Source organism: Streptomyces sp. NPDC030165, assembly GCF_055573595.1.
On sequence record NZ_JBVIBD010000018.1, the window covers coordinates 1 to 113,443 of the forward strand.

General features: G+C 72.5%; 96 protein-coding genes, 2 tRNA genes, 1 pseudogene and 1 riboswitch (1 of these 100 cut by a window edge). Of the genes and pseudogenes, 42 read left to right on the forward strand and 57 right to left on the reverse strand.

The features are described from left to right. Positions 1-300: 300 nt before the first annotated feature. The 6 genes from ACZ4Z1_RS29265 (at position 301) to ACZ4Z1_RS29290 (ending at position 6,216) form a co-directional block, all read left to right on the forward strand. Positions 301-1,059: a GntR family transcriptional regulator gene (locus ACZ4Z1_RS29265; RefSeq protein WP_030587435.1), complete on the forward strand. Its 759-nt coding sequence runs from the start codon at positions 301-303 to the stop codon at positions 1,057-1,059. Positions 1,060-1,207: 148 nt separating this feature from the next. Further along, on the forward strand, positions 1,208-3,364 hold the full coding sequence (locus ACZ4Z1_RS29270; protein ID WP_468489647.1) for a carbon starvation CstA family protein: 2,157 nt from the start codon (positions 1,208-1,210) through the stop codon (positions 3,362-3,364). Further along, positions 3,361-3,558 carry a CstA-like transporter-associated (seleno)protein gene (locus tag ACZ4Z1_RS29275; protein ID WP_468489648.1) on the forward strand — a complete coding sequence of 66 codons (198 nt, stop codon included), beginning with the start codon at positions 3,361-3,363 and terminating at the stop codon, positions 3,556-3,558. The genes ACZ4Z1_RS29270 and ACZ4Z1_RS29275 overlap by 4 nt, the downstream gene beginning before the upstream one ends. 171 nt (positions 3,559-3,729) lie before the next feature. Then, positions 3,730-4,005, forward strand: coding sequence for a DUF3311 domain-containing protein (locus ACZ4Z1_RS29280; RefSeq protein WP_468489649.1), 276 nt, complete (start codon positions 3,730-3,732; stop codon positions 4,003-4,005). Then, positions 4,002-5,636 carry a monocarboxylate uptake permease MctP gene (gene mctP / locus ACZ4Z1_RS29285; protein ID WP_468489650.1) on the forward strand — a complete coding sequence of 545 codons (1,635 nt, stop codon included), beginning with the start codon at positions 4,002-4,004 and terminating at the stop codon, positions 5,634-5,636. Before ACZ4Z1_RS29280 ends, mctP begins: the two co-directional genes overlap by 4 nt. 55 nt (positions 5,637-5,691) lie before the next feature. Then, positions 5,692-6,216, forward strand: coding sequence for a GNAT family N-acetyltransferase (locus ACZ4Z1_RS29290; protein WP_468489651.1), 525 nt, complete (start codon positions 5,692-5,694; stop codon positions 6,214-6,216). Positions 6,217-6,226: 10 nt separating this feature from the next. Here ACZ4Z1_RS29290 and ACZ4Z1_RS29295 read toward each other — a convergent pair whose 3' ends face one another. Further along, complete coding sequence (locus tag ACZ4Z1_RS29295) at positions 6,227-7,585, reverse strand: TolB family protein (RefSeq protein ID WP_468489652.1); 1,359 nt, start codon at positions 7,583-7,585, stop codon at positions 6,227-6,229. Between the two features lie 125 nt (positions 7,586-7,710). Further along, a complete protein-coding gene (locus ACZ4Z1_RS29300) occupies positions 7,711-8,853 on the reverse strand; it encodes a hypothetical protein (RefSeq protein ID WP_468489653.1) in 1,143 nt (380 codons plus the stop codon). A gap of 543 nt (positions 8,854-9,396) precedes the next feature. Continuing rightward, positions 9,397-9,529: riboswitch (cobalamin riboswitch) on the forward strand. A gap of 157 nt (positions 9,530-9,686) precedes the next feature. On the opposite strand from ACZ4Z1_RS29300, the gene ACZ4Z1_RS29305 reads away from it, so the two are divergent. The 3 genes from ACZ4Z1_RS29305 (at position 9,687) to ACZ4Z1_RS29315 (ending at position 15,279) form a co-directional block, all read left to right on the forward strand. After that, on the forward strand, positions 9,687-12,140 hold the full coding sequence (locus tag ACZ4Z1_RS29305) for a ribonucleoside-diphosphate reductase subunit alpha (protein ID WP_468489654.1): 2,454 nt from the start codon (positions 9,687-9,689) through the stop codon (positions 12,138-12,140). Positions 12,141-12,142: 2 nt separating this feature from the next. Then, on the forward strand, positions 12,143-13,216 hold the full coding sequence (locus ACZ4Z1_RS29310) for a ribonucleotide-diphosphate reductase subunit beta (protein ID WP_468489655.1): 1,074 nt from the start codon (positions 12,143-12,145) through the stop codon (positions 13,214-13,216). 155 nt (positions 13,217-13,371) lie between these two features. After that, the gene (locus ACZ4Z1_RS29315; protein ID WP_468489656.1) at positions 13,372-15,279 is read left to right on the forward strand and encodes a transglycosylase domain-containing protein; all 1,908 of its coding nucleotides are present in this window, start codon (positions 13,372-13,374) and stop codon (positions 15,277-15,279) included. Positions 15,280-15,309: 30 nt separating this feature from the next. Here ACZ4Z1_RS29315 and def read toward each other — a convergent pair whose 3' ends face one another. The 4 genes from def to ACZ4Z1_RS29335 form a co-directional block, all read right to left on the reverse strand. After that, the gene (def, locus tag ACZ4Z1_RS29320; protein ID WP_468489657.1) at positions 15,310-15,951 is read right to left on the reverse strand and encodes a peptide deformylase; all 642 of its coding nucleotides are present in this window, start codon (positions 15,949-15,951) and stop codon (positions 15,310-15,312) included. Positions 15,952-16,105: 154 nt separating this feature from the next. Then, positions 16,106-17,092 (reverse strand): tetratricopeptide repeat protein, encoded by a 987-nt coding sequence (locus tag ACZ4Z1_RS29325; protein WP_031001132.1) that lies wholly within the window; start codon positions 17,090-17,092, stop codon positions 16,106-16,108. Positions 17,093-17,893: 801 nt separating this feature from the next. Beyond that, positions 17,894-18,301 carry a mycothiol system anti-sigma-R factor gene (gene rsrA, locus ACZ4Z1_RS29330; RefSeq protein ID WP_468489658.1) on the reverse strand — a complete coding sequence of 136 codons (408 nt, stop codon included), beginning with the start codon at positions 18,299-18,301 and terminating at the stop codon, positions 17,894-17,896. After that, positions 18,298-18,996, reverse strand: coding sequence for a sigma-70 family RNA polymerase sigma factor (locus ACZ4Z1_RS29335; protein WP_468489797.1), 699 nt, complete (start codon positions 18,994-18,996; stop codon positions 18,298-18,300). Before ACZ4Z1_RS29335 ends, rsrA begins: the two co-directional genes overlap by 4 nt. Before the next feature lie 346 nt (positions 18,997-19,342). Here ACZ4Z1_RS29335 and ACZ4Z1_RS29340 point away from each other — a divergent pair, with 346 nt between their 5' ends. Further along, complete coding sequence (locus ACZ4Z1_RS29340; protein ID WP_468489659.1) at positions 19,343-19,936, forward strand: helix-turn-helix domain-containing protein; 594 nt, start codon at positions 19,343-19,345, stop codon at positions 19,934-19,936. Positions 19,937-19,978: 42 nt separating this feature from the next. Here the strand turns inward: ACZ4Z1_RS29340 and ACZ4Z1_RS29345 are convergent, their stop codons facing one another. After that, complete coding sequence (locus tag ACZ4Z1_RS29345) at positions 19,979-20,605, reverse strand: alpha/beta hydrolase family protein (RefSeq protein ID WP_468489660.1); 627 nt, start codon at positions 20,603-20,605, stop codon at positions 19,979-19,981. Positions 20,606-20,696: 91 nt separating this feature from the next. Continuing rightward, positions 20,697-21,515, reverse strand: coding sequence for an SOS response-associated peptidase (locus tag ACZ4Z1_RS29350; protein ID WP_468489661.1), 819 nt, complete (start codon positions 21,513-21,515; stop codon positions 20,697-20,699). A gap of 35 nt (positions 21,516-21,550) precedes the next feature. Here ACZ4Z1_RS29350 and ACZ4Z1_RS29355 point away from each other — a divergent pair, with 35 nt between their 5' ends. The 4 genes from ACZ4Z1_RS29355 to ACZ4Z1_RS29370 all read left to right on the forward strand — a co-directional run bounded on the left by ACZ4Z1_RS29355 (position 21,551) and on the right by ACZ4Z1_RS29370 (position 25,356). Then, positions 21,551-22,264 carry a M50 family metallopeptidase gene (locus ACZ4Z1_RS29355; protein WP_468489662.1) on the forward strand — a complete coding sequence of 238 codons (714 nt, stop codon included), beginning with the start codon at positions 21,551-21,553 and terminating at the stop codon, positions 22,262-22,264. 289 nt (positions 22,265-22,553) lie between these two features. Continuing rightward, on the forward strand, positions 22,554-23,921 hold the full coding sequence (gene aroA, locus ACZ4Z1_RS29360) for a 3-phosphoshikimate 1-carboxyvinyltransferase (protein ID WP_468489663.1): 1,368 nt from the start codon (positions 22,554-22,556) through the stop codon (positions 23,919-23,921). Between the two features lie 13 nt (positions 23,922-23,934). After that, on the forward strand, positions 23,935-24,942 hold the full coding sequence (gene rsgA / locus ACZ4Z1_RS29365) for a ribosome small subunit-dependent GTPase A (protein WP_468489664.1): 1,008 nt from the start codon (positions 23,935-23,937) through the stop codon (positions 24,940-24,942). A 90-nt stretch (positions 24,943-25,032) separates the two neighbouring features. After that, on the forward strand, positions 25,033-25,356 hold the full coding sequence (locus tag ACZ4Z1_RS29370; protein ID WP_468489665.1) for a DMT family transporter: 324 nt from the start codon (positions 25,033-25,035) through the stop codon (positions 25,354-25,356). Between the two features lie 29 nt (positions 25,357-25,385). On the opposite strand, the gene ACZ4Z1_RS29375 is transcribed toward ACZ4Z1_RS29370, so the two are convergent. After that, complete coding sequence (locus tag ACZ4Z1_RS29375; protein ID WP_468489666.1) at positions 25,386-26,036, reverse strand: TetR/AcrR family transcriptional regulator; 651 nt, start codon at positions 26,034-26,036, stop codon at positions 25,386-25,388. A 141-nt stretch (positions 26,037-26,177) separates the two neighbouring features. On the opposite strand from ACZ4Z1_RS29375, the gene hisN reads away from it, so the two are divergent. Both hisN and ACZ4Z1_RS29385 read left to right on the forward strand, forming a co-directional pair. After that, complete coding sequence (gene hisN / locus ACZ4Z1_RS29380; protein ID WP_398349979.1) at positions 26,178-26,981, forward strand: histidinol-phosphatase; 804 nt, start codon at positions 26,178-26,180, stop codon at positions 26,979-26,981. A 189-nt stretch (positions 26,982-27,170) separates the two neighbouring features. Next, positions 27,171-27,584 carry a CBS domain-containing protein gene (locus ACZ4Z1_RS29385; protein ID WP_468489798.1) on the forward strand — a complete coding sequence of 138 codons (414 nt, stop codon included), beginning with the start codon at positions 27,171-27,173 and terminating at the stop codon, positions 27,582-27,584. A gap of 220 nt (positions 27,585-27,804) precedes the next feature. On the opposite strand, the gene ACZ4Z1_RS29390 is transcribed toward ACZ4Z1_RS29385, so the two are convergent. Further along, positions 27,805-29,286, reverse strand: coding sequence for a catalase (locus ACZ4Z1_RS29390; RefSeq protein WP_468489667.1), 1,482 nt, complete (start codon positions 29,284-29,286; stop codon positions 27,805-27,807). A gap of 138 nt (positions 29,287-29,424) precedes the next feature. On the opposite strand from ACZ4Z1_RS29390, the gene ACZ4Z1_RS29395 reads away from it, so the two are divergent. Beyond that, entirely contained in the window at positions 29,425-29,844 is a 420-nt protein-coding gene (locus tag ACZ4Z1_RS29395; RefSeq protein ID WP_468489668.1) for a Fur family transcriptional regulator, read from the forward strand. Positions 29,845-29,987: 143 nt separating this feature from the next. After that, a complete protein-coding gene (locus ACZ4Z1_RS29400; RefSeq protein WP_468489669.1) occupies positions 29,988-30,236 on the forward strand; it encodes a hypothetical protein in 249 nt (82 codons plus the stop codon). A 73-nt stretch (positions 30,237-30,309) separates the two neighbouring features. Here the strand turns inward: ACZ4Z1_RS29400 and ACZ4Z1_RS29405 are convergent. The 4 genes from ACZ4Z1_RS29405 to ACZ4Z1_RS29420 form a co-directional block, all read right to left on the reverse strand. Further along, positions 30,310-30,383, reverse strand: a tRNA-Met gene (locus ACZ4Z1_RS29405). 142 nt (positions 30,384-30,525) lie between these two features. Then, a complete protein-coding gene (locus ACZ4Z1_RS29410; RefSeq protein WP_468489670.1) occupies positions 30,526-32,385 on the reverse strand; it encodes a tetratricopeptide repeat protein in 1,860 nt (619 codons plus the stop codon). Positions 32,386-32,593: 208 nt separating this feature from the next. Further along, positions 32,594-32,667, reverse strand: a tRNA-Met gene (locus ACZ4Z1_RS29415). 78 nt (positions 32,668-32,745) lie between these two features. Then, positions 32,746-35,670: a UPF0182 family membrane protein gene (locus ACZ4Z1_RS29420; protein ID WP_468489799.1), complete on the reverse strand. Its 2,925-nt coding sequence runs from the start codon at positions 35,668-35,670 to the stop codon at positions 32,746-32,748. A 136-nt stretch (positions 35,671-35,806) separates the two neighbouring features. Between ACZ4Z1_RS29420 and ACZ4Z1_RS29425 the strand changes: the two genes are divergently transcribed. After that, the gene (locus tag ACZ4Z1_RS29425) at positions 35,807-36,361 is read left to right on the forward strand and encodes a PPA1309 family protein (protein WP_468489671.1); all 555 of its coding nucleotides are present in this window, start codon (positions 35,807-35,809) and stop codon (positions 36,359-36,361) included. 145 nt (positions 36,362-36,506) lie between these two features. On the opposite strand, the gene ACZ4Z1_RS29430 is transcribed toward ACZ4Z1_RS29425, so the two are convergent. From ACZ4Z1_RS29430 to ACZ4Z1_RS29445, 4 genes are all read right to left on the reverse strand, one after another. After that, positions 36,507-37,598 (reverse strand): YlbL family protein, encoded by a 1,092-nt coding sequence (locus tag ACZ4Z1_RS29430; protein WP_468489672.1) that lies wholly within the window; start codon positions 37,596-37,598, stop codon positions 36,507-36,509. 241 nt (positions 37,599-37,839) lie between these two features. Continuing rightward, a complete protein-coding gene (locus ACZ4Z1_RS29435; RefSeq protein WP_365836013.1) occupies positions 37,840-38,019 on the reverse strand; it encodes a hypothetical protein in 180 nt (59 codons plus the stop codon). Between the two features lie 160 nt (positions 38,020-38,179). Next, the gene (locus tag ACZ4Z1_RS29440) at positions 38,180-38,641 is read right to left on the reverse strand and encodes a molybdenum cofactor biosynthesis protein MoaE (protein WP_468489673.1); all 462 of its coding nucleotides are present in this window, start codon (positions 38,639-38,641) and stop codon (positions 38,180-38,182) included. Between the two features lie 267 nt (positions 38,642-38,908). Next, positions 38,909-40,060 (reverse strand): SDR family oxidoreductase, encoded by a 1,152-nt coding sequence (locus tag ACZ4Z1_RS29445; protein ID WP_468489674.1) that lies wholly within the window; start codon positions 40,058-40,060, stop codon positions 38,909-38,911. 191 nt (positions 40,061-40,251) lie between these two features. Here ACZ4Z1_RS29445 and ACZ4Z1_RS29450 point away from each other — a divergent pair, with 191 nt between their 5' ends. Both ACZ4Z1_RS29450 and ACZ4Z1_RS29455 read left to right on the forward strand, forming a co-directional pair. Further along, positions 40,252-41,724: a zinc-dependent metalloprotease gene (locus tag ACZ4Z1_RS29450; protein WP_468489675.1), complete on the forward strand. Its 1,473-nt coding sequence runs from the start codon at positions 40,252-40,254 to the stop codon at positions 41,722-41,724. After that, a complete protein-coding gene (locus tag ACZ4Z1_RS29455; RefSeq protein ID WP_468489676.1) occupies positions 41,721-42,248 on the forward strand; it encodes an NUDIX hydrolase in 528 nt (175 codons plus the stop codon). Before ACZ4Z1_RS29450 ends, ACZ4Z1_RS29455 begins: the two co-directional genes overlap by 4 nt. Before the next feature lie 106 nt (positions 42,249-42,354). Here the strand turns inward: ACZ4Z1_RS29455 and ACZ4Z1_RS29460 are convergent, their stop codons facing one another. The 4 genes from ACZ4Z1_RS29460 to ACZ4Z1_RS29475 all read right to left on the reverse strand — a co-directional run bounded on the left by ACZ4Z1_RS29460 (position 42,355) and on the right by ACZ4Z1_RS29475 (position 46,277). Further along, positions 42,355-43,113 (reverse strand): AIM24 family protein, encoded by a 759-nt coding sequence (locus ACZ4Z1_RS29460; RefSeq protein ID WP_468489677.1) that lies wholly within the window; start codon positions 43,111-43,113, stop codon positions 42,355-42,357. A gap of 21 nt (positions 43,114-43,134) precedes the next feature. Then, positions 43,135-43,818: an AIM24 family protein gene (locus tag ACZ4Z1_RS29465; protein WP_468489678.1), complete on the reverse strand. Its 684-nt coding sequence runs from the start codon at positions 43,816-43,818 to the stop codon at positions 43,135-43,137. Positions 43,819-43,829: 11 nt separating this feature from the next. Continuing rightward, complete coding sequence (locus ACZ4Z1_RS29470) at positions 43,830-45,563, reverse strand: TerD family protein (RefSeq protein WP_468489679.1); 1,734 nt, start codon at positions 45,561-45,563, stop codon at positions 43,830-43,832. Positions 45,564-45,677: 114 nt separating this feature from the next. Further along, positions 45,678-46,277 carry a M48 metallopeptidase family protein gene (locus ACZ4Z1_RS29475; RefSeq protein ID WP_468489680.1) on the reverse strand — a complete coding sequence of 200 codons (600 nt, stop codon included), beginning with the start codon at positions 46,275-46,277 and terminating at the stop codon, positions 45,678-45,680. A gap of 189 nt (positions 46,278-46,466) precedes the next feature. Between ACZ4Z1_RS29475 and ACZ4Z1_RS29480 the strand changes: the two genes are divergently transcribed. Together ACZ4Z1_RS29480 and ACZ4Z1_RS29485 are read left to right on the forward strand one after the other, a co-directional pair. After that, on the forward strand, positions 46,467-47,612 hold the full coding sequence (locus ACZ4Z1_RS29480) for a TOMM precursor leader peptide-binding protein (protein WP_468489681.1): 1,146 nt from the start codon (positions 46,467-46,469) through the stop codon (positions 47,610-47,612). Positions 47,613-47,646: 34 nt separating this feature from the next. Continuing rightward, positions 47,647-49,047: an ABC1 kinase family protein gene (locus ACZ4Z1_RS29485; protein WP_468489682.1), complete on the forward strand. Its 1,401-nt coding sequence runs from the start codon at positions 47,647-47,649 to the stop codon at positions 49,045-49,047. A gap of 103 nt (positions 49,048-49,150) precedes the next feature. Here the strand turns inward: ACZ4Z1_RS29485 and ACZ4Z1_RS29490 are convergent, their stop codons facing one another. The 5 genes from ACZ4Z1_RS29490 to ACZ4Z1_RS29510 form a co-directional block, all read right to left on the reverse strand. Continuing rightward, positions 49,151-49,351: a hypothetical protein gene (locus ACZ4Z1_RS29490; RefSeq protein WP_468489683.1), complete on the reverse strand. Its 201-nt coding sequence runs from the start codon at positions 49,349-49,351 to the stop codon at positions 49,151-49,153. Between the two features lie 163 nt (positions 49,352-49,514). Then, positions 49,515-49,844 carry a hypothetical protein gene (locus tag ACZ4Z1_RS29495; RefSeq protein WP_468489684.1) on the reverse strand — a complete coding sequence of 110 codons (330 nt, stop codon included), beginning with the start codon at positions 49,842-49,844 and terminating at the stop codon, positions 49,515-49,517. After that, entirely contained in the window at positions 49,841-50,194 is a 354-nt protein-coding gene (locus ACZ4Z1_RS29500; RefSeq protein ID WP_468489685.1) for a WhiB family transcriptional regulator, read from the reverse strand. Before ACZ4Z1_RS29500 ends, ACZ4Z1_RS29495 begins: the two co-directional genes overlap by 4 nt. 120 nt (positions 50,195-50,314) lie before the next feature. Next, positions 50,315-50,647 carry a hypothetical protein gene (locus tag ACZ4Z1_RS29505; RefSeq protein WP_468489686.1) on the reverse strand — a complete coding sequence of 111 codons (333 nt, stop codon included), beginning with the start codon at positions 50,645-50,647 and terminating at the stop codon, positions 50,315-50,317. 142 nt (positions 50,648-50,789) lie between these two features. Continuing rightward, positions 50,790-53,066 (reverse strand): ATP-dependent DNA helicase UvrD2, encoded by a 2,277-nt coding sequence (locus ACZ4Z1_RS29510; RefSeq protein ID WP_468489687.1) that lies wholly within the window; start codon positions 53,064-53,066, stop codon positions 50,790-50,792. 198 nt (positions 53,067-53,264) lie between these two features. Between ACZ4Z1_RS29510 and ACZ4Z1_RS29515 the strand changes: the two genes are divergently transcribed. Beyond that, positions 53,265-53,519, forward strand: coding sequence for a mycoredoxin (locus ACZ4Z1_RS29515; protein ID WP_468489688.1), 255 nt, complete (start codon positions 53,265-53,267; stop codon positions 53,517-53,519). Between the two features lie 130 nt (positions 53,520-53,649). Here ACZ4Z1_RS29515 and ACZ4Z1_RS29520 read toward each other — a convergent pair whose 3' ends face one another. Next, positions 53,650-54,432 (reverse strand): helix-turn-helix domain-containing protein, encoded by a 783-nt coding sequence (locus ACZ4Z1_RS29520; protein ID WP_468489689.1) that lies wholly within the window; start codon positions 54,430-54,432, stop codon positions 53,650-53,652. Between the two features lie 130 nt (positions 54,433-54,562). Between ACZ4Z1_RS29520 and ACZ4Z1_RS29525 the strand changes: the two genes are divergently transcribed. Further along, positions 54,563-54,736 carry a hypothetical protein gene (locus ACZ4Z1_RS29525; protein WP_468489690.1) on the forward strand — a complete coding sequence of 58 codons (174 nt, stop codon included), beginning with the start codon at positions 54,563-54,565 and terminating at the stop codon, positions 54,734-54,736. Positions 54,737-54,862: 126 nt separating this feature from the next. Here the strand turns inward: ACZ4Z1_RS29525 and nudC are convergent, their stop codons facing one another. The 5 genes from nudC to ACZ4Z1_RS29550 all read right to left on the reverse strand — a co-directional run bounded on the left by nudC (position 54,863) and on the right by ACZ4Z1_RS29550 (position 65,949). After that, complete coding sequence (nudC, locus tag ACZ4Z1_RS29530; protein WP_468489691.1) at positions 54,863-55,798, reverse strand: NAD(+) diphosphatase; 936 nt, start codon at positions 55,796-55,798, stop codon at positions 54,863-54,865. Positions 55,799-56,036: 238 nt separating this feature from the next. Beyond that, a complete protein-coding gene (locus tag ACZ4Z1_RS29535) occupies positions 56,037-57,437 on the reverse strand; it encodes a dipeptidase (RefSeq protein WP_468489692.1) in 1,401 nt (466 codons plus the stop codon). 10 nt (positions 57,438-57,447) lie between these two features. Next, positions 57,448-61,356 carry a UvrD-helicase domain-containing protein gene (locus ACZ4Z1_RS29540; protein ID WP_468489693.1) on the reverse strand — a complete coding sequence of 1,303 codons (3,909 nt, stop codon included), beginning with the start codon at positions 61,354-61,356 and terminating at the stop codon, positions 57,448-57,450. 147 nt (positions 61,357-61,503) lie between these two features. Next, entirely contained in the window at positions 61,504-65,031 is a 3,528-nt protein-coding gene (locus tag ACZ4Z1_RS29545; RefSeq protein ID WP_468489800.1) for an ATP-dependent helicase, read from the reverse strand. A 474-nt stretch (positions 65,032-65,505) separates the two neighbouring features. Beyond that, positions 65,506-65,949, reverse strand: coding sequence for an MGMT family protein (locus tag ACZ4Z1_RS29550; RefSeq protein ID WP_468489694.1), 444 nt, complete (start codon positions 65,947-65,949; stop codon positions 65,506-65,508). Positions 65,950-66,656: 707 nt separating this feature from the next. On the opposite strand from ACZ4Z1_RS29550, the gene ACZ4Z1_RS29555 reads away from it, so the two are divergent. The 4 genes from ACZ4Z1_RS29555 (at position 66,657) to ACZ4Z1_RS29570 (ending at position 73,465) form a co-directional block, all read left to right on the forward strand. Beyond that, on the forward strand, positions 66,657-69,188 hold the full coding sequence (locus ACZ4Z1_RS29555; protein ID WP_468489801.1) for a lysylphosphatidylglycerol synthase domain-containing protein: 2,532 nt from the start codon (positions 66,657-66,659) through the stop codon (positions 69,186-69,188). 712 nt (positions 69,189-69,900) lie between these two features. Continuing rightward, positions 69,901-70,278, forward strand: a complete 378-nt coding sequence (locus tag ACZ4Z1_RS29560; protein WP_468489695.1) for a hypothetical protein — start codon at positions 69,901-69,903, stop codon at positions 70,276-70,278. A gap of 95 nt (positions 70,279-70,373) precedes the next feature. Further along, entirely contained in the window at positions 70,374-71,222 is an 849-nt protein-coding gene (locus ACZ4Z1_RS29565) for an ABC transporter ATP-binding protein (protein WP_468489696.1), read from the forward strand. Then, positions 71,219-73,465, forward strand: a complete 2,247-nt coding sequence (locus ACZ4Z1_RS29570) for an ABC transporter permease (protein WP_468489697.1) — start codon at positions 71,219-71,221, stop codon at positions 73,463-73,465. Before ACZ4Z1_RS29565 ends, ACZ4Z1_RS29570 begins: the two co-directional genes overlap by 4 nt. 76 nt (positions 73,466-73,541) lie before the next feature. Here ACZ4Z1_RS29570 and moeZ read toward each other — a convergent pair whose 3' ends face one another. From moeZ to ACZ4Z1_RS29630, 12 genes are all read right to left on the reverse strand, one after another. Continuing rightward, positions 73,542-74,720 carry an adenylyltransferase/sulfurtransferase MoeZ gene (moeZ, locus tag ACZ4Z1_RS29575; protein WP_468489698.1) on the reverse strand — a complete coding sequence of 393 codons (1,179 nt, stop codon included), beginning with the start codon at positions 74,718-74,720 and terminating at the stop codon, positions 73,542-73,544. A gap of 99 nt (positions 74,721-74,819) precedes the next feature. Next, positions 74,820-75,626: a spherulation-specific family 4 protein gene (locus ACZ4Z1_RS29580; RefSeq protein ID WP_468489699.1), complete on the reverse strand. Its 807-nt coding sequence runs from the start codon at positions 75,624-75,626 to the stop codon at positions 74,820-74,822. Continuing rightward, on the reverse strand, positions 75,614-76,588 hold the full coding sequence (locus ACZ4Z1_RS29585; protein WP_468489700.1) for an NAD-dependent epimerase/dehydratase family protein: 975 nt from the start codon (positions 76,586-76,588) through the stop codon (positions 75,614-75,616). The genes ACZ4Z1_RS29580 and ACZ4Z1_RS29585 overlap by 13 nt, the downstream gene beginning before the upstream one ends. Before the next feature lie 321 nt (positions 76,589-76,909). Beyond that, a complete protein-coding gene (locus ACZ4Z1_RS29590; RefSeq protein ID WP_468489701.1) occupies positions 76,910-78,160 on the reverse strand; it encodes a hypothetical protein in 1,251 nt (416 codons plus the stop codon). Then, positions 78,157-80,160, reverse strand: a complete 2,004-nt coding sequence (locus ACZ4Z1_RS29595; protein WP_468489702.1) for a glycosyltransferase — start codon at positions 80,158-80,160, stop codon at positions 78,157-78,159. The genes ACZ4Z1_RS29590 and ACZ4Z1_RS29595 overlap by 4 nt, the downstream gene beginning before the upstream one ends. A 190-nt stretch (positions 80,161-80,350) precedes the next feature. Next, on the reverse strand, positions 80,351-82,138 hold the full coding sequence (locus tag ACZ4Z1_RS29600; RefSeq protein ID WP_468489703.1) for a dipeptide ABC transporter ATP-binding protein: 1,788 nt from the start codon (positions 82,136-82,138) through the stop codon (positions 80,351-80,353). Continuing rightward, positions 82,135-83,124: an ABC transporter permease gene (locus tag ACZ4Z1_RS29605; protein WP_468489704.1), complete on the reverse strand. Its 990-nt coding sequence runs from the start codon at positions 83,122-83,124 to the stop codon at positions 82,135-82,137. The genes ACZ4Z1_RS29600 and ACZ4Z1_RS29605 overlap by 4 nt, the downstream gene beginning before the upstream one ends. After that, a complete protein-coding gene (locus ACZ4Z1_RS29610) occupies positions 83,121-84,116 on the reverse strand; it encodes an ABC transporter permease (protein WP_468489705.1) in 996 nt (331 codons plus the stop codon). Before ACZ4Z1_RS29610 ends, ACZ4Z1_RS29605 begins: the two co-directional genes overlap by 4 nt. Beyond that, positions 84,116-85,855, reverse strand: coding sequence for an ABC transporter substrate-binding protein (locus ACZ4Z1_RS29615; RefSeq protein WP_468489706.1), 1,740 nt, complete (start codon positions 85,853-85,855; stop codon positions 84,116-84,118). Before ACZ4Z1_RS29615 ends, ACZ4Z1_RS29610 begins: the two co-directional genes overlap by 1 nt. Before the next feature lie 207 nt (positions 85,856-86,062). Beyond that, a complete protein-coding gene (locus ACZ4Z1_RS29620; RefSeq protein ID WP_468489707.1) occupies positions 86,063-86,158 on the reverse strand; it encodes an Ms4533A family Cys-rich leader peptide in 96 nt (31 codons plus the stop codon). A 238-nt stretch (positions 86,159-86,396) separates the two neighbouring features. Continuing rightward, complete coding sequence (locus ACZ4Z1_RS29625) at positions 86,397-87,569, reverse strand: DUF3152 domain-containing protein (protein WP_468489708.1); 1,173 nt, start codon at positions 87,567-87,569, stop codon at positions 86,397-86,399. Between the two features lie 577 nt (positions 87,570-88,146). Continuing rightward, positions 88,147-89,187: an alpha/beta fold hydrolase gene (locus ACZ4Z1_RS29630; RefSeq protein ID WP_468489709.1), complete on the reverse strand. Its 1,041-nt coding sequence runs from the start codon at positions 89,185-89,187 to the stop codon at positions 88,147-88,149. Positions 89,188-89,361: 174 nt separating this feature from the next. Between ACZ4Z1_RS29630 and ACZ4Z1_RS29635 the strand changes: the two genes are divergently transcribed. The 4 genes from ACZ4Z1_RS29635 (at position 89,362) to ACZ4Z1_RS29650 (ending at position 91,363) form a co-directional block, all read left to right on the forward strand. Further along, a complete protein-coding gene (locus ACZ4Z1_RS29635; RefSeq protein ID WP_468489710.1) occupies positions 89,362-89,580 on the forward strand; it encodes a hypothetical protein in 219 nt (72 codons plus the stop codon). Positions 89,581-89,728: 148 nt separating this feature from the next. Next, a complete protein-coding gene (locus ACZ4Z1_RS29640; RefSeq protein ID WP_365835949.1) occupies positions 89,729-90,370 on the forward strand; it encodes a TetR/AcrR family transcriptional regulator in 642 nt (213 codons plus the stop codon). A gap of 284 nt (positions 90,371-90,654) precedes the next feature. Next, positions 90,655-90,882 carry a DUF3107 domain-containing protein gene (locus tag ACZ4Z1_RS29645; protein WP_385226481.1) on the forward strand — a complete coding sequence of 76 codons (228 nt, stop codon included), beginning with the start codon at positions 90,655-90,657 and terminating at the stop codon, positions 90,880-90,882. Positions 90,883-91,084: 202 nt separating this feature from the next. After that, positions 91,085-91,363, forward strand: coding sequence for a hypothetical protein (locus ACZ4Z1_RS29650; protein WP_468489711.1), 279 nt, complete (start codon positions 91,085-91,087; stop codon positions 91,361-91,363). Between the two features lie 110 nt (positions 91,364-91,473). Here ACZ4Z1_RS29650 and ACZ4Z1_RS29655 read toward each other — a convergent pair whose 3' ends face one another. Then, positions 91,474-92,229 (reverse strand): ferritin-like fold-containing protein, encoded by a 756-nt coding sequence (locus ACZ4Z1_RS29655; protein ID WP_365835945.1) that lies wholly within the window; start codon positions 92,227-92,229, stop codon positions 91,474-91,476. A 440-nt stretch (positions 92,230-92,669) separates the two neighbouring features. Here ACZ4Z1_RS29655 and ACZ4Z1_RS29660 point away from each other — a divergent pair, with 440 nt between their 5' ends. Beyond that, a complete protein-coding gene (locus ACZ4Z1_RS29660; RefSeq protein ID WP_468489712.1) occupies positions 92,670-95,141 on the forward strand; it encodes a DEAD/DEAH box helicase in 2,472 nt (823 codons plus the stop codon). A 101-nt stretch (positions 95,142-95,242) separates the two neighbouring features. Continuing rightward, the gene (locus ACZ4Z1_RS29665) at positions 95,243-96,100 is read left to right on the forward strand and encodes an alpha/beta fold hydrolase (protein WP_468489713.1); all 858 of its coding nucleotides are present in this window, start codon (positions 95,243-95,245) and stop codon (positions 96,098-96,100) included. A gap of 162 nt (positions 96,101-96,262) precedes the next feature. Here ACZ4Z1_RS29665 and ACZ4Z1_RS29670 read toward each other — a convergent pair whose 3' ends face one another. Continuing rightward, positions 96,263-97,210, reverse strand: a complete 948-nt coding sequence (locus ACZ4Z1_RS29670; RefSeq protein ID WP_468489714.1) for an NYN domain-containing protein — start codon at positions 97,208-97,210, stop codon at positions 96,263-96,265. A gap of 212 nt (positions 97,211-97,422) precedes the next feature. On the opposite strand from ACZ4Z1_RS29670, the gene ACZ4Z1_RS29675 reads away from it, so the two are divergent. After that, the gene (locus tag ACZ4Z1_RS29675) at positions 97,423-97,575 is read left to right on the forward strand and encodes a hypothetical protein (protein ID WP_003985759.1); all 153 of its coding nucleotides are present in this window, start codon (positions 97,423-97,425) and stop codon (positions 97,573-97,575) included. A 172-nt stretch (positions 97,576-97,747) separates the two neighbouring features. On the opposite strand, the gene ACZ4Z1_RS29680 is transcribed toward ACZ4Z1_RS29675, so the two are convergent. The 5 genes and pseudogenes from ACZ4Z1_RS29680 to ACZ4Z1_RS29700 all read right to left on the reverse strand — a co-directional run bounded on the left by ACZ4Z1_RS29680 (position 97,748) and on the right by ACZ4Z1_RS29700 (position 101,055). After that, positions 97,748-98,353 (reverse strand): MarC family protein, encoded by a 606-nt coding sequence (locus tag ACZ4Z1_RS29680; RefSeq protein WP_468489715.1) that lies wholly within the window; start codon positions 98,351-98,353, stop codon positions 97,748-97,750. 233 nt (positions 98,354-98,586) lie between these two features. Further along, the gene (locus ACZ4Z1_RS29685; RefSeq protein ID WP_468489716.1) at positions 98,587-99,441 is read right to left on the reverse strand and encodes a PHP domain-containing protein; all 855 of its coding nucleotides are present in this window, start codon (positions 99,439-99,441) and stop codon (positions 98,587-98,589) included. Between the two features lie 109 nt (positions 99,442-99,550). Beyond that, a pseudogene (locus ACZ4Z1_RS29690) lies at positions 99,551-99,877 on the reverse strand (IS5 family transposase); the annotation flags it as partial. A gap of 189 nt (positions 99,878-100,066) precedes the next feature. After that, positions 100,067-100,357, reverse strand: a complete 291-nt coding sequence (locus ACZ4Z1_RS29695) for a hypothetical protein (protein ID WP_468489717.1) — start codon at positions 100,355-100,357, stop codon at positions 100,067-100,069. A 59-nt stretch (positions 100,358-100,416) separates the two neighbouring features. After that, a complete protein-coding gene (locus tag ACZ4Z1_RS29700) occupies positions 100,417-101,055 on the reverse strand; it encodes a DUF6758 family protein (RefSeq protein ID WP_468489718.1) in 639 nt (212 codons plus the stop codon). Between the two features lie 234 nt (positions 101,056-101,289). On the opposite strand from ACZ4Z1_RS29700, the gene ACZ4Z1_RS29705 reads away from it, so the two are divergent. Further along, on the forward strand, positions 101,290-102,603 hold the full coding sequence (locus ACZ4Z1_RS29705) for an MFS transporter (protein WP_468489719.1): 1,314 nt from the start codon (positions 101,290-101,292) through the stop codon (positions 102,601-102,603). A gap of 58 nt (positions 102,604-102,661) precedes the next feature. Here ACZ4Z1_RS29705 and ACZ4Z1_RS29710 read toward each other — a convergent pair whose 3' ends face one another. Beyond that, a complete protein-coding gene (locus ACZ4Z1_RS29710; RefSeq protein WP_468489720.1) occupies positions 102,662-103,258 on the reverse strand; it encodes a suppressor of fused domain protein in 597 nt (198 codons plus the stop codon). 510 nt (positions 103,259-103,768) lie between these two features. On the opposite strand from ACZ4Z1_RS29710, the gene ACZ4Z1_RS29715 reads away from it, so the two are divergent. Together ACZ4Z1_RS29715 and ACZ4Z1_RS29720 are read left to right on the forward strand one after the other, a co-directional pair. Beyond that, positions 103,769-104,911: a magnesium and cobalt transport protein CorA gene (locus ACZ4Z1_RS29715; protein WP_468489721.1), complete on the forward strand. Its 1,143-nt coding sequence runs from the start codon at positions 103,769-103,771 to the stop codon at positions 104,909-104,911. 428 nt (positions 104,912-105,339) lie between these two features. Next, positions 105,340-105,924, forward strand: a complete 585-nt coding sequence (locus ACZ4Z1_RS29720) for a hypothetical protein (protein ID WP_468489722.1) — start codon at positions 105,340-105,342, stop codon at positions 105,922-105,924. Between the two features lie 90 nt (positions 105,925-106,014). Here the strand turns inward: ACZ4Z1_RS29720 and ACZ4Z1_RS29725 are convergent, their stop codons facing one another. Next, the gene (locus ACZ4Z1_RS29725; RefSeq protein WP_468489802.1) at positions 106,015-106,728 is read right to left on the reverse strand and encodes a hypothetical protein; all 714 of its coding nucleotides are present in this window, start codon (positions 106,726-106,728) and stop codon (positions 106,015-106,017) included. Between the two features lie 361 nt (positions 106,729-107,089). Between ACZ4Z1_RS29725 and ACZ4Z1_RS29730 the strand changes: the two genes are divergently transcribed. From ACZ4Z1_RS29730 to ACZ4Z1_RS29740, 3 genes are all read left to right on the forward strand, one after another. Then, positions 107,090-108,388, forward strand: a complete 1,299-nt coding sequence (locus ACZ4Z1_RS29730; protein WP_468489723.1) for a magnesium transporter MgtE N-terminal domain-containing protein — start codon at positions 107,090-107,092, stop codon at positions 108,386-108,388. Next, complete coding sequence (locus ACZ4Z1_RS29735) at positions 108,378-109,028, forward strand: DUF1003 domain-containing protein (protein ID WP_468489724.1); 651 nt, start codon at positions 108,378-108,380, stop codon at positions 109,026-109,028. Before ACZ4Z1_RS29730 ends, ACZ4Z1_RS29735 begins: the two co-directional genes overlap by 11 nt. Positions 109,029-109,142: 114 nt before the next feature. Further along, positions 109,143-110,303, forward strand: a complete 1,161-nt coding sequence (locus tag ACZ4Z1_RS29740; protein ID WP_468489725.1) for an Mrp/NBP35 family ATP-binding protein — start codon at positions 109,143-109,145, stop codon at positions 110,301-110,303. 133 nt (positions 110,304-110,436) lie between these two features. Here the strand turns inward: ACZ4Z1_RS29740 and ACZ4Z1_RS29745 are convergent, their stop codons facing one another. From ACZ4Z1_RS29745 to ACZ4Z1_RS29755, 3 genes are all read right to left on the reverse strand, one after another. Continuing rightward, positions 110,437-111,147 (reverse strand): hypothetical protein, encoded by a 711-nt coding sequence (locus ACZ4Z1_RS29745; RefSeq protein WP_468489726.1) that lies wholly within the window; start codon positions 111,145-111,147, stop codon positions 110,437-110,439. Between the two features lie 127 nt (positions 111,148-111,274). Continuing rightward, complete coding sequence (locus tag ACZ4Z1_RS29750) at positions 111,275-111,769, reverse strand: sec-independent translocase (protein WP_468489727.1); 495 nt, start codon at positions 111,767-111,769, stop codon at positions 111,275-111,277. A 200-nt stretch (positions 111,770-111,969) separates the two neighbouring features. Continuing rightward, a protein-coding gene (locus tag ACZ4Z1_RS29755; RefSeq protein ID WP_468489728.1) for a S1C family serine protease crosses the window boundary here: on the reverse strand, positions 111,970-113,443 show its 3' portion. The gene runs 758 nt beyond the window's last position; only the last 1,474 of its 2,232 coding nucleotides appear in the window; its start codon lies beyond the right edge, outside the window; the stop codon is at positions 111,970-111,972.

Genomic DNA, 113,443 nt, shown 5'->3' on the forward strand with positions numbered 1-113,443 from the left:
TTTTTGTGTTGTTTGTGGGTGGGGTAGGGGGGGGGTTCGTCTTCTGTTTGCCTCTTTTTTTTTTTTTTTTTTTTTTTTTTTTTTTTCTCTTTCTTCCCCCCCCCCCCCCCCCCCCCCCCCCCCCCCCCCCCCCCACGCCCGCACGGCGTCCGTCCGCAGGGCAGACGCTACGTTGGCGTCAGGCCCCGCGAGCGGGCACGGACCAGCAAGGGAGCATCGGGACCCCACCCGTGCCACGATGAGCCGCTACGTACGGAGGAGCCGGTGACGGCAGCGCGACAGGAGTCGGAGAGGCGGGTCATGGAGACCGACGGGGGCAGTGCGGACAACGGCGGCGGCGCACGCACCGCCCGCGTACCCAAGTACTACCGCCTCAAGCGCCACTTGCTGGAGATCACCGAGACGCTGCCCCCGGGCACGCCGGTCCCGCCGGAGCGCACCCTGGCGGCGGAGTTCGACACATCCCGCACGACGGTACGCCAGGCCCTCCAGGAACTGGTCGTCGAAGGGCGGCTGGAACGCATCCAGGGCAAGGGCACGTTCGTCGCCAAACCCAAGGTCTCCCAGGCCCTGCAACTGACCTCCTACACCGAGGACATGCGGGCCCAGGGCCTGGAGCCGGCCTCGCAGCTGCTGGACATCGGCTACGTCACCGCCGACGACCGGCTCGCCGGACTGCTGGACATAGCGGCCGGCGGGCGAGTGCTGCGCATCGAGCGGCTGCGGCTGGCCAGCGGCGAGCCGATGGCCATCGAGACCACCCACCTGTCGGCGAAGCGCTTCCCCGCGCTGCGTCGCAACCTCGTCAAGTACACCTCGCTGTACACGGCACTGTCCGAGGTCTACGACGTCCGGCCCGCCGAGGCCGAGGAGACCATCGAGACGTCGCTGGCCACACCGCGCGAGGCCGGACTGCTCGGTACGGACGTGGGCCTGCCGATGCTGATGCTCTCCCGGCACTCCCTCGACGCCGAGGGCGCGCCGGTGGAGTGGGTGCGCTCGGTCTACCGGGGCGACCGGTACAAGTTCGTGGCCCGGCTGCGGCGCCCGGCTGACTGACGGGCGGGCCGGGTCCGCGGCCGTACGGTCGAGATCCCGCGGCCGTACGCCCCGGGCCCGGCGCCCGCCGCATCACCGGGGGTATGGCGCGACCCGCCCTCCTGCCTCTACGGTCCTTCCGTCGTCGCGTCGACGGGAGGACGTACAGGTGCGCCCAGCAGGCCGGACCCGAACCGCTGCCAGTCCCCGGAAGATCGCACTGTGGACGGCCGTGGCGCTGGCCGGCGCCGCCGGCTGGACGCTGCTCGCGCTGTCCCGCGGCGAGGAGGTCTCGGCCGCCTGGATGGTGGCCGCCGCCCTCGGCTCGTACGCCATCGGATACCGCTTCTACGCGCGCTTCATCGCGACCCGCGTGCTGCGGTTCGACCGGACGAGGGCGACGCCCGCCGAGCGGCTGAACGACGGTGTGGACTTCCACCCCACCGACCGGCGGGTGCTGCTCGGCCACCACTTCGCGGCCATCGCGGGCGCCGGGCCGCTGGTCGGGCCGGTGCTGGCCGCCCAGATGGGGTACCTGCCCGGCACCATCTGGATCATCGTCGGCGTAGTCTTCGCGGGTGCCGTGCAGGACATGGTGGTGCTGTTCTTCTCCACCCGGCGCGACGGCCGGTCGCTGGGGCAGATGGCGCGCGAGGAGATCGGCGTGGTCGGCGGTGCCGCCGCGCTGCTCGCCGCCTTCGCCATCATGATCATCTTGCTGGGCGTGCTGGCGCTGGTCATCGTCAACGCGCTGGCCCAGTCCCCCTGGGGCACCTTCTCCATCGGCATGACCATCCCGATCGCCCTGCTCATGGGCTTCTACCTGCGGGTACTGCGCCCCGGCCGGGTCACCGAGGTCTCCCTGATCGGCGTCGCGCTGCTGCTGCTCGCGCTGGTCGCGGGCCGCTGGGTCGCCGACTCGTCCTGGGCCGGCATTTTCACGCTGGAGCCGGGGACGCTGGTCGTCTGGCTGGTGGCGTACGGGTTCATCGCCTCCGTCCTGCCGGTGTGGACGCTGCTGGCGCCCCGCGACTACCTCTCCACCTTCATGAAGATCGGCACGATCGGGCTGCTGGCGGTCGGCGTGCTGGTCACGCTGCCCAACCTGAAGATGGACGCGGTCACGGACTTCGCCGGGCGCGGCGACGGCCCGGTCTTCGCCGGTTCGCTCTTCCCGTTCGTCTTCATCACCATCGCCTGCGGCGCGCTCTCCGGCTTCCACGCCCTGATCTCCTCCGGCACCACGCCCAAGATGGTGCAGAAGGAGACCCAGATCCGCATGATCGGTTACGGCTCGATGCTCATGGAGTCGTTCGTCGCGGTGATGGCACTGGTGGCGGCGTCGATCATCGACCCGGGGCTGTACTTCGCGATGAACGCGCCGACCGGCGTCATCGGCGACACCGTCCAGTCGGCCTCCCAGGCCGTCACACACCTCGGATACAGCATCTCCCCCGACCAGTTGGCGGCCGCGGCCAAGGCCGTGGAGGAGCACACGCTGCTGTCCCGTACAGGCGGTGCGCCCACCCTCGCCGTGGGGGCCGCGGACATCTTCTCGCAGGTCTTCGGCGGTGCCGGGATGAAGGCGTTCTGGTACCACTTCGCCATCATGTTCGAGGCGCTGTTCATCCTCACGGCGCTGGACGCGGGCACCCGGGTGGGCCGGTTCATGCTCCAGGACATGCTGGGCAACGTCTACAAGCCGTTCCGCAGGGTGAGTTGGAAGCCGGGGCTGGTGCTGTGCAGTGCGGCCGTGGTGGCGCTGTGGGGCTACTTCCTGTGGGTCGGCGTGCACGAGCCGCTCGGCGGCATCAACCAGCTCTTCCCGGTCTTCGGCATCGCCAACCAGCTCCTGGCGGCGGTCGCGCTGACCGTCTGCACGACCCTGCTGGTCAAGTCCGGCCGCCTGAAGTGGGCCTGGATCACGGGCGTTCCGCTCGCCTGGGACGCCACCGTCACCCTCACCGCGAGCTGGCAGAAGGTCTTCTCCGGGGACCCCAAGGTCGGCTTCTTCACGCAGCGTTCGGCCTACCAGGACGCCATCGACGCCGGGAAGGTGCTGCCGCCCGCCAAGAACATGAGCGACATGCACACGGTTGTCACCAACTCCACGGTGGACGGCGTGCTGTCGGCGGCCCTCGCCCTGCTGATCGTGGTGGTGATCGCGGACGCGGCCCGGGTGTGCGTACGCCACCTGCGCGATCCGGCCGCGTCCCGGCTGAGCGAGGCCCCGTACGTGCAGTCGGCGATCGTCGCGCCCGCCGGGCTGGTGGCCTCCAAGGAGGAGAAGGCGGAGCTGGCGGCGGCGGAGCGGAGCGGGCCGTGAGCGGGGTACGGCGGGCACTGGGCCGGATCCGCTGGTACGTACGGGAATTGACCGGCGAGAGCGCGTACGAGCACTACGTCGCACATGTCCGGAAGCACACGCCCGACGCGCCGGTCCCCAGCCGCCGGGAATTCGAGCGGCGGCGCTCCGAAGCGCGCGAGGGCGACCCCCGCTCCGGCTTCCGCTGCTGCTGACACGGCCCGCTTCCGCGGCGGGGCGGCGGGCACGCCCGTGGCCGAAGCGCTCGGCGTCGTTGCCGTACCGATATGCGGACAGGTAGTGACGCGTGCAACTTCCCTGGCTTAGATTTCCTGCCCATTACGCGCGTGATCACCAAGGGACCGCCAGGGAACGGAGCCACGGCCATGCCAGAGCCGTCCGAATCAGCCGGAACACCAGCGGGCAGAGCCGCCCCGGTCGTCACGCCCACGCGCGTGATCGCCGGGCTGTGCCTGGTCGCGCCCTTCGTGGCGGTGCTGTGGGTGAGCTCGTACGCCAAGGTGGAGCCGACACTCATCGGCATCCCGTTCTTCTACTGGTACCAGATGCTGTGGGTGCTGATCTCGACCGCGCTCACCATGGTCGCCTACAAGCTGGTCCAGCGTGAGCAGCGGCTGCGCAAGGGGGGTGCGTCGCGGTGAAGGACGGCGTGAACGGCGTCGCGCTCGCCGTCTTCATCTTCTTCTTCGTGGCCGTGACGGTCATGGGCTTCCTGGCGGCACGCTGGCGCAAGGCCGCGGAGTCCGACAACCTCGACGAATGGGGCCTGGGCGGGCGCAGCTTCGGCACCTGGGTGACGTGGTTCCTGCTGGGCGGCGACCTGTACACCGCGTACACCTTCGTCGCGGTGCCCGCGGCGATCTACGCGGCGGGCGCGGCCGGGTTCTTCGCGGTGCCGTACACGATCCTCGTCTACCCGCTGATCTTCACCTTCCTGCCCCGCCTGTGGTCGGTCTCGCACAAGCACGGGTACGTCACCACCTCCGACTTCGTACGCGGCCGGTTCGGCTCCAAGGGCCTGTCGCTGGCCGTGGCGCTCACCGGCATCCTCGCCACCATGCCGTACATCGCGCTGCAACTGGTCGGCATCCAGGCCGTGCTGGACGTGATGGGCGTCGGCGGCGGCGAGAACACCCACTGGTTCGTCAAGGACCTGCCGCTGCTGATCGCCTTCGGTGTGCTGGCGGCGTACACGTACTCATCCGGGCTGCGCGCACCGGCCCTGATCGCGTTCGTCAAGGACGGCCTGATCTACCTGGTCATCGCCGTCGCGATCATCTACATCCCGATCAAGCTGGGCGGCTTCGAGCACATCTTCGCGGTGGCCGAGGACGCCTTCGCGCAGAAGAACCCGGCGACCGGCAAACCGCGCGGGGAACTGGCCAGCGGGCCGAACGCGCAGTGGGCGTACGCGACCCTGGCCCTCGGCTCGGCGCTCGCGCTCTTCATGTACCCGCACTCGATCACCGCGACGCTGTCCTCCCGCAGCCGCGACGTCATCCGCCGCAACACCACCATCCTCCCGCTGTACTCCCTGATGCTGGGGCTGCTGGCGCTGCTGGGCTTCATGGCGGTGGCGGCCGGGATCAAGGTGCAGAACGGGCAGCTGGCCATCCCGCAGCTCTTCGAGAACATGTTCCCCGACTGGTTCACGGGCGTGGCGTTCGCCGCGATCGGCATCGGTGCGCTGGTGCCGGCGGCCATCATGTCCATCGCCGCGGCGAACCTGTTCACCCGCAACATCTACAAGGACTTCCTCAGGCCCGGCGCCACGCCCGCACAGGAGCACAAGGTTGCCAAGCTGGTGTCACTGCTGGTCAAGGTCGGTGCGCTGGTCTTCGTCCTGACGATGGACAAGACCGTCGCGATCAACTTCCAGCTGCTGGGCGGCATCTGGATCCTGCAGACGATGCCGGCCCTGGTCGGCGGCCTGTTCACCCGGTGGTTCCACCGGTGGGCGTTGCTGGCCGGCTGGGCGGTCGGCATGGTCTACGGAACGCTCGCGGCGTACGGAGTGGCCAGCCCCACGCAGAAGCACTTCGGCGGCTCCAGCGCGGAGATCCCCGGCATCGGCGAGATCGGCTACATCGGCCTGACCGCGTTCGTCCTGAACGCCCTGCTCACCGTCGTCCTCACGGTGGTCCTGCGCGCCATGAAGGCCCCGGACGGCGTCGACGAGACGTCCCCGGAGGACTACACGGCGGACGCGGGCGACAAGGACGTCCAGGTCGAATTGCCACCGGCCACGGCGGGGGCGCCGGCGGGGCGCTGAGGGGGCGGATGCGGTGCCGGGGGCCGTTGTCGGACCCCCGGTGCACACTTGCCTCATGGACATCACGATCAGGGCCGCGCGGCCGGAGGAGTTCGAAACGATCGGCGAACTCCTCGTGGCGGCCTACACGGCCGACGGGCTGCTGGCGTTCGGGGCCGACGACCCGTACGCACACGAGCTGCGCAAGGTCGCGCGGCGGGCGGAGCACGCCGAGGTGCTGACGGCGGTCGCCACCGACGGCGCGGTGCTGGGGGCGGTGACCTTCGCCGCCCCCGGCAGCCCGTACGCCGAGATAGCCGGTCCCGGCGAGGGCGAGTTCCGGATGCTGGCCGTCGCCCCCGGCGGCCGCGGGCGCGGCATCGGCGAAGCGCTGGTGCGCGCCTGCCTGGACCGCGCCCGCTCCCTCGGCCTGTCCCACATGGTGCTGTCCGCGATGCCGCACATCGAGAAGGCCCACCGCGTGTACGAGCGCATCGGGTTCACGCGCACACCCGAGCGGGACTGGGAGCCGGTACCGGGTATCAGGCTGTGGGCGTTCGCGTGCGAGCTGGACGTGGCGGACCGGCGGCCAGGGGCCTGACACGCCTGTCCTACGGCCGCAGCCTCCGCACGAACACGTCCGACGCCCCGTTCGTGTCCCCCGGGACCAGGTTCGCCGCGTCGGAGTCGAAGGCGAGGGTGCGGCCCAGGGCGTCGGTGGAGACGTTGGAGGACCAGGCCTGGGCCTGGGAGCCGTCGGCGGCGACGCTGACCCGTTCGACGGCGCCGGTCCGCATGTCGCGCACGAAGATGTCCTGCGCGCCGTTGGTGTCGTCGCGCACCAGGTCCGGAACCGTGGACTCGAAGAACAGGCGGCGGTTGTCCGCGGACAGGAAGCCGTTGTTGGAGCGGCCCTCCTGCGGCTGTCTGCCGTCATAGGTGTACGTCATCTGCTCCGTCGTGCCCTTGACGAGGTCGCGTACGAACAGGTCCGCCCTGCCCGTCGGATGGCCGGGCACCACCTCTCCGTACTGGCTGGAGAAGACCGCGTAGCGGCCGTCGGGGCTGAGTGAGGCGTTCCAGGCGCCGACGGTCTCGCCGGTCGAGCTGAGGCTCGCCACGCTCGTGCGGCCGGTGTCCAGGTCGTGCAGGAAGAAGGGGTAGCTGTGCGGTTTGCGCAGGCCGGCCTCGTCGCGGGCGGCCGGGGCCGAAGCCGGGGGCAGATTCCGCGCCTTGGAGGTGAAGCCGACCTTGCGGCCGTCGTAACTGAGCACGGGGTAGGTGGAGGGGCCGGTGGCCTGCTCGCCGGTGACGGAGACGCTCACCCGTGTCACGGTGCCGCTCTTGCGGTCGCGTACGAAGATGTCCTGTGCCTTGTTGGTGTCGCCGGGCACCAGGTCCTCGCGGCTGGAGGCGAACGCCACGTACCGGCCGTTGGCGCTGATCACCGGCATCTGGGAGCCTTGCTTGCCCTGCGGGGGACGCCCGTCGAGGGTCACGCTTTCGGTCCGCCCGGTCCGCCGGTCGTGGACGAAGATGTCGGTGTCGGCGTTGGTGTCGCCCGGCACGAGGTCGGCCGCGTCGGAGGCGAAGGCGACGTAGCGGCCGTCGGCGCTGATGGTGGGCGAGGACGACCAGGAGCCGGCCTGCGTTCCGTCGCTCGCCACGTTGACCCGCTCGACGGCGCCCGTCCGCAGGTCCTTCACGAAGATGTCCGACTGCCCGTTGGTGTCGCCGGGCACGAGGTCGGCCGCGTCGGAGGCGAAGGTGACGTACCGGCCGTCGGCACTGATCGCCGAGGTGGACGAGCCGCCGTTGCCCTGCGTGCCGTCGGCGGCGACGCTGACGCGTTCGGTGCCGTGCGGCGGCGCGGTCCGGGCGGTGGCCGTCGTGGCGGGCAGCAGTGCGGCGAGCGCGCACACGCCGGTCGCGGCGGCGAGTCTTCGTGCGGTGGTGCGGGTGAGCCTCATGGCTGGTTCCCCTCCTGGTCGGTGCGTTGGTGCGTTGGTGCGTTGGTGCGTACGGCGCCCGCGCGCCGATGCCGTGGCGCGCCGGGCGCGTAAGCCGTGCCGGTACCGGGGCCGGCACCGGCACGTCAGTGCCGGAGCCGGCGGACGAAGACGTCGCCCGTCCCGTTCGTGTCCCCGGACACCAGCCCCTCGTCGCGCGAGTCGAAGGCCGCCAGCCGTCCGGAGGCGTCGGGTGCCGCGATGTTCGTCCAGGACGTCGACTGGGCGCCGTCCTCGCCGACGTTGATCCGCTCGACCTGCCCGGTGTGCAGGTCGCGGACGAAGCCGTCCACCTCGCCGTTGGTGTCGCCGGGCACCAGGCCGGTGGCCACGGAGGTGAAGAAGAGCCGCCGGTTGTCCGCGGTGAGCCGCCCGTCGGAGGACCAGCCGTCGGCCTGGGAGCCGTCGTGCGCGCGGGTCAGCAGCCGGGTGGTGCCGCGTTCCAGGTCGCGGGCGAAGAGGTCGTACGTGCCGTTGGTGTCGTCCGGCACCACGTCGTCGGCCACGGCGGAGAAGACCGCGTACCGGCCGTCGGGGCTGAGCCGGGGGAACGGGGACACGCCGACCACGGCACCCGTGGTGCTCAGGCTCGCCGCCCGGGTCCGGCCGGTGGCCAGGTCGTGGACGTACATGGGGTCCTGCGGCGGCGGGCGGCGGAAGCCGGGCCCGGCGGGGACGAGGTTGTCCGCCTTCGAGGTGAACGCGACCCGGCGGCCGTCGGCGCTGATCGACGGGAAGGCGGACGCGCCGTTCGCCTGGGTGCCGTCGCTCGCCACGCTCACCCGCTTCACCGTTCCCGCCTGCACATCGTGGACGAAGATGTCCAGGCGCTCGTTGGTGTCGCCGGGCACCAGGTCCGGGCGGTAGGAGCCGAAGGCGAGGCGGCGTCCGTCACCGCTGAGGGCGAAGTTCTGGACCCCGTACCCGTACGGGGACTTCCCGGCGCCCGCGGTGGGGCTCACCGTGCGCCCGGTGCGGCGGTCGTGGACGAAGACGTCGCCCTCGCCGTTGGTGTCGCCGGGGACCAGGTTCGTCGCACCGGAGTAGAAGGCGACGTACCGGCCGTCGGCGCTGATCTCGGGCGAGCCGGAGAGGCCGTCGCCGAGCGTGCCGACGCTGCCGACGCTGACCAGGTCGACCTTTCCCGTCCGTAAATCCTTGACGTAGACGTCCTGGTGGCCGTTGGTGTCCGTGGGGCCCAGATTGGTGGCTTCCGAGGTGAATGCCACGAACCGCCCGTTCGCGCTGAGCTTCGGATCCCCTGAAAAACCGTTTCCCTGGGTCCCGTCCGCGGCGACGCTGACCCGCTCGGTGGCCGGCGCCGCCCGCCCCGCGGCGGCCGCCGGCGCCCCGGGCAGCGTCCCCGCCACGACACACACTCCCGCCACCAGGCCCACGACTCGCCCGGCGCCACGCGCCGCACCGGTTCTTCGCATGTCCCCCCTCACACATGACCCCCACCCGCCCCGCCGGCCGACGGAGCAGACAAGGAGCCAATACGCTTCAGGAGTCCCGGTCAACGCATCAGGGACATTCCGCGCCACCAATACGCCCCGTGCATCAGCCCCCGTCCAGGCCGCTCCGAACGGCTCGGGAACAGCCCGGAACGGCCTCGGAACACCCCGGGAGCGGCCCCGCGGCGGACTCGTGGCACCCTCTCGGAGGCCCCGCAGAACCCCCGGAACACGCTGCGACAGGGCATCCGAATACCACGGCTCCGGACAACCCCGCGCCAACGCGACACAAGATATGGGGGTGCGTGCACGAGGCAGCACAAGATGTATGCTCGTGCTCGCTGTCGTCGCAGGGGAATCCGGTGCGAATCCGGAACTGTCCCGCAACGGTGTACGAAGTGCGCACACCGCACCCGTGAGTCCGAAGACCTGCCCACAGCACGCCCGCGCCGGCACCGGCGCGGTCGTCGATACGTCCGGGTCTCGCGGGTTGGACCGGTGGACGCTGCGCGGTGTGCCCGCGCACCCCTTGCCTACCGGGGGTGCCGCACGCCCGCACGCGCCGCCGTGCCCTCCCCAGGCCCCCGCCGAGTGAGGGAGAGCAGCACGTGACCATCGCGCCAACGGAGCCCGCAGCAGCCGAGCAGGTCGCGCAGCCCGCGAAGGACACGCAGCCCCAGCAGGGCCCCGGCGGCCAGGCCACGGACGGCCCCGGCGCCGCCCTGCTGCGTACGCTGACCGACCTCACCGCCGACCTGCCCGCCACCGACCCGGGCAAGATCGCCGCCGCCGCGCTGCGCGGTCGCCACCCCGGCTCCGACGAGACAGAGCTGCGCTCGCTGGCCATGGAGGCCGCGGCCGGTCTGATCGGCGACGAGCCGCAGTACTCCAAGCTGGCCGCCCGCCTGCTGACCCGTGCCATCGCGGAGGAGGCGGCCGCGGAGGGGGCGGTCGCCTTCTCCGCCTCCGTCGCCACCGGGCACCGCGAGGGCCTGATCGCCGACGGCACCGCGGAGTTCGTACGCACCCACGCGGCGCGCCTGGACGCGCTGGTGGAAGGCGCCCTGGCGGACGGCGCGGACGACCGCTTCGGCTACTTCGGCCTGCGTACCCTGCACTCCCGCTACCTGCTGCGCCACCCGATCTCCCGCCAGGTGATCGAGACCCCGCAGCACTTCCTGCTGCGGGTGGCCTGCGGCCTGGCCGAGGACCACAGCGAGCGGGCACTGGCCGACGTCGCCGAGCTGTACCGGCTGACCAGCACGCTGTCGTACCTGCCGTCCTCGCCGACGCTGTTCAACTCCGGCACCCGGCACCCGCAGATGTCCTCCTGCTACCTGCTGGACTCCCCGCTGGACGAGCTGGACTCGATCTACGACCGCTACCACCAGGTGGCGCGCCTGTCGAAGCACGCCGGCGGCATCGGCCTGTCGTACTCCCGGGTCCGGGCCCGCGGCTCGCTGATCCGCGGCACCAACGGCCACTCCAACGGCATCGTGCCGTTCCTGCGCACCCTGGACGCCTCGGTCGCGGCGGTGAACCAGGGCGGCCGGCGCAAGGGCGCCGCCTGCGTCTACCTGGAGACCTGGCACGCGGACCTGGAGGAGTTCCTGGAGCTGCGCGACAACACGGGCGAGGAGGCCCGGCGCACCCACAACCTGAACATCGCGCACTGGATCCCCGACGAGTTCATGCGCCGCGTCGAGGCCGACGCCGACTGGTCGCTGTTCTCCCCCAGCGACGCGCCCGAGCTGGTGGACCTGTACGGCGACGCGTTCGACGCCGCGTACCGCAAGGCGGAGGCCGAGGGCCGCGCCGTCAAGCAGGTCCCGGCCCGGGTGCTGTACTCGCGGATGATGCGCACCCTCGCGCAGACCGGCAACGGCTGGATGACCTTCAAGGACGCCGCCAACCGCACCGCCAACCAGACCGCCGAGCCCGGCAAGGTCGTGCACTCCTCGAACCTGTGCACCGAGATCCTGGAGGTCACCGACGACGGCGAGACCGCCGTCTGCAACCTCGGCTCGGTCAACCTCGCCGCCCACCTGCGCAATGAGGCCGACGGCTGGGAGGAAGCGATGGACTGGGAGCGGCTGGACGCCACCGTCCGCACGGCCGTCACCTTCCTCGACCGCGTGGTGGACATCAACTTCTACCCGACCGAGCAGGCCGGGGCCTCCAACTCCCGCTGGCGCCCGGTGGGTCTGGGCCTGATGGGTCTCCAGGACGTCTTCTTCCGGCTGCGGCTGCGCTTCGACTCGCCCGAGGCGCGGGAGCTGTCCACGCGCATCTCCGAGCGGATCATGCTCGCGGCGTACGAGGCGTCCGCCGGCCTCGCCGAGCGGCACGGCCCGCACCCTGCCTGGTCCGCGACCCGTACGGCCCGCGGCGTGCTGCACCCCGACCACTACCCGAACGCCGAGCCGCGCTGGGCGGACCGGTGGGCGGCGCTGCGCGCCCGGATCGCGTCGACCGGTATGCGCAACTCGCTGCTGCTGGCCATCGCGCCGACCGCCACCATCGCCTCCATCGCGGGCGTCTACGAGTGCATCGAGCCGCAGGTCTCCAACCTGTTCAAGCGCGAGACGCTGTCGGGCGAGTTCCTCCAGGTCAACGCGTACCTGATCGAGGAGCTGAAGGCGCTGGGGCTGTGGGACGCCCGCACCCGTGACGCGCTGCGCGAGGCCAACGGCTCGGTGCAGGAGCTGGACTGGATCCCCGCCGAGACCCGCGAGCTGTACCGCACGGCCTGGGAGATCCCGCAGCGCTCGCTGATCGACATGGCGGCGGACCGTACGCCCTACCTCGACCAGAGCCAGTCGCTGAACCTGTTCATGGCGTCCCCGACCATCGGCAAGCTCAGCTCGATGTACGCGTACGCCTGGAAGCGCGGCATCAAGACCACGTACTACCTCCGCTCGCGTCCGGCGACCCGTATCGCCCAGTCCGCGCGCGGCACGGGCGGGGGCGCGCAGACCGCTCCCGTACCCGCTCAGGCGGCCGACCCCGAGGCCGTCGCCTGCTCCCTGGAAAACCCCGAGTCCTGCGAGGCATGCCAGTAATCATGACCACTGCACCCGAGAAGAACGACACCACCGAGACGACCGCGGCCGCCTCGCACACCGCTACCACCGGCGCGAAGAACCTCCTCGACCCGGGCTTCGAACTGACCCTGCGGCCCATGCGCTACCCGGACTTCTACGACCGCTACCGGGACGCGATCAAGAACACCTGGACCGTGGAGGAGGTCGACCTCCACTCCGACGTGGCCGACCTCGCCAAGCTCTCCCCCGGCGAGCAGCACATGATCGGCCGGCTCGTCGCGTTCTTCGCGACCGGCGACTCGATCGTGGCCAACAACCTGGTGCTGACCCTCTACAAGCACATCAACTCCCCCGAGGCGCGGCTCTACCTGAGCCGACAGCTGTTCGAGGAGGCCGTGCACGTCCAGTTCTACCTGACGCTGCTGGACACCTACCTGCCCGACCCGGAGGACCGCGCGGCCGCGTTCGCCGCCGTGGAGAACATCCCGTCCATCCGCGAGAAGGCCGAGTTCTGCTTCAAGTGGATGGACTCGGTCGAGTCCATCGACCGTCTGGAGTCGAAGGCCGACCGCCGCCGCTTCCTGCTGAACCTGATCTGCTTCGCGGCCTGCATCGAGGGCCTGTTCTTCTACGGCGCCTTCGCGTACGTGTACTGGTTCCGCTCGCGCGGCCTGCTGCACGGCTTGGCCACCGGCACCAACTGGGTCTTCCGCGACGAGACCATGCACATGAACTTCGCGTTCTCGGTCGTGGACACGGTGCGCGAGGAGGAGCCGGACCTCTTCGACGACGAGCTGGAGCGCCAGGTCACCGACATGCTCAAGGAGGCCGTCGAGGCCGAGCTGCAGTTCGGCCGTGACCTGTGCGGCGACGGCCTGCCGGGCATGAACACCGAGTCGATGCGCGAGTACCTCCAGTGCGTCGCCGACCAGCGCCTGCAGCGCCTCGGTTTCGCGCCGGTGTACGGCTCGGAGAACCCGTTCTCCTTCATGGAGCTGCAGAACGTCCAGGAGCTGACCAACTTCTTCGAGCGGCGCGCCTCGGCCTATCAGGTCGCCGTCGAGGGGTCGGTCTCCTTCGACGACGAGTTCTGATCGGGATCTGAATCGAGCTGGACGGTGCCGGTCCGTACGTGCGGACCGGCACCGTCCGTTTCTTTATGTCCGACGAATCCGGACCGGATTTGATGAGTCGATGACAACGCGCGGGCGACGGCAACCCCGTCCCGGCCCACCTGCTCTCCCGTTACATGAAGGGCAGCGAGCAACCGAGGAAGAAACGGTTCATCGACTATCCCCGCCGGGGCCGCGGCGGCTGGCGCCGCTGGCTGCCGTCCTGGAGACAGCAGCTCGGCATCGCCGCCGCCGGCGCGGCCGGCACCGCCGGGCTCTTCGTCGCCGTGTACACGCAGGTCGACATCCCGGACGAGAACGCCGCCTCGCGCCAGGAAGCCACCGTCTACTACTGGGCGGACGGCAGCCAGATGGTGAGCGAGGGCGCCGTCAACCGGCAGAACGTCACCCTCGCCCAGGTGCCCGACTCCGTCGAACACGCCGTCATCGCCGCCGAGAACGCGAGTTTCTACTCCGACTCCGGGGTCTCGTTCTCCGGAATCGCCCGGGCCGCGGTGAACATGGCCCAGGGCGCGGATGCCCAGGGCGGTTCCACCATCACCCAGCAGTACGTGAAGAACACGTACCTCTCGCAGGACCAGACCCTCAAGCGCAAGGTGAAGGAATTCTTCATCGCGCTGAAACTGGACAACCGCAAGTCCAAGTCGGAGATCCTGCAGGGCTATCTCAACACCAGCTACTTCGGGCGGAATTCGTTCGGAATCCAGGCCGCCGCGAACGCGTACTACGGCATTCCGGCCAAGAGCCTCGACCCCAGCCAGGGCGCGGCGCTCGCCGCGCTGCTCAAGGGCGCCGAGCAGTACGATCCCGCACTCAGCGACGCCAACCACGAGCGCGCGGTGGAACGTTGGAAGTGGATTCTGGACCGCGAGGTGGAGACCGGACTGATGAGCCGGGAGCAGCGCGCCCGCTACACGACGTTCCCCGAGCCGCGCGCACCGGTCACCCCGACCAGCCAGAAAGGCCAGACCGGCTATCTCGTCGACGTGGCGAAGAAATACCTCCGGAGCCGTACGGATCTGACCGACCGCGATCTGGCCCGCGGCGGCTACCGCATTCACACCACCTTCGAGAAGGACAAGGTGGCGCGGCTGGCGAAAGCGGTGGCGGACGAGCGGCGCCGCGGTATCGACCCGAAGAAGCGCCCCGCCGACGCGTACGTGGAATTCGGCGCCGCGTCCGTGCGGCCCCGCGACGGAGCCGTCATCGCGCTCTACGGCGGCCCGGACGCCACGAAGCACTTCGCGAACAACGCCGACACCGCGGGCGTGCCGGCGGGCTCGGCCTTCAAGCCGTTCGTCCTGGCCGCCGACCTGCGCGAGCAGAGCGGCACGGCCGCGGAGGCCGTCCCCGACGGCACCGCCCGCCCGTCGCCGACCACCGCACCGGGCGCCGCACTGCCGTCCGCCCTGTACGAGGGCCTGATCACCTCCGCCCACCCGCCCTTCGTCAGCGCGGGCAAGCGCCTCGGCCTGGAGAAGATCCGGGACCTGGCCGTCGCGGCGGGCCTGCGCAAGGAGAGCCTGGCCCGCCTGGAGCCCACGTTCCCGCTCGGCACCTCCACGCCCAGCGCGATCCGGCTGGCCGGCGCGTACTCGCTGTTCACCAACGACGGCAGCCGCACCGAGCCGTACTCGGTGACCGAGGTGGTGCACGACGGCAAGCCGCTGCCCGGCCTGGAGCCGCCGGCGCCGCACGGCGTGCTGGCCCCGGAGGCGGCGCGCGGCATCAACGCCGCGCTCCGGGCCTTCGCCTGGAAGTCGCTTCCCCAGGAGACCGTCACCAGGCTGCCGCGCGGCATCGCCGCGGGCGGCACCGGCCCGGACGACCGAATGCGGTCGGCGTGGTTCATCGGCAACGACGGCGCGCCCGGCGGCGGGCTGACCACCGCCGTCACCGTCTTCCGCGCCGAGCCGGGGGCGCCGCGGCTGCTGCCCATGGAGGGCCTGGGCGGCGACGCCCGGTTCGGCAACGGGATACCGCCCCGGATCTGGGGCGCGTACGCCACCGGCACGGGGAAGTGAAGGCGGGCCGGGGCTCGGCCGTCAGGCGGCTCAGTCGTTGGCCACGACGGGGTAGCGCGGCTCGCGCTCGGCCATCTGCTTCAGCGCATCCTTGCGGTCGCGCTTGGAGAGCCGGTCGATGTACAGGTAGCCGTACAGGTGGTCGGTCTCGTGCTGGAGGCAGCGCGCGAAGTAGCCGGTGCCCCGGACCACGATCGGGTTGCCCTCGGCGTCCTGGCCGCGGACGACCGCGTAGTCCGGGCGGGCCAGCTCCGCGTACGCGCCGGGCACCGACAGGCAGCCCTCGTTCGAGTCGTCCAGCACCCGCCGCTCGACCGGCAGGTCGTCCAGGACCGGGTTGCAGACCACGCCGACGTGCCGTACGCCCTCGTCGTCCATGCAGTCGTACACGAAGACCTTCAGGTCCACGCCGATCTGGTTGGCGGCCAGGCCCACGCCCTCGGCCGTGCGCTGGCTGGCGAACATGTCGTCGATGAGCTGGGCGAGCTTGTCGTCGAACTCGGTGACGTCCTTGCACTCCTTGTGCAGCACCGGGTTGCCGACGACGGTGATCGGGCGGGACGTGCCGCGCTCGCGGTGCGCCTCCTCCCGCTCCGCCGCGCCGGTGACGTCGTCGACGAAGCCCTCCGCCGCCCGCTCCTCGTTGTGGTCAAAAACAGGCTGTTGCGCCATGTCCGCCGTACGCCTTCCTGGAAACCCGAAATCTTCGCCCTCCAGCCTACGCGGGGCGTCCTGCGGGCTCTCGGAGACCGCGTCCGGTTTGCCACCGGAGGCCGGGAGCGCGGGGCGCCGTGCGCCGGCGGGGGCGCTGTCCGGGCGCCGGCCGTCAGCAGACCTCTTCGAGGTCCCGCCACTCGCGGGTGTCCGGGCTGTCGGCCACCCAGCCGTCCAGCAGGCCGCGCACCAGCCCGGCGGGGGCCGCGATGCCGCACTCGCGCTCCGGCACCCACAGCGAGCCGGAGCCGGCCGTACGGTGGCCCAGCGGGCCCGGGTGGCCCGGTTCGCTGTGGTCGTGCGGGTCCAGGTGCTCGCCCTCGCCCTCGTCGCTGGGCATCCGGCTCTCCGAGCACGTACGGCACAGCAGGCGGACGGACGACGACCAGTCCTCGGCGGCGAAGCCCGCGTCGGCGGCCAGCCGCTCCAGGGCGTCCCGGTCGGCCTCCGTGGCGGCCTCCAGGAGCACCACCCAGGTCGGCACCGGCGACGGCGCCCACAGCTCGATCTCGTCGAACACCGGGAAGGACGGTCCGGCCGCGGTCGTCCGTTCGCCGTTCGGCACGCCGTCGTGCAGCACCACCTCGCCCCAGCGCCGCCCGGAGGACGGCAGCGGGATGGAGAGCACCTCGATACGGGCCGGGTCCAGCCGGCGGCCCCAGACCACCTCGGCCTCGCCCTCGGGCGAGAGGCGCACGGCGGCGCTGCCCAGTTCCATGCCGACCGGTTCGGCGGACGGCGAACCCTCGCCGGGGACCTTCAGGCCGTACGCCTGCCAGGCCCGCCGGGCCAGCGGCCAGTCCTGCAGGGCGGTGGCCGCGATGCCCACGTTCCACCAGTCGGGCGCCCCGGCCTCGCGGTCCAGCAGGGCGACCGCGCGCAGTCCGGCGGCGCGCGCCTGCTCCCAGTCGTGCCGGAACTTGTGCAGCAGCGCGAGGTTGAACCAGGACTCCGACAGCCACGGCTCCATGTCGGCCGCCCGCGTCAGCAGCGCGCCCGCGTCCTCGTAACGGCCGTCACCGATCAGCGTGAAAGCGCGGTCGGTCGCCTGCCGCCACGAGGCGGAGGGCCGGTGCCGTACCTTGCCGAAGATCTTCACGATTCCCGCCTGCTGGTTGCTTCCTGGATGCCGCCCCGGACGGTGTCCAGGACGGAGGCCGGGGGCCGCATGAGGGCCCACTCGACAACCTGCCACAGATTGCCGCCGGGCTCAGCCCGGTTGCCGCGCCACCCGCGGCCCGCCACCGACCCCCTCACCGGCTCCTTGCCTTTCGCCGACCCCCTGAATCCCCGTTCGTGGGGGTTCCTTCGCATCCAACCATGCCCATCTCCGGGGCCGCTCATTACCCATCGGTTCCATGACCTTGCGCGGGCCTTTGCGTGGATCTGTACGGGGATCCGGGCGGGGCTGCCGGGGCCGGGTGCCCTCCGGCTGGATGGCTCTTCCGGGGGACCGCCGTCCGGTTCTTGTACGGTCCGGTTCTGCTCGGTCCTGGTCTGTACGGCCCGGTTCGCGCCCGTCACGCCGTCCCGGCTTGTCGCAGTGTTCCGGCCCGTATGGGCCCCAGTGCCCACGGCAGGCCTCAGCGCGGCCCCCGACGGGCGTGGCCGGCAGAACGCGCCCGGCGCCGCAACGTGCCGCCGGCGAACGGCGGTTGCCGGCAGGCGACAGCGAATCCGGTGGCCGGGGACGGTGTGCGGACGTGACCGGCGGCGGGCAACGGTACGGCCGCGTACGTCGGATGGGCCCTCAGGGCCGTGTCAGCGGCCCGCGTCCGCCGTGCGGAATCGAACCCTTGCGGGACGGCGAGTCAGTGGATCGGGCGGGACGAACCGTCCCGCCCCTCACCCCTTGGGGTGATACGCCGCGATATGCAGCGATACGCAACGAAACGCAGCGCTATTCGGCCCGCGCGGTCTCACCACGCGCGTCGAGCGTGGTGTCCGAGCCGGGCCCGGACGCCTGCTCGGGGGCCTTGGCGGCCGCGGCCGCACGGGCCTCCGCCTGCTCCTGCTTGGCCTGTTCGAGCACGCTCTGCTCGGGCACCGCCTCGCCCGCGCGGATCAGGTCGATCCGGCCCATCACCTTCGACCGCAGGTCGACCGGGACGTCGTCGTGACCGCAGCAGCGCTTGACGAGCTTCTTGACGGCCTGCTCCAGCCCGTACTTCTCCAGGCAGGGCGAGCATTCGTCGAAGTGCTCCTGGAACTTCTCGCACTCACCGGCCGGCATCTCCCGGTCGAGGTACTCGTACAGGTGGTCGAGGACCTCTGAGCAGTCCTTCTCGTGCGGCTCTCCGCAGCTCATGATCCCGAGCCTTTCCGATCGTGCGGCTGCGACGACTGCGCGGTCGCAGCGCCTGCCCCGGCGGGGACCAGCCCACGCTCACGGGCGTAATCCTCCAGCATGCCGCGCAGTTGGCGCCGGCCGCGGTGCAGCCGGGACATCACCGTGCCGATGGGTGTACCCATGATGTCGGCGATCTCCTTGTACGCAAAGCCCTCGACGTCCGCCAGATAGACGGCGATGCGGAACTCCTCCGGGATGGCCTGAAGGGCCGCCTTCACGTCGGAGTCCGGCAGGTGGTCGAGGGCCTGGGACTCGGCGGAACGCAGGCCGGTCGACATGTGCGACTCGGCGCGTGCCAGCTGCCAGTCCTCGATCTCCTCGGCGGCACTGCGCTGGGGTTCGCGCTGCTTCTTGCGGTAGGAGTTGATGAAGGTGTTGGTGAGGATGCGGTACAGCCACGCCTTGAGGTTCGTTCCCTCACGGAACTGGTGGAAGGACGCATACGCCTTCGCATACGTCTCCTGAACCAGGTCCTCCGCATCGGCCGGGTTGCGCGTCATGCGCAGCGCGGCCGAATACATCTGGTCCAGGAAGGTGAGCGCGTCCCGCTCGAAGCGCGCGTTGCGCTCGGCGACCGTCTCCCGCTTCCCGTTGCCAGCGTGCTCCTCTGCCGTGCCGTCGGTCCCTGCGTCGGTACCGGTGACCGGACCCACCTCCTCCAACACCGTGACGGATCCGGACGCGGACCCGCTCGATTCGGAGAATAGACGACGATCCGGTACCGCCGCCGCTCCAGCCATGGCGGCCTGGGCGCCCCTCAGCTGTGACCACTGCAGGTCAGCGCCCTGCGGGCGGGCTGGGCAAGCGATTCCCATGCGGCGGACTCCACTTCTTCGAAGATTCCTTCAGCGTTCCTACAACCGGCACAACAGCCGCACCCCGCACGTCATTCCCGCGCCGCGTACCCGCCCCGTGAGCATGATCACGCCGGCCCGCGGACCGGGCCGGGACGCCCGGACAGCTCTTGACAAATGCGCTTGCCGGTTCGGCAATGAAGAGATGGACGACAAGACGTACGAACGGGTGCTGACGAACGTGGGACCGCGGCTGCGGCGGCTGCGGCAGGACAGGGGAGTCACGCTCACCGCCCTCTCGGAGACGACGGGCATCTCGGTGAGCACCCTCTCCCGCCTCGAATCGGGCGGCCGCAAGGCCACGCTCGAACTGCTGCTGCCGCTCGCCCAGGCCCACCAGGTGCCGCTGGACGAACTGGTCGGCGCGCCGGAGGTGGGCGATCCGCGGGTGCGCGCGGTGCCGCAGCGCCGGGCGCACATGACGTTCGTGCCGCTGACCCGGCAACCCGGCGGACTCCAGGCGTACAAGATGATCATCGATCCGGTGCCGGGCGAGCCCGACCAGCGGACCCACGAGGGCTACGAGTGGCTGTACGTCCTCTCCGGGCGGCTGCGGCTGCTGCTCGCCGACCGGGACGTGGTACTGCGGTCCGGCGAGGCCGCGGAGTTCGACACCCGGCTGCCGCACTGGTTCGGCCCGGCGGGCGGCGAGCCGGTGGAGCTGCTCAGCCTCTTCGGGCGGCAGGGCGAGCGGATGCACGTACGCGCCCGGCCCCGCGGCAGGGACAAGGAGGACTGAGGAGGACTGAGGAGGGCGTCCGGCCGGCGGGGTTCCGCCGGGTCAGGCGAACAGCTCGTCCAGCCACTGCCCCACGGCGTCCGTGATCACGGCCATCGCCGCCGGCTCGTCGAGGTCCGCCTTCTTCGGTACGGCGAAACCGTGGTCCCCGTACGGCACCTCGGTGATACGGGTGCCCTCCGGGAACTCAGGCGGCCGCCCGAACGGGTCACGGCCGCCCTGCACCACCAGCGTCGGCAGCCCGGCCCCGGTCAGCTCGTCCGCGCGGGACTTCTCCGGCTTGCCCGGCGGGTGCAGCGGAAAGCTCAATGCCAGTACGCCGTGCGCGCCCAGGCCGCGCGCCGTACGGCAGGCCACTCGCGCCCCCGCGCTGCGTCCGCCCGCGACGACCGGCAGGCCGGGCTTCTCCACCGCGGGCCACAGCGCGGTCCAGGCCGTGTCCAGCGTCTTGGGGGCGGGCGCCAGCTTCTTGCCGGCCACCCGCCACGGCTGCTCGACCAGCGCCACGGTGTAGCCGCGCGCGGGCAGCTCCGCCGCCAGCGCGCGCAGATCGCGCGCCTTGATCCCGCCGCCGGCGCCGTGGCTGACGGCGAGGACGGCCCGCGCGTCCTGCGCCAGGTGCCAGGTGATGCGCGCCTCACCCACAGGGGTCTCAACTGTTTCGCTCACGGGATCATCCTGCCGTCCCGCCCGCCCGGAGCGGCGCCGGGGCGCGCGGCGGACCGGGCGGACGCGCGGGAGCGGACGGGCGCCCCGCGCGTCAGAACAGCGTGCCCGCCTCCGGCGCCGCCAGCTCCTTGACCAGCTCGGGACCGTTGTTGCGGACGTTGCTCACCTCGGTCGGCACCGGGTACGCGCGCATCAGCCCGGCGGGCGGCGGCGCGAGCAGCGGCAGCAGGTCGGCCACGTCCGTACGGGCCGGGTCGAGCCAGGCGTCCCACTTGTCGGGTGTCATGACCAGCGGCATCCGGGGGTGGATGTCGGCGAGCGCCTGCGGGCCCTCGCCGCCGTCCGCGTTCGCCAGCGGGGTGGTCTCGGCCTCGGTGGTGACGATCGTGCAGGTCACCCACCAGGCCTGCGGGTGGTCGTCGGGCAGGGTCCGGTCGCGCCAGAACTCGTACAGCCCGGCGAGCGCCATCACCTGGCCGTCCGCCGGCGTGACGAAGTACGGCTGTTTGCGGGGCCGCTTCTTCTTCCCCTGCTCCTCCAGCTGCCGTTCGGCCGCGGCGGTGACCCACTCGTAGTAGCCGTCGCCGGGCAGCAGGCAGCGGCGGGCCGCGAACGGCCGCCGGAACGAGGGCTTCTCGTGCACGGTCTCCGCCCGAGCGTTGATCATCTTCACGCCGACATCGGACGATTTCGCCCAGGACGGGACCAGTCCCCAGGTCAGTCTGCGCAGCTGGCGAACCGGACGACGGTCTTCCGCGTCTTTAAGGGGACGTTCGAGCACGGCGTGGACGTTCTTCGTCGGGGCGATGTTCCAGTCGGGCGCCAGGGTCTCCTCCGGCTCCCACTTCTCGACCTCGAAGAGCCCCGCCAGATCCTCGGGGCTGCGACTCGCTGCATACCGTCCGCACATGTATGCCACAGTGCCACGCCACACCAAGGGGAGAGATGGACACCGGTCATATCACCGACGTATGGGACAGGGTTTTCGGCATCCAGCCCGACCCGCCGCCCTGGCTCGTCATCGTCACCGCGGTGCTCGCCCTCGGCGCCATCGCCCCGTACCGCGCCTGGCGGCTGTCCCGCAACGCCATCACCATCGCCCACGAGGGCGGCCACGGGCTCGTCGCCCTGCTCAGCGGCCGACGGCTGTCCGGCATCCGGCTGCACTCGGACACCTCGGGACTGACGGTCTCGCGCGGCAGGCCGACCGGCCCCGGCATGGTCCTCACCGCGGCCGCCGGATACGTCACGCCGTCCCTGCTGGGCCTCCTGGGCGCCTGGCTGCTGGCCTCCGGGCACATCACGGCGCTGCTGTGGGGCGCCACCGCGCTGCTCGCCGCGATGCTGCTGATGATCCGCAACGCGTACGGCGTGCTGACCGTCGTGCTCTCCGGGGCCGCCTTCTTTCTCGTCTCCTGGCTGACCACCCCCGACGTGCAGGCCGCGTTCGCGTACGCGGTGGTGTGGTTCCTGCTGCTGGGCGGCGTACGGCCGCCCTTCGAACTCCAGGGCAAGCGGCGCCGCGGCCGCGCCGGGGACTCCGACCCCGACCAGCTGGCCCGCCTCACCCGCGCACCGGCGGCCGTCTGGCTGGGGCTCTTCCACCTCGTGACGCTGGGCTCACTGGCGGGCGGCGGGCGCTGGCTGCTGGACCTGTGAGCCGGTACGGGCCGCGCGCCGGAGCCCACGCCGGGCCGCGCGCCTGCCCCCAGCCGGTACGAACCGCGCCCCGGCACCGCTCCCGGCGGTACCTGCCCTGGTCGGACGCCCGCTCCGCCCCGTACCGGCCGTACTCCGGCCCCCCCCCGCGGGACACGCCCCGGAGCACGAGAGCGGGAGCGCGGCGCCGGACAGTGACCCGGCCCGCACTATCAGTGCCGTGTTTCCTGCAGGTTGCGCCACTTTTGATCAAGATCTGCACCCCCGTCCAGCCATTAAAGTGAGGGACATGACCGAGAGCCCCGTGCATCCCGCCCTCTGGCCCGCCCCCGCCGCTGCCGGAGCGGTCGACGCCACCGTCACCGTGCCCGGCTCCAAATCGGTCACCAACCGTGGCCTCGTCCTCGCCGCCCTGTCCTCCGAACCCGGCTGGCTGCGCCGTCCGCTGCGCTCCCGGGACACCCTGCTGATGGCCGAGGCGCTGCGCACGATGGGCGTGGGCATCGAGGAGACCGCCCCCTCCAACGCCGCCTCGACGGCCGGCGCGGACGGCGGCGGCGGCGAGGCGTGGCGGGTGATCCCGGCCGGTCTGCGCGGCCCGGCCACCGTCGACGTCGGCAACGCCGGTACGGTCATGCGCTTCCTGCCCCCGGTCGCGGCCCTCGCCGACGGCGCCATCCGCTTCGACGGCGACCCGCGCTCCTACGAGCGCCCGCTCGACGGCGTGATCAACGCGCTGCGCTCGCTCGGCGCCCGGATCGACGACGACGGCCGCGGCGCGCTGCCCATGACGGTCTTCGGCGGCGGCGCCCTGGAGGGCGGTGCCGTGGAGATCGACGCCTCCTCCTCGTCCCAGTTCGTCAGCGCGCTGCTGCTGTCCGCGCCGCGCTTCAACCAGGGCGTCGAGGTCCGGCACGTCGGCGCGGCGCTGCCCTCGATGCCGCACATCCGGATGACCGTCGACATGCTGCGCAGCGTCGGCGCCCAGGTGGACACCCCCGAGTCCGGCGGCGAGCCGAACGTCTGGCGGGTCACCCCCGGCGCCCTGCTCGGCCGCGACCTGATCGTCGAGCCGGACCTGTCCAACGCCCAGCCGTTCCTGGCGGCGGCGCTGGTCACCGGCGGACGGGTCACCATCCCCGACTGGCCCGAGCGCACCACCCAGCCCGGTGACGCGCTGCGTGAGATCTTCACCGCCATGGGCGGTTCCTGCGAACTGACCGAGCGCGGCCTGACCTTCACCGGCACCGGCCGTATCCACGGCATCGACGTGGACCTGAGCGAGGTCGGCGAGCTGACCCCGGGCATCGCCGCGGTGGCCGCCCTCGCCGACTCCCCCTCCACCCTGCGCGGCGTCGCCCACCTGCGCCTCCACGAGACCGACCGGCTGGCGGCGCTCACCAAGGAGATCAACGAGCTGGGCGGCGACGTCACGGAGACCGAGGACGGCCTGCACATCCGGCCGCGGCCGCTGCACGGCGGCGTCTTCCATACGTACGAGGACCACCGGCTGGCCACCGCCGCCGCGGTCATCGGCCTGGCCGTACCGGGCGTACAGGTCGAGAACGTGGCGACGACCGCCAAGACGCTCCCCGACTTCCCCGCCCTGTGGACCGGGATGCTCGGCGAAGCGGCGGCCCCCGCCGGGAGAGGCTGAGGCTCCTTCGACCATGCGCCGCTACGGCAAGAACCCCGACGAGGACGACATCCGCGTCCGCCCCAACCGCAAGGGCAACCGCCCCCGCACGAACATCCGGCCCAAACACGAGGACGCCAGCGAGGGCCTGGTCCTGACCGTCGACCGGGGCCGGACCACCTGCCTCATCGAGGACCGCACGGTCATCGCGATGAAGGCCCGCGAACTGGGCCGCAAGTCCGTCGTCGTCGGCGACCGGGTCGCGGTCGTCGGCGATCTGTCCGGCGCCAAGGACACCCTCGCGCGGATCGTCCGGGTCGAACCGCGCAGCTCGACCCTGCGGCGTACGGCGGACGACGACGACCCGTTCGAGCGGGTGGTCGTCGCCAACGCCGACCAGCTCGCGATCGTCACCGCGCTCGCCGACCCGGAGCCGCGGCCGCGGCTGATCGACCGCTGTCTGGTCGCCGCGTACGACGCGGGCCTGGACCCGCTGCTGGTCCTGACCAAGTCCGACCTCGCCTCCGCCGACAAGCTCCTGGAGTCCTACGGCGCGCTCGGCGTCCCGTACCTCGTCACCAACCGCGACGAACTCACCGACGGCACCGCCGCCGACCGGGTCCGGGAGCGGCTGCGCGGCCACATGACCGCCTTCGTCGGGCACTCCGGTGTCGGCAAGACCACCCTCGTCAACGCGCTGGTGCCGGACCGCAAGCGGGCCACCGGGCACGTCAACGCGGTCACCGGACGCGGCCGGCACACCACGACCTCCGCGCTCGCCCTGCCTCTCCCCGACGATGCGGGCTGGGTCATCGACACCCCCGGCGTCCGCTCCTTCGGCCTCCACCACGTGGACCCGGCCCGGGTCGTCCTGGCCTTCCCCGACCTGGTTCCCGGCACCGCCGACTGCCCGCGCGCGTGCAGCCACGACGAGCCGGACTGCGCCCTGGACCAGTGGGTCGCCGACGGCCACGCGGACCCGGCGCGGCTGTACTCACTACGCCGCCTGCTGGCCACCAGGGAGCGACGCGAGGGGGACTGATCGCGCAAGTTTGCTGCCCCGCACCCGAGGTAAATGCATAATCACACCAAGGCTGGCGAAGCGGTCACGGACCGTACGGAGGCAATGGACATGGCGTGGCTGCTCGTCGTGGTGGCGGGGCTCCTGGAAACCGGGTTCGCAGTCTGCCTCAAGCTCTCGCACGGCTTCACCCGGCTCTGGCCCACCATCGCCTTCGCCTGCTTCGCCCTCGGCAGCTTCGGCCTGCTCACCCTCTCCCTGAAGAAACTCGACGTGGGCCCGGCCTACGCGGTCTGGACCGGCATCGGCGCCGCCGGCACCGCCATCTACGGCATGATCTTCCTCGGCGACCTCGTCTCCGTCCTCAAGCTGGTCTCCATCACCTTCGTCATCGTCGGCGTCATCGGCCTTCAGCTCTCGGGGTCGGCCCACTAGAAGTGCGGCCCCCCGCCCGCCCGTGGCGGTCAGGAGCGGTGGGCCGCGTGGGCGAAGGCCCGGTGGAGCTGGCGGGTGAGGTCTTCCGGTTCGGCGGGCGCGACGACGTACGACAGGGTGAGGCGGGCCGCGGTGGCGCACGCGGTGCCCAGTTCAGAAAGGCTCTCCTTGGGCCAGTCGGCCTCCAGCGCCGCCACCGCGCAGTCGCTGAACCTGCTCACCAGATCGGTCGGCCCCGGCGGAGGCCCGTCCGCGCGCGCCCCCGGCTGGCTGCCCGCGCCGCCGGGATGCACCCCGCGCCGTCCCGGCACTCCGGCCGCCGGGGCCGGCAGGCGCTCGCTCCAGCAGCCCGTCAGCGCCGCCCGTACCAGCGGATTGGTCCGCGCCGCCCGTACGGTCCACGCGGCGGCGGCCACCACCCGGTCCTCCACGTCACCGCCCGCCGCTCCCGGCACCGGGCCCGATTCCGCCAGGGCCCGGGTCACGCCGGCGATGTAGCCCTCGGTCTCCCGCCGCACCAGGGCCCTGGCCAGGCCTTCCTTGCTGCCGAACTCGTTGTAGAGGGTCTGCCGGGACACCCCGGCCTCGGCCGCGACATCGACCATCCGGACACCTGCCCACGGCCTGGCCGCGAGCGCCGCGTAAGCGGCGTCCAGCAGGGACTCACGCGCTGTAGGCATCGTCGCCTCCCAGGCCGCCGGCCCAGATGGCCGGTGTGCCGCACAGAATTGACTCGCCGCCAGAGGCTGTCAAGGGTCCGTACGCGCCGGGCAACCGGCGTCATGTGGCTCGCGCCGGAGACCAGTCGATACTGTTCGCACATGCCCGACTATCACGATGACCTCCGCCTCGGCCACGTCCTGGCGGACGCCGCCGACGCCGCGACCATGGAGCGGTTCAAGGCACTCGACCTCAAGGTCGAGACCAAACCGGACATGACTCCGGTGAGCGAGGCCGACAAGGCGGCCGAGGAACTGATCCGTGGTCATCTGCAGCGCGCCCGTCCGCGCGACGCCGTCCTGGGCGAGGAGTTCGGCAGCGAGGGCTCGGGCCCGCGCCGCTGGATCATCGACCCCATCGACGGGACGAAGAACTATGTGCGCGGCGTCCCGGTCTGGGCCACGCTCATCGCCCTGATGGAACGCGGCGAGGGCGGCGACCGCCCGGTGGTCGGCGTCGTCTCCGCACCCGCGCTCAACCGCCGCTGGTGGGCGGCGGAGGGCCTCGGCGCGTACACGGGCCGCAGCCTGACCTCCGCTTCCCGGCTCCAGGCCTCGCAGGTGGGCCGCATCCAGGACGCGTCGTTCGCGTACTCCTCCCTCACCGGCTGGGAGGAGCAGGGTCGGCTGCCCGGCTTCCTCGAACTGTCCCGGGACTGCTGGCGCACCCGCGGCTACGGCGACTTCTGGCCGTACATGATGGTCGCCGAAGGCTCGGTGGACATCTGCGCGGAGCCGGAGCTGTCGCTGTGGGACATGGCGGCCTGCGCCGTCGTCGTGCAGGAGTCGGGCGGCCGGTTCACCGGTCTGGACGGCGTGCCGGGCCCGCACAGCGGGAACGCCGCGGCCTCCAACGGCCTGCTGCACGAGGAGTTGCTCAACTACATCGGTGACGGGCGCCGCTGAGGTCCCGCCCGGCCCGAACCGGTATACGAACCGGCACCCGGGGGCGTGCGAACGGAAAGCGTCCGTTCCGCGCCCCTTGTTGCTCCCCCGGGTGCATGTGAACATGAGAACACCGAGGCTTGTGAACTTGTGAATCGATTCGCAAGGTGCGCTCCACAAGCGACAAGGAGGTGGCTCCATTCCATGCCCATGTACGTGCGCAACGCCATGAGCACGGTGGTCCTCACCATCGGGCCCGCCCACACCCTCCGCCAGGCAGCCCATCTGATGGCGGCGCGGCGCGTCGGCGCGGCCGTCGTCCTGGACACCGACACCAGCGGGCTCGGCATCCTCACCGAACGCGACATCCTCAACTCCCTGGGCGCCGGTCAGGACCCGGACCAGGAGGTCGCACAGGCCCACACGACCTCGGACGTGGTCTTCGCCGCTCCGGAGTGGACCCTCGACGAAGCCGCCACCGCCATGGTGCACGGCGGCTTCCGGCACCTCATCGTGCTCGACGACCTGGAACCGGTGGGCATCGTGTCGGTCCGCGACATCATCCGGTGCCGGGCCACGGTCCCGGAGCGGCACGCGGAACGGGTCAGCGCCGTACCGGCGTGACGCCACCCGCACGGAGGTGACGGTGGACGGGAGGCTGTACGGCGTCCCGTCCGCACCGGGACGCGGCAGTACGGCGGCCGGCGCGCACGGCGTGGTCGCACCGCGGCCGGCGTGCGGTCGTACGGCGTCCCCGCGCGCGGCCGTACGGTGTCCCGCGGGCACGCGAAGAGGCCGGAGCCCATTGGCGTCCGGCCTCTTCGGTGTTACGGCAAGGGATGGGTCAGCCGCGCAGGGCCTGGACCGCGGCCTCCAGCCGCTTGCCGTAGTCGGGGTCCGCCTTGCGGAAGTTCTCGATCGCGCGCTGGGCGATGTCGTCGCGCGAGACCTTCGAGATGAAGCCGGCCAGGTTGTCGACCAGGCGCTCCTTCTCCTCTTCCGTCATCAGGCGGTACAGGTTGCCGGCCTGCACGAAGTCGTTGTCCTCGGCGTGCGAGGGCGCTTCCGTCTCACCGGTCGTGCCGCTCACCGCGATCGGCTGCCACAGCGGGCGGTCGGTCTGCACCGGACCGTCGAAGCTGTTCGGCTCGTAGTTCTTCGCGCGGCCGTGGCGGCCGTCGTAGAGGTAGCCGTCGCGGCCGTGCGAGCGCGCGTCGGTGGCGTGCGGGCGGTTGACCGGCAGGTGGTCGGCGTTGATGCCGACGCGGTAGCGGTGGGCGTCCGCGTACGCGAACAGGCGGCCCTGGAGCATCTTGTCGGGCGAGGGGCCGATACCCGGCACGAAGTGGTGCGGGGAGAAGACGGACTGCTCGACCTCGGCGAAGACGTTCTCCGGGTTGCGGTTGAGCTCCAGCTTGCCGATCTCGATCGGCGGGTAGTCCGCGTGCGGCCAGACCTTGGTCAGGTCGAACGGGTTGAAGCGGTACGTCGCCGCGTCGGCGGCCGGCATGATCTGCACCTGGACGGTCCAGCTCGGGAACTCGCCGCGCTCGATCGACTCGCGCAGGTCGCGCTGGTGGCTGTCCGGGTCCTCACCGGCGAGCTTGGCGGCCTCGGCCGCGGTGAGGTTCTTGATACCCTGGTCGGTCTTGAAGTGGTACTTGACCCAGAAGACCTCGCCGGCCTCGTTGTTCCACTGGTAGGTGTGCGAGCCGAAGCCGTCCATGTGGCGGTAGGACGCCGGGATGCCGCGGTCACCGAAGAGCCAGGTCACCTGGTGGGTGGACTCGGGCGACAGGCCCCAGAAGTCCCAGACGTTGTCCGCCTCCTGCGAGCCGGTGTACGGGTCGCGCTTCTGGGTGTGGATGAAGTCGGGGAACTTGATGGCGTCCTTGATGAAGAACACCGGGGTGTTGTTGCCGACGAGGTCGTAGTTGCCCTCTTCGGTGTAGAACTTCAGCGCGAAGCCGCGCGGGTCGCGCACCGCGTCGGCGGAGCCGAGGTTGCCGGCGACCGTGGAGAACCGCAGGAAGGTCTCGGTCTGCTTGCCGACCTCGGAGAGGAACTTGGCGCGGGTGTACCGCGAGACGTCCGCGGTCACCGTGAACGTGCCGTACGCACCGGCGCCGCGGGCGTGCACCACGCGCTCCGGGATGCGCTCGCGGTTGAAGTGCGCGAGCTTCTCCAGCAGGAGCTGGTCCTGGATGAGTCCGGGGCCGCCGATGCCGGCCGTCTCGCTGTTCTGGTTGTCCGCGACCGGAGCCCCGGCCTCCGTGGTCAGCGGTCCGGTGCTGCTCTGTACCGACACGTGCGCCTCCTGAGTCATGAACCTGCCCTTGGCTTGCGCCGAAACCGATCCTACATTGGACAATGTCTAAGTCAAGAAGAACTGGAAACTCGTACCGAATCCGGTGATGGACGAGCCACTGCTACCCTGGCCTTATCTGACTGATAGGTGATTGGCATGAGTGACCTGCTGGAACGACTCCGGGGACGCGGCTGGCGGCTGACCGCGCAGCGACGCGTCGTCGCCGAGGTCCTCGACGGGGACCACGTCCACTACACCGCTGACGAAGTGCACGCGCGGGCGACCGAGCGCCTGCCGGAGATCTCGCGCGCGACCGTGTACAACACGCTCGGCGAGCTGGTCTCGCTCGGCGAGGTGATCGAGGTCAGCACGGACGGCCGCGCCAAGCGGTACGACCCCAACGCCCACCACGACCACCAGCACCTGGTGTGCTCGCGGTGCGGGACGATAAGGGACGTACACCTGGACAGCGACCCGCTCGCCGCGCTCCCGGTGCCGGAACGCTTCGGCTTCCAGGTCTCCGAGGTGTCGGTGACGTACCGGGGCATCTGCCCCAACTGCCACTCCCACACCTGAGCCCGGGCGCGACCACGCCGGTCCCGGACTACAGTCGCACCAGCCTGACGAAGAGCCCGCCCCGGCCGGCGGGCTCTTCGCCGTGCGTGCCCCCTTCCGCCAGCGCCCTCACCCTCCACCGGTATGTCCCGATGCATTCGGGTGTGGCAGTTTTCGCCCAGCCCACCGGGGCACCCAGGGCCCAGGAGGTGGTCACCGTGCCCGAGCCCGGCAGCAAGGACTACGACAAGCGCCGCGCCCGGCTCCGCAAGGACGCCGAGAACAGCGGTATCAGCGATCAGCAGGCCAACGAGGAAGCGAACGAGACCCTCCAGAACGAGGAGGGCCGGCACAGCCGGGGCCCGCGCACCGAGCGCGGCCGGGGCCCGAAGGGCGAACGTACCGGCGAATGACGCGCCGACGCCCCGCCCGTACGCCGACACGACGAAGGCCCGGATTCCTGGGAATCCGGGCCTTCGTCTTCAGTAGCGGGGACAGGATTTGAACCTGCGACCTCTGGGTTATGAGCCCAGCGAGCTACCGAGCTGCTCCACCCCGCGCCGTTGTGTGTCTACTGTAACCTCACCGCGACGACCAGCGCAAATCACGTTCCGTTGCCCTGTAGCCAGCGGCGTCCGTACGGCCGGGCGGCGGGCGGACCGCGCCGTACGGGGCAGGCCGCGCCACCCCGTACGACGCGTCTTACGCCGTCAGCTCCTCCTGGAGCGCCTCACGCAGCCGGGCCGCGCGCTCCGCGACCTCCGGCGGCCCCAGCTCCACGGCCCGCCGGCACCACTGGTGCCCCTCGGCGAGCGCGCCGCGCCGTGCGGCGAGCAGGGCCAGGCGCAGGGCGGCGCGCCCGTGCCCGTCCTCGGCCGCGCGGGTCCACCACAGGGCGGCCTCGGGCAGGCTGCCCTCCCTGGCCAGCAGCAGGCCGAGGTTGAAGGCGCCGTTGCGGCTGCCCGCCTCGGCCGCGGCGCGGTACCAGCGGGCGGCTTCGACCACATCGCCCCGCGCCGCCGCGAACATGCCAACCCGTACCTGGGCGCGCCGGTGCCCCTGCTGCGCGGCGTGCTCGTACCACCGGGTGCACTCGTCGTCCCGCCGCCGCTCGACCGCGCCGCCGTCGCGGCGGTCCAGCAGGTCGGCGAGGCGGAATGCCGCCTCGGCGCTGCCGCCCTCGGCCGCGCAGCGCAGGTTGCGTTCGGCGGCCTCCGTGTCACCGTCGCGCAGTTGGACGATGGCGACCTGGAGGGCGGCCTCGGTGTGGCCGGCCGCCGCGGCACGCTCGTACCACTCGTGCGCCATCCGCTCCGCGCCGCGCTCGGCGTACAGGATGCCGAGGTTGAAGGCGGCGTCCACGCTGCCCGCCTCGGCGGCCTTGGAGAACCACGGCTCGGCGCCGGCCGAGTCGCCGCGCTGGAGCAGCATGATGGCGAGCGCGTTGGCGGCCTCGCGGTGCCCGGCGTAGGCGGCGCGGCGGTACCACTGCTCGCCGCGGCCGTCCCGGCCCTGCTCGGCGCAGAGCAGGCCGATGTTGTACGCGCCGTTCACATCGCCCGCGTCCAGCGCCGCGCGGTACCAGCGCTCGGCGGTCTGCGTCTCGCCGCGGTCGGCGTGCAGCGCGCCCAGCGCGTTGGCGGCGTTGCCGTCGCCGTCCTGGGCGGCTCGGCGCCACCACTCGGCGGCGCTCTCCTCGTCGCCCGCGTCGCGCAGCAGGAAGCCGAGGGCGCAGGCGGCCCGCGCCTCACCGCCCTTGGCGGCGGTCAGGTACCAGCGGCCGGCCTCCTGGGTGTCGCCGCGCTCCTCCAGGAGCGTGCCCAGGTGCAGGGCGGCACGGCGGTGCCCACGCGCGGCGGCCTGGCGGTACCACTGCTCGGCCTCGGCGTCCGGGGTGCCGTCGCCCGTGGCGGCGGCGCGGTCGTCCAGCAGGCGGGCGAGGCGGTACGCGGCTTCGCGGTGCCCGCGCTCGGCGGCGGCCCGGAACCAGCGCTCGGCGCCGACGTCGCCGCGGTGCTCCAGGAGGTCGGCGAGGGCGTACGCGCCCAGGCAGTGCCCCGACTCGGCGGACTGGCGCAGCCAGTACTCGGCGGCGGGCTCGTCGCCGCGCTCGCGGTAGAAGCGGCCGAGCGCGTGGGCGGCAGCGGCGGATCCGGCGACGGCGGCGATCCGCCACCAGCCGGCCGCCTCGTCCGCGTAACCGCGCTGGTGCAGCAGGACGCCCAGGTTGTTGGCGGCCGCGCGGTCGCCGGCCGCGGTGGCGGAGCGCAGGTACGGTTCGGCGCCGTCCAGGTCGCCGCGGCGCAGCAGCGTCGCGCCCAGCACGCTCATGGCTCCGGTGTCGCCGGCTTCGGCGGCCCGGCGGTGGTGGGCTTCGGCCACGGCTTCGGACGCCTCTGCGGCGGCGTCGGCCTCGATCACGTCCAGCGGCATGTCGGCGTCACGCTGGTCCGGAAGCACGGTGTCCCGTCCGTCCGGTGTCCCGGATTCGCGCCCGTCGTCGGGCGCGTGCACAAACCGGCCTGTCTCCAACAACCTTGCCTTGTCCCCCATGAGGGCCATCGTCGCACCACCCGCAACCCGCGTACACCTGGTATACCGCAGCCAGTGAGGTCACTACAGCGTTTTGTCGACTTCCCGATACAGAGACATGCCAAACTCCGTTCTCCTCCACTGCCGTTCACATCTGGAAAAGGCGCACCCGCCCGGGCGTGTCGCGCCACACATGACGAAGGCCCGGATCCCAAGGATCCGGGCCTTCGTTCTTCAGTAGCGGGGACAGGATTTGAACCTGCGACCTCTGGGTTATGAGCCCAGCGAGCTACCGAGCTGCTCCACCCCGCGCCGTTGTGTGTCAAAGGTACCACGGCACGGAGGCGGTCCCGGCCCGCTGGTCGTCTCCCAGGGGCCGGGACCGCGATGTCAGCTTCCGCCGGTGCCGCCGTTCTTGCCGGCGTCACCCTTCTGAGCGGACTTCTTCTCCGCCTCGGCCGCCCGGTCCAGGGCCGCCTTCAGCTTCTTCTGCGCCTCGCCGTAGCCGGCCCAGTCGCCTTCCTTGCGGGCCTTCTCGCCCTCCTCGTACGCCTTCACGGCGTCGTCGAGGGCCTGTTGCACCGTCTGGTCGGCGGGCGGCTGCTGTCCCGTGTCGCCGTCACCGGACGGCGGCTGCTCCGTACCGGAGCCCGGCGGCTTCTTGCCGAACACCACGTCGAGCGCCTCGGCCAGGTTGTTGCCCAGCACGGGGTCGTTCTCGCCGTAGCTGACCAGCACCTTCTTCAGCAGCGGGTAGTTGGTGCCCGCGCCGCGCAGGTAGACCGGCTCGACGTACAGCAGGCCGCCGTTCATCGGGACCGTCAGCAGGTTGCCGTACTCGATCTCGGAGTCACCGAGTTTCTTGAGGATGTTCAGCTCGTTGGCGATCTTCGGATCGGAGTTGAACTTCGACTGGACCTGCTGTGGTCCGGGCACCGGTGTCTGGGACGGCAGTTTGAGCACTCTGATCCTGCCGTAGTCACCACTGGTGGCATTGGCGTCGACCGCCATGAACGCACCCAGGTTGTCCCGCTTGTTGGGTGTGAACGTCGTGGTGAGCGCGAAGGTCTGGGCCTTCTGGTCCGGCATCTTCAGGCTCTGGTAGTACGGCGGCACCGAGTTGCCTGACTTGTTCGTCGGGTCGTTCGGGACCTGCCAGCGCTCGCTGCCCGTGTAGAAGGTGTTCGGGTCGGTGACGTGGTACGTCGTCAGCAGCTGGCGCTGCACCTTGAAGAGGTCCTGCGGGTAGCGCATGTGCTCCATCAGGGACTTGCTGATGGAACTCTTCTTCTCGACCGTCCCCGGGAACGACTTCATCCAGGTCTTCAGGACCGGGTCCTTGGTGTCCCACTCGTAGAGCTTGACCGAGCCGTCATAGGCGTCGACCGTGGCCTTGACCGAGTTGCGGATGTAATTGACCTGATTCTGCTGGGCGACGACCGCCCGCTGACCGTCGGTGAGCGAGTCGGCCGTGGTGTCGCCGAGCGTGGTGCGCGAGGCGTACGGGTAGCCGTTGCTCGTCGTGTAAGCGTCGACGATCCACTTGATCCGGCCGTCGATGACCGCCGGGTAGGCGTCGCCGTCGATGGTCAGCCAGGGGGCGACCGCCTCCACGCGCTCCTTGGGCGTGCGGTTGTACAGGATCCGCGAATCCTTGCCGATGGCGCCCGAGTAGAGGATCTGCGGCTCGCCGAACGCGACCGCGTAGGCGGCGCGGTTGACCGGGTTGTCGAGGTTCACCCCGCTCTTGCCCGTGTAGCTGTAACTCTTCTCGCCGCTCTTGTCTGAGGAGTAGTCCAGCTCTTTCTGCGGCCCGCCCACGATCGAGTACTGGGTGGTCTTCTCGCCGTAGTACACCCGCTGCTCGTACGGGCCGAACTGGCCCTTCGAGGGCAGCTCGCTCTCGGTGTAGGCCGGCTCGCCGCCCTCGGCGAACGTGGTGCCCTTCGCCGCCACGGCGCCGTACCCGTGGGTGTACTTGAAGTGGTCGTTGATCCAGTTCCGCTCGGAGACACCGTTGAGGTTCAGCTCGCGCAGACCGATGACGGTGTCCTGGTCCTTGCCGTCCTTGTCCTTGTACCGGTCGACGTCCAGGGTGGACGGGAACTGGTAGTAGCTGCGGACCTGCTGCCGCTGCTGGAAGGCCGGGGAGACCACGTTCGGGTCGAGCAGACGCACGCTGGCGGTGGTGTCGGCGGCGTCCCGCAGCTTCTGCCGGTCCGTGTCGTCCTTCGGCTTGTAGTTGCCGTCATAGCTCTGCACGTCGACACCGTTGATGTCGTACGCGTCGCGGGTCGCCTTGATGTTCTGCTTGATGTACGGCGCTTCCTTGGCCTGCTCGTTCGGCTGGACCTGGAACTTCTGCACGATGGCCGGATACAGACCGCCGATGAGGACCGCGGAGAGCACCATCAGGCCGAAGCCGATGACCGGCAGCTGCCAGGTGCGGCGCCACAGCGTCGCGAAGAAGAGCACCGCGCAGATCGCCGCGATGAAGAACAGGATCGTCTTGGCCGGCAGGTAGGCGTTGGCGTCCACATAGCGCAGGCCGGTCCAGCCGTCGGCGGACTTCAGCCCGCTGGACTTCACCGCCAGGCCGTACCGGTCGAGCCAGTACGCGATGGCCTTGAGCGACACGAAGATGCCCAGCACCACGGACAGGTGGCCGGTGGCGGCGGCCGTCGCGCGCGAGCCGGGGCTCGTGACGCGCAGCCCGCCGTACAGGTAGTGGGTGAGCGCCGCGGCGATCAGGCACAGCACCGCGCACGCGAAGCCGAAGCTGAGCAGGAAGCGGTACCAGGGCAGGTCGAAGGCGTAGAACGAGACGTCCTTGCCGAACTGCGGGTCCTTCTGGCCGAACGGCACGCCGTTCACCCACTGGAGCCACGTACGCCACTGGCCGGAGGCCGACGCGCCGGCGATCAGGCCCACCACCGCGGTGACCGCGAGCAGCGCCCACTTCTTGTAGGGGGCGATGCCCATCCGGTAGCGGTCCAGGCTCTGCTGCTCCATGGACATCGCGCTCAGCGGGGGCCGCAGGCGGTGCGCCAGCCAGACGTTGACGCCGACCGCGACGGCCATCAGGGCGCCGAAGGCGAGAAACAGTCCGATCTTCGTCAACAGGGTGGTGGTGAAGACCGAGGAGAAATCGACCGACCGGTACCAGAGCCAGTCGGTCCAGAACCCGGAGAACATGACGAAGAGCATGGCCAGCACGGCCAGCACGCCCAGTGTCATGAGCAGGGTCCGGACCCGCCGGGACGGTCGGCCGACTCTGATCCGTGGCCCTGTCGGGCCTCCGCCGCGGTCCGGCATCTGGAAAGCCAAGGTGCGCACCTCGAAGTTCGCTGTCGTATTGAGCAGGCCCGGCGATAGTAGGACCCACTGTTGCAACTTACTAAGGCTTTACTCGGTTCCCGTTTTCCGGGGTTCGCAAGGCACGATATTGAGCATGAACAACCTTCCCGTCGACGGCACCCCCCTCGCCGCCAGCCCGCTGACCCGTGCCGTACTCGAAATCGACGAGTACGCCGCCGGGCTCGGCTGGGACCAGCCCGCCCGCCTCTTCGCCCTCGTGGACACCGCCCAGCTCCGTGAGCAGGAACCTTCGCTCGCCGAACAGCTCGGTATCGACGACTCCACCACCGCCTCACTGACCCCGGTCGAGCAGGACGAGATCCCCGCCGACGCTCCGCTGGACGAGTTCCTGGCCACCATCGGCTGGCCGGACGCGGTGGCCGGCTGTGCGATGACCGTGGAGCGGCTGATGCTGCCGCCGTCCGCGGAGGACTCCGTACCGGCGGGCATGGACGAGGCCCAGCTCGCCAAGTGGGTCGCCGAGCACCCGGACCGGCAGGAGGTGCGGATGACGGTGGCGGTGCTGCGGGACGGCACGCGGGAGTCGGCGCTGCGGCTGCGGGAGAAGGACGCCACGTCCGAGGTGCTGACCGGCTCGCAGCTCGTGCCGGGGCTGGCGGACGCGCTGGCCGCCACCTTCGAGGGCTGAGGGCGCAGGCTCCGGCACCGGGGCCGCCCGGAGCCGCCCGGGGCCGGGAGACGCCGCTCTGCCCCGGTCCACGGCCCGGTCCGGCCGCACGGCTCCGGCCCGCGGCCGTGCCGTGCCGGCTCGGGACCCGTACGGGCTGGGCCGCCTACTTGTTCGCGGGGCAGCTCGGCAGGCCGGCCGTGTCTCCCTTGCGGATCTTCTCCAGGGACGTCAGCGCGTCCTGAATGGTGTCCACCTTGACCAGGCGCAGGCCCTCCGGGTGGTCGTCGACGACGGTCGCGCAGTTGTCCTTGGGTGTCAGGAAGTACTCGGCGCCCTTGTTGCGCGCGCCGACGACCTTCATCGCGATGCCGCCGATCGGGCCGACCTTGCCGTCCGCGTCGATCGTGCCCGTACCGGCCACGAACTTTCCGCCGGTCATGTCCTCGGGCGTGAGCTTGTCGATGATCCCGAGGGCGAACATCAGCCCGGCGCTGGGGCCGCTGACGTCGGCCAGCTTGATGTCGACATTGAACGGGAACGTGTAGTCGATGCCGGCCTGGATGCCGACGACGGCCCGGCCGCCCTTCGCCTTCGCGGTCGTGACGGCGACGTCCTTGGTCGGGCCCTCGGGCCGCTTGCCCTTCTTCTGGGCCGCGGCCGCCTCCTTGGCCGGGATGACCGTGAAGACCGCCTGCTCGCCGGGCTTGTGCCGGGTGACGAGCCTGGCGACGTCCGTGTGGGTCTTGACCTGCGTACCGTCCACGGCCTTGATCACGTCACCGGCGTGCAGCTTGCCGTCCGCGGGGGCGTCCTTGACGACGGATGCCACGACCGTCTGGGAGCCGACCGGAATCTTCAGCTGCTTGAACGCCGCGACCTTGGCGCTCTCCAGGGACTGGCTGAACTCCTCGGCGTTCTGCTGGTCGGACTGCTCCGCCGTCTGGCCCTCGGGGTAGAGGGTCTTGTGGGGTACCACGATGCTGTCGTGCTTCAGCCAGCCGACGACCGCCTCGAAGAGGTTCATGCGGTACTCGGCGCCGGTGACCCGGACCGTGACCATGTTCAGGTTGCCGGAGGTCGGATACGTCTTGTGGCCGGATATCTGCAGCACCGGCTCGCCCTTGTGCTCGCCCAGGGTGTTGGTGGTGGGCCCCGGATACATCTCGGAATACGGAACGGGAATCACCATTCCGGCGCAGATCAGCGCAATCAGCATCACGAGAGAGGCGAGCAGCGTCGCGGTGCGGCGTGGCATGGAACGACAGTACGGGACGCCTCCGACACCCGGTCCCCGGGGCCGTCCGTCCGAGGCCGTCCGTCCGAGGGCGGGCGGAACGGCGCACGGACGCCGGTCAAGGCCTGGGATCAGGGCGTCGGTCGGAGCTTCCGGTCAGGACGTCGGCCAGGACTTCCGGACAGGGCGCCGGGCAACCGGAGTCATGGCGGCCGCTTGCGTCCGCGTACGCCCGCCACGGCCCCGGCTCATCCGGTCATGCTCATGCCGCGTCAGAACCGGAATGCGCCTTCTCGGGCTTCTCCATCGCCTCCCGGAAGCGCGCGTAGCCCGCCAGTTCCGCGACGTCCCCGGTCCTGCGGTTGCGCGATGCCCAACTGCTCCACACGACGGCGGCGATGACGGCCAGAACCGGAATCAGCAACCAGAGGAGCGCTCCCATAGCGGCCTCCCGACCCCTTGTAACAACCGCAACGACGAATAAGCAGATTAACCATCTGCCAGGTCAACGCTTACGCCAGGGGGCGGGTTACGCAACTGGAGCGCACGTCAAGAATTTCTCGAAACCACCCGGAACGGACACCACCGCACGGAACCGGCCGTCAACAGGCACCGACCCACTCCTCCGTGCCGTCCGAAAAGCGCTGGTGCTTCCAGATCGGCACCTCGTGCTTGAGGTCGTCGATCAGCCGCCGGCAGGCCGCGAACGCCTCCGCCCGGTGCGGGCAGGAGACCGCCACGACCACCGCCAGGTCACCGACGGTCAGCTCGCCGACGCGGTGCACCGCGGCCAGCGCGCGTACCGGGAAGTCGGCCGCCACCTTCTCGGCGACACGGCGCAGTTCGGCCTCGGCACTCGGGTGCGCCGAGTAGCCGAGGGCGTCGACGTCGGCGCCGCCGTCGTGCGAGCGGACCGTACCGACGAACAGGGCCGTGCCGCCGGCGGCCGGATCGCCGACGGCCGCGAAGACCTCGTCCAAGGACAGCGGGGAGTCACGGACCGCGAGGAGGCGGATCGCGTCCGCCGCACCCTGCTCGCCCGGGTGGTCATACGTGCCTGGCATGGCTCCATCGTGCCGTACGGGACGGCCCTGCGGGGCATGGCCTTTCCACCGGTCCTGCGACAGGGCCCGTTGGAGGCTCCTACAGGGGCGGGGCGGCGGAGGCTTCCGTGGTCGTACGGAAGTCTCTGTGCGGCTGTCACGGCCGTACGGAGGCGCCTCCGGCCTCCGCACGGAGGCTTCTCCCCGCCGTACGGAGGGCTCCCTGTGGCCGTACGGCGGTCCCCGCGGCCTCGCGACCATGGCCGAGCCCCGGGGCCCCTCAGGTCCTCAGATGCGCCGACGGGCCTTACGTGCGCGGCGCACCAGGGCGGCGGTGCCCAGGAGGGCGACCGTCGCGCCGGCCGCTCCGGCGGCGGTGGCGTCCTTGCGGCCCAGGCGGCGACCCGCGACCGTGTGCCGGCCCGCGACCTCCTCCAGCAGCTCGGCCAGCACCTCCTCGTTCGTCCACCGGGGGCGCCAGCCCGCCTCGTGCAGCCGGCTGCCGCTGACGACCCACGGGTGCATCGTGTACGCCAGGTCTCCGGCGGGCGACGGTGTGAGGCCGATCCGGTGCAGCCGGGCCGCGGCGCCGAGCGCCACCGAGGACGGCAGCTCCATGCGCCGGATGCCGGACAGCTCCTCGACCTCCTCCTGCTCCAGCCAGCCGTCGCAGCCCACCGCCAGCTCGCCCTCGACCTTCTCCAGCGCGGCATACAGCAGGGCGCTGACCAGGTCCTCCACGTGGCAGAACTGCCAGGCCGGGCGCGAACCGGCCACGACCAGCAGCCGCGGCGACTCGAAGTAGCGGGTCAGCGCGGTGTCCGTGCCGCCCACCAGGACGGTGGGGCGCAGGACGGTGACGTTCAGGCCGGGGTGCGCGCGGGGCGCGCGGTGCGCCAGGCGCTCGATCTCCAGGAGGTCGCCGACCCCGGTGGCGTCGGCGGTGGCCCGCAGCTCGGCGTCCTCGGCCAGCGGCACGTCGTTGTCGGGGAGCGCGCCGTAGACCATGGCGGAGGTGCAGAGCACGACCCGGTGCACACCGGCGGCCGCGGCGGCCGTGAGGACCGTCTGCGTACCGCGCACGTTGTACGCCGTACGGGCCGCCGCGTCGGTCTCCAGGTCGAGGTCGACGGCGAGATGTACGACGACGTCGGCGCCGCGCAGCTTGTCGGCGATGGCCGGGTCGCGGACGTCCAGGACGTGCCAGTGCGCCTCGGTGGCCTCGCCGCGCCGCTCGTCGATGGCCACGACCCGCTTGACCTCGTCGGACTCGGTCAGCGCCTGGGTCAGCAGGGCCCCCACGCCGGAGGCGGCGCCGGTGACCGCGACGACGGGGCGGCGCAGCGGCCGGGCGGGCGCGGCGTCCGCCTGTTTTTCTGCGTTCTCGGTGTCGGCGGCAGCGTTTCGCGCTGCGCGAACGGTCGGATCTGGGGAACTCACCGGGCGTCTCCAGCGGTTGTCTTCAGTGCGTAGGCGTGCTGACGCGTACGTACCAGGTGGCGTCCATCCTGCCGCAGGCGCCGGGAAGGCGAAGCACCGAGCCCCGAAGCGGGGCGGGTGTCTAGGCTGGAAGAGAATGTCGGGCAGCCGCCGCCGGCCCGGGCCGGCGGCCCTACGAGCCGAGGAAACCCGTGAGTGACACCCCATTTGGATTCGGCCTTCCGCCGGAGGAGCCGGAGGACGGCGACAACGGCAAGAAGAAGGGCGGCCAGGGAGGTAGCCAGGGCCCCGCGAACCCGTTCGGATTCGGCGGCGGGAGCGGCGGCGCGGACCATCCGTTCGCGGCGCTCTTCGGCGGCATGGGCGGTCCTGGTGGCGAGATGAATCCTGGCGATCTTGGCGCCGCCTTCCAGAAACTGGGCCAGATGCTCTCGTACGAGGGCGGCCCGGTGAACTGGGACATGGCCAAGGACATCGCGCGGCAGACCGTCGCGCAGGGCGCCGAGGACGGCACCAAGGACGCGAGCGTCTCCCCCGGTGAGCGGGCGGCCGTCGAGGAGGCCGTGCGCCTCGCCGACCTGTGGCTGGACGGTGTGACGTCGCTGCCGTCGGGCGCGGGCACGGTGCTGTCGTGGAGCCGCGCCGAGTGGGTCGAGGAGACCCTGCCGGTGTGGAAGGACCTGGTGGACCCGGTCGCGGAGCGCGTCGGCGCGGCCATGGGTGACGTCCTGCCCGAGGAGATGCAGGCCATGGCGGGCCCGCTGCTCGGCATGATGCGCTCCATGGGCGGTGCCATGTTCGGCACCCAGATCGGGCAGGCGCTGGGCGTGCTGGCCGGTGAGGTCGTGGGTTCCACGGACGTCGGGCTGCCCCTGGGGCCGGCCGGCAAGGCCGCGCTGCTGCCGGGCAACATCGCCAACTTCGGTTCGGGTCTCGGCGTGCCCGAGGAGGAGGTGCGGCTCTACCTGGCCCTGCGCGAGGCCGCCCACCAGCGGCTCTTCGCCCATGTGCCGTGGCTGCGCTCGCACCTGTTCGGCGCGGTCGAGGGGTACGCCCGCGGCATCAAGGTCGACACGACCAAGCTGGAGGACGTGGTCGGCCAGCTCGACCCGCAGCACCCCGAGGAGCTGCAGAACGCCCTCCAGCAGGGCATGTTCCAGCCCGAGGACACCCCGGAGCAGAAGGCGGCGCTGGCCCGCCTGGAGACGGCGCTGGCCCTCGTCGAGGGCTGGGTGGACGCGGTCGTGCACGCCGCCGCCTCCCCGCACCTGCCGTCGGCCGACGCGCTGCGCGAGACGCTGCGGCGGCGCCGGGCGACCGGCGGCCCGGCCGAGCAGACCTTCGCCACCCTCATCGGCCTGGAGCTGCGTCCGCGGCGCCTGCGGGACGCCTCGCGGCTGTGGGCCCTGCTGACGGACGCGCGTGGCCTGGACGGCCGGGACGCGCTCTGGGAGCACCCGGACATGCTGCCGACGGCCGCCGACCTGGACGACCCGGACGGCTTTGTCCACCACGAGCAGCTGGACTTCTCCGAGCTGGACAAGATGCTCGGTGAGGCCGCGGGCGGCGCCCAGAAGCCGGACCTCACCAAGGAAAGCGGCGAGGGCGGCTCCGAGGAAGGCGGCAAGCCCGGCGACGGCGGCAAGGGCGACGGCGAGAAGTGAGCCTTCACGACGACGCGGCGCGGGTCCTCAAGGAGTGGCCCGCGCCGTCCCCTGAGCAGGACCGGCTGCGGCTCTCCTACCTGGACCACCTGGCCACGTATCCGGACGGCATGGGCAAGCCCTGCAAGGACGGGCACATCACGGCCAGCGCCCTGGTCGTCGACCCGTCGCGCGGCCGGGTCCTGCTGACACTGCACCGCAAGCTCAAGATGTGGCTCCAGATGGGCGGGCACTGCGAGCCGGAGGACGCCACGCTCGCGGACGCGGCGCTGCGCGAGGCGCGCGAGGAGTCCGGCATCACGTCCGGTCTGACGCTGCTGGGCGGGCCGGTGCGGCTGGACCGGCATCTGACGCCGTGCGCGTGGCATCTGGACGTGCAGTACGCGGCGCTGGCGCCCGAGGGGGCCGAGGCGGTGATCAGCGACGAGTCGCTGGAGCTGCGCTGGTTCCCGTACGACGAGGTGGCGGCGGTGGCGGACGACTCGGTCGTACGCCTCGTGGAGCGCACGCGCGCGCTCCTGTAGGACGCATCGCAGCCTTGCGGCCGCCCGCGGACTCTCGTACGGAGGGATGCGGGCGGCCGGTGTGCGGGGCGGGCCGGCCGCCGGTACGGGCGGCGGCCTGCGCGCCTCAGTTGGTGAAGATGTTGCCCTTGTTCTGGCCGTGGGCACCCTGCTGTCCCATACCGAACTGGGCGGCCAGACCGGACCCGATGACGGCGTTCTGCGGCGGCAGCAGCTCGCTGGGCTGGACGAGCGCGTAGCCCTGGCCCAGGAAGCTCAGCTCCCAGCCCTCGCCCGTGCTGCCGCGGCGCCGCCACACCCCCGAGGAGTGCGTCTGCGCCTGCATCTGCACCCGCAGCGAGGCGGACCAGGCGACCACCGCGTCGGCGTCGGCGTTGACGTACTTGTCCGGCGTGACCTGCATCATCAGCGGCTGGCCCGAGGTCATCAGCACGACCTTGCCGCGGCCGGAGATGTTGAGCTGGTACTTGCCGGTGCCGGAGATCCCGTACTGGCTGTCCACCGAGATCACCTCCCAGTGGAGGCCGGAGTCCAGCGCCAGCACATAGCTGCTGTCCACGGTCAGGCCGTCGTGGTCGACGTCCAGGACGTGCACGTACTGCGCGAGGTTGGCCAGGTAGACGGTGCCCTGCCCGGAGACGCGCATCAGATCCAGGCCCTCACCGGAGGCGGCACGGGCGTGCTGCTGACCCGGCGACTGGTAGTTTCCGTCGAACTCCAGCAGCCCCTGGTAAGCGACCATGCTGCCCTTACGGGCGAGCAGGTCCTCGTGGCCCTGCAGGGCGACCCGCAGCAACTGCGGGTTCTGCAGGGCGTACCGGTCCTGGGTCTGCGCCTCGGTGTAGGCGAAAAGCGGACTCTGCATGATGGCTTGACGTCCTCCCCCTCAGCCCCGGGCCCGGAGCCGGTCGGTGCTGTCCTCACTGGGCTGTACGACGACGAAGCCCTGGCCGGAGAAGCCGAGCTGGTACGCCTCGCCGCTGCCGCGCCCGATCATCGAGGACGCCTTGAAGCTGCGCTTGCCCTTCATCTTCAGGTTCGTCGACCAGGCGACGAGCGCGTCCGGGTCGACGTAGGTCTCGTCCTCGCCGCGGCCGCAGTCCACCACGATCGGGGTGCCGCGGGAGGTCAGCGCGACCCAGCCGGTGCCCGAGATGCCGACGTTGAACAGGCCCTGACCGGCGAATTTGGCCATTCCCTTGACGCGCTGCACACCCCATTGGAGGTGGGCGTCGAAGGCCAGGAGGTTGGTACCGTTGACGGAGATCGAGTCGCCGTCGAGGTTGATGCAGACGACGTCCGCGCCGTAATCGGCGAGGTAGAGCAGGCCGTCGCCGGAGCACTTCATCAGGGGCGTGCCCTCGCCGCTCAGCCATTGGGAGGCCATCTGACGCACCGCGGGCGGGTTGGGCTCGTACTGGACGAAGCCCTCGTAGGCGACCATCGAGCCGGTACGGGCGAAGACGTCCTGGCCGCTCTGCATGGCGATCTTCACCATCGCACTGCCGTGGTTCTCCATGCGGGCGGCGGGTGCGGTCGGGGCGTAGCCCGGGACGTGCTGTTCGTACATGGCGGGCTCCCTCAGACCTCGTAGGGCTGGACGACGATGAAGTTGCCGGGCGCGCCGCGGAACTGGAGGTTCACGGTCTCGCCGGAGTGTCCCGGATACGCGCTGCGGCGCAGGCTCACCTGACTGGAGATGATCACCTGCGAGGCGGCCGACCAGGCGACGATGGCGTTGGCGTCCGCGAACGTCGTCGGGGTGACCGGGAGGACGACCGGTGTGCCCTGGGTCTTGACGACGACCGTGCCGGTGCCCTGGAACTGCATGGTGAACAGCGCGCCGCCCGGAATGCCGTGCCCCTCGATGCGGCGGATCTCGTGCTGGAGCGACTCGTCGAAGGCGAGCACGCTCTCGGCCGAGACGCAGATCGCGTCGCCCTGGAGCTCGATGGGGTGCACATGGGCGCTGTTGTCCGCGAAGAAGACCTGGCCCTGGCCCGTGCAGCGCATCAGCTGCATCTCCTGGCCGGTGGCGTTGCCCACGATGCGGCCCCGGATGCCGGCGCCCTTGTAGTTGAAGTCGACCTTGCCCTGGTAGAGGACCATGCTGCCCTGGCGGGCGAGCACCGGCTGCCCGTCGATGCCGAGGTCGGCGCGGATCAGCTTCTCGTTCTGCGGGGTCCACCGCTGGCCGGTGGGCGCTTCGCGGTACTTGTCCAGGACGACGCCGAGGCCGGGACCGCCGCCCTGGGCCTGCGGTCCGCCGTACGGGGCGGGCTGGCCCTGAGGCGCTCCGTACGGGGCCGGGGGCTGCTGGCCGGGGAACTGACCGCCCGGCTGGCCGTACGGGGCCTGGGGCGGGGTGTGCGGCGGGGCCTGGGGAGCCGCCTGGGGCGGCTGGCCGTACGGCGGCTGCCCGGGGACATGGCCGGGCTGGCCGGCCGGTGCGCCGGGGGGCGCCGTCGGGGCCGCGATGGTCGGGGCGGCGTGCACCTGCGGGGCCGGCTGCTGAGGCGGCTGGGCCTGGGCCGGAACCTGCGGGTCCGGGTGGGGCGGTGCCGGGGGCTGAGGCGCTTCCTGGGGCTGCTGGGCCTGGGGAGCGCCTTGAGACGCGCCCTGGGGCGCGCTCGGCGGCGCGCCGAAGGCCGGGGCGGGCTGCTGCGGGGCGGGCTGCCCCTGGGCCGCGGGGGCGGCGAAGCCCGGCGCCGGCTCGGCGGCGGCGGGCGGCGCGAAGCCCGGGACACCGCCCTGCGGCGCCGGCGCGGGCTCGGCCGCGGGCTCCTCCTCCGCGACCTCGCCGCCGAAGTTCTTCAGCAGCGCCTCCAGGCCGCCGTCGAAGCCCTGCCCGACCGCGGCGAAGCGCCACACGTCCTTCAGGTAGAAGTCCCCGAGCATCACGGCGCGCTCGGTGCTGAACTCGGCACCGTCGAACGCGTAGCGGGCGACCTCCTCGCCGCCCGCGACGATGCGCAGGTAGCCGGGGCCGATCTGGGACATCTGCCCCGCGCCGTCGAGCGTGGCGGTGAAGGAGAGCTTCCGGATGTGCTGCGGTATCCGGTCGAGCGTGACCCGGAAGGACTCGGTGTCGCCCGCCTGGGGGCCCAGCAGCTGGACCGAGCCCTCGGGGGACGCGGGCTGGTTGAAGAAGACGAAGTACCGGTCGTCGGAGAGCCGCTCGTCCGCGTCGAGACCGAAGCAGCTGATGTCGAAGGTCAGGCCGGTACCGGCGATCTGCACCCCTACGTACAGATCCGTCCCGGCCGTCAGATCACTGATCCTGGCCTTGTGGCCCCGCTGGAATTCCCTGGCCATACGTAACGACCGTCCCCCGCTCCCGCTTTGCGCTCTGATGACGTTGCGCCAGGCTAACCGCTGCCGCCGACAGCGGGCGATGCCGAGCGGGGCGCGAACCGGGCGGAACCGGCCTTATTCCGTACGGGCCGCGGGCAGATGCGGCAGCCGGTCCGCCGCCACCACACCTTCGAGATAGCCGCGCGCACGCTCCGTACGCGGGTATGACTCCAGGAGCCGCCAGAAACGCTGCCCGTGACCGGGGACGAGAAGATGCGCCAGTTCGTGCAGGAGCACGTAGTCGACGACGTACTCCGGCATCCCCTGGAGCCGGTGCGAGAGGCGGATGCTGCCCTCTGCGGGCGTGCAGGAGCCCCAGCGGGTGTTCTGGTTGGTCACCCAGCGCACCGTGGCGGGCCGGGCGCGGCCGCCCAGGTACTGCTCCGACAGCCGCTCCGCGCGTTCGGCCAGCTCGCTGTCGCCGAGTTTCCGTCTGCTCTCCTGCGCGGCGAGCTTGTCCAGCATCACCGTCACCCAGCGCCGCTCCTCGGCCTCGGACATCCGGGCCGGGATCAGGACGATGGTGCGGTCGCCCTCGCGGTAGGCGGAGACCGTACGGCGCCGCCGCGAGCTTCTGCGCACCTCGATCGCGCTCGTCGCGGGGCTGCCGGCCGCGGGGCGCGCGGCGGTCCTGCGTGGGGGATCTGCGGCTCGGCGCAAAGGGTCGGCGGGCACGCCCCGACGTTACCCGCTGCCCGTCCGGGAAGTCCCGCCCCCGGCCTGCGCCATGTTCCCGGACCGCTCCGAGGCGGGTACGGCTTGTATGACTATTGCCTGCCGGCTGTGGACAACTTCCGACGCCCGGCGCGGGGGCGGGGGATGCTGAAGACCGCTGGACGAGATCCGATCGACGGGGGCGGATTCATGTATCCGATGCTCAAGCCCGCGCTGCGGCGCGGATGGCGGAACCGGGAGACGGTGCGGTTCGGGGTGGCCCCGGCGCACGCGGTGGAACTGGGCCCGGTGGACACGGCCACCGGGAGCTTTCTGGCCTTGATCGACGGCACGCGGAGCCTGGAGCAGCTGGCGGACGCCGCCGAGTCACTGGGCCTGCCGGACGGGCACGCGCGGCGGATGGTGGACCGGCTGGGGCGGGCCGGCCTGCTGGACGTGCCGTCGGCGGGCGGACCGGCGGCCGACACGGTGCGCGCGGACTCCGCAGCCTTCGGCCGGCTCCGGGCGGATCTCGCGTCGCTGTCCGTGCTGCATCCCGAGGCCGCGAGCGGACTGGAGCGGATGGGGGCGCGCCGTGCCATACGGGCGCGGGTGCGCGGCGCCGGCCGGGTGGGCGCCTCGGTCGCGGCCCTGCTCTCGGCGGCGGGCGTCGGGCGGGTGGAGGTGCAGGACGGCGGGAAGGTCGAGCCCTGGGACGTCGTGCCGGGCGGTGTGCGGACGGAGCAGATCGGTGCGCGCCGGGACACCGCCGCACGCAGCCTGGTCCACCGGGTCTCGCCCTGGTCGCGGAGGCCGCGGCCAGGGAGCGGGCCGTCGGACGCGGGCGAGCCGGGCCTCGGGCTCGTCGTGATCGCGCCGCGCGACGGCCTCGCCGCGTACGCGCCCGACCCGGACCTGAGCGAGCCCTTCCTGACCGCGGGAATCCCTCATCTGTTCACCGGGGTGGTCGAGGGGACCGGCGTGGTGGGCCCGCTGGTCCTGCCGGGCGGCTCCTCCTGCGCGGGCTGTCTGCAACTGCGGCGTACGGACGCGGAGCCGGCCTGGCCGCGGCTGCTGGCCCAGTGGCGGTCGGGGCGCGGCGCACCGGCCGTCCCGGCGTGCGACGCGGCTCTGGCGACGATGGTGGCGGGGCTGGCCGCCGTGCAGGCACTGGCGTTCCTGGACGGTCAGTTGCCACCCTGCACGGGAGCCCGGATGGAGGTGGCGCTGCCCTGTGCGGACTGGCGGACCACCAGGATCGCGCCGCATCCGGAGTGCGGCTGCGGCGCAGCGGGACCGGCCGGCGCCACGGGTGCCTCGGATCCGGTCGGACGACACGTAACAATGGCGGAGTAACCCCGGTTGGGGACAGTGTGAGTTGGAGGGGCGCATGTCAGATCTTCCCCGCAAGGCGGTCACCCGTACCGCCAAGCTGGCCGCGCTGCCACTGGGATTCGCCGGCCGCGCCACCTGGGGGCTGGGCAAGCGGATCGGCGGCAGGTCGGCGGACCTCGTCGGCCGCGAGCTCCAACAGCGGACCGCCGAACAGCTCTTCCGGGTGCTCGGCGAGCTGAAGGGCGGCGCCATGAAGTTCGGGCAGGCGCTGTCGGTCTTCGAGTCGGCGCTGCCGGAGGAGGTCGCCGGTCCGTACCGCGCCGCGCTCACCAAACTTCAGGAAGCCGCGCCGCCGATGCCGACGGACACGGTGCACAAGGTGCTGGCGGAGCGGCTGGGCGAGGACTGGCGCGAGCTGTTCACGGAGTTCGAGGACAAGCCGTCGGCGGCCGCGTCGATCGGGCAGGTGCACCGTGCGGTCTGGCACGACGGCCGTGAGGTGGCGGTCAAGGTCCAGTATCCGGGAGCGGGCGCGGCCCTGCTGTCCGACCTGTCCCAACTGGGCCGGTTCGCCCGGCTGCTCGGGCCGCTGATCCCCGGCATGGACATCAAGCCGCTGATCTCCGAGCTGCGCGACCGGGTCTCCGAGGAGCTGGACTACGCCCTGGAGGCCGAGGCCCAGCAGGTGCACGCCGAGGAGTTCGCCGATGATCCCGACGTACGGGTGCCCGCCGTGGTCCACCAGGGTGACCAGGTGCTGGTGACCGAGTGGATGGAGGGCGTACCCCTCTCGGAGATCATCGCGAACGGCACCCAGGAGGAGCGCGACCGGGCCGGGCAACTCCTCGCCCGCTTCCTCTTCTCCGGCACCGCCCGCACGGGCCTGCTGCACGCCGATCCACACCCGGGCAACTTCCGGCTGCTGACCGGCGACGCCCCCGACGGCCCGGCGGAGCAGTGGCAGCTGGGCGTCCTGGACTTCGGCACGGTCGACCGGCTGCCGGACGGCCTGCCGCCCACGATCGGTGCCTCACTGCGCATGACACTCGACGGCGAGGCCGAGGCGGTCTACGAGCTGCTGTGCGAGGAGGGCTTCGTGAAGGAGTCCATCGAGCTGGACCCCGACGCGGTGCTGGACTATCTGCTCCCGATCATCGAACCGGCCCAGGTGGACGACTTCACCTTCACCCGCTCCTGGATGCGCACCCAGGCCGCGCGCATCGCCGACCCGCGTTCCCCCGCCTACCAGCTCGGCCGCCAGCTCAACCTGCCGCCCTCCTACCTGCTCATACACCGTGTGACGCTGAGCACGATCGGCGTTTTGTGCCAGCTGGGCGCCACCGTCCGCCTGCGCGACGAGCTGGAGTCGTGGCTCCCGGGCTTCAACCCGGCCGACGGCTCCACCCTGTCCGTACCCGAGCAGAACCACCCCACGGCGGAGGAGACACCGGCCTGACAACACCGACGACGAACCGTCCCTCCAGGGGGCAGCTCACCGCGGGCCGCCCCGCACCGGGCCGTCACCGCGCGCCTTACCTCGTCGGTGCCGCCCCTGCCCCTCACCTCGTCGGCACCGGGTCCAAGTGGGACTCGATGACGCGGAGGTGGGCACGGGTGCAGGTGTCGCACAGGTGGTGGCGGGTGCCGTGGGCGATGGTGCAGGTCCAGGTGGCCGGGGTGCCCTCGGCGGTGGTGCCGCACTGGACACACTCCGCGTTGTCGGTGGTCAAGTCCGCCTGTTCATACGTCTTCTGGTTCATCAGCCGACAATATCCCCGCCACCGCCGGGTAAGGGGGCACAACGCCTCAGGGGCCGCCCAGTTGGACAGCCCCCGAGGTGTGTGGTGTTGCGTGGTCGCCTGATGCGGTGGTGAACGCCGCCGGGCGGCCCGGCATCCGTACGGATGCCGGGCGGCCGGTGGGTCACTGCATGACGGCCATGGCCAGAGCGCGCCGGGCGCGCAGCGACGCCCGCTCGGCGCGGCGCTGCATACGCCGGGCCGCGGCGAGGCGCTGGGCCCTGCGTTCGGACTCGGCCTCCCGCAAGCGCTCTTGCATATGTGCGCGAGCCAGGGCTTCTGGGATGAGTTGCATTTCACGGGTCCTGTTCTGGCGCGACTCGATCACGCCGGAGTTCGCGGGTGCGGTGGTGTCGGTGAGGGTGGGGTTCATCGGGTCCTGCTTCTGGGGGTCCCGCTGGGCGGGACGGTCGATCGTTCCGGTGCCGCTGGTGTAGGTGCCGCAGAGGTTCATGCCGCGACCGGGTTCTTGCGCGGACGGCCACGCGGACGCTTGCGGGGCACCACGACGCCCTGGACGAACAGTTCGCCGCCCCAGACACCCCACGGCTCACGCCGGTCCTTGGCGCCGGCGAGACACGCCTCGCGCACCGGACAGGTCTGGCACAGGGACTTGGCGTACTCCACGTCGGCCGGGGTCTCGGCGAAGAAGACCTCCGGGTCGTAGGTACGGCACGGCACGGCGGCGCCGAGTCGGTCGATCTCGTCGTCGAGCTCGGTGAGGGGCAGCAAGGGGGTCTCCTGGGAGTCGGGCGGGGGAATCAGGTCGGTGGCTACGGACGGGGTGTGCGTCTTGAGTTGCACGGTGGTGTGTTCCTCGTCTGTTCGGCCCGGCTGGTGGCCGGGCTCATGGGCAAAGCAAAAGGGCCGCGGATCCCGGTGTGGGTTCCGCGGCCCTGGAAGGTGCCGACCTGATCATGCGAATCAGGCTGGATCTCTCCAGGGTTCGTGCCCGCGGTGGGCCCACGTGTCCTGCTGCGTCTCGTACTGCTTCCGGGATTCGGCACCGTTGGCCGCCGCGCCGGCGAAGGCATGCGCATGCGCTGCCTGTGCCGCTGCCGCTACTGCGGGTGCCTGGGTCGGTCGCTCGTCGCACTTGATCTCGGGCAGGAACACCGAGGAAGCGGCACGGGAGACCTCAAGACCGGACAGTCGGCCGGAGCCGGACAGACCGGTGCCCGGGAGCGAGGCGCCGAACATGCAGGTGGCGACGACCGATCGATCGGTCATTTTCTGGGTCTCGATGAAGCTGATCACTGGTCTCGCCTCCTCTCGGCGTCTCGGCGGACCGGAAAATCCGGTCCGGGCTTGTTCAGTACAACACGAATCCAGCGGATCCCGGAAGGCCCGTTGTCTCCGTGCCTGTGAAGGCTATGGGGATGCGCTCCGCGCGCGCAAACTATTTTTCTGACGACTTTCCGGAGGTTCTTGCACCCCCCTCCGGAAGATCGTCCGGCGACGGCCCGTCCGCTGCCGGAACGAGCTCCTCACCTGCGCACAGCGCGAGGACGTCGGCGCCGAATCTGCCCAGCTTGCGTCCCCCCACACCAGGGATGCCCGCCAGCTCCCCTTCGGTTCCCGGAACGGCCTCGGCAATCGCCATCAGGGTCTTGTCAGTGAAGACGCAGTACGCCGGCTGGCCCAGCTGCCGTGCCCGCTCGGCCCGCCAGTCGCGCAGCCGCTCGTACAACGCCTCGTCGAGCTCGCAGGGGCAGTCGTCGCAGCGCATGAGCTTCATTTCACCCGCATCGGTGAGCGTCTTGCCGCAGACCCGGCAGCGGGCGGGCGACCGGGTCCGGCGCTTGCTCGCGCCCCTGGCGGCGGTACCGCCCCGCTCGATGCCGCCCGCGGCGGCTGCCGCGGCACGGCGCCCGGCGCCTGCCGATCCCGGCCGCAGACCGTCCAGGAAGCGGCTGGGGCGCCGGACGGCGCGGCCGCCCGGTGCGCGCGACAGGGACCACGACAGGCCCAGATGCAGGCGGGCGCGGGTCACGCCCACGTACAGCAGGCGGCGCTCCTCCTCGACCTGCTCGTCGGTCTTGGCGTAGGTGATCGGCATCATGCCCTCGGTGAGGCCGACCAGGAAGACGGCGTCCCACTCCAGGCCCTTGGCCGCATGGAAAGAGGCGAGCGTCACACCGTCGACGGTGGGCGCGTGCTGGGCGTTGGCCCGCTCGTCGAGTTCGGCGACCAGATCGGCGAGGGTGGCCGCCGGCCGTGCCTCGGCGAAGTCCTCGGCGAGGCGGACCAGCGCGGCCAGCGACTCCCAGCGGTCCCGTACGGCGCCGGACCCGGCCGGGGGCACGCTCGTCCACCCCATGTCGCTCAGTACGGCCCGCACCTCGGACGGGAGGTCCACGGCGTCGTCCAGGAGGGCGTCGTTGGCCCCGAAACGGGCGGCGCCGCGCAGCTTGACGCCGGCCTCCCGCACCTCGGGCCGCTCGAAGAACCGCTCGGCCCCCCGGAGCTGGTAGGGCACGCCGAGGTCGGCGAGGGCCTGCTCGTAGACCTCGGACTGGGCGTTGATGCGGAAGAGGACCGCTATCTCGCTCGCCGGCACGCCGGACGCGATCAGATCGCGGATACGGCGGGCCGTGCCCTCCGCCTCCGCGGGCTCGTCCCCGTACTCCACGTACGCCGGCTCGGGCCCGGTGTCCCGCTGCGATACCAGCTCCAGGCGGTGCTCGGCGGCCCGACCGCGGGCCTGGGACAGCAGACCGTTGGCGAGGTGCACGACCTGCGGGGTGGAGCGGTAGTCGCGGACCAGCTTGACGACCGTGGCGTTCGGATGGCGGGTGCGGAAGTTCAGCAGGTGCTCGGGGGTGGCGCCGGTGAAGCTGTAGATCGTCTGGCTGGCGTCACCGACGACGCAGAGGTTGTCGCGGTCGCCGAGCCACAGGTCGAGCAGCCGCTGCTGGAGCGGGCTGACGTCCTGGTACTCGTCCACGACGAAGTGCTGGTACTGGGCACGGACCTGCTCGGCGATGTCGTGCCGGTCCTGGAGGACGCCGACCGTCAGCAGCAGCACGTCCTCGAAGTCGATCGTCCCCCGGTCGCGCTTGAGCTGCTCGTACGTCCCGTAGATCTGCCCGATCTCGGCCGGGTCGCGGGGCGCCTCGCGTCCGGCCTTGTGCACAGCGGCCGGGTAGTCGGCCGGCACGGTCTGGGTGACCTTGGACCACTCGATCTCGCCCGTGACGTCGCGCAGCTCGTTGCGGTCCAGGCGGATGCGGCAGCGGGCGGCGGCCTCGGCGACGAGCTGGACCTTGCGCTCCAGCAGCCGCGGCACCTCGCCGCCGACCGCCTTGGGCCAGAAGTACTGGAGCTGGCGCAGAGCGGCCGAGTGGAACGTCCGGGCCTGCACTCCCGCCGCCCCCAGCTGCCGCAGCCGCCCGCGCATCTCCCCCGCCGCCCGGGCGGTGAAGGTGACGGCGAGCACCGTGGACGGCTGCAGGATGCCCGCACGCACGCCGTACGCGATGCGGTGGGTGATCGCGCGGGTCTTGCCCGTCCCGGCGCCCGCCAGGACGCACACGGGCCCGTGCAGGGCCGTGGCGACCTCGCGCTGCTCGGGGTCCAGGCCGTCGAGCACCGCGTCGGCACCCTCGGGCGTGGCCGGGAACTGGCTCGCGGCCGCGACCTGCGGGAAGAGAGGGGAGTCCGATGCTGCTGTCACCCCGCCATGCTGCCAGGTCGACCGGGGCAGCCGGGAAAGTTGTCCACAGCCGCCACCCCCCGGTCATACGAATACGAGGGTCCGCGGAAGGGGCACCATACGCGTACGGGAGCGGTCCGGCACGGGCGGGAATGGTCCGGCCGGGGTGAACGTTCTCACCTTCGCAAACACGCCGAGTTTGAAGGAGCGCGAGGACCCATGGCGGGCACTGTGACGATGTACAGCACCACGTGGTGCGGCTACTGCCGTCGGCTGAAGGGCCAGATGGACCGCGAGGGAATCGCGTACACCGAGATCAACATCGAGCAGGACCCCGAGTCCGCGGCCTTCGTCGAAAAGGCCAACGGCGGCAACCAGACCGTCCCCACGGTCCTGGTCGTCCCCGCCTCCGGCGAGGAATCGGTCATGACCAACCCGTCCCTGGCCCAGGTCAAGCAGGCCCTCGGCGTCTGAGCCCCGGGCCCGCTCCGAGCCCCAGGTTCACCCGGACGAACCCCCGGCCGTCGCGGCCGGGGGTCTTTCGTCGTGCCCGGTCGCCGCGGACGGCGGCGTCCATCGCCGCGTCACTCCTGGTCACTCCTGGTCACTCCGGACTGCGGCTGTACCGTTCCACCGCGTCCTTCGACGTGGACGCGTCCTTGAAGACCAGTTCCCACGGCCCGGTGTTCACGTCGAAGTCCTTGCCGAAGCCGACCCACTTCCCGGCCATGCGGCGGCCGGTCGGTTCGGCCAGCAGTTGGAGGGCACCGTGGTAGCGGGCGCCCGCGTAGTAGCCGTCCGTCGCGGTCTGCTCGACCCAGGTGCCGGTGACCACGTTCCCGTCCACGGTGAGGTCGAGGGACAGTGGTGAGTCGGGGTGGGACGACGCTCCGGGGAGCGAGTGGCCGGTGAGCCGGTTGCCGTTCTGTACCAGTACGACGTAGTGGGCGCCGGTGAAGGTCTGCTCCCGTCCGGACGAGTAGAACTCGTACCGGCTGAGCCACACGCCTGCATAGTGCGCGCGTCCGGCCGCCTGGGCGGCTGTCCCGGCGTCGCCGGACGCCGGGGCGACCCCGCCGGCCCCAGCGGTCACGTCGTGCCCTCCGGCACCGTCGTCGCGCACCCGGACCATGACCGGCACGGCGAACCCGAGGGACTCGATGGGCAGCCCGGTGACCTTCTCCAGGGCGCGTACGTATACGGGCCGGGGCACGCGGGTCGTGCCGCCCTCCCAGCGCTGCACGAGCCGCTTGTTGGCGTCGTTGGGTTCGCCCGCCTCGTCGCCCGCCTTCCGCAGCGCACGAGCCATGTCGTCCTGGCTCATCCGCAGGGAGAGGCGGACAGCCCGGAAGGCTGCGTTCACTGCGAGATCCGACGTGGTCGTCATGGATTCAAGCTAGCCCCAATCTCCGCACTGTGACACCGGTTTGACGTCTTGCGCATGACGCCTGCCGGACTCCCACCGGGCGCCCTGCCGCCGTCGCGATGACGCCCGGCCGCACCGGAACATGGACGCCATGACCGAGAACCCGACGGACAGGTGCGAGGCGTGCGAAGTGTGCGAGCTGCTGAAGGCGCTCGAAGCCGAGGGGCGGGAGAGCCGGGATCAGTCGATGGAGGTCGACGCCCGGGTGCGGTACCGGCGCCATATGAGGGAGGCGCATCGGCAGGAGGTACCGCTGCCGCTGTAGGCGGGGAGAGAGGCGCGGGAGCGGTTCCGCCGTGTCCGTTTCCGTGTGGGATCTGTGTGGCGAAGGGCAGGCAGGGGTGATAGCCGGTGCGGGCCGGGGCCTCCCGTGGCCCCGGCCGCGGTGGGCTTACGGCTTCGGGAGGGGCTTGCCGTACCACATTTCGATCAGGCGGGCGGCGATGGAGATGCCGTACGGGGGGAGGACCTCGCCGGATTCGAAGGCGGCCTTCAGGTCTTCGCGGGAGAACCAGCGGGCCTCTTCGATCTCCTCGCCGTCGACCTGGATCTCGGAGGACGTGGCGCGGGCCATGAAGCCGAGCATCAGACTGGAGGGGAAGGGCCAGGGCTGGCTGGCGACGTATTCGACGTCGCCGACGACGACGCCCGCCTCCTCGAAGACCTCGCGGGCCACCGACTGCTCGATGGACTCGCCGGGCTCGACGAAGCCGGCGAGGGTGGAGAAGCGGCCCTCCGGCCAGTGCACCTGGCGGCCGAGCAGGGCGCGGTCCTCCTCGTCCGTGACGAGCATGATCACGGCCGGGTCGGTGCGCGGGTAGTGCTCGGCGCCGCAGGCGGGGCAGCGGCGGATGTGGCCCGCCGCCGCGATGACGGTGCGTTCGCCGCAGCGGGAGCAGAAGCGGTGCAGGCGCTGCCAGTTCTCCAGGGCGACGGCGTGCGCGAGCAGTCCGGCGTCGCGGGGGGACAGGAGCAGGCCCGCCTCGCGCAGGCCGGCGGGGCGCGCGGACTGGTCCATGCGGCCCGGCAGGGAGTCCTTCTGGAGCGCGAAGTAGCGCACGCCGTCCTCGTCGGTGCCGAGGAAGTAGCGGTGCGTCTCGGTGAGCGGCGCCTCGAAGGACGGTGTCATGACCAGTTCGGTGCGGCCGTCGGGGGTGTCGTCGACCAGTGCCTGGCCTCCGGAGACCACGAAGACGCGCGTCGTCGGGTGGCTCCAGGCCGCCGCGAGCCACGCCTCGTCGAGACGGTGGTGGGCGGCTCTGTCGATGCCGCTCGGTGCGCTGAACGTGATCGGCCGGTCGGCGCTGTGGTCGGTCCAGGTGGTCACTGCGGTTTCCAACTCCCCCTATGGCGTGGGTGGTTGCCGCCCGTGGGCGCGGCCGCCGGACGGGCGGCGGGCCGGGCGGCGAGGGTGGTACGAGTGGCCCGGCCCGTGCGCGGACCGGGTGGTGACCTGCGGGCGGCCGCCGTCCGGGGGCGAGTCCGCGCCCCGGCCGTGGAGCGGGTCGCCGGCCGGGTCACGGGCGCGGACGTGGAGGAGGGCGCCGGTAGGGCGTGGTCACCGGTCAAGCGACGCGCCAGTTCTCCGCCAGGTCGCCCCACAGGTGCGCGGCGGTCTCGACGCCCTTCATCAGCAGGTCCAGCTCGACCTTCTCGTTCGGGGCGTGCCAGCCGTCCGAGGGGACGGATATCCCGAGGAAGAGGACCGGGACGCCGAGGACGTCCTGGAGGTCGGCGGCCGGGCCCGAGCCGCCCTCGCGGGTGAAGCGGATCTTCTGGTTGAAGGCGCGGCCCATGGCCCGTACGACGGACTGGAGGGCGGGGTGGTCGAGCGGGGTCAGGCAGGGGCGGGTGGCGCCCCAGAAGGTGATGTCGTGGCGGATGCCGTCGGGCAGGCGGGCGGCGACCCAGTCCCGTACGGCCTGCTGGACCGCGGCCGTGTCCTGGCCCGCCACCAGGCGGAAGGAGAGCTTGAGCTGCGCGGCGGACGGCACGATCGTCTTGCCGCCGGGGCCCTGGTAACCGCCGCTGATGCCGTTGACCTCGGCGGTGGGGCGGGCCCAGATGCGCTCCAGGGTGCTGTGGCCGGTCTCGCCGAGCGCGGCGTGCGAGTGGGCCGTACGCAGCCACTCGGGCTCGTCGAAGGGCAGCTCGGCGAAGAGCTCGCGCTCGCGGTCGGTCAGCTCGACGACACCGTCGTAGAAGCCGGGGACCGCGACCCGGCGGTCCTCGTCGTGCAGTGCGGCGGCCAGGCGGGCGGCCTCGGTGGCCGGGTTGGGCACCGCGCCGCCGAAGGAGCCGGAGTGGATGTCCTGATCGGGGCCGTACAGGTCGATCTGGCAGTCGGTGAGGCCGCGCATGCCCGTGCAGACGGTCGGGGTGTCCTTGGACCACATGCCCGTGTCGGAGACGATGACCGTGTCGCAGGCCAGGCGGTCCGCGTGTTTGCTGATGAGCGCCGGGAAGTTCGGGGAGCCGGACTCCTCCTCGCCCTCGATGAGGAGCTTGAGGTTGACGGCCGGGGCGGTGCGGCCGGTCGCGGCGAGGTGGGCGCGTACGCCGAGGGTGTGGAAGAACACCTGGCCCTTGTCGTCGGCGGCGCCGCGTGCGTACAGCTTGCCGTCGACGGTCTGCGGCTCGAAGGGGTCGGTGTGCCAGCCGTCCTCGCGGGCGGCGGGCTGCACGTCGTGGTGGCCGTAGACGAGGACGGTGGGGGCCGACGGGTCCCCGGAGGACCACTCGGCGAAGACCGCGGGAGCGCCGTCCGTCTCCCAGATCTCGGCGGTGGGGAAGCCGGTCGCGGTGAGCCGTCCGGCCAGCCATTCGGCACTGCGGCGCACGTCGCCGGCGCGCTCCGGGTCGGCGGAGACCGAGGGGATGCGCAGCCAGGCGGCCAGGTCGTCGAGGAACTCTTCGCGGTGGACGTCGATGTACGCGCGGACGGCGCTGTCCGAGGTGGTGCTCATGTGTCCGAGCCTATCCGGCTCGCGGGTGCGGTCCGCCGCCGGTCTCGTGGATCTTGTCAGGTCCGGCGTCGAGTCCGGCGTCACGTCCGCGCGGGGCACGTCTGTCATCGTCCGCCGTCCCCCCGTCGTCTCCGGCACCGGCGGCCGGGTCGTGCTCGCCGAGCAGGATGCGCTCCAGTGCGGCCCGGTCGGGCAGGCGCGGGGGCCGGACCGTCTCCCCGCTGCGTACGTACAGGAACGCGGCGTCGACGGCGGACAGCGGCAGGCCGTGCTGCTCGGCCCAGGCCACCCGGTAGAGGGCCAGTTGGAGCGGGTCGGCGGTCTGCGCGTGGTGGGTCTTCCAGTCGATGATCTCGTACGTGTCCCCCTCGGGACCGCGGTTGCGGTACACGGCGTCGATACGGCCACGGACCACCCGGCCCGCGAGGGTCAGCTGTACGGGGACCTCGATGCGGTACGGGGTGCGCCGGGCGTACGGAGTGCGGGCGAAGGCTTCCTTGAGGGCTTCCAGGTCGTCCTCGTCCGTGATCGGTGCCGCTTCTCCGGCCGCTTCCTGGGCGAGCGCCTCGTGGCCGTACGCGCCGCCCGGCAGTTCGTCGGGGCCGAGCAGGGGCAGCGTCAGCTCCTCGAAGCGCGACTCCACCCAGGCGTGGAAACGGGTGCCGCGGCGGGCGGCGGGCCGGGGCGGGTGCGGCATGGGCCGGGCCAGCTCGCGGGTGAACCCGTCCGGGTCGGACGCGAGCCACAGCAGCTGCGAGGCGCTGAGCGAGGACGGCAGGGGCACGTCGCGCACGGTCGCGCGGGCCCGCCGCAGCTCGTCGGCGAGCGCGTCGAGGTCGCGGTCCCAGGAGGCCACGGTGCGGCGCTCTTCGGGGAGCAGGGCGGCGGCTGCCTCGGGTGACCGGCCCGGGGGCGCTTCCGGGGCGGCGGCCTGTGCCGGTACGCGGGCGCGCCCGTCCCCGGTATGGACGCCGCCGTCCGCCGCCGGGCTGCCGTCCTCCGGGTGCGCGGGCCGCTCGGCGCTCCAGGCACCCCAGTCGGCGAGGTCGTGCTCGAAGGCGGGTCCCCGGTCGCTCCCGAAGCCGTGAATGTCCTCGTACGGGCCGGCGTGCGTCTCCTCGTACGGATCGGCGTGCGCCTCCTCGTACGGATCATCCTCGGGCGGCGGCCACTCCGGGTCGTGGGCCGGCACGGCCTGCCCGGGTACGGAGGCGGCGCCCCCGGCCGCCGGATGCGGAGCGTCGTGGGCGGTCGCGGCCTCGGGACCGTCGGCGGCGGTGGCGTGCGGCGGTGCGGCACCGGCATCGGCACTCGCGTCGGCGCCTCCCGGCGCCATCCCGTCCAGATACGCGCGGACCGTCGCCGCAGCCGCGCGCCGTCGCTCCTTCGCCACCGAGTCCAGCGGCAGCGGCCACTCCAGCTCGGCCTCCGCCTCCTTCAGCGACGGGTTCTCCGCGCCCTCCTCGGGTGCCTCGGCCCACTCCTCGATCTCGCCGTGGCCCGCCTCGCAGTGGGCGCGCAGTGCTTCCAGGAAGGCGGACGGGCCGCGTGGGCGCTTCTGGTCGGGGCCCCACCAGTGGCCGGAGCCGAGCAGCAGGGAACGCGGGCGGGTGAAGGTGACGTAGCCGAGGCGCAGCTCCTCGACGGACTGGTGGTCCTTCATCGCCTCCTTGAAGGACTTCAGGCCGCGGCTGCTCCAGTCCGCGACGTCCGGCAGGGTCGCGGCGTCGCCGCGCAGGGCGTGCGGCAGCACCTTGGGCTGGGTGAGCCAGGAGTCGCGGGACTGCTCGCTGGGGAACTGCTTGCCGACCAGGCCGGGGACGGCGACCACGTCCCACTCCAGGCCCTTGGACTTGTGGGCGGTCAGCACCTTGACGGTGTTCTCGCCGCCCGGCAGGGAGCTGTCCAGGCCCTTCTCGTGCTGGACGGCCGTACGCAGGAAGCCCAGGAAGGCGAGGAGCGTCGCGTCGCCGTCCAGAGCCGCGCCGCCCTGCTTGGCGGCGAAGCCGGCGGCGATGTCCAGGAAGGTGCCCAGGGTCTCCCGGCGGCGGGCCGCCAGGGCGCGCGGGGACGCGGACAGCTCGACCTCCAGGCCGGTGACGGACAGCACCCGGTGCAGTACGTCCATCAAGGGGTCGCCCAACGAGCGCCGCAGCTCGCGCAGTTCACGTGCCACGTAGGCGAAGCGGACGCGGGCCTCCGGGGAGAACGGCAGGCCGTCGTCGGGGCGGCCGTCCGACTCCAGGAACGTGTCGAGCGCGTCGGCGAGCGAGATCGTCTCGGCCGGGTCGACGCCCTCCACGGCCTCGGCCAGCCGCCGTCCGGGGTCCTCGGACTGGCCGGGCCGGTGGACCAGCAGCCGCGCCCGGCGGCCCAGGAGGGCCAGGTCACGGGGGCCGATCCGCCAGCGCGGGCCGATCAGCAGCCGTACCAGGGCGGCGTTGGCCGTGGGGTCCTGGAGGACCTCGCACACCGCCACCAGGTCGGCGATCTCCGGCAGGTGCAGCAGCCCGGACAGGCCGACGACCTCCACCGGGACCTCCCGCGCGACCAGCTCACCCTGGATACGGGCGAAGTCACCGGCGGTCCGGCACAGCACCGCGATCTCACCGGGCGGGGTGCCCGTGCGCACCAGATGGGCGATGTTCCCGGCGAGCCAGGACATCTCCTCGGCGTGGGTGGGCAGCAGCGCGCAGCGCACCACGCCGTCACGCTCCGCGCCCGGGGCCGGGCGCAGCGCCTCGACGCCCGCGTGCATGGCGCGGAGCGGCGCGGCGAGCCCGTTGGCCAGGCCGAGCAGCCGGCCGCCGCTGCGGCGGTTCTGGCTGAGGGCGGAGCGCGCGGCCGGGCTGCCGTCCTCGAAGGGGAAGTGGTCGGGGAAGTCGTCCAGGTTGGCGACGGAGGCGCCGCGCCATCCGTAGATGGCCTGGCAGGGGTCGCCGACGGCGGTCACCGCATGGCCCGTACCCCCGCCGAACAGGCTGGACAGCATGATCCGCTGGGCCACCGAGGTGTCTTGGTACTCGTCCAGGAGGACGACCTTGAACTCCTCGCGCAGCAGCGCGCCCACCTCGGGGCGGGTGGTCGCGAGGGTCGCCGACAGGGCGATCTGGTCGCCGAAGTCCAGCAGCTCGCGCCGCCGCTTCTCGGCGCGGTAGGCCCTGACCAGCTCCAGCAGCTCCAGGCGGCCGCGCGCCGTCTCGGGCACCTTGCGCAGGTCGGCGTTGGTGAGCTTGACCTGGTCGAGGGCGGCGAGCAGCTCGGTGTCGTACGCCCGCAGCCGGTCCGGCTCCACCAGGTGCTCGGCCAGCTCGCCGTCGAGGGCCAGGAGATCCTCCACGAGGGCGGGCAGCGACTTCGTCAGCGCCGGATACGGGCCGGGGGCGGTGCGCAGCACCCGGGCGGCGAGCTGGAAGCGGGTGGCGTCGGCGAGCAGGCGGGCGCTGGGCTCCAGGCCGATGCGCAGGCCGTGGTCCTTCAGGAGCTGGCCCGCGAAGGAGTGGTACGTCGAGATCCGGGGCTCCCCGGGGACACCGTCCGCGCCGGCCGGGCCGCGGGGCCCGGGGACGGCGGATCCCGGGACGGCGGATCCCGGGACGGCGGATCCCGGGACGGCGGCGCCGAACGGGCCGGCCGGCTCCGTCACCCCGGCCGCGGCCAGGGCCTTGCGGACGCGCTCGGCCAGCTCGCCCGCCGCCTTGTTCGTGAACGTCAGCCCGAGCACCTGCTCCGGGGCGACCTGGCCCGTACCGACCAGCCACACCACGCGCGCGGCCATGACCGTGGTCTTGCCGGAACCGGCGCCGGCCACGACGACCTGCGGGGCGGGCGGTGCGGTGATGCAGGCCGTCTGCTCCGGGGTGAACGGGATGCCGAGGAGCTCCTTGAGCTGCTCGGGGTCGGTGATGCGAGCTGACACATCCGAGACCGTATCGGCCCCCACTGACAATCGCGGCAAAGTCCAGCTGAGGGGGCCGGTGAGGCATCACACAAGGGGCCGGCGGGGCGTCGTGAGAGAGCCGGTGAAGGGTCGTGGCCGGTGACTGCCGTGCCCGGCGGGCCTCCGTCACTCCACGACGTGCCGGCCTTCGGGCAGCGCGGAACAGGAGGCGCGGAACGTGCAGTGCGTGCAGTGCTGCCCCGTAGTGGGCGTGAAACGCTCCTCCAGGACGCGGCCGGCGGCGGTGGCCAGCAGTTCGCTCACCCACTCTCCCCCTCCCTGCGCGGGGGGCGCCCCCTCTGCGATCGGCCCCTGCGCCTGGACGGCGGGGAGCGCGTCCCCGCCCTCCTTCTGGGGGGCGCCCAGCCGCAGGTGGACGAGTTCCGCGCCGCCCGGCTCCGGCCGCCGTCCCTCGAAGGCGGCGTCCACCGCGCCCTCCCGCACCGCGAGCTGGTACACGGCGAGCTGCGGGTGGCGGGCGACCTCGGGTCCGGTCGGCTTCTGCTTGCCGGTCTTGAAGTCGACGACGTACGCGCGGCCGTCCGCGTCCCGCTCGACGCGGTCCATGCTCCCCCGGATGCGGACGGCGTACTCGCCCGCTTCGAGGGTGACGTCGAAGCCGTGCTCGGTCGCAACGGTCTCGCGGCCCAGCGTGGCACGCTCCATCACGTGCCAGCGCAGGAAGCGCTCCAGGGCGGCGCGCGCGTTGTCCTTCTCCTGCCGCGACTTCCAGGGGGCGTCGAACGCGAGCGCGTCCCATACGGAGTCCAGGCGCTCCATCAGGACGGACAGGTCGGCGGGCGTACGGCCCGAGGCGACCTCGTCGGCGAGTACGTGCACGACGTTGCCGAAGCCCTGGGCGGCGGTCGCGGGCGTGTCCGCCTTCACCTCGCGCCCCAGGAACCACTGGAGGGAACAGGTGTTGGCGAGCTGGTCCAGCGCGCTGCCCGAGAGGACCACCGGGCGGTCGCGGTCGCGCAGCGGCACGGCGCTGTGCGTCGGCTCGTACAGGCCCCACCACTGGTCGGGGTGGGCGGCCGGCACCAGCGGCTGGCCGTCGTCGTCGCGCAGCGCCGCCAGCTTCGCCAGCCGTCGCGCGGCGGCCTCGCGCAGCGCCGGAGTGGCCTCCGGGTCGACGGTGGTGGCCCGCAGCTCCGCGACGAGCGCGGCGACCGACAGCGGGCGGCGGGGGCGCCCGGTGACGTCCTGCGGCTCCACGCCCAGCTCGGCCAGGAAGCGGGACGGCTGGTCGCCGTCGTCGGACGCGGCTTTGACGGCGGTGACCACCAGGCGTTCGCGGGCCCGGGTGGCCGCCACGTAGAACAGCCGGCGTTCCTCGGTGAGCAGCGCGCCCGGGGGCAACGGTTCGGCCAGCCCGTCGCGGCCGATCCGGTCCGCCTCCAGGAGCGAGCCGCGGCGGCGCAGGTCGGGCCAGAGCCCTTCCTGTACGCCGGCCACGACGACGAGCCGCCACTCCAGGCCCTTGGAACGGTGCGCGGTCATCAGGCGCACCGCGTCGGGCCGCACGGTCCGGCGGGTCAGGGTGTCGGCGGCGATGTCCTGGGCGTCCAGCTCCTCCAGGAAGTTCAGGGCGCCCCGGCCGCCGGTACGGGCCTCCGCGCGGGCGGCGGTCTCGAACAGCGCCACCACGGCGTCCAGGTCGCGGTCGGCGTTGCGGGCCGCCGCGCCCCCGCGCCGGGCGGTCCGCTCCAGCCGCTGCGACCAGGTGGGCGTGCCGTTCCACAGCGTCCACAGGGCCTCTTCGGCGGTGCCCCCCCGGGCCAGCAGGTCGCGGGTGGTGCGCAGCAGCTCGCCGAGCTGCCGTGCGCCCCGCGCGTACGCCGGATCGTGCGCGACCAGGCGCTCCGGTTCGGCGAGCGCCCGCGCGATCAGTTCGTCGGAGGGCCGCGGCACGTCGTGCCCGGCGGCCCGCTCCTCCTCACGCAGCGCCCGCCCGAGCCGGCGCAGGTCGGCGGCGTCCATGCCGCCGAGGGGGGAGGTCAGCAGGTCCATGGCCGTCTCGGCGGAGAGCCCGTGCGCCGCCGTCCCGGCGGGCTCGCCGGCCGGCACGGAGGCGCCAGCGGCAGAGGCATCAGCCGGTACGGAGGCGTCATCGGCAGAGGCATCGGCCGGTACGGGAACATCATCCCCAGCGGCGTCAGCCGATACCGGAACGTCATCCGCAGAGGCATCGGCCGGTACGGGAACATCATCCCCAGGGGCGTCGACAGCGGGCGCGCCCCCGGCGGCGGCGTCGGCAGCGGGCGCGGCCGCCACCGCCGAAGCGGCCACCCGCAGGGCCGTCAGCAGAGGCGCCACGGCCGGCTCCTGCCGCAGCGGGAGTTCGTCGCCGTCGATCTCCAGAGGCACACCGGCGGAGGTCAGGGCCCGGCGCACGCCGGGGATGGAACGGCCGCCGGCGCGTACGAGGACGGCCATGTCGCGCCACGGCACGCCGTCCTCCAGGTGCGCGCGCCGCAGGATGTCCGCGATGTTGTCCAGCTCGGCGCCCGGCGTCGGGTACGTGTAGACCTCGACGCGGCCGCCGTCCCGTACCGCCGACAGGTCACGGTGCGCCCGTACCTTGCGGGCCGGCAGGCGGGTCAGCGGCATACGGGCGGCGAGCCGCCGGGTGGCCGCCAGGAGGGCCGCGCCCGAGCGGCGGGAGGTGCCGAGCACCTCGACCGGCGCCGGGGTGCCGTCCGTACGCGGGAACATCGCCGGGAAGTCGAGGATGCCGTTGACGTCGGCGCCGCGGAAGGCGTAGATCGACTGGTCCGGGTCACCGAAGGCGACGAGCGTACGGCCGCCGCCGGCCAGCGCGCGCAGCAGCCGTACCTGCGAGGCGTCCGTGTCCTGGTACTCGTCGACGAACACCACGTCGTAGCGCGCCGCCAGCTCCGCCGCGACCTCGTCGCGCTCCGCGAGCAGCACAGCGCGGTGCACGAGTTCGGCGTAGTCCAGCACGCCCTGGGCGTCCAGCACGTCCAGGTACTCGGCCAGGAACCCGGCCGCCGCGCCCCAGTCGGGCCGCCCCGTACGCCGCGCGAAGTCGGCGAGGGCTTCCGGGCCCAGCCCCAGCTCGCGACTGCGGGCGAGCACCGCGCGCACCTCGTCGGCGAAGCCGCGCGTCGTCAGGCAGGCGCGCAGCTCGTCCGGCCAGCGCACCCGGGCCCGCCCGGCGGCCGCCAGCCCGGCCTGCCCTTCGAGGAGCTCGCGCACGACGAGGTCCTGCTCGGGGCCGGACAGCAGCCGCAGCGGGTCGGCGAACAGGTCGGCGTCCTGGTGGGCCCGTACGAGCGCGTAGCAGTACGAGTGGAAGGTGGTCGCCTGCGGGGCGGCGGCGCTGCCCAGGCGCGCGGCGATCCGGTCCCGCAGTTCGACGGCGGCCTTGCGGCTGAAGGTCAGCACGAGCAGCCGCTCGGGGTCGGCGCCGTCCCGTACGCGCCGGGCGACCGCCTCCACGAGCGTGGTGGTCTTGCCCGTACCGGGACCGGCGAGGACCAGCAGCGGCCCGGCGCGATGGTCAACCACAGCGCGCTGGCGTGCGTCCAAAGCAGGAGGGTCCGCCGGTCCCGGCCGGGTACGCACCAGTCGGTACGCGCCGGTGGCATCACGCCGCGCCGGCCGCCGGCGCGGCTGCGCGGACGGCATGGCCGAGGCCGAGAAGGAGGAACTCACGTGGATCGCCGGTCCTGGGAGGAGGTGCTGGTCGTGGTGCGCGCCGCGGTGCGGGGCGTGCCGGTGCGGCCACCGCGCCGGACGCCGGGCGGCGGGGCGGTGGTGCGGGCCGTGCCCGACGCTACGCCAGGTGGCGCACGAGCCGCAGTCCGTCCCACGACGGTACGACGGATGCGTACGTCCGTGCCGGATGCGGCGGAGAGGGCGGGTGCGGCGAAGGGGACGAGTGCGCCGGGTGTGCTGTACGGGACGGGTTTTCTGTACGAGCCGGACGTGCCGGACGGTACGGAGCACCCGGCGCGGCACCCGGCCGTGACGGCAGGGACACCGCGCGCCGGACCCACGCCACCCGGACCCACGCCTCCCGGACCCGCATCACCCGGACGGACGCACGCCACCCCGGGGCCATACGTCCGGTGTCCGCGTCACGGCGACGGCGACGGCCTCTCAGTCCCCCGCCCCCGGATCGCGCCCGTCCCAGCGAGCCCGCCGCATGTCGAGGCGCGGGACGTGGCCCTCGGCGGACCGGGACGCCTCGCGCAGCGGCGTGCCTTCCTCCCGGTAGTGGGCCAGCGCGCGCAGCTCGCTGCCCGGCAGCAGCTGTCCGTCCGCGCGCACGACACGCCACCACGGCACGGCGCCCCCGTACAGGGCCATCACCCGGCCCACTTGTCGCGGCCCGCCCACGCGCCGCCCGCCACCGGCTTCCGCAGGCGCTGTGCCGGAGGGCGGCTCCTCCTCCCCCGCGAGCCACTCGGCGACGTCGCCGTACGTCATCACCCGCCCGGGCGGAATCAGCTCGGCGACCCCGAGCACCCGTTCCGCGTACTCGGGGATCTGCTCGCCGCCGTACTCGGGAAAGTCTCCCGCTGTCCCACTCATCCGGCCCATCCTGCACCACACCACCGACAGTCCCGCCCCGCCCCCGCGGCGGCCCGCCGACGGCGTGCGCGGGCGGGCGCGGCGGCGTATGTTCCGTTTCCCGGCCCTTCGAAATGCACCCTGATGCCCCCCACCTCCTCGCGGCCATGCCACCATCTTCCGGGCGGTGACTGGTGATACGAGATCAAGAAGAGACGGCCGGACAGCAGGGTGCGGTGCCTCCGCGGGAGGCCGGCACCCCTGACGCGCTGTCCTCCGCCACCCCCGCCCGGGGGGACGGAACACCACGGGGGAAGCCGTCACAGGCTTCCGAGACCGAAAAGGCGAGCACGATCGAGAAGGCCGGAAGAGCCGACGAGTCCGCGAGTCCGGAGGGGCCTGACCAGCCCCGCCGGGCCGACACGGCGACCGCTTCCACCGGAGCGGAGGGCGCGGCAGAAGAGGAACGCACCGCCGACGGGGCGGCCGGGCCGGCTGGTCCTGGCGAGACCGCCCGTACGGGCGCCCACCCCGCGGGCGGCCGGGCCGAGGAGCCCGACACAGTTGACAAAGTCGGCATAGCCGACAAGGCCATCAGAGGCGGCAAGGCAAGCAAACCCGACAAGACCGAACGTCTCGCCCCGTCCCGTGACCACGTGGGCAGCGAGTTCCACGTCGACCAGGTGTCCGGCGACGAGCCGCTGCTGCCGGCCCGGGTGCACCGGCCCTCGGACCTGATGCGTCTGCTGCTCGGCATCGTCGGCATCGCGCTGGTGCTGCTGCTGGCGACGTTCGCGCACGGCACGACCCAGGGCCTCCAGCGCGACATCGGGGAGGGCGCCGGGCTGGCGCCGCGGCTGCTGATCAACTTCGCCGGGCTGGCATCGAGCGTCGCCGTACTGATCGTGCCAGTGGCATTCGCCGTCGAGCGGCTGATCAAACGGGACGGGCTGCGTATCGCGGACGGGGTGCTGGCAGCGGTCCTCGCGCACGGCGTCTCGCTCGCCACCGACCTGTGGGTGGCCGAAGCCGCCCCCGAGTCCATCCAGGTCGCGCTGACCCAGCCGCTGGCCAACGGCGGGCTGACCCCGCCGGTGCACAGTTACCTCGCGCCGGTCATCGCGTACATGACGGCGGTGGGGATGTCGCGGCGCCCGCGCTGGCGGGTGGCGATGTGGTGCGTCCTGCTGCTGGACGCGTTCGCCGTGCTGGTGGGCCGCTACACGACGCCGTTCGCCATCGTGACCACCATCCTCATCGGCTGGACGGTGGCCTTCGGGACGCTGTACGCGGTCGGCTCACCAAATGTGCGCCCCACCGGCCAGAACCTGCTCGCGGGCCTGCGCCGGGTCGGTTTCCGTCCGGTCAGCGCGGTGCGCGCGGAGGACATCGTCAACCCCGAGCACCCGGAACACGCCGACCGGGGCCGCCGCTACATCGTCACCCTGGAGGACGGTGCGCCCATCGACGTGACCGTCGTGGACCGCGAGCGGCAGGCGCAGGGTTTCTTCTACCGGGTCTGGCGGCGGCTGTCGCTGCGCGGCATCAACCAGCGCCGCAGCCTTCAGTCGCTGCGGCAGGCGCTGGAGCAGGAGGCGCTGCTGGCGTACGCGGCCATCGCGGCCGGCGCCAACGCACCGAAACTGATCGCCACCTCCGAGCTGGGCCCGGACGCGGTGATGCTCGTGTACGAGCACATCGACGGCCAGCCGCTGGACGCGCTGCCGGACGCGGAGATCACCGACGAGCTGATGCGCAACGCCTGGCGGCAGGTGGCGTCGCTCCAGTCGCGGCGTATCGCGCACCGGCGTCTGGTGGGTGACGCGCTGCTGGTGGATCGTTCCGGCAACATCTTCCTGACCGACCTGCGCGGCGGAGAGATCGCGGCCGGCGACCTCGTCCTCCGGATGGACATCGCGCAGTTGCTGACCACGTGCGCGCTGCGGGTCGGCGCCGAGCGGGCGGTGGCCGCGGCCGTCGACGTACTCGACCCGGACACTGTCGCCGACAGCCTGCCGCTGCTCCAGCCGATCGCGCTCAGCCGCACCACCCGGTCCACGCTGCGCCAACTGGCCCGCGAGCGCTCCGAGCGGCAGCGCGAGGCCGTCCTGGAGGCGTCGCGTGCCTCGAAGAAGCAGAAAGCCGCCGACGCGGCCCGGCGGGCGGACGCAGAAACCCAGGAAGGGCCGAGCAACCGCAAGGTGCTGCGCGCCGAGAAGAACGCGGAGAAGCGGGCGGTCGACGAGGCGCTGGAAGAGGCCCGCGAGGAGGACCTGCTCTCGCAGATCCGCCAGCAGGTGCTGCTGATCCGGCCGACGGCGCCGGTCGAGCCCGCCCGTCTGGAACGGATCCGGCCGCGCACCCTCGTCACCTGGATCGCCGGCGCCTTCGCCGCGTACTTCCTGCTCTCGCAGATCACCCACGCCAACTTCGGCCAGGTCGGCGAGGCCCAGTGGCTGTGGGTGGTGGCGGCGCTGGCGTTCTCGGCCCTGACCTACCCCGCGGCGGCGATGAGCCTGCTCGGGTTCGTACCGGAGAAGGTGTCGTTCCTGCGGACGGTGATCGCGCAGGTGGCGGGCAACTTCGTCAAGCTCGTAGCGCCGGCCGCGGTGGGGGGCGTGGCGCTCAACACCCGCTTCCTGCAGCGTTCCGGCCTCCGGCCCGGCCTGGCGGTGGCGAGCGTGGGTGCGTCCCAGCTGTTCGGCCTCGGCTGCCACATCGTGCTGCTGCTGACGTTCGGCTATCTGACCGGCACCGAGCGCACGCCGTCGCTGTCCCCGTCCCGCGCGGTGATCGCGGGTCTGCTGACGGCCGCCGTGCTGGTGCTGGTGGTCACCGCCGTTCCGGTGCTGCGCAAGTTCATCGCCACGCGCGTACGGTCGCTGTTCGCCGGTGTGGTGCCGCGGATGCTCGACGTCCTCCAGCGCCCGAAGAAGGTGGCGGTCGGCATCAGCGGCACGCTGCTGCTGACGGCGGCGAACGTGATGTGCCTGGACGCCTCGATCCGCGCGTTCGGCGGTGGCGGACAGCTGAGCTACGCAGCCATCGCGGTGGTGTTCCTCGCGGGCAACGCGGTGGGTTCGGCGGCCCCCACCCCGGGCGGCGTGGCCGCCATCGAGGGCACACTGACCGGCGCCCTGACACTCGCCGGGCTCACCTCGGACATCGCGTTCCCCGCGGTGCTGCTGTTCCGGCTGATGACGTTCTGGCTGCCGGTCCTGCCGGGCTGGATCTCTTTCACACATCTGACCCGCAAGGGCCAGATCTGAAAGCCGCCATCCACTTCGCCCAGCACAGCACGACACAGCAGCGGTCATGCCGCACGGCGTGACCAACCATCACGGCATGACAAATCCGCAGCGTCACTTCGTGACGCGCCGTGTCCCTTCGATGCGAGCCGCCCCGCCATCCGGCGGGGCGCATCGGAGCATCAGTGATCCCTCTCCCCTCCCCGGCGGCTCTGCGTGATCACCCCCCGGACGCATACGTCATTCGGACAACGCTTTCCTCCTCCGACACCGACACCGACACCGACACCGACAAGGCGAATTGCCAAGATCACGAAGGCTCCAGTCAACTGGCGCGCAGCCGAGGAATTTCACGCGAACCGCCGTCAGTGACCGGCCGCAAGGAGAAGTAGCGGACCCCACGCCGGGCGGCCGGCCCGGTACGGCCGGCCGCCCACCGGAAACCGCGAGGCCGCATAACGGATTCATTGCATCTTCACCGCCGCTTACCGCACGAATCCCCCTCACCATCCGTCACAGCGAAGCGGACATTTCCCTCACTTCCATTCCGTGACGGAAACTCTCCGTGTCGACCGACCCGCAAAGCGGCACATTCGACCAGCAGGGGACACCGCCCCACCAACGCGGCAAATTGACAAGATCACGGAGATCGTAGTCGACTGCTGCGTGAATCCGGGGGGACATTCACTGCCGAAAACCCCTGGGAAAACAGTCGGACACCCAAGGGGGAACCATGAAGTTCACACGCAAGACCGCCACGCGCGTCGGCGCCGCCGCCATCGCCGCCACCGCGCTGCTGGGCGCATCGCCCGCATTCGCCAAGGACGTGGACTCGTACATCAACGGGGCGGCGCACGCCTGGTCGCACGGCAAGAACGGCCAGGTCGCGCTGAAGGACACCAAGGCCGACAGCCACTCCGTCTACGCCCACATGAGCCGGGTCAGCAGCCCCATGAGCATGATCCGGCTCGACAACACCAAGGGTTCGGGCAAGACCACCCGTTCCGACAACAAGCCCTCCAACCCCGTCGCCGGGATCCAGGCGTGCGTGGACAAGCAGTGGGCGCCCGACCCGTGCGACCTGCCGCGCGCCACCGAGCGTCGCAAGTAGCGAGCAGGCCGCACGACGGGTCGTGGCCGTGGTCGTGACAGGCCACGGCCACGGCCCGTCCACCGCCGCCACCACAGCAATCCGGAAAGCCACCTGTGTCTGCTTCGACCACCGTTTACCCGGCCTCCTCCGCACTGCCGCTGGACATCCGGGGACTCTCCTACCGGATTTCCGACCGGACACTCTTCGACGGCCTGCACCTGGAGATCCGCGCGGGTGAAACCGTCGCGGTGACCGGGCCCAGCGGGTCGGGGAAGAGCACGCTGCTGTCCTGCGTCCTCGGGCTGCTGCGCCCGGACGCCGGAGAGCTGAACGTGGCCGGAGCCGATATGGCGCGGCTCAAGAAGAAGGCGCTGGCGGCCCACCGCAGCGCCCATGTGGGCATGGTCTTCCAGTTCAGCGAGCTGCTGCCGGAGCTCAGCCCGGCGGAGAACGTCGCGCTGGCCGCGCTGCTCGCCGGGGCCGCTCCGGACACGGCATGGGACCGGGCCACAACGCTCCTTTCGGACCTCGGTGTTCCGGACACGGACACCACGGAGGAGCTGTCGGGCGGTGAGCGGCAGCGGACCGCCGTGGCCCGTGCCCTCATCAACGAGCCGGCCCTGATCCTCGCCGACGAGCCGACCGGCGCGCTGGACGCCGAGACCCGCGACCAGGTGGCCGACGTACTGTTCGGCATGCCCGGCAAGCACGGCTGCGGCCTGCTGGTCGTCACCCACGACCCGGCGGTCGCCGGGCGGGCGGACCGCGTGCTGCGACTGCGGGACGGCGCGCTCGTACCGGATCCGGAACAGAAGCCGGCGCGGAAGCAGGAGCTGGAGCAGAGGCAGGAGCCGGAGCAGGCGCAGGAGCAGGGGCAGGAGCCGACGGCGGACGCCGCCTCCGCCTCCGCGGCTGTCCACGGCGCCCCCGCCGGCGATACGCACGGCACGGCCGCCCGATGAGCCGCCGCCCCGCACCCCGCGCCCGTGCCCGTACCCGTACCCGTACCCACCAGCTCCTGCGCATCGGCCGTGCCGCGGGCCGCCGGGCCGAGGCCGGGCGGATCCGGTGGGTCGCGCTGTTCTGCGCCGCCGCCACCCTGGCCCTGGCCCTGGTGTCCCTGGTCGCGGCCCATGCGACCTACGAGGGGCGGGACACCAGGCTGTCGGCCCGGCTGCCCGTGACCGGGCCGTACGGCCACCAGGGCGGCGCCGCGGACAAGGTGATCTGGGCACCGGCCAACGACACGGTCCACGGCTCGCCCTTCACCGCGATCTTCCTCGAACCGCTCTCGGACCAGGCCCCGCTGCCGCCGGGGCTGGACCGCTGGCCCGAGCCCGGCGAGGTGCTGCTGTCGCCCGCGCTGGCGGAGTACGGCGCCGACGAGGGCATCGCGTACCGGTACGGCCGCGTGGCCGGCACGATCGGTGAGGACGGCCTGGCGAGCCCGGGTGAACGGCTCGCTTACGTGCGCCCCGCGGCGGGTCTCGGCTCCGACCCCGAGGACCCCCAGGCCTACACCGGGTTCGGCGCCCCCGAAGAGGGCCGGGGCATGATCGGCGACGGCGCGTACCTGCAGCCGGAGAGGTCCGCCCTCCTCCTGATCGCCTTCTGCCTGCTGCTGCCCGCCGGCATCCTGCTGATGATCGCCGTACGGACCGGTGCCCACCAGCGCGACCGCAGGACGGCCCTGGCCGACGCCCTCGGCGGCACGCCGCGCGACCGCGCGCTGATCGCCGTCGGGGAGGCCGCCGTGCCCGTCCTGTGGGGCGCGGGCGTGGTGGCGCTTCCCCTCGCGGCCTGTCTGGCGGTCAACTGCCGCATTCCGGTGGTCGATTACCTGCTGTCGGCGCAGGACCTGCGCTCGTGGGCATGGCTGCTGGCGCTGTGTCTGCCGCTCGCCGCCGGTCTGGTCCTGGCGGGTGTGGTGTGCGCCGACCGCGTCGGGCGGCGGCCTCGCCGTGCCACCCGGCCGCTGGGCGGGCGCCGGCTGCCCTCCTGGACGGCGGTGCTCTTTCCCGTCGCCCTCCTGATCGCGGTCCGCGGACCCGAGTACTTCACCCCCGGCACCGGCGCCCGCATGCTCGTCACCTACGCCGCCGCCGCGGTGGCCATGGCCACGCTGCCGCTCGCGGTGGCCGCCGCCACCGCCGCGTTCGGCCGGCTCCAGCTGCGCGCGGGTCACCGGTTCGCGAGCCCGGGGCTGATCGTCTCCGGCCGCCGTGCCCAGGCCCACCCGGGGGCCGTGGCCCGCCTGGTGTCCGGCGTCGTGGTGGCCATCGCGCTGCTCGTCCAGGTGCAGGTGTGGAACAACTTCATGGGTGACCCGGCGCGCGCCGCGCAGGCCACCAAGGACCGCATCGGTTCCAGCCTGCTCATCGTCCAGGACAGCAGCGCGTTCAGCCGCGGCGAGCTGGACCGGGTGCTGTCGGCCTCGCCCGTGCCCACCGTGGCCGCCGCGCTGATCACGCACCCCGATGGCGACCGGGGCACCGAACTCCAGGGGCCCTGCGCGGCGCTCAAGGTGCTGCACCTGCCCTGCGCCGGGGGGACGCTCACCCTGAAGGACCGGCCCGCCGACCCGCGCATCGCCGAACTCCTGCGCTGGAGCGGCGATCCGGCGGCCGGGGTGACCGTACGCGCCGGAGAGGTCGCGCCGGCGCTGGCGGCCAAGGACGCCGGCCACCAGCTGATCCTGGCCTCGGCGGACGGCAGTGCCCTGTCCGCGCCGCACTTCAAGGCGGCCTTCTACAAGGTGGCGGCCATGGGCGCGGACGTCGACAACCTCGGCGGCAGCTGGCTCGCGCCCGCGCTGGTCAGGGAGCAGCAGGGCCTGTGGATCGTGCTGTTCGGCGCGGCCGGCGTGCTGGTCCTCGGTCTCGCCTTCGGCCTCTCCGGGCTCGCCGAGTGCCTGCGTACCGGGCGGGCGATCGCGCCGCTGAGCGTACTGACCGGCAACCGCCGGGTGTTCGTCGTGACGACGGCGTGCGGCGTCCTGGTTCCGCTGGCGCTGGCGGGGCCGGCCGGCTGCTTCCTGGGGAGCTGGCTGGCCGCGCCGATGACCAGCAGTGGCGATTCCCATCTGTCGGGTTCGCTGCCGGCCGCCTGTGCCGGCGGGGTCGCCCTGCTGGCCGTGGTGCTCTGGGGCTGGGGCGTGCGCGCGAGCACCGGCCTGGCCCGCGGCTGGCGTCCGCGGGGCGACTGAGGATCCGGCCGCTCACGGCGAAGGGCCCGCAACCCCCGGGGGTGCGGGCCCTTCGCCGTGAGCGGCCGGCAGCCGGTCAGTACACCGGCTTCTCCGGCTCGACCGTGTTGACCCAGCCGATGACGCCGCCGCCGACGTGCACCGCGTCCGCGAAGCCCGCGGACTTCAGGACGGCGAGGACCTCGGCGGAGCGGACGCCCGTCTTGCAGTGCAGGACGATCTTCTTGTCCTGCGGGAGGTCCTGGAGGGCACTGCCCATCAGGAACTCGTTCTTCGGGATCAGCTTGGCGCCGGGGATCGAGACGATCTCGTACTCGTTCGGCTCCCGGACGTCGATGATCTCGATCTTCTCGTCCGTGTCGATCCATTCCTTGAGCTGGAGCGGGGTGATCGTGGAGCCGGCCGCCGCCTCCTGTGCCTCCTCGGACACGACGCCGCAGAAGGCCTCGTAGTCGATGAGTTCGGTGACGGTCGGGTTCTCGCCGCAGACCGCGCAGTCGGGGTCCTTGCGGACCTTGACCTGGCGGTACGTCATCTCCAGCGCGTCGTAGATCATCAGGCGGCCGACCAGCGGGTCACCGATGCCGGCCAGCAGCTTGATCGCCTCGTTGACCTGGATGGAGCCGATGGACGCGCACAGCACGCCCAGCACGCCGCCCTCGGCGCAGGAGGGGACCATGCCGGGCGGCGGGGGCTCCGGGTACAGGCAGCGGTAGCAGGGGCCGTGCTCGCTCCAGAAGACCGACGCCTGGCCGTCGAAGCGGTAGATCGAGCCCCAGACGTACGGCTTGTTCAGCAGCACGCAGGCGTCGTTGACCAGGTAGCGGGTGGCGAAGTTGTCGGTGCCGTCGACGATCAGGTCGTACTGGGCGAACAGCTCCATGACGTTGGTGGAGTCGAGGCGCTCTTCGTGCAGGTTGACCGTGACGTACGGGTTGATGCCCAGCACCGTGTCCTTGGCGGAGGCGGCCTTGGAGCGGCCGATGTCCGCCTGGCTGTGGATGATCTGGCGCTGGAGGTTGGACTCGTCGACCTCGTCGAACTCCACGATGCCGAGGGTGCCGACGCCCGCCGCGGCCAGGTACATCAGCGCGGGCGAGCCCAGGCCGCCGGCGCCGACGCACAGCACCTTGGCGTTCTTCAGCCGCTTCTGCCCGTCCATCCCGACATCCGGGATGATCAGGTGGCGGGAGTACCTGCGGACCTCGTCGACGGTGAGCTCCGATGCGGGCTCGACCAGGGGTGGCAGCGACACGGGGACTCCGTTTGTCGGTATCTCGATGGGCGACCCCCCGCCCCGGGACGGCCCGGAGCAAGGGACGGTGGTCTTCCCGTAACACTGCCACGGCCTTCTTCATTCCGAGACACCAGGTCCGATACGCGAGACGAATGTGTCCCAGTAGCCGGGCAGTGACTCCCAGGCGCTCCCTCCGTGGTCGGTGCGGTCGGTGAAGTAGACGGTTCCGGCGCCCTGCCAGCGGGCGATCCGCAGGGCCTCTTCCAGGTGGGTACGGGGCACGCCGTGCACCAGGTGGCAGAAGCGCCGCGCCGGGTACTCGGCGGTCCACTCGGCCACTTGTGACCAGCGGTAGTCGGACCAGCGCCCGGCAAAGGTGACGAGCTGGTCGGCGACCTCCGCGTAGCCGGGGTACGGGTGGCGGCCGTGCCCGGTGACGAGGTGCGCGCCGTCGTGGAGGGCCCGCAGGGTGGTGGTCAGCCGCCGGGTCCCGGACAGCAGTGTCCGGTCCGTGGGACAGCGGTCCAGATAGAAGCCGTCCACCTTGTACCAGTCCAGGAAGCGGTGCGCGTCGGAGACCAGCTCACCGAACGGGCGGGCGCCGTGCCCCAGGTCGAGGTGGCCCAGCAGCCGGGCCCCCGCGTCCCGCAACTGGGCGGCGGCCGGCAGGCAGTACGGGTCAGGGCGCACCCCAGGGCCCCGCGCGACGTTGAGCACCGCCCAGTGCAGCGCCGCCGCGCCGCCGCGTGGCCCCGGGGCCCGGCGCGCGGCTCCGGTGCAGGCAAGCCCGCGGGCCAGCCGCAGCAGCTCGGCCCACTCGGCGGGCGCCAGCAGCGGGTGGGCGAACCCCGGGACGCCGACGCCGAGCGGCGCCGCGCCCGTCATGGCGGACCCGGTGCCCAGAGACGTCGTCAGATACGACATGCGGCCTCCATCCAGATGTCGGCGAGGGATTCCTCCAGCCCGATCCGCGGCCGCCACCCCAGGCGGTCGCGGGCGGTGCGCACGTCCGCCTGCTGCCAGCTCCCGCACCCGTCCGGATAGGGGTACGCGGGCGGGACGGTCCCGTGTTCAGAGGTCGGCCCCGGAATGGCGAGCCGCGCGACGCCGGGTCCGCCGGCGAGGCCGGGCGCGGTGTCCAGTTCGTGCAGTGAGCCGCCGAATCCGGCCACCCGGGCGAGCAGCGCGGCTGCCTCGCGCAGCCGTACGGCGTGCCCCGTACCGATGTTGACCACGCCCTGCGCGGCGGAGAGCGAGGCGGCGTGCACGGCCCGCGCCACGTCCCGTACGTCCACGAAGTCGCGCTGTACGCCCAGGCCGCCCAGCTTCAGCTCGGTGTCCCCGGACTGCATGGCGCGCCGCATCGCCTCCGCGAGCCGGCCGAGCGGTGAGCCGGCCGGCGTGCCCGGGCCGACCGGGGAGAAGACCCGCAGCACGACAGCGTCCAGACCGGAGCCGAGGACGAGTTCGGTGGCGGCGAGCTTGCTGACGCCGTACGGTCCGCCGGGCCGTGGCACGGCGTCCTCGGCGGTCGAGGAGCCGGGCTGCGAGGGCCCGTACTCGGACGCGCAGCCCAGGTGCACGAGCCGGGCGCCGCAACTGCTGCGCCGCAGCGACTCGCAGACGGTGGCGACCGCGACGGTGTTGTGCCGGGTCAGGTCGCGGGCGCCGCCGCGGGTGGTGCCCGCGCAGTTGACCACCACGCCGGGGTGGACGGCGTCCAGGAAGCGGGTGAGGGCGCCCGGACTGCCGGAGGCCAGGTCGAAGCGGACGTCCGCGTCGTCGCCCCGCCCGAGGGCGGTCAGCTGGACGGCCGGGTCGGCCAGCAGCCGGTCGGCGACGTATCGGCCGAGGTACCCGTTGGCACCGATGAGCAGCACCCTCATCGCGCGACCCCCCGGTCCCGGTGTGCTTCGGTGGGGTGGACGTTCATGATGTCGTTCTCCTATGGCGGTGGGTTGAGGCCGTGGCGGGGCAGCGGTGACCGCCGCCGCGGGGGCCGGGCGGTGGCAGTGTGCGCCGCGCGGATGGTGGCGGGCGTCCGGAAGCGGACGACCGGCGCCACGGGGGCGCCGGCACTGCGGAGGCCCGCGCGCCCGCCGGGGGTGCCGGCGGGCGCGCGGGCGGCGAGGACACGCACGCCGGGAGTGGTGGCATGCGCGCCGTGAAGAGCGGCGTGCGTATCGCGGGCGGCGACGTGTGCGGAGTCACGGCCGGTCCGCCTCCGCCGGTATGGCGGCGGGGACCGCGGCGGGGACCGGTGCGTGCGCCGAGGCGCCGGTGAGGGCGCGCAGCGCGTACAGCAGCAGGCCCAGGGCGGGCAGCGCGCAGGCCACGGCCGGTACGGCGGACGGCCCGAGGTGGGCGACGGCGGCCTCGACCGGCCTGCCCAGCAGCTCCAGGCCGGGCAGCCGGGCGGCCGGTACGGAGGCCAGGGCCACGGCTTCCAGGGCCGCGGCGGCGGCCGGGCCCGCCGCGGCAGCGGCCGGGAAGCCGTGCCGGGCGAGCAGCCGCGCCAGGAAGAACAGGGCGCCCAGGGCCGAGGCGGCGGCCACCGGGCCCGCTCCTCCGCCACCGCCGGCCGCGTCCGCGGTGGCGGACAGGGCGAGCAGCGCCGCGAGCTGCATCGTGGCGACGATCAGCAGCAACGGCCGTACGCCGGTCGCGAATTCGGTCAGGCACCGGCTGTCCGCCAGTCCGCGGCGCGCGCGGCCCGCGAACCAGTGCGCACACCAGGCGGCGGGCACGACGGCACAGGTCAGGGCCAGACCAGTGGTGACTGCCAACTGCGGGCGTACGCCGGGGAGGTCGGGGCCGCCCGCCAGCAGCTGACGCAGCAGCCAGTCCCCGCACAGCGCGTATCCGGCCAGCCAGCACGTCCACAAGCCGGTGGCGCGGGTGGACGGATACCGCGCGCGCAGCGGGCCGTGGCGCACACACAGGCGCAGGGCCAGGAGGACCAGGCCCACGCCGGTCGCTGCGACGACCGTCTGCACGAGCGCGGGTGACGGAGCGTCAGTCAGCGTGCTGGGTAAGGGCGTAGGCGCGCGCCCGGCAATGGCGACGGCGGCCACGGTCGCGGCACACACCGCGACGGGCAGCAGGTGCAGCACCGCGCGGGCGCCCCTCCCCCGCCGGACGGGCCCGGGTGGGGGCGCGGCGGGTGGTGCCGCGTCGGCGCGTGGGACCCGGGCGTACAACTCCTCGGCCAGCGAGAAGACGTCGCGGTGCCGGAAGCGGGCGGCCGTGCGGTCGGTGACGCCGTGCGCCTCCAGCCCGGCAGCGATCTCCAACGGGTCGACGGCGCGTTCGCACAGCGTCCGGTGCTGGTGCATCAGTGTCTTCACGGGGTCGGCGGGGCCGCGCCGGGACGGACGGGCAGGGATGGGCCGCTGGTCCGCCCCGGCCTCCGGCGCCGCGCCGGTGTCGCTGCCGGTGTGGGTGTCGGTTGTCGTCATGGCCGGGCTCCTCTCTGGCGGTCGGCTCCGGCTCCCGCCCCGGCGGCGGCCGGTTCGGCGGCCGGGGGGCGCGCGTTCTGGGCGGCTGGGGGGCGCGTGCTGTGCTCGGCCGCGGGGCGCGCGCCCCCGGCGGCTTGCGGGGTCGCACACCCTGTGTCGTCGCGGTCCGGTTCCGCCCAGCTCGGTGTGCGGCCCGTCGGCGGGGCGGCCTGCGCGGTGCCGCGGGCCACGGCCCAGCGGCCCGGTACGTGGGACTCGGCGGGCCGGGTGAAGAGGCGGGGCACGCTGCCCCCGTCCGGCCCGGCGGCGGGGCGGCACGGAGAGTGGGACATCAACTCCAGGTAGATGCCACGAAATGCCGCGACGTTCTGCTCCACCGTGAACAGTTCGAGTGCGCGGGCGCGCGCGGCGGCGCCCAGCCGGGCGCGCCTGCCGGGGTCGCGCAGCAGCGCCAGGCACGCGTCGGCCAGCGCGCGCGGGTTGCGGGGCGGCACGACCAGGCCCGTACCGCCGATGACCTCGCAGACCGCTCCGGCGTCGGTGGAGACCGTGGCGCGGCCGCTGAGCATCGCCTCCACGAGGGTGCGCGGGAAGCCCTCCGACACGCTGGAGAGGACCAGCACCGAACCGGCCGCGTAGGCGTCCTGCGGCCGCGGCACGCCGGGGCCGCCGACTTCCTCGAAGGAGACCGGGTTGTCGCCGGCGCTCTGCGCGTCGGCCGCCTCGTCGGGGAAGAGCTGGGCGGCCAGCGCCCGGCACTGCGCCAGGTAGGCGGCGTCCTCCGGACCGGGGCCCGGGGTGCCGACGACGCGCAGGGTGGCGTCCGGTTCGGCGCGGTGCACGCGGGCGAAGGCATGCAGCAGCGAGACGAGGTCCTTGGCGGGTTCGACGGTGCCGGTCCACACCAGCGTCGCGGGGTGGTCGGCCGCGTCGTCCGGGACGGCGGTGAAGCCGGTCGCGTCCATGCCCGGGTACACCGTGCGCAGGCGCTCGCGGTCCGCGCCGCAGCGCTCCTGCCAGCTCCGGGTGTGGCTGTTGCCGGGGGTGACGAGCGCGGCTTGCGCGTACGTCTCGGTGGCCAGCGCGGTCTCGAAGGCGCCCAGCAGGGCGCGTACGGGGGCGCTCGACTGCGTTCCGGAGCGCGTGAGGTAGTGCTCGCGCAGGCGCACGCCGTACTCGGTGAGCAGGAGCGGCGTACCGAAGAAGCGTTTGGCCAGCAGGCCGGGGAGGGCGGTGGAACCACCGGCCGTGGCGTGGCAGAGGTCGACTCCGGCGAGCCCGTCGCCGTCGCCTCCGGGCAGGCACGCGGAGCAGCCGTACCAGTCCAGGGAGAGCGGGCGCAGGGCGCGTTCCAGCTCCTCGGTCACGGCGAGCAGGTCCCCCACGCGGGCGCCGTACGCGGCGCGCAGCGCGCCGGGTGCGTGACAGGCGCTCTCCAGGATGCGTACGGCCTCTTCGGAGCGGAGGAGTTCGGGCAGGCCGCCGTGGTCGCGGGCGAGCAGCGCCAGGCCGTAGAGACCGGCGGCGAAACGGTCCGCCTGACCGTCGCGGTGCCCGCCGCCGTCCCCTGCGAACGCGCCGGGAAGGGCCCGGCCGCCGGGCGGCTCCGCCGTGGTGAACCCCGCCGCGAGCGCGCCGAAGCACTCCGCGAACCGGCGCTTCGCACGCCGCCCGCGCGCCCCGGCGCGCCGCCTCTCGGGCCGCCACCGCAGGGCGCCGGGGAGCTCCCCGTACAGCGGCGCGGTCCGCACCACCCGGGCGCGGCCCGGCGCGCCCTCACGGCCGTCCGCCACGCACACCCCCGGAGCAGGGCCCGGCCGCTCGGCGGCGTCCGGCACGCCGCCTTCCAGGCCGTCCCCCCCGCCGCCCTCGGTACCGCGGTCGAGCGTGTAGACCTCGAACACGTGGCCGGGGAGCCCGCGCACGAGCCGGTCGCGCCACGGACGTGTCTCACCGGACGCGTCCGGGCCGCCACCCTCGGTGAGCAGACCAATGCGCACGAGCGCACCCCCGTTCTTCCTGATCGGCGTCCAACGACCGCGGCCGGCCCGGGAGGCCCACCGCTACCTGCAGGAAGAAGCTACGCAGAGATCCCGGTGACACGACGGACGGTTGTCCGTCGCGCCACCGGAAGGGGTGAAGAGACGTAACTTTCCACCCCGGTGGGCGTTCTGGCGCGCTATGCGAACGTCATGCCGCAGCCCGCAGCGCCCGCCGCCCGGCCGACGCCTCCGGGTCGAGTACGGGCACCGCCGTCAGCAGGCCCTTCGTGTACGGGTGCCGGGGGCGCTCGTACACCTCGTCGGTGGCGCCCTCCTCCACGATCCGCCCGCCGCGCATCACCGCGACCCGGTCACTGACCGCCCGTACCACCGCCAGGTCGTGCGCGATGAAGACCAGCGCGAGGCCCAGATCCCGCCGCAGTTCGCCGAGGAGCGCCACGATCTGCGCCTGCGTGGTGACGTCCAGCGCCGAGACGGGCTCGTCGCAGACCAGCAGCCGGGGGCCGGGGGCGAGGGCCCGCGCGATACCGACGCGCTGCCGCTGCCCGCCGCTGAACTCGTGCGGGTAGCGGTGGTACCACGCCGGGTCCAGACCGACCCGCTCCAGCAGTTCGCACGCCCGGCGCACCACACGCGCGTCGTCCCGGTCGCCGGCCGCGCGCAGCGGGTCGGCGACCGATTCACCGATGCTGCGCCGCGGGTTGAGCGAGGAGACCGGGTCCTGGAAGACCATCTGCAACTCGCTCCGGAAGGGACGCAGCTGCCGGTCGCCGAGGGCGGTGATGTCGCGGCCCCGGTAGCGCAGCACCCCGGCGGTCGGGTCCAGCAGCCGTACGAGCATCCGCCCGAGGGTCGTCTTGCCGCTGCCCGACTCGCCTACGAGGCCGACGGTTTCGCCCTCCCGTACGGTCAGCGAGACCTCGTCGACCGCGGTCGTCCGGTGCCGTCGCCCACCGAACTCCCGGCACAGCCCTACTGCTTCGAGCAGTACGCCGTCGCCGCCGCCCGCGGCACGCGTGGTACCCGGGGTGGATGGGGCACTCGGGGCAGGCTCCTCCGGCTTCGCGTCCACCCGCGGCACCGCCGCCAGCAGCTCTTTCGTGTACGGTTCGCGCGGCGCGAGCAGGACCTCACCGACCGTGCGGTGCTCCACCGCCCGGCCCCCACGCATCACGAGCACCTCGTCCACGCTGCCCGCGACCACCCCCAGGTCGTGGGTGACCAGGAGCAGTCCCATGCCGGTCTCCGCCCGCAGCTCGTGCAGCAGGTCGAGGATCTGGGCCTGGACCGTGACGTCCAGCGCGGTGGTGGGCTCGTCGGCGATCAGCAGGCGCGGTTCGCAGGCGAGCGCCATCGCGAGCAACGCGCGCTGGCGCATGCCCCCGCTGAACTCGTGGGGCCGCGAGCGGGCGCGCCGGGGGGCGTCCGCGATGCCCACGCGCTCCAGCACCTCGACGGCGCGGGCGCGGGCGGCGCGCCGCGAGACGTCCGGCCGGTGCACCCGGTACACCTCGGCGATCTGGTCGCCGATCGCGTAGTACGGGTCGAGCGAGGACAGCGGGTCCTGGAACACCATGGCGGCCCGGCCGCCGCGCAGCCGCCGCAGCTCGCGCTCGCCGGCCGCCCGTACGTCCGTACCGGCGACCCGGACCGTGCCGCTCACCCGCGCTCCGGTCCCCCGGTGCAGGTCCAGCAGGGCCGCCGCGACGGTGGACTTGCCGGATCCGGACTCGCCGACGATGCCCAGCGCCCGGCCCGGGGCCAGCGAGAAGGAGAGGCCGTCCACGGCCGGCACACCGGCGCCACCGGCACCGGCACCACCGGCCGCCGCACCGTCGGCCCCCGCACCGGCCCGGGCCGCGGGCCCGGCCCCACTGCCGCCCCCTTCACCGGGAAAGGCGACCGACAGGTCCCGGACCTCCACCAGCAGGTCCGGTGCCCTCCCGGAAAGGTCCTCGGAGTTCTCGGAGGTCATGTCAGAGCCACCCTTCGGTCGGCGAGTGCGTAGAGGATGTCCGCCACGACGTTGGCGACGACGACGGCCGCGCCGGTGCCCAGCACGACGCCGACGACCACGGGCAGGTCGACGACGCGCACCGAGTGCACCAGGAGCTGTCCGATGCCGGGCAGTCCGAAGAGTTCCTCGGTGAGCATCGCGCCGCCGAACATCGTGCCCAGGTCGAGCGCGGTGAGCGCGATGACGGGCGGCAGCGCGCCGCGCAGCGCGTGCCGCGTCACGACGGAACGTTCCCGCACGCCGTAGGCGCGGAAGGTGCGGATGTGGTCCTCGGCCAGCGTCTCCAGCGTCGAGGAGCGGGTCAGCCGGGCGTACTTGGCCGACTCCAGCAGCGCCAGCGCCGTCCAGGGCAGCAGCAGGTTCCAGGCCCACTGCTCCGGGTCCTCGGTCAGCGGGACGTAGGAGGGGAACGGCAGCCACCGCAGGTACGCGCAGAAGACCATCAGCAGCAGGAGGCCGGTGATGAAGACCGGGGTGGCCGTGCCCGCGAGGGTCAGGCCGGTCAGCACGCGTTCCGCCGTGCCGCCGCGGCGCAGCGCGGACAGCAGACCGGTGCCGACGCCGAGCAGCAGCCACAGCACCATCGACACGAGGGCGAGGGACGCGGTGACCGGCAGCCGGTCGCCGAGCAGTTCGGTGACGGGGGTGCTGTTCTGGTAGGAGAGGCCGAGGCAGGGCGCGTCGCAGTGCAGTACGGCGGTGCCGGACGAGAAGTCGCGGCCGGCCACCAGCCCCTGGAGGAAGTGCAGATACTGGGTCAGAACCGGTGCGTCCAGCTCCAGCCGTTCGCGTACCTGCTGGATCTGCGCGGGGTTGCAGCGCGGGCCGCAGGCCAGTTCGGCGGGGTCGCCGGGCGCGACGTAGAAGAGCGCGTAGACGGCGACGGTCAGCAGGAAGAGGACGAGGAGCGCGCCGCCGAGCCGGCGCAGGGCGTAGCCGGTCATGCGACGGCCTCCTTCCCGCGCTCGCCCCGGGAGGCGTCCGCGGACCGGCCCGTACGGCCCGCCCGGGTGCCGACCCGCAGGCGGGACCGCTCGCGCGGGTCCAGCGCCGTACGGACCGCGTCGCCCAGCACGGTGAACGCCAGCACGGTCACCAGCAGGAAGCCCGCCGGGAGCAGGACGTACACCGGGTCGGCCCGGAACCAGGTCGTCGCGGTCGACAGCATCTGCCCCCAGGACGCGGTGGGCGGCCTGACGCCGATGCCGAGGAAGGACAGCGACGCCTCGGCGACGATGTTGCCGGGCACCAGGACCGCCGCGTACGTGATCACCGGCGCGGCGAGCGACGGCAGCAGTTCGCGCCGCGCCACGCGCAGCGGCCCCGCACCGCCGAGCCGGGCCGCAGCCACGTGATCCAGCTTCTTCAGGGCCAGCGTGCGGGCCCGTACGATCCGGGAGGTACCGAACCAGCCCAGCAGCCCGAGGACCAGCACCAGCAGCAGCGGGCGCGGGAAGTCGGCGGGCACGATCGCGGTCAGCGAGATCACGATGACGAGCGTGGGCAGCGCGGTCAGCACCTCGGTGAACCGCGAGAGCACCTGGTCGGCGAGCCGGTTGCCCAGTCCGGCCGCGAGGCCGACCGCCAGGCCGACGAGGACCTGTACGGCCGTGGCGCCGAGCGCGATGAGCAGGGAGACCTGAGCGCCGTACAGCAGCCGGGCGAACAGGTCCCGGCCGGTGCCGGGCTCGACGCCCAGCCAGTGGTCGCCGCTGATCCCGCCGTACGGGCCGAGCGGGACGCCGCCGCGCGCCGAGTCGATCAGGTCGTCGTGGTACGTGGTGGGGTCCTGGCCCTCCAGCGCCGCCAGCAGCGGGGCGCCGAGGGCGAGCAGGGCGAGTACGAGCAGGACGGCGGCGGAGACCACGGCGGCGGGACGCCGCCGCAGCCGCTGCCACACCGTGCCCTTCCGAGGGGGAGTCACTCCGTTCGTCATCACTTGACCGCGACCTGGGAGATGTCCAGCACGCCGTCCCAGTCACTGATCACGACGTTCTTGATGTCCTTGCCGTACAGGCGCTTGTAGACCGGGTGGAAGAGCGGCACGGACAGGGCCTGCGCGCCGATCTTCTTGTCCAGCGCGCCCCACCGGCCCGCCGCGGCCTTCAGGTCGGTCAACTTGTTGATCTCGTCGATCTCGTGGTTGACGGCCGGGTCGTCGAGTTGCGCGTGGTTGAAGTTGGAGGCGTCGCGGACGATCTGCCGGCCGTCGAAGACGGGCGCGAGGAAAGGGCCGCCGGACGGCCAGTCCGCTCCCCAGCCGCCGATGAACAGGCCCGGCTCGTCGTCGACGCTGTGCACCTTCTCCTTGTAGTCGTTGTCCTCCAGGCCCTGGAGCCGGACGGTTATCCCGGCCTTCTTCAGGGCTTCCTGGACGGCGGTGGCGATATCCGGGCCGGTCTCGAAATTCTTGGCGGTGGAATGGGTGAGCGTGATGCTCAGCCCGTTCTCGTGACCGGCTTCCTTGAGCAGTTCCCTCGCCTTGGCCGGATTTCCGGTGCGGCCCGCCGGGAACGGGTCGTACGGCGTGTGGCCGAAGGATTCACCGTTCGGCAGGAACGTGGTGGCGGGTTCGGCGAGGGCGGAGCCGCCCGCGGCGTTCACGACGCTCTGCCGGTTGACGGCGTACGCGACGGCCTGGCGCACCTTCGGATTGTCGAAGGGCTTCACCTTCGGGTTGAAGGCGAGGTAATTGGTGTAGCCGAAGTGGCCGGTGCCGACCCGCTTGCCGAGGTTCGCATCGCCGCCGATCTGCGCGAGTTCGGCCGGTCCGAGGTTGGTGTCGGTGGTCACCGCGGCGGCGTCCGGGCCGGCGCCGGTGGCCAGCCGCTGGTTGATCACCGCGGAATCCAGGCCGGATCTCACGTCGATGGTGTCGGGATAGGCGTGCCGTTCGGAGTCGGTCTTCCCGGACCAGTGCGGATTGCGTTCCAGGACGAGGTGTTCACCGTCCCCGGTGTTCTTGACGACCCTGTACGGGCCCGAGGCGACCGGGTGTTCCTCGTACTTCGTGCCGGTGTCCTTGGCCCTCGGCACCGGCGCGAACTGCGTCTGCGTGGCGAGCAGCGGGAATTCGCCTTCGGGCTTCTTCAGGTGGAAGACGATGGTCTTCTCGTCGGGCGTCTCGATGGACTTCAGCCCGTCCTTGCTCTTGTCCTTGTACGGCCCCTGGTAGCTTTCGCCACCCACCAGCCAGTCCCGCAAATACGGCGCGCCGCCGGAGAGTTCGGCGGCGAAGGAACGCTCGATGCCGTACTTCACGTCGGCGCTGGTGATCGGCGAGCCGTCCTCGAACTTCAGGCCGTCCTTGAGCGTGTACGTCCACACTGTGGCGTTCTCGCTGGGGCGTCCGGTGTCGGTGGCGAGGTCCGGTACGGCCTTGGCGCCGGCCGCGCCGTTCTCCCGGTTGCGGGTGGTCAGCGTACGGAAGACCAGCGTCGGTACCTTGCCGCCGCCGGAGGTGTACAGGCGGGCCGGGTCGAAGTTGGTCTGCGGCTCGGAGTTCAGGACGGTGAGCGTGCCGCCCTTGGCGGGCGCGGCGCCCGCGCCGTCACCCGCCGCGCTGTCCTTGGGGCCGCAGGCGGTGGCCCCGGCGGCCAGGGCGACGGCCACCGCGACGGCGGCCGTACGGCGGGCGGCGGGCGGGAGGTGGCGGGGACGGGACGGCTCGGCCATGACGGTGGGTGCCTTTCGCGGCAGGGCGTACCCGCGGAAGGCGGCAACAGGAGCGCGGTGAGGCGCGGGACCGCCCCTGCGGACACGTTCGGGTGAGATACGTGGTGACGCGGGGGACGCCCCGGCCCGGGTCACAGGTCGCCGCGTCTCACGGCCCCGGGGTACGCGGGCCGTCGCGGCGCGCTTCCGCGCGGCCGGGGACGGGCCTCAGCGACAGTGGATGTCGGCCACGGACTGCACGGACACGCCGATCAGCGCCAGCTCGAAAGCGGCGTCTCCGAAGGCGATGGCAGGGCGCGGCATGGGGAGAAGACTGGCCGAATGTGTGTGCGATGGCAAAGGGATCCCGTAATGAGAGACGGCACGTCCCACATGCTGGTGAGCACCTGTGGGCGCTCACCTGTTGGCGCACCTCTGTCGGCCACCTGCCGGGGCGCCTTTACCGGCCGCGCCTGCCGGGGTACCTCTGCTGGCTACACCTGCCGGCGCGCACCTTCTGACGCACCCCTCCCGGTGCACCGCACCGGAAGGCCGGGAGGACTCAGTGTCCTTCGGGGAACGGCCAGGCGTTGGGCCGGCAGGTCGCGCCGTCCGTCGTCAGGAACTTGGTCTGCTGCATCATCACCGGCGCCAGAGCTCCCTGCTTCGTGCAGCTCTCGTGGTTGCGCCCGAGCCGGTGGCCCACCTCGTGGTTGATGAGCATCTGCCGGTACGCGTGCATCTGGCCCGACCCGTAGGTCGTGGCGCCCTGCGCCCACCGGTACGCGTTGATCATGACGCGCTCGGTCGCCGCCGAGTCGCACGACACGTTGTCCTCGGTCGTGTCGAGCCCGGACTTGGCGCACCACTTCGCGGTGGTTCCGGGGCTCGCCAGCGTGATGACGAAGTCGGCGTCGCCGGAGCCCACCCGCTCGAAGGCCCGCCGGCCGCCGTGCGCCCAGCTCCGCTCGTCGTTCAGGGTCTTGTGCACCGCGTCGGCGAACAGCTCGCCGTCGAGGCCCAGACCCTCCTCGACGTCGACACGGTAGCGCCGCACCTCGCCGCGGCCCGGCGCCTTGGCGTCCCCACCGGCCGGCTTGAACCGTCCCGAGGCCGCCAGCTTCTCGTCCAGCGGGTAGACCTTCGCCATCTTCTCGTCGTACGTGACGGGAGCCGCCTGCTGCGTCGGGCGCGCGTTCGAGCGCGAGGCGGCGTCGGGGCCGTCCGCCCGGTCCTGGCCTTCCAGCGCCTGCGCCTTGCCGTCGTCCTGCTGCTGCTCGGCGACCTGCCCGGCCACCACGACCGCGAGTACGGTCGTCACGGCCGCCGCGGCCACACCGGTGAAGGCGCGGCCCTTGGCGCTCTTCTTGCGGGAGCTGAACTGCGGCCCCTGAGCGCCCAGTTCACTGTTGTCCCGGGCGTCGTCCGGTGCGTCGGCCGCGTCGTCACCCTCCCTCGGGAAGACCACCGACCGGCCGGTGTCGCGCCCCGGCCCGTTCAGCCCTGACTGTCCGGGCTGTCCGGGCTGTCCGGGCTGTGCGGACCGTCCCGGCTGTCCGCCCCCTCCGTGCTCCGGGGCCCCGGCCGCGAACACGTCGTCCGCGTCCTCGGGGCCGCCGGTGCGATCCCTTCCGGACCCGAAGGCGTCGATGTACTCCTGGCGGGGTGCCGGTGCCCGGCCCTGCGGGGCGAACGGTGGTCCGGCCGAGCCCGTACCGGCGGAGGTCGGCCCCATCGCGGGACCGACGGCGCCGGGAGCGGGGGCGGGGGCGGGCCTGCTCGCGCCGTCGCCGCCGTCCCCGAACGGAGCGTATGCGTGGGCCGGGGTGGACGGTGCCGCCTGCGGGCGGCCGTCGCGCGGGCGCGGTAGGCGGGGCGTGCCCTGCGCGGGCGTGCTTCCGGGTGCGTCGTGCGCGGGCGCGTCGTGCGGCGCGCGTTGCCCGGGCGTCTGCCACGGCGCGCCCTGCGCGGGCCCGCGCTCGGGTGTACGGCGCGCGGATCCGTAACGAAGTGCGCTCTGCGCGGGCTCGTACCCGGGCGTGCGCTGCTGCTCATACCCCGACTGCTCGTGCCCCGACTGCTCGTGCTCCGACTGCTCGCGACCGGCCGGACCGCCCTGCGGCCCCGGCCCCGCCCCCGGCTCCGCACGGCGGCGTCTGCGGCCCGTGCCCGGCCCGGGGGCCGGTCCGGCGGCGCCACCTGCCGCGCCGCGCCCGTCCGCCCCGCCCACCTCACCTATTCCGGAGGTGTCACCGGCGGTTGCGGCCGGACTCCGGCGGCTGTGACGTCCCACTCGGCCTGTCAGCTCCTACTCACGTCCAGGACGCGCCACCGGCGGCGGGTTCCCCCACGCCGGCGCTCCCGCCCGCACCGGCCGCGTCCCGCGCGGCCGCGTCGTCGTCCAACAGCTCGCGGAAGGCCCGCGCCACCGTTTCCGGGTACTCCATCATCGCCACGTGCCCCGCCTCCGGAAGCGTCAGCAGCCGGGAGCCGCGGAACGCGGCGGCCGCCCGGCGTGCCATACGGAAGGACACCAGACGGTCGCGCCCACCGTAGACGAGAAGGGTGGGCGCGAGCACCCGCTGTGCCTGCCGCCACAGATTGTGCTGCCCGCCGAGCGTGTACGCGTTGACGATGCCGCGGGCCGAGCGGGTCATGACCTCCCAGAAGTACGGGAGTTCGAGGCGCCGCGCGTACTCCTCCGCCGCGGCGGTGAAGCCGTCCGGGGTCACCAGGGCGGGATCGCCGTAGCACAGGGCCAGCACCTCGCGGGTGCGCCGCTCCGGCGTCCAATCCCGCGTCAGCCTGCTGAACAGCCGGGTCACGCCCGGCACGGCCAGCAGCCCGGTCGGCACCGCGGACAGCTGCGGCCGCAGTTCGGGCAGCGCGGGCGAGATCAGCGTCAGGGTCCGCACCAGGTCCGGACGGACCGCCGCCACCCGCGTCACCGCCGCGCCGCCCATCGAGTTCCCGAACAGGTGCACGGGGCCGCGGCCGCTCGCGTCCAGATGGCGGATGACCGCCCGCGCCTGCGCGGAGACCGAGTAGTCACCGTCGTCGGGCGGCGGGGAATCACCGAATCCGGGGAGGTCCAGCGCCTCGCCGTCGACCCGGTCGGCGAGCAGCGGCATCAGCGCGGACCAGTTCTGGGAGGAGCCGCCGAGGCCGTGGACGTACAGCGCGGACGGCAGCCCGGCCCGGGTGCCCGGCACCCCTCGTACGCTCATCGTCAGGCCCGGGAGGTTCACGGAACGCACCGTCTCGCCCGGGCCGACGCGCGAGGAACGGCCCGCCGGGGGCACCGGGAGAACGGCGCGGGTGTCCGGCGTTCCGGTCGACTCCGTCGAAGACATGGGGTCGATGTTACGAGACGATCACGCCGCCGATCGTGTGTTCGCGCTCACACACCGCATCGCATTTCGGAACCCGCTCTCTTAGGCTCGGGCAGGAAGGGCACCCGTGTGATGAGCGCTCGCGTGCGGACGCTCGCCCTGGCCTCCGAAGGACGTGAGAGAAAGGGAGCCACCATGCCCGTCGACCCGACCGACCCGGACACCTTCGAGGAAGAGACGGACCCCTCGGAATTCGACGTCGAGGCGCCCGAGGCGGACGCCGCGGAGCAGCACGCGGACGTCGCGCCGCACCTCGACCAGCCGCTGACCGGCATCGATCCGTCCGCCGCCAACGAGGCGGACGTCGCCGAACAGGCCCGCGTCGTGGATCTCGACGAAGACGATTACCGATGACCTGGGGCCATATGTCGGCTTCCCACAGCGTTCGGCGGCAGAATTTCTCGCCCGTGACCACGCGCAGCCGGGTTACCCAAAAGTACGATGGCGGACGCGGCGCACCGCTGTGCGTACGCCGCGGACGGAACGACACCTGGGAGGCAGCGTGAGCGCCATCGAGCAGACCGAGGCGGCACGCCCGCGGGGCACGCGCCTGCCACGCCGAGCCCGGCGCAACCAGCTCCTGGGCGCGGCCCAGGAGGTCTTCGTGGCGCAGGGCTACCACGCGGCCGCGATGGACGACATCGCCGAGCGCGCCGGCGTCAGCAAGCCCGTGCTCTACCAGCACTTCCCGGGCAAGCTCGACCTCTATCTCGCCCTGCTGGACCAGCACTGCGAGGCACTGCTGCAGTCGGTGCGCACCGCGCTCGCCTCGACCACCGACAACAAGCAGCGCGTCGCCGCGACGATGGACGCCTACTTCGCGTACGTCGAGGACCCGGGCGGCGCCTTCCGGCTGGTCTTCGAGTCCGACCTGACCAACGAGCCCGCCGTGCGGGAGCGGGTGGACAAGGTCTCCCTGGAGTGCGCCGAGGCGATCAGTGAGGTCATCGCCGAGGACACCGGCCTGTCCAAGGACGAATCGATGCTGCTGGCCGTCGGGCTGGGCGGCGTCTCCCAGGTCGTGGCGCGCTACTGGCTCTCCTCGGAGAGCACCGTGCCGCGCGAGACGGCCGTACAGCTGCTGACCTCGCTGGCCTGGAAGGGCATCGCGGGCTTCCCGTTGCACGGCGCCGAGGGCCAGTGATCCGTACCGCCGGGCGGTGAGCCGGGCGGTGAGCCGGGCGGTGAGCCGGGCGGCGGCTCCGTGCGGCGGGTCAGGGCCGCGGGTCCGTACGGCGGGTCCGGGCCGCCGGGCCACGTCCCGCACTCGCGCGCACCCACGTCGCTCCCTTGTTCGCTGCGGGCGTGCTCCGCGGCGTCCTGTCCGTCCGTTCACCGGGCTAATGTGTGCTGCGTACGGCGCGGATTGCCGCGCACCTGCCCCGTGGCCGTGCCAGGGGGCACCGAGACCGTCGGAGGGACAAAGCCGTGGAGGTCAAGATCGGCGTGCAGCACGCGCCCCGCGAGATCGTTCTGGAGAGCGGGCAGACCGCCGAGGACGTCGAGCGAGCGGTGGCGGACGCACTGGGCGGCAAGTCGCAGCTGCTGAGCCTCGTGGACGATCACGGCCGCAAGGTCCTGGTCCCGGCGGACCGGCTGGCCTATGTGGAGATCGGCGAGCAGACCGCTCGCAAGGTCGGTTTCGGCACGCTGTAGCCGGCCGCGGGCCCCTGGACGGGCCCGTGCGCACGCGTCACGAGCGGCGGCCCGGAGAGATCGTCTCCGGGCCGCCGCTCGTGCGTCGCGCCCCTCGCCGACTCGGTGCCCCGGCGAGGGTTGCCGCGCATTCTCCCTGGGTACGACCGCCTACGACCGATTTGTGTCGTCCAACCGGTCGTAACCGCGGGAGGGATAAACCATGGTCTGGGAAGCTCTCGGCTCCGTGATCGTCGGACTCGCCATCGCACTGGCCGCCACGCGCCGGCTGCCGGGCCGGTTCTCCTCACGCCCCCTGACGCTGGCGACGGGCCCCGCGGCGGCCCTGCTCGGTGCCTTCCTCGCCCACTCCATCCTGGGTCCCGGCCACTTCTTCCAGACCCTGCTGGCCGCCGCCGGCCTGGGCGCGGCCATGCTCTCCCTGCTGATCCGGCCCGCCCGGAGGCTGACGCCCCTGCGCTCCGGAATCACCGGGGCCTGACCCGGGGTCCGGCCGCCGCCACCGGCCCGGTCGGCGCCGGGCCGGTCAACGTGGGGCGCCGGGCTCCCCCGAAAGGCTGGTCACCACAGGGCCGCCGGCCCGTCCGCCGGCTATGCGGCCAGGCCCAGCGCGGCCATCCGCTTGGTGTGCGCCTCGGTGATCCGCGAGAACATCCGCCCGACCTCCGCGAGGTCGAACCCGTCGGCCACGCCGCCCACCAGCATCGTCGACAGCGAGTCCCGGTCGGCCACGACCCGCTGCGCCTGGGACAGCGCCTCGCCCATCAGCCGCCGCGCCCACAGCGCGAGCCGCCCGCCGACCCGGGGGTCGGCCTCGATCGCGGCCCGTACCTTCTCGACGGCGAACGTCGCGTGCCCCGTGTCGTCGAGCACACCGAGGACCAGGCCCCGGGTGTCGGAGTCGAGCCGGGCGGCCACCTCACGGTAGAAGTCACTGGCGATCGAGTCGCCGACGTACGCCTTGACCAGGCCCTCCAGCCAGTCCGACGGCGCGGTCTGGCGGTGGAACTCGTCCAGCGCCGCCGCGAACGGCTCCATTGCCTCGTTCGGCTCCGCCTCGATCTGCGCGAGCCGGTCCCGCAGCCGCTCGAAGTGATGGAATTCGGCCGACGCCATCTTGGCCAGCTCCGCCTTGTCGTCCATCGTCGGCGCCAGCTTCGCGTCCTCCGCGAGGCGCTCGAAGGCGGACAGCTCCCCGTACGCGAGGGCGCCCAGCAGGTCGATCACCGCGGCCCGGTACTGCGGTTCCGCGGAGGCCGCGGCCCAGTCCTGGGCGGCGATCCCGGTGTGTTCACGATCATCGTCGGCGGTGTGCGCTGCGTTGTCAGGCGTCTCCATGAAGCGCACAATAGCCCGCTGCGCAACCGGGGGAAGTGGCTGGTCAGCCACTCCCGTCCCACCCGACCGAACGATTGCCCGGACACACGTGTGCCTATCCGGGGTATGGTGGTAATGCGCCCGCCGAGTATCGGTGGGTTGTTCCACGCATGCGGATGCCCGGTCGGTGGCCCGATCGGCTCCACAACCGACCGCCCTCCTTCGCGGCGCGTACGAGACGTACGCACGGCGGGAGGGACACCGCTCGCGGTTCGAGTGCTTGAGCGAAGGCAGTGGTCCCGCGCCCGTCCGGCCGATCGAGGCCGGCCCGTACGAAACCGTGCGAGGGCGCGGTACGACCCCCTTGGCCGCCTCGTACCGCGTCTCACAGAAGAGGCAAGATTCTGTCTACGTTCCGAGAGCTCGGGATTCTTCCCGAGACCGCCGAAGCCCTTGAGGCCGTCGGCATCATGTCCCCCTTCCCCATCCAGGAGATGACGCTCCCCGTGGCCCTGGCGGGCTCCGACGTCATCGGCCAGGCCAAGACCGGCACCGGCAAGACCCTGGGATTCGGCCTCCCCCTGCTGGAGCGCGTCACCGTCCCCGCGGACGTCGAGGCGGGCCGGGCCAAGCCCGAGCAGCTGACGGAGGCCCCGCAGGCCCTCGTGGTGGTCCCCACCCGCGAGCTGTGCCAGCAGGTCACCAACGACCTCCTGACCGCCGGCAAGGTCCGTAACGTTCGCGTCCTGTCGATTTACGGCGGCCGTGCGTACGAGCCGCAGGTCGAGGCCCTGAAGAAGGGCGTCGACGTGGTCGTCGGCACCCCGGGCCGGCTGCTGGACCTGGCGGGCCAGAAGAAGCTGAACCTCTCGCACGTCAAGGCGCTCGTCCTGGACGAGGCCGACGAGATGCTGGACCTCGGCTTCCTGCCCGACGTCGAGCGCATCATCAACATGCTGCCGGTCCGCCGCCAGACCATGCTGTTCTCCGCGACCATGCCGGGCGCGGTCATCGGCCTGGCCCGCCGCTACATGTCGCAGCCCACGCACATCCGTGCCGCCGCGCCGGACGACGAGGGCCAGACCGTCGCCAACACCACGCAGCACATCTTCCGCGCCCACTCGATGGACAAGCCGGAGATGGTCGCCCGCATCCTCCAGGCGAACGGCCGCGGCCTGGCGATGGTCTTCTGCCGTACGAAGCGGACCGCGGCCGACATCGCCGACCAGCTCGCGCGCCGCGGCTTCGCCTCCGGCGCGGTCCACGGCGACCTCGGCCAGGGCGCGCGCGAGCAGGCGCTGCGCGCGTTCCGCAACGGCAAGGTCGACGTGCTGGTCTGCACCGACGTCGCCGCCCGCGGCATCGACGTCGAGGGTGTGACGCACGTCATCAACTACCAGTCCCCCGAGGACGAGAAGACCTACCTGCACCGCATCGGCCGGACCGGCCGCGCGGGCGCCAAGGGCATCGCGATCACGCTGGTCGACTGGGACGACATCCCTCGCTGGAAGCTGATCAACAAGGCGCTGGACCTGCCGTTCGACGAGCCGGAGGAGACGTACTCCACCTCCGCGCACCTCTACGAGCTGCTGGAGATCCCCGCGGGCACGACCGGCGTCCTGCCGCGCGCGGAGCGCAAGCGCGCCGGGCTGGCCGCTGAAGAGGTCGAGGACCTGGGCGAGACGGGCGGCCGCGGCCGCGCTCCGCGCCGGGGCGCGCCCGCCGTCGAGGAGGAGCGCCCGCGCCGCAGCCGTACGCCGCGCCAGCGCCGGCGCACGCGGAGCGGCGCGCCGGTGGACGACTCGGGCGCCCCCGAAGCATCCGGTACGACCGGTACGCCCGAGGGCGGCAGCGCCGCCACGGACGGGCCGCGCCAGCCGCGCCGCCGTCGCCGTACGCGCGGCTCCGGCAACGCGCAGGCCGCCGTGACGCCGGCCCGCGACGGGTCCCGCGACGAGGCGGCGCCGGCCGCCGAGAGCATCGCGTCCGAGGCCGCGCAGGCCGCCGATGCCACCGCGGCGCCGTCCAAGCCGCGCCGCCGCCGTACGCGGGGTGGTGCGAGCGGCGCCGCCAAGGCGGCCACCGCCGTGGACACGGCCGAGGGCCCCACCGAGACCGTCAAGGTCCCGGCGCAGGCCACCGCCGAGGCGCCGGTCGTCGCCGACACCACCGAGGCTGACGAGGCCGAGGCGCCCGCCAAGTCCCGCCGCCGTACGCGCAGCGCCCAGCCCGCGGCGGAGGCCGTCGTGGAGACGGTGGAGAGCGCGGAGGAGGCACCCGCCAAGCCCCGCCGCACGCGCAAGACGGCCGCCGCCAAGAAGGCCGAGACCGCGGTCGAGACGGCCGAGGCCACGGAGACGGTGGCGGACGAGGCACCCGCCAAGCCGCGCCGCACCCGCAAGACCGGCGCCGCCAAGAAGGCCGAGACCGCCGTGCAGACGGCGGAGACGGCGGAGACGGCGGACGGTGCCGAGGTCGTCGCGGACGAGGCGCCCGCCAAGCCCCGCCGCACCCGCAAGACGGCCGCCGCCAAGAAGGCCGAGACCGCGGTCGACACGGCGGAGGGCGCGGAGACGGTGGCGGACGAGGCACCCGCCAAGCCGCGCCGCACCCGCAAGACCGCCGCCGCCAAGGCCGCCGTGGACACCGCGGACGCTGCTGAGGCCGTCGCGGACGAGGCCCCGGCCAAGCCGCGCCGTACGCGCAAGACCGCCGCCGCCAAGAAGGCGGAGGCCGCCGTGGACGTCGCGGAAGGCGCGGAGGCCACCGCGGACGAGGCCCCGGCCAAGCCGCGCCGCACCCGCAAGACGGCTGCCGCGAAGGCTGAGGCGACCCCGGCCGCCGACGCGGGTGCCCCTGCGGACGAGGCCCCGGCCAAGCCGCGCCGCACCCGTAAGACGGCTGCCAAGAAGGTCGCGGCGGAGGCCCCGGCCGAGGGCTGATCCCGAGCGCACGACGGCCCGGTTCCCGCGCACGCGGGGCCGGGCCGTCGGCGTGTGCGCCCGCGCGCACCGGCGCCGCGCGCCCCGGATAGCCTCGTGCCATGAGCAGGCCGCCGACCCTCACCTTGCCCTCGTGCGCCCGCGCGCGCCGACTCGTCACCGCGCGCGGCGAGTTCGCCGTCCACGACGCCCGGCCCGACGGGACGCCGGCCGGGACCGCACTGCTCGTGCCAGGGTTCACCGGCAGCAAGGAAGACTTCATCGCCCTCCTGGAACCGCTGGCCGCCGCAGGCTTGCGGGTGGTGGCCGTGGACGGCCGGGGCCAGCACGAGACGCCCGGCCCGCACGACGAATCTGCTTACGCACAGGGCGAGTTGGCTCAGGACATCCTCGCCCAGGCGCGCGCCCTGGGCGCCGGCCCGGTGCATCTCCTCGGACACTCCCTCGGCGGTCTGCTCACCCGCGCCGCCGTCCTGCGCGACCCCGCGGCCTTCCGTTCCCTGACCGTCGTGAGCTCGGGTCCGGCCGCCATCGCCGCGCCCCAGCAGGCCCGCGTACGGACGCTCATCGACGCCCTCGGGACGCTGGACATGCAGGCGGTGTGGCTGGCCATGCGCGAGCTGGACCCGCCGGAGGCCGAGGACGCCGCCACCCCGCCGGAGATCGGTGCGTTCCTCCACCAGCGCTGGATGAACACCGTCCCGCAGCAGCTGGTCGCCACCGGGCGGCAGATGGTGTCGGAGCCGGACCGGGTGGCGGAGCTGGCCGCCGTACCGTTGCCCAAGCACGTCGTGTCGGGCGTCGTGGACTACGCCTGGCCGGTACCGGAGATGGACGCGATGGCCGGGCGGCTGGGAGCGCGGCGGACGGTCGTCGAGGGCGCGGAGCACTCCCCCAACGTGGAGCGGCCGGCCGAGACGGCGGCGGCACTCGCGAAGTTCTGGCACAGCGCCCACTGAGCTGGGCGCGCGCCCCGGCGCGCACCGCCCCCGTACGCCCGGGAAGCCATCGACGCGCCCGTACATAGGGCCTTCCGCCCGCCCATGCCCCCGCGCACCGGCCCCCGCACGCCCGCCGCCAGGCGGTGTCCGCCGAGTCAGGGCCGGGCGCCCCTAGCACTGCTAGCACTGCGCCTGTACGTGCTCCCAAAAGCCGTCCCGCAGCGCCCGCCGCAGGTCCGCGTGCCCGCGCAGCGAGTGGTGCAGCAGCGTCTCGGCGGCCGTCAGCAGCTCCTGGTCGACAGCGCCCGGCAGGTACGGGTGACCGGGCAGCAGCTCGGTGACCCAGGGGACGCCCCGTTCACCCAGCCACCGCGCGGCGACCCGGGCACCGATGAAGCGCACCTCGTCGCGCGCGGGCGGCGTGCCGCCGTTGCCGGCGCCGTCGGCCGCCACGTCCCCGTAGTCATGGGCGACAGCTCGCCGCGTCACGTACGGCTTGCAGAACTCCAGGTCGAAGGTGCGCTGGCTGTCGACCTCCCAGAGCAGCGGTTCGGCCTGGTTGCGCCCGCCGACCGCCTCGATGCCCCACAGGTGGACCCGGGCGCCGTAGCCCTGCGCGGCCTCCACCGCGGAGACCAGGTCCTCGTCGCCGCCGATGAGGACCGCGTCGCTGATCGCGCGGTGCCGGGCCAGCGATTCCAGGTCGGAGCGGATCAGCGAGTCGACGCCTTTCTGCTGGTTGTTGGCGTTCAGGTTGCCGAGCCTGACCTTGACGTCCGGCAGCTCGGCGACGCGCTGCTGCTCCGCGGTGTGGATGCGGCGCCGGGCGCCGTCGTACCAGTACACGCGGAGCAGCCGGCTGTCCGGGAAGATCGTGCGGGCCTTGTCGATGAACGCCTCGATGAGGCCCTCGGCGTCCAGCTCGAAGGCCCTGCGGTCCTCGGTCCCGGCGACCAGCCGGCCGGCGGCCGCGTACACGTAGCCCGCGTCGACGAAGGCCGCGTGGGTGGACGGGGTGGTGGCGACCTCGGCGAGCACCCGGGTGAGCAGCTCATTGGTGCGCTCGATGCCCGCGAGCACCGCGGCGAGGTCGGGTGAGGGGCCGGTGGGCCGGGCGTCGTCGTTCATACGGGCCCATTGTCCGGCCGGTCACTCAGCGCGCACAACCGCTCTCGCTACCCACCAGTACTTAGACGACCAAAAATTTTCTTTAGCGTAGGGAATGATTGCAGGGAGCATGTCGTTGTACCCACTGGGAACGCAGGGCACCGACGCCCCGCGAGCATCCCGTACAACAGCAAAGTTCTCCGCAGGAGGATCAGACGAAGGGAGAAGCCGTTATGCGCTTCGAGATCATGCGCCTGGACGATGTCGACGGCACGGCCGTGGACAGCACCGTCGTGGACGCCGCCTCCGTCAACCGGATCGTGCAGCAGGCCGCCGCAGTCGGCCAGCGCATCTACATCCGCCCAGCCGATACCGCCGCCCGATGACGATTCACCCGCGTCACTCATGAGCGCGTGACGCGCCATGTCCGGCGCACGGAGCGCCCCGCACGAAACCTTTCGCGCGGGGCGCTTCGCGCGTCCGGGCCCGGTCCGTGCGCCCCGGCCGACGGTTCGCCCGCCCAGGCCGACGGCCCTCGGACTCCGGCCGGCGGCCCGCTCAGCCGCCGCGTACGACCTGCATGACGCCGTTGATGATCTGCTGCACCGCGAGCGCGGAGAGCATCATGCCGGCCAGCCGGGTCACCAGCACCACCCCGCCGTCCTTGATCACCCGGATGATGACCAGCGAGAACCGCATCACGAGGTAGAGCACCACGTGGATGGCGACGATCGCCGCCCACACCGACAGCTCCCCGCTGATCCCGTCCGCGTGCTGCACCGCGAGGATCACCGAGACGATCGCGCCCGGCCCCGCCAGCAGCGGCATCCCGAGCGGCACCAGCGCCACGTTGACGTCCTTGGTCTGCGTCGGCTGCTCCGACTTGCCGGTCAGCAAACTGAGCGCGACGAGCAGGAGCAGCAGCCCGCCCGCGATCATCAGCGCGGGCGGGGTGATGTGCAGCCGGCCGAGGATCTGCTCGCCGAAGAGACCGAAGACGGCGATGACGCAGAACGCGACGGTGGCCGCCTGCCAGGCCATCTTCCGCTGCACCTTGGCGGGGCGGCCGGAGCTGAGGGCGAGGAAGATCGGGATGATCCCGGGCGGATCCATGATCACGAACAGGGTGACGAAGAGCGTACTGAAGACAGCGAAGTCGAACACAGTGATGGCCTTGCGGGGAGTGGTACGAGAGAGCGGTGGTGTGTGAGAGGAGAAGTCGGAAGGGTGGTGGGAGGAGAAGAAGCGGGAGCGCGCACAGAGCTACGCGCGCGGGCGCGTGAGCGGGTGGCAGCGGCCCGGACGGGGCGCGGCGGGACGAACGCCCGCCGGCCGGAGCACGGCCGTGCCCACCCGGCCAGGACGGATCATGCCCGTCGGCCGGAGTGCGGTACGGGTCAGCCGCCCGCGCCGGGAACGGGGAAGGCGCCGGTCGCGCGGCGCACGATCTCGCCGTATATCTCGGGGTCGGTGGTGTACTCGCCGAGTGCGACGGTCTTGCGGCTGCCGTGGTAGTCGCTGGAGCCGGTGGTCAGCAGGCCGAGGTCGGCCGCGAGACCGCGCAGCCGGGACCGCGCGGCGTCGTCGTGGTCCATGTGGTCCACCTCGATGCCGTCCAGCCCGGCCGTCGCCAGCTCGGCGATGACGCTCTCGGGGACGGTCTGCCCGCGTTTGACGGCCAGCGGGTGCGCGAAGACGGTCACTCCGCCCGCGGCCTTGACCAGCCGGATCGCGTCGAACGGGTCGAGTTCGTGCTTGTCGACGTAGGCCCGGCCGTCGTTGGCGAGCCACTGCGCCGTGAAGGCGTCGGAGACGGTCTCGACGACGCCCACTTCCACCATCGCGGCGGCGACGTGCGGCCGCCCCACGGCGCCGTCGCCGGCGATCCGCGCCACCTGCTCCCAGGTGACCGGAACGCCCAGTTCCCGGAGCTTGGCCACCATGCCCCGGGCGCGCGGCACCCGGTCGTCGCGGACCAGTTCCCGCTCGCGGGCCAGCTCGGGCTCGTCGGGGTCGAAGAGGTACGCCAGCATGTGCATGCTCACGCCGCCGACCCGGCAGGACAGCTCGGCGCCGGTGACCAGCGTGAGCCCCTCGGGCAGCGCGGCCCTGGCTTCGGCATGGCCGCCCACGGAGTCGTGGTCGGTCAGCGCGACGACGTCCAGCCCGGCGGCCGCGGCGTTGCGCACCAGCTCGGCGGGGGTGTCCGTACCGTCGGAAGCAGTGGAGTGGGTGTGCAGATCGATGCGCACGACGCTGGACTCCAGACTGCTGCGGGGCCGGCCAAGGGGACCTCAGCAGGATACCGGCCGCCCGCCGGCCCCTCGAACACACGCTCAGAGGTCGTTTTCGCCTGCTGTTTCATCCCTGGATGCCAGGTTCGTTGTGTTTGGCCGGGTCGCGCCAGGACACGGCGGTCTCGCCGGTCAGGCGGCGGGCCAGCAGGTCGGCCATCGCCGGATCGATCATGGCCTCGGACCGATGTGGGTGGGTCTCGTCATCGCGGGTCAGGCGCCGGTGCAGCATCAGCCAGCCGTAGGTCCGCTCAACCGCCCACCGCTTCGGGGCCGGGGGGAATCCCCTGGCCCGGGGGGTGCGTTGGTCGGTTTCGAGGTCGATGCCGAGGGTGTCGGTGATGATGCTGCGTTTGCGGCTCACGCTCTCCTTGCCTGCGTCGCTCCCCTGGCCGTCACGCGCCAGTGGTGGGACGAGCTGATGACCGAGGACCGACAGCTCGTACTGGACGACCATCGGTACCTCGTCGGCGACGGCCTTGGCATGTCAGGTTCAGCAGCAGCCGCTCACGCGGGCCCGTGTCAGGCCGTGCCGGGCCCCGGAGAGCCGGTGGCCGTCCGCACCCCGCGGGCAGCGGCTGCGTCACCGCGCGAAGGGACCGACCTGGTAGTCGAGTCCCGCCCGGAACTCCAGGCGCGGGACGGCCGCCCGCATCGCGGCGTACAGGCCGGGCGTCACCTCGTAGCAGGCGGTCGCCAGCCACGCGTCCTCCCGGCCGGGGAAGAGGTCCCGGATGCGCAGGATGTCGTCCTGGGTCAGTTCCGTGAGGTGGGCCGGGCGCTCGTCACCGTCCCAGCCGACCAGCTCCCAGCGTTGGGGGGCACCGTTCCAGCCGGTCACTCGGCCGTGCCGATCGGTCTCTTCGCCGTACATGTTCTTACGGTATCCGGGCGCCCGCGGACGGCCCGCCCGGCCGTCGGCCACCCCGCCCCTCACGTCAGCAGTCGCGGCGACAGCGCCCCGCACGGCAGCAGATCGACCTCGGCGCCCGCTTCCCGCAGGTCGGTCAGGACCAGCTCGTCGTAGAGCAGCAGGCCCGACTCGGCGGGCCAGACCACCGCCCACAGCCACAGCCCGCGTGCCTCCCCCGCGAAGACCGCACGGTCCTCGGGCGCGCCCTCGACGTGCCAGAGCGGGGTCGGGCGCCCGGCCGCCAGGACCTTCACGTGCGCCGGCTTGTTCACGCACATGTGCGGGCCCGGGTCGGGGCCGTCGATGCCCGCGTAGCGTGCGCCGAGGCCGACGCCCAGCTCCTCGGCGATCAGCAGCAGTTCGCCGGGCCCGCCCAGCGGGCCCGGGCCCGAGCAGGCCACCGCGGTGGCGCGCCCGCCGCTGCGGTCGTCGCCCGCGCAGGCCACACCCGTGAACAGCCAGCCGACAGGCAGCGGCCACGGCATCCATACCGGCACCCGGGCGCGGCGTACGACCACGGCCAGCGCCTCGACGCTGGGCGGGACGACCGGTTGCAGAGGATGCACGGTGCCGTGCACGCCGCACTGCCAGGAGTCGGCAAAGAGACCGGGCGCCCGCACCCGGCCACCGCACTTCGGGCAACTGGGTTCGCCCCTCATAGAGCCCCACGGTCCTCCCGGCCGGGCGCCGCGTCAAGGACGATCACCCATCCGGCGCCCCGGCCGGTCCGCCCCACCGGTAGTTGTAGCTTGCATTCTTTAGGGCGGCTAACTTATTGTGTGTATACGGCAACGTTTCATGCGGAAGCGCCGGACCCGGCGGACACGCGGCCCCGACGCACGCAACCGGAGCAGGAACGGGAACAGGAACAGGAACAGGAAGGGGACAACGGCATGTCGGCAAGCGGCAAGAGCGGCCACGGCGGCACCGGAGACGATCCGTTCGACGAGGGCGGAACCAGCATCCTGCGCCAGCCGATGGCCGTATGGGCCACGGCGGGCGCCTCGGTCGTCGCCTTCATGGGCATCGGCCTCGTCGACCCGATCCTCCCCTCGATCGCCACCGGGCTGCACGCCTCCAACAGCCAGGTCTCCCTGCTGTTCACCTCCTACTTCCTGATCACCGCGGTCGCAATGCTGGTCACCGGCTTCGTCTCCAGCCGGATCGGCAGCCGCAAGACGCTGCTCGCCGGGCTGGCGCTCGTGGTGATCTTCGCGGCGCTGTCGGGCACGTCCTCCTCGGTGGGCGAACTGGTCGGCTTCCGGGCCGGCTGGGGACTGGGCAACGCGCTGTTCGTCTCCACCTCGCTCGCCGTCATCGTGGGAGCCGCGAATCCAATGGGGGCATCGCGAAGCGATTCGGCTCGGGACGGTGGCGGGCAACGGGTGGGAAGCGCCGCGGCGATCCTGCTGTACGAGTCGGCGCTCGGCCTCGGCATGGCCTGCGGGCCGCTGCTCGGCGCGGTCCTCGGCGACATGAAGTGGCGCTACCCCTTCTTCGGCACCGCCGTCCTGATGGCCATCGGCTTCATCGCCATCACGGTGTTCCTCAAGGAGCAGCCCCGGCCGGCCCGGAAGACGTCCGTACTGGACCCGGTCAAGGCGCTCGGCCACGGCGGCCTGGCCTCCGCCGCCGTCTCCGCGTTCTTCTACAACTACGCGTTCTTCACGGTGCTGGCCTTCACGCCGTTCGTGCTGGACATGAGCCCGTACAAGTCCGGCGGCGTCTTCTTCGCCTGGGGCGTGCTGCTGGCCGTCTTCTCCGTGCTGGTGGCGCCGCGCCTCCAGGAGCGCTTCGGATCGCTGAAGGTCCTGGGCGGCTCCCTGGTACTGCTCGCCGCCGACCTCCTGGTCCTCGGGTATGGCGACCACGCCACGGCCGTCGTCTGCACGATCCTGTCCGGCGCCTTCATCGGCCTGAACAACACCGTCTTCACGGAGCTGGCGCTCGGCGTCTCCGACGCGCCGCGGCCGGTGGCGAGCGCGGGCTACAACTTCGTGCGCTGGTTCGCCGCCGCGGCCGCGCCGTTCCTGGCGCCGAAGATCGAGGAGTGGACCGACATCCACGTCCCGTTCGTGGTCGCGGCCCTGGCGGCGCTGGTCGGCGCGGGCATCGTGGCCGTACGGCGCCGGGCGCTGACCGTACGGGCGCACGAGCTGGAGCCGCGGCACGCCACCGAGGACGGCGTGTCCGTCTTCGCCGGCTGACAGGCCTCGTCACGGCCGTACGGCGCGCCGCCCGCCCGGGCCGGCGGGCCGTACACCGCTATGTCGGCGCCACTCCCGTACGCAGCGGATCGCGCAGGTCCGTCCCGCCCTTGAGCCACCGTTCCTGAAGCGCCTCGGCGCCGTGCACCCGCTTCCAGGCGGCCTCGTTGGGCGTCATCGGCAGCAGCGGCAGGAAATGAACCGGATCCAGCGGCTCGTCCAGCTCCAGGTCCTCGACCAGCCCGCCGGACTCCGCGACCAGTACGGAGGTGAACGGCGCGCCGGGCCACAGCGGCTCCCCCACGTCCAGCGACGCCCCCGGCGCCACGATCACGCCCTCGACCTGCGGGGACGCGGCGAGGACGGCGAGCGGCCTGAGCACCTTGTCGACGTCGGCGCGGCCCGCCTTGACGGACAGCACCAGTTCGGCGCGCGGGCCGCGCAGCGGGTCGGCCAGCACCGCCGTGGGGTCGGTCATCGGCCGGTCCGACATCCCGAGGGTGACGTAACGCACCAGATCGCCGTCCGGGCCGCCGCCGGTGAAGCGCAGGACCTCGATACGGTCGGTCCCGAGGAAGGTGACGGCGGCGCGCGCGTCCGGCTCGCCCAGGGTCGTACGCAGGCGGGCTTCGACCAGCTCAAGAACGTCAGACATGCCGCGAGCATAGGCCGGGGCCACGGGCCCGGCCGCGGCCGCCCGGCGGGCCGCCCCGGCCCGCGCGCCGGCCGTTCGTATGGAACGGGCAAAGGCGCGCCGGATCGGTTCTGACGGCTGATAGCCTTGCCGTCTGGTCAGGGAATGACGTTCGTCCCCCAGCGGGGACCGGCCGGAGGAGGTGGGGCTGCGGTGGATCCAAGTCGACCGTGCAGTACCGACAGTTCTCCTGTCATCCCCCAGCGCGCCCAGCGGCTTTCTTGATCCAGGGGCTTCCGTACCCCAGCCGTCCGCGGTGAAACCCGTGAAGTGCCTTCGCGCCGGAAGTAGATGACGGAAGAGCGCCTTCGACTCTCGTTTCCGTGTTTTCTGCGAACTGCCGTCAGACCTGCGCACGGAGCGCCGCCCGCTTTGCGGACGTATGGCCAGCGCCGACGCGTACGTCCACGTTCCGGGCAGCGTTACGCTGCGTGCCCACGGCTGGCGGCCGGCCCGTGAAGGAGCCTGCCCATGTCGATGATCCGCGACCTGCGTGCCGCCGTCCGCCCGTCCAAGCGGCGTGAGGACTCCCCGTACAAGTACGACACCGGCCTCCCCGAGGCGGCTCACACCAACAGCGCCATCGTGGACTGCGGCGTCTACCGCGACGGGCGGCGCGTCAGCGACCACGTCACCCCGTCCCAGGCGATGGCGGGCGTCCGGACCGACGGGGGCTTCGCCTGGATCGGGCTGCACGAGCCCACCGAGGCGGAATTCGCCGAGATCGCGCGGGAGTTCGGGCTGCACCCGCTGGCCGTGGAGGACGCGGTCCACGCCCACCAGCGGCCCAAGCTGGAGCGCTACGACGACACCCTGTTCACCGTCTTCAAGACGGTCCACTACGTCGAGCACGCGGAGCTGACCGCCACCAGCGAGGTGGTCGAGACCGGCGAGGTGATGTGCTTCACCGGCCGGGACTTCATCGTGACCGTGCGGCACGGCGGCCAGGGCTCGCTGCGCGCCCTGCGCCACCGCCTCCAGGACGACCCCGAGCTGCTCGGCAAGGGCCCGTCCGCGGTGCTGCACGCCATCGCCGACCAGGTCGTGGACGGCTACATCGCGGTGGCCGGCGCGATGCAGGACGACATCGACGAGGTGGAGATCGACGTCTTCAGCTCCGGCTCGGACGGCAAGAACGCGGCCGCCGCGAAGGGCCCGGGCTCGGCGAAGGGCGGCGACGCCGGGCGGATCTACCAACTCAAGCGCGAGGTGCTGGAGTTCAAGCGGGCCGTGTCGCCGCTGCTGCGGCCGATGCAGGTACTGAGCGAGCGGCCGATGCGGCTGGTCGACTCCGACATCCAGAAGTACTTCCGGGACGTGGCCGACCACCTGGCCCGGGTCAACGAGCAGGTGCTCTCCTTCGACGACCTGCTCAACTCGATCCTCCAGGCCAACCTGGCGCAGGCGACGGTGGCCCAGAACGAGGACATGCGCAAGATCACCTCGTGGGCGGCGATCTTCGCCGTACCGACGATGATCGCCGGGATCTACGGCATGAACTTCGAGTACATGCCCGAGCTGAAGTGGAAGTACGGCTACCCGCTCGTACTGCTCGTCACGGTCGGCATCTGCTTCGGCATCCACCGCGGCTTCAAGCGCAACGGGTGGCTGTGACACGGCGGATCCAGCGTGTGGTGGCTGACCGAACTCAGGCCTTCTTCCCTGAGGCAGCGCCCGGCCGTGTCCGGGGAGAAGGAGAACCGGATGTGCTCGAATGCGGTACGGCTCCATAGGCCGCCGGTATCCGCTCGGGTGAAGCGCATGGCCGAAGCCGACGGTTCGGGGGAGGCGACCGCCGGTATCCCTTCGGAGAAATCCACCCCGCCACACTGAAACCTGCTTCGGCGAAGCACAGCGGTCCACCCTTTCCCGTGCCGCACGCCAGGTCCGCCAGGCGGTCGCGGGAGGGAGCGAAGTCGTACATCCGCGGCTCCGAAGAGAAAAGGCGGTGGCGGAGCGGGAAATGCGCGCGGGCCCGGTCGTGCGGAACAGCGCGTAACCGGCCTGCTCCTACGGGCCCGCCGCCCATTAGGCTGCTCCCCATGACGGAGACCGTGTCGCAGGCGCTGCTGGACCGCGCGCTCATCGAAGAGGCCACGAAGAAGTCCGGCCTCATCTGGGTACGGGGCACCACCGGCCCGGCGCGGGCCCTGTGGCACGTCTGGCACGACGGCGCCGCGTGCGTGGTCGGAGCGGGCTCCGGCGGTACGGGAGCCGACGGTACGGACCGGGCGGCCGACCCGGGCGACGAGCAGCCGCTGCACGACCTCGGCCTGGCCGACGGCGGCACCGCGACCGTCACCGTACGCAGCAAGGACAAGGGCGGCCGGCTGGTCAGCTGGCAGGCCCGGGTCACCGAGCTGACGCCGGACGGCGAGGCGTGGCAGGCCGCCGTGGAGGACCTCAAAGGCAAGCGGCTGAACGCGCCGGACGCGGAGACGATGCCGCGGCGCTGGGCCCGCGAGTGCCGCGTGCTGCGGCTGGAGCCGGTCACGGACGCGTCGGCCACCACGGACTTCGACACCACCGCCCAGGCCGCCCGCCCCCTGCCCACCCCGGCCACCACGCGGGACCCCGTCCCGGCGGCCCTCCCCAAGCTGCTGCGGGGCAAGCGGCGCGGCCGCTGAGGGATTCGGTCGGCGCGGGCCCGGGGTGCCGGAAGACGCTCCCCAGGTGTATTGCTCACGAGCCGTTGACAACGCTCGTGAGCAATACATCTAGTCGCCGAGCGTGATCTGCTTGCCGTAATCGATGATCTGGCTGTCCGCCGGTGCCTGGAGTTCCACCGGCTTGCCCCAGTCGGTGAGGCGTACCTCGCCCGCGCCGCCCGCGCGGCGCAGCCGGAGCGGGTAGGGCTTGCCCTGCAGGGAGACGTCGAGGGTGCCGCCCGCGCCCTGGCCGGCGGCGATGCGGATGGTGCGGGTGCCGTCGAGGGTGCCGCGCTCGCCGGTGGCCAGTTTGCCGTGCAGGCCGAGGAGGCTGCCGAGCAGGACGTCCTTGTCGGTGAAGCCGCTGAAACGCTTGTAGACGGGGTCCGAGGACGGCACCTTCACGTACTTGCCCACCAGCTTGGAGACGGACGTCTCGTCGTCCTTCGACGGGTTGGCGTTCTTCTCGCGGGCCCAGAAGCCGGCGTCCGCCTTGAGGTAGAGCGCGCCGCCGACCCGCAGGAGCTGGAAGGTGGCCGCCTTGGTGGAGAGTTCGCCGCGGGCGCCCTGGGGGCCGAGCCGCATGTCCAGCTTGTAGGTGCGGCCCTGGCTGACGAGGTTGCCGGAGAGCCGTACCGTCCCGGCGCCGCGGGCGGCCGTCTGCGCCTTGGCCTGGATCTTGTCGGCGGGCAGCTTGCCGACCCCGTTGGTCCCGGCGTCCGGGTCCTCCGCCGCGCACCCCGCCAGCGCCCCGGCGAGCACCGCGCACACCGCCGCCGTCAGCGCCGCCCCGCGCCTGCGCTGGGGTACGGCCGGTCGGCGCGAGCAGGCCCCGGCGGGGCCTGCCGAGGGGAAAGCGGTCACGACGGTTCTGCCTCCTGATACGGATGACCTCGACGGCAGTACGGCAGCGTACCCGGGCCCGGGCACGCCGTACGGCGGAGTGCGCGGTGGACACCGTACGGCCCTTCCCCCCGGGGCGGCACCGGGCGGTGCACGTTAGCCTGATGTCGGATCACGCCCCGTCGCGGGGCTTGACCTGCGGAGAAGCGGCAACACGTAACGCCAGGGAAGAGCGGGCGCGGCCGCGCAGCGACGCGGCGGCCCGCTACGGCACAGCGGAACGGAAGCGGAGGCACTCGGCATGGCGGTGGTCACCCCCCGGGTGTTCGTCTCCCACCTCGCGGGCATCGCCGTCTTCGACCCCAACGGCGACCAGGTCGGCCGGGTGCGTGACCTGGTCGCGATGCTGCGGGTGGGCGGCCGGCCGCCCCGGCTGCTGGGCCTGGTCGTCGAGGTCGTCAGCCGCCGCCGGATCTTCCTGCCGATGACCCGGGTGACGGGTGTGGAGTCCGGCCAGGTCATCACCACCGGCGTGGTGAACATGCGGCGCTTCGAGCAGCGCGCGTCGGAGACCCTGGTCCTCGGTGAGCTGCTGGACCGCCGGGTGCGCCTGGTCGAGACGGGCGAGGAGGCCACCGTTCTGGACATCGGCATCATCCAGCTGCCGGCCCGTCGTGACTGGGAGATCGACAAGGTCTTCGTACGGAAGGGGAAGGGCGGGGCGCTGCGCCGCAAGGGAGAGGCGCTGACTCTGGACTGGTCGGCGGTGACCGGGTTCTCGCTGGAGGAGCACGGACAGGGCGCGGAGAACCTGCTCGCCACCTTCGAGCAGCTGCGCCCGGCGGACCTGGCCAGCGCCCTGCACCACCTGACCCCGAAGCGGCGCGGCGAGGTGGCCGCCGCGCTGGACGACGACCGGCTGGCGGACGTGCTGGAGGAGCTGCCGGAGGACGACCGGGTCGAGATCATGGGCAAGCTCGCGGAGGAGCGGGCCGCGGACGTCCTGGAGGCGATGGACCCGGACGACGCCGCCGACCTGCTCTCGGAGCTGCCGGAGGAGGAGAAGGAACGGCTGCTGGGCCTGATGCGGCCGGACGACGCGGCGGACGTACGGCGTCTGATGGCGTACGAGGAGCGCACCGCGGGCGGTCTGATGACGACCGAGCCGATCGTGCTGCGGCCGGACGCGACGATCGCGGACGCGCTGGCCCGGGTGCGCGACCCGGACCTGTCGCCGTCGCTGGCGGCGCAGGTGTACGTGTGCCGGCCGCCGGACGAGACGCCGACCGGCAAGTACCTGGGGCTGGTGCACTTCCAGCGGCTGCTGCGCGACCCGCCGTTCACGCTCGTCAGTTCCGTCGCGGACACCGATCTGCCGCCGCTGCCGCCGGGCACCCCGCTGAACGAGGTGACCAGCTATCTGGCGACGTACAACATGGTGGCGGCACCGGTCGTGGACGAGAGCGGCTCCCTGCTGGGCGCGGTGACCGTCGACGACGTACTGGACCACCTGCTGCCCGACGACTGGCGCGAGGCGGAGATGCACGGCCCGCCGGGCGCGGCAGCGGACCGGGAGGGAGAGCCGGACGATGGGCGCTGAGGAACGGGACGGTGTCAAGGAGCGCGCGCGGGCGCTGAGTGCGGCGCCGGGGCCCGGACCGGGCGGCGGGCGCCCCCGCGTGCGCCTGGACCAGCCGCGCGCGCCGCGCCGGAGCCTGCTGCCGGAGTACGACCCGGAGGCGTTCGGACGGCTGTCGGAGAAGATCGCCCGTTTCCTGGGGACCGGCCGGTTCATCGTCTGGATGACGGTGATCATCGTGGTGTGGATCATCTGGAACGTCTCCGCGCCCGGGCACCTGCGCTTCGACACGTACCCGTTCATCTTCCTGACCCTGATGCTCTCGCTCCAGGCGTCCTACGCGGCGCCGCTGATTCTGCTGGCGCAGAACCGGCAGGACGACCGGGACCGGGTCACCCGCGAGCAGGACCGCAAGCAGAACGAGCGTGCCATCGCCGACACCGAGTACCTGACCCGGGAGGTGGCGGCGCTGCGGCTGGGCCTGGGCGAGGTGGCCACCCGCGACTGGATCCGCTCCGAACTCCAGGACATGCTCAAGGAGCTGGAGCTGCGTCAGATGGTGGACGCGGAGAGCGAGCAGGAGAGCGCCGCGGGCAGTGGCGCGGGCGTCCGGCGGGACGAAGGTGACCGCCGCCGGGGGCGGAGCGGGCGCCGGGAGTGACGAGGGCGACCGTCGCCAGGGCTTTCCGGAGGCCGCCACCGGCGCCGTGCGCCTCATCCGTCACCCGGCCACCGCCCCTTCAGGATGCGCTTCGCGCGGCCGTAGTATTTCGGTATGGCTACCGACACCCCCCAGGGCGCAGCGCCCAGCGAGGACGCGGTCCGCGCCGCGCTCGCCACGGTGAACGACCCCGAGATCCACCGCCCCATCACCGAACTGGGCATGGTCAAATCGGTGGAGATCGCGGCGGACGGCACGGTGGCGGTGGCGGTCTATCTGACGGTCGCCGGCTGCCCGATGCGCGAGACGATCACGTCGAACGTGCGCGAGGCCGTGGGGCGCGTCGAAGGCGTCACCGGCGTCTCGGTCGAGCTGGACGTGATGAGCGACGAGCAGCGCAAGGAGCTGGCGTCGTCGCTGCGCGGCGGCACCGCCGAGCGCGAGGTGCCGTTCGCCAAGCCGGGCTCGCTGACCCGGGTGTACGCGGTCGCGTCCGGCAAGGGCGGCGTCGGCAAGTCGTCGGTGACGGTCAACCTGGCCGCGGCGATGGCGGCCGACGGCCTGAAGGTCGGCGTGGTGGACGCCGACATCTACGGGCATTCGGTGCCCCGGATGCTGGGCGCGGACGGCCGTCCCACCCAGGTCGAGAACATGATCATGCCGCCGTCGGCCAACGGCGTGAAGGTGATCTCCATCGGCATGTTCACCCCGGGCAACGCCCCGGTGGTCTGGCGCGGGCCGATGCTGCACCGCGCGCTCCAGCAGTTCCTGGCCGACGTGTACTGGGGCGACCTGGACGTGCTGCTGCTCGACCTGCCCCCGGGCACCGGCGACATCGCCATCTCGGTGGCGCAGCTCGTCCCGAACGCCGAGATCCTGGTCGTCACGACCCCGCAGCAGGCCGCGGCGGAGGTCGCCGAGCGAGCGGGCTCCATCGCCGTACAGACCCACCAGAAGATCGTCGGCGTGGTGGAGAACATGTCCGGGCTGCCCTGCCCGCACTGCGACGAGATGGTCGACGTGTTCGGCACCGGCGGCGGCGAGCGGGTCGCCGAGGGCCTGACGAAGACGACCGGTGCGCAGGTGCCGGTGCTGGGCTCCATCCCGATCGACGTACGGCTGCGCGAGGGCGGCGACGAGGGCAAGCCGATCGTGCTGACCGACCCCGAGTCCCCGGCGGGTGCCGCGATCCGCGCCATCGCGGGCAAGCTGGGCGGCCGCCAGCGCGGCCTGTCCGGCATGTCGCTGGGGATCACGCCGCGCAACAAGTTCTGAGGCGGTCCGGCGCGGCCTGGGACGGCGGCCGGAACATGCGGAGGGGGGGGCCCGCCGGGCCCGCCCCTCCGTCGTCGTACGGGCGGGGTGCGCCGTGCCGGGAGGGTTCCCCTACGGTCCGCGCCCGGCCGGCTCAGTCCGCCGCCACGCCTTCCGCGGGCACGTCGCCGGCGTCCTCCGCCCCCGCGCCGCTGTCGCCGCTCTCGTACGCGGCGATGTCCTTGACCACCGCGAAGCCCAGACCGTACGCGCTCATCCCGCGCCCGTACGCCCCGATGTGCACGCCCTCGGGGCCGTCGCCCGCCGAGCCGGCCAGCACCCAGCCGTACTCCGACTCGCGGTAGCGGAACGGCGTCGGTACGCCGTCCACCGGCAGCGTCAGCGCGCTCCAGCCCTCGCCGCCGAGGTCGTCCGCCAGCTCCCAGGCGAGCATCGTCTGCTGGTCGAGCCAGTCCTGGCGGAGCGTGCGGTCCATCTGCGTCGGCCATGTACGCGACAGCAGGCCCGATCCGGCGAGCCAGGCCGCCGTGGACGTGGACGTGGCGTCCAGGACCCCCGTGCCGTCGGCGCTGCGCCTGACGGGGCGGCTGGCGACGGTCACCACGACCGCGAAGCGCTCCGCCTCCGGCCGGCTCTCCACCTTTATGGTGGGTTGCTGGCCGTGGCCGGTCGCGCCGTGCTCGACCGTGCCGTCCGCGGCCGCGCCGACCTGCAGCAGCCAGCGGGGACCGGTGAACGCGTCGTCGAGTCCGTACCAGGGGAACGCGGCCGACAGATAGCCGTCGACCTTCCGTCCGGTGCCGGCGGTGACCGCCTGAACTCCTGCCCGACCCGTCGTCTCCATCTGCGCGGAGCCTCCTAGTTGCCCTGCGTCGTGGGCGGCCCGCCCCCCTCAGGCGACCTCACCCCGGACACGGGGAGCATAGTCAACCCGCTCGGCACCAGCGGGCATAAGGCAGGCATAAGACGAGTCAGGTGGCATCCGGATCGAACGGCGGGCGCTCGCTCTGCGCCGGCTTCGGGCCCTTGGTGAACATGTCCGGCGCGGCGGACCCGGCGCCGGAGCCCGTCGCGGCGTCCGGGGCTTCCTTGGTGAAGCTCACCCGGGACGCGGACCCCCGGTCGGCGGAGGAGGCACTGTCGGTGCCGTGCACGGCGTCCGTGACCTCGGCCATCTCCTTCTTCAGGTCAAAGCCGTTACGGATCTCCTGGAGGCCGTACTGGTCGTTCTCCAGCACGTGCTTGCGCACGAAGTTGCGCGGCTTGAGGTCCTCGAACTCGAAGTCCTTGAACTCCGGCCCCAGCTCGCTGCGGATGTCCTCTTTGGCGTTGTCCGAGAACGCCCGCACCTTGCGCACGAATCCCATGACATCGGAGATCACCTTGGGCAACTTGTCCGGCCCGAAGATCAGTACCGCAAGGATCACGAGCGCGACCAGCTCTAGGGGTCCTATGTCGAAGAACACCTTGCAGCTCCTTGGGGTAATCCGTGGCCTACCAGGTCCTAGGGGGCCTAGGGGGACGTGTCGGGCCTATGGGCCGGGCCGCCTATCACGGTACCTGGCCCACGGCGTCCGGCGGGAGTCGCCCGTCCCAACACGGTGCAAACGCCCGGAGCCGGTCCCGGCCGGGCGACCGCCGTCCGGCCGGGTCCGGCCGCGGGCTCTCACTCCTGGCCCGCGGCGCCGAGCGTCAGCTGGGCGGTCTGCTCCTTGCCGTCCCGTCGCAGGGTCAGCGTGAGGCGGTCCCCCGGCCGGTGGCTGCGGACCTTGATGATCAGCTCCTCGCCACTGTGCACGGGCTGCCCGTCCACCTTCGTGATCACGTCCCGCGGCTTGACGCCCGCCTTGGCCCCCGGACCGCCGGGGGTGACGGGGGCGCCGCCGTCCTTGCTCTTTGAGCTGACCCGCGCGCCGTCGCCCGCGTACTCCATCTCCAGCGTGACGCCGATCACCGGGTGCATGACCTTGCCCTTGTTGATCAGCTGCTCGGCCACCCACTTGCCCTGGTTGATCGGTATGGCGAAGCCCAGGCCGATGCTGCCGCCCTGGCCGCCACCGTCCAGGCCGCCGCCGGAGTTGTCGGCCGCGCGGATGGCGCTGTTGATGCCGATCACCCGCGCCCGGGAGTCGACGAGCGGGCCGCCGGAGTTGCCCGGGTTGATCGGCGCGTCGGTCTGCAAGGCGTCCACGTACGAGACGTCGCTGCCGTCCCCCTTCTTGCCGCCCGCCGTGATGGGCCGCTGCTTGGCGCTGATGATGCCGGCGGTGACGGTGTTGGCGAGGTCGTACGGGGCGCCGATCGCCACGACGGGGTCGCCGACCCGCACGGAGTCGGAGTCGCCGAGTGCCAGCGGGCGCAGCCCGGAGACGCCCTGCACCTGGACGACGGCCAGGTCGTAACCGCCGTCCCGGCCGATGACCTTGGCCTTGGCCGTCTGGCCGCCGCTGAAGGAGACCGATATCTCGCCGCCGGTGCCGGCCGGCTCGACGACGTGGTTGTTGGTGAGGATGTGGCCCTGCTTGTCGAGGACGAAGCCGGTGCCGGTGCCCTGCTCGCTGTTGCCGCGGACGTGCAGGGTGACGACGCTGGGCAGCGCCGCCTGCGCGATGCCGGCCACGCTGTCCGGCTTGCGGCCGCCCTGGTCGCCGGTGTCCTGCGGCAGCTCGATGCTGCCGAGGCCGCCGTTGCGCTCGATGTACGCGCCGACGCCGCCGCCGATCCCGCCGGCCAGCAGCGCCAGGGCCACCGCGCCCGCGGCCAGCGCGCCGCGGCGGTTGCGCTTGGGGGGCGGCGGCGGAGGCGGCGTGCCCAGGGGCATCACCGCACTGTGCTGCGGCGTCCGCCAGGGGTCGTACTGCTGCCAGTGGCCCTGGTGCTCGCCCTGCGGGTGGGGCGGCTGGGGGGACTGGGGCTGATGGGGGGATTGAGGCTGCCGGGGGCCTGTGGCCGCGCCCGGCTGCGGGTCCGTCCCGCCGCCCGGTCCGGGCTGCGGGAGGTGCTGGGGCTGGGGCCGGCCCTGCTGCGGCGCACCGTGCGCCTCGGGAGGGAGCGGGGCGCCGCCGGACGTTCCGTGGGCGACGGCGGGAGGCCGGGCGCCGTCCGCTGCGGCGAGCCGGGTGGTGTCCGTGCCGGACGGC

Excerpts from the sequence above, each read along its gene's own strand:
- ACZ4Z1_RS29465 (WP_468489678.1), bottom strand. The coding sequence starts at position 43,818 with ATGTACGAACAGCACGTCCCGGGCTACGCCCCGACCGCACCCGCCGCC.
- ACZ4Z1_RS29675 (WP_003985759.1), top strand. The coding sequence starts at position 97,423 with ATGCGCTTCGAGATCATGCGCCTGGACGATGTCGACGGCACGGCCGTG.
- ACZ4Z1_RS29375 (WP_468489666.1), bottom strand. The coding sequence starts at position 26,036 with ATGCCTACAGCGCGTGAGTCCCTGCTGGACGCCGCTTACGCGGCGCTC.
- ACZ4Z1_RS29490 (WP_468489683.1), bottom strand. The coding sequence starts at position 49,351 with ATGAACCAGAAGACGTATGAACAGGCGGACTTGACCACCGACAACGCG.
- ACZ4Z1_RS29485 (WP_468489682.1), top strand. The coding sequence starts at position 47,647 with ATGTCAGATCTTCCCCGCAAGGCGGTCACCCGTACCGCCAAGCTGGCC.
- ACZ4Z1_RS29715 (WP_468489721.1), top strand. The coding sequence starts at position 103,769 with ATGTCGATGATCCGCGACCTGCGTGCCGCCGTCCGCCCGTCCAAGCGG.
- def (WP_468489657.1), bottom strand. The coding sequence starts at position 15,951 with ATGGCGCAACAGCCTGTTTTTGACCACAACGAGGAGCGGGCGGCGGAG.
- ACZ4Z1_RS29605 (WP_468489704.1), bottom strand. The coding sequence starts at position 83,124 with ATGACCGGCTACGCCCTGCGCCGGCTCGGCGGCGCGCTCCTCGTCCTC.
- ACZ4Z1_RS29615 (WP_468489706.1), bottom strand. The coding sequence starts at position 85,855 with ATGGCCGAGCCGTCCCGTCCCCGCCACCTCCCGCCCGCCGCCCGCCGT.
- ACZ4Z1_RS29710 (WP_468489720.1), bottom strand. The coding sequence starts at position 103,258 with ATGTCTGACGTTCTTGAGCTGGTCGAAGCCCGCCTGCGTACGACCCTG.
- ACZ4Z1_RS29735 (WP_468489724.1), top strand. The coding sequence starts at position 108,378 with ATGGGCGCTGAGGAACGGGACGGTGTCAAGGAGCGCGCGCGGGCGCTG.
- ACZ4Z1_RS29600 (WP_468489703.1), bottom strand. The coding sequence starts at position 82,138 with ATGACCTCCGAGAACTCCGAGGACCTTTCCGGGAGGGCACCGGACCTG.
- ACZ4Z1_RS29650 (WP_468489711.1), top strand. The coding sequence starts at position 91,085 with ATGGTCTGGGAAGCTCTCGGCTCCGTGATCGTCGGACTCGCCATCGCA.
- ACZ4Z1_RS29420 (WP_468489799.1), bottom strand. The coding sequence starts at position 35,670 with ATGCCGGACCGCGGCGGAGGCCCGACAGGGCCACGGATCAGAGTCGGC.
- ACZ4Z1_RS29550 (WP_468489694.1), bottom strand. The coding sequence starts at position 65,949 with ATGGGCCGGATGAGTGGGACAGCGGGAGACTTTCCCGAGTACGGCGGC.
- ACZ4Z1_RS29480 (WP_468489681.1), top strand. The coding sequence starts at position 46,467 with ATGTATCCGATGCTCAAGCCCGCGCTGCGGCGCGGATGGCGGAACCGG.
- ACZ4Z1_RS29585 (WP_468489700.1), bottom strand. The coding sequence starts at position 76,588 with ATGAGGGTGCTGCTCATCGGTGCCAACGGGTACCTCGGCCGATACGTC.
- rsrA (WP_468489658.1), bottom strand. The coding sequence starts at position 18,301 with ATGAGCTGCGGAGAGCCGCACGAGAAGGACTGCTCAGAGGTCCTCGAC.
- ACZ4Z1_RS29620 (WP_468489707.1), bottom strand. The coding sequence starts at position 86,158 with ATGCCGCGCCCTGCCATCGCCTTCGGAGACGCCGCTTTCGAGCTGGCG.
- ACZ4Z1_RS29385 (WP_468489798.1), top strand. The coding sequence starts at position 27,171 with ATGTACGTGCGCAACGCCATGAGCACGGTGGTCCTCACCATCGGGCCC.
- ACZ4Z1_RS29390 (WP_468489667.1), bottom strand. The coding sequence starts at position 29,286 with ATGACTCAGGAGGCGCACGTGTCGGTACAGAGCAGCACCGGACCGCTG.
- ACZ4Z1_RS29610 (WP_468489705.1), bottom strand. The coding sequence starts at position 84,116 with ATGACGAACGGAGTGACTCCCCCTCGGAAGGGCACGGTGTGGCAGCGG.
- ACZ4Z1_RS29580 (WP_468489699.1), bottom strand. The coding sequence starts at position 75,626 with ATGTCGTATCTGACGACGTCTCTGGGCACCGGGTCCGCCATGACGGGC.
- ACZ4Z1_RS29555 (WP_468489801.1), top strand. The coding sequence starts at position 66,657 with ATGCGTCTGCTGCTCGGCATCGTCGGCATCGCGCTGGTGCTGCTGCTG.
- ACZ4Z1_RS29625 (WP_468489708.1), bottom strand. The coding sequence starts at position 87,569 with ATGGGGCCGACCTCCGCCGGTACGGGCTCGGCCGGACCACCGTTCGCC.
- ACZ4Z1_RS29425 (WP_468489671.1), top strand. The coding sequence starts at position 35,807 with ATGAACAACCTTCCCGTCGACGGCACCCCCCTCGCCGCCAGCCCGCTG.
- ACZ4Z1_RS29350 (WP_468489661.1), bottom strand. The coding sequence starts at position 21,515 with ATGTGCGGACGGTATGCAGCGAGTCGCAGCCCCGAGGATCTGGCGGGG.
- ACZ4Z1_RS29495 (WP_468489684.1), bottom strand. The coding sequence starts at position 49,844 with ATGAACCTCTGCGGCACCTACACCAGCGGCACCGGAACGATCGACCGT.
- ACZ4Z1_RS29525 (WP_468489690.1), top strand. The coding sequence starts at position 54,563 with ATGACCGAGAACCCGACGGACAGGTGCGAGGCGTGCGAAGTGTGCGAG.
- ACZ4Z1_RS29535 (WP_468489692.1), bottom strand. The coding sequence starts at position 57,437 with ATGAGCACCACCTCGGACAGCGCCGTCCGCGCGTACATCGACGTCCAC.
- ACZ4Z1_RS29635 (WP_468489710.1), top strand. The coding sequence starts at position 89,362 with ATGCCCGTCGACCCGACCGACCCGGACACCTTCGAGGAAGAGACGGAC.
- ACZ4Z1_RS29460 (WP_468489677.1), bottom strand. The coding sequence starts at position 43,113 with ATGCAGAGTCCGCTTTTCGCCTACACCGAGGCGCAGACCCAGGACCGG.
- ACZ4Z1_RS29630 (WP_468489709.1), bottom strand. The coding sequence starts at position 89,187 with ATGTCTTCGACGGAGTCGACCGGAACGCCGGACACCCGCGCCGTTCTC.
- ACZ4Z1_RS29705 (WP_468489719.1), top strand. The coding sequence starts at position 101,290 with ATGTCGGCAAGCGGCAAGAGCGGCCACGGCGGCACCGGAGACGATCCG.
- ACZ4Z1_RS29310 (WP_468489655.1), top strand. The coding sequence starts at position 12,143 with ATGACCACTGCACCCGAGAAGAACGACACCACCGAGACGACCGCGGCC.
- ACZ4Z1_RS29515 (WP_468489688.1), top strand. The coding sequence starts at position 53,265 with ATGGCGGGCACTGTGACGATGTACAGCACCACGTGGTGCGGCTACTGC.
- ACZ4Z1_RS29290 (WP_468489651.1), top strand. The coding sequence starts at position 5,692 with ATGGACATCACGATCAGGGCCGCGCGGCCGGAGGAGTTCGAAACGATC.
- ACZ4Z1_RS29280 (WP_468489649.1), top strand. The coding sequence starts at position 3,730 with ATGCCAGAGCCGTCCGAATCAGCCGGAACACCAGCGGGCAGAGCCGCC.
- ACZ4Z1_RS29695 (WP_468489717.1), bottom strand. The coding sequence starts at position 100,357 with ATGTACGGCGAAGAGACCGATCGGCACGGCCGAGTGACCGGCTGGAAC.
- ACZ4Z1_RS29545 (WP_468489800.1), bottom strand. The coding sequence starts at position 65,031 with ATGCCGTCCGCGCAGCCGCGCCGGCGGCCGGCGCGGCGTGATGCCACC.
- ACZ4Z1_RS29665 (WP_468489713.1), top strand. The coding sequence starts at position 95,243 with ATGAGCAGGCCGCCGACCCTCACCTTGCCCTCGTGCGCCCGCGCGCGC.
- ACZ4Z1_RS29590 (WP_468489701.1), bottom strand. The coding sequence starts at position 78,160 with ATGACGACAACCGACACCCACACCGGCAGCGACACCGGCGCGGCGCCG.
- ACZ4Z1_RS29430 (WP_468489672.1), bottom strand. The coding sequence starts at position 37,598 with ATGCCACGCCGCACCGCGACGCTGCTCGCCTCTCTCGTGATGCTGATT.
- ACZ4Z1_RS29340 (WP_468489659.1), top strand. The coding sequence starts at position 19,343 with ATGGACGACAAGACGTACGAACGGGTGCTGACGAACGTGGGACCGCGG.
- ACZ4Z1_RS29265 (WP_030587435.1), top strand. The coding sequence starts at position 301 with ATGGAGACCGACGGGGGCAGTGCGGACAACGGCGGCGGCGCACGCACC.
- ACZ4Z1_RS29560 (WP_468489695.1), top strand. The coding sequence starts at position 69,901 with ATGAAGTTCACACGCAAGACCGCCACGCGCGTCGGCGCCGCCGCCATC.
- ACZ4Z1_RS29520 (WP_468489689.1), bottom strand. The coding sequence starts at position 54,432 with ATGACGACCACGTCGGATCTCGCAGTGAACGCAGCCTTCCGGGCTGTC.
- ACZ4Z1_RS29670 (WP_468489714.1), bottom strand. The coding sequence starts at position 97,210 with ATGAACGACGACGCCCGGCCCACCGGCCCCTCACCCGACCTCGCCGCG.
- ACZ4Z1_RS29435 (WP_365836013.1), bottom strand. The coding sequence starts at position 38,019 with ATGGGAGCGCTCCTCTGGTTGCTGATTCCGGTTCTGGCCGTCATCGCC.
- ACZ4Z1_RS29745 (WP_468489726.1), bottom strand. The coding sequence starts at position 111,147 with ATGGAGACGACGGGTCGGGCAGGAGTTCAGGCGGTCACCGCCGGCACC.
- rsgA (WP_468489664.1), top strand. The coding sequence starts at position 23,935 with ATGCGCCGCTACGGCAAGAACCCCGACGAGGACGACATCCGCGTCCGC.
- ACZ4Z1_RS29570 (WP_468489697.1), top strand. The coding sequence starts at position 71,219 with ATGAGCCGCCGCCCCGCACCCCGCGCCCGTGCCCGTACCCGTACCCGT.
- ACZ4Z1_RS29315 (WP_468489656.1), top strand. The coding sequence starts at position 13,372 with ATGAAGGGCAGCGAGCAACCGAGGAAGAAACGGTTCATCGACTATCCC.
- ACZ4Z1_RS29355 (WP_468489662.1), top strand. The coding sequence starts at position 21,551 with ATGGACACCGGTCATATCACCGACGTATGGGACAGGGTTTTCGGCATC.
- ACZ4Z1_RS29410 (WP_468489670.1), bottom strand. The coding sequence starts at position 32,385 with ATGGCCCTCATGGGGGACAAGGCAAGGTTGTTGGAGACAGGCCGGTTT.
- aroA (WP_468489663.1), top strand. The coding sequence starts at position 22,554 with ATGACCGAGAGCCCCGTGCATCCCGCCCTCTGGCCCGCCCCCGCCGCT.
- ACZ4Z1_RS29660 (WP_468489712.1), top strand. The coding sequence starts at position 92,670 with ATGTCCCCCTTCCCCATCCAGGAGATGACGCTCCCCGTGGCCCTGGCG.
- ACZ4Z1_RS29700 (WP_468489718.1), bottom strand. The coding sequence starts at position 101,055 with ATGAGGGGCGAACCCAGTTGCCCGAAGTGCGGTGGCCGGGTGCGGGCG.
- ACZ4Z1_RS29440 (WP_468489673.1), bottom strand. The coding sequence starts at position 38,641 with ATGCCAGGCACGTATGACCACCCGGGCGAGCAGGGTGCGGCGGACGCG.
- ACZ4Z1_RS29720 (WP_468489722.1), top strand. The coding sequence starts at position 105,340 with ATGACGGAGACCGTGTCGCAGGCGCTGCTGGACCGCGCGCTCATCGAA.
- ACZ4Z1_RS29370 (WP_468489665.1), top strand. The coding sequence starts at position 25,033 with ATGGCGTGGCTGCTCGTCGTGGTGGCGGGGCTCCTGGAAACCGGGTTC.
- ACZ4Z1_RS29470 (WP_468489679.1), bottom strand. The coding sequence starts at position 45,563 with ATGGCCAGGGAATTCCAGCGGGGCCACAAGGCCAGGATCAGTGATCTG.
- ACZ4Z1_RS29740 (WP_468489725.1), top strand. The coding sequence starts at position 109,143 with ATGGCTACCGACACCCCCCAGGGCGCAGCGCCCAGCGAGGACGCGGTC.
- ACZ4Z1_RS29395 (WP_468489668.1), top strand. The coding sequence starts at position 29,425 with ATGAGTGACCTGCTGGAACGACTCCGGGGACGCGGCTGGCGGCTGACC.
- ACZ4Z1_RS29730 (WP_468489723.1), top strand. The coding sequence starts at position 107,090 with ATGGCGGTGGTCACCCCCCGGGTGTTCGTCTCCCACCTCGCGGGCATC.
- hisN (WP_398349979.1), top strand. The coding sequence starts at position 26,178 with ATGCCCGACTATCACGATGACCTCCGCCTCGGCCACGTCCTGGCGGAC.
- ACZ4Z1_RS29295 (WP_468489652.1), bottom strand. The coding sequence starts at position 7,585 with ATGAGGCTCACCCGCACCACCGCACGAAGACTCGCCGCCGCGACCGGC.